Source organism: Pseudomonas sp. DG56-2 (assembly GCF_004803755.1).
GTDB lineage: Bacteria > Pseudomonadota > Gammaproteobacteria > Pseudomonadales > Pseudomonadaceae > Aquipseudomonas > Aquipseudomonas auratipiscis.
The window spans coordinates 691,975-807,317 of record NZ_CP032311.1 but is presented as its reverse complement, the minus strand read 5'-3'; the positions used below and the strand labels follow the sequence as shown (position 1 = coordinate 807,317).

94 protein-coding genes, 2 tRNA genes, 1 other RNA gene and 1 pseudogene (2 of these 98 only partly in view) are annotated in these 115,343 nt (G+C 58.2%); 44 read left to right on the top strand and 54 right to left on the bottom strand.

Annotated elements, in window-relative coordinates:
• The 4 genes from D3Z90_RS03740 to D3Z90_RS03725 all read left to right on the top strand — a co-directional run.
• Positions 1-1,195, top strand: the 3' portion of a protein-coding gene (locus tag D3Z90_RS03740; RefSeq protein WP_136474467.1) for a bifunctional aminoglycoside phosphotransferase/ATP-binding protein. It extends 368 nt beyond the left edge of the window; only the last 1,195 of its 1,563 coding nucleotides appear in the window; its start codon lies beyond the left edge, outside the window; its stop codon occupies positions 1,193-1,195.
• A gap of 103 nt (positions 1,196-1,298) precedes the next feature.
• The gene (locus D3Z90_RS03735) at positions 1,299-1,643 is read left to right on the top strand and encodes a pentapeptide repeat-containing protein (protein WP_136474466.1); all 345 of its coding nucleotides are present in this window, start codon (positions 1,299-1,301) and stop codon (positions 1,641-1,643) included.
• A gap of 165 nt (positions 1,644-1,808) precedes the next feature.
• Positions 1,809-2,081 carry a TfoX/Sxy family protein gene (locus D3Z90_RS03730; protein WP_136474465.1) on the top strand — a complete coding sequence of 91 codons (273 nt, stop codon included), beginning with the start codon at positions 1,809-1,811 and terminating at the stop codon, positions 2,079-2,081.
• A 287-nt stretch (positions 2,082-2,368) separates the two neighbouring features.
• Positions 2,369-2,686: a Rieske (2Fe-2S) protein gene (locus tag D3Z90_RS03725; RefSeq protein ID WP_136474464.1), complete on the top strand. Its 318-nt coding sequence runs from the start codon at positions 2,369-2,371 to the stop codon at positions 2,684-2,686.
• Here D3Z90_RS03725 and sfsA read toward each other — a convergent pair.
• Both sfsA and D3Z90_RS03715 read right to left on the bottom strand, forming a co-directional pair.
• Positions 2,676-3,389, bottom strand: coding sequence for a DNA/RNA nuclease SfsA (gene sfsA / locus D3Z90_RS03720; protein ID WP_136474463.1), 714 nt, complete (start codon positions 3,387-3,389; stop codon positions 2,676-2,678). The genes D3Z90_RS03725 and sfsA overlap by 11 nt on opposite strands.
• Positions 3,389-4,561 carry a pyridoxal phosphate-dependent aminotransferase gene (locus D3Z90_RS03715; protein WP_136474462.1) on the bottom strand — a complete coding sequence of 391 codons (1,173 nt, stop codon included), beginning with the start codon at positions 4,559-4,561 and terminating at the stop codon, positions 3,389-3,391. The genes sfsA and D3Z90_RS03715 overlap by 1 nt, the downstream gene beginning before the upstream one ends.
• Positions 4,562-4,772: 211 nt before the next feature.
• Here D3Z90_RS03715 and dksA point away from each other — a divergent pair, with 211 nt between their 5' ends.
• The 15 genes from dksA to D3Z90_RS03640 all read left to right on the top strand — a co-directional run bounded on the left by dksA (position 4,773) and on the right by D3Z90_RS03640 (position 25,545).
• On the top strand, positions 4,773-5,219 hold the full coding sequence (dksA, locus tag D3Z90_RS03710) for an RNA polymerase-binding protein DksA (RefSeq protein WP_136474461.1): 447 nt from the start codon (positions 4,773-4,775) through the stop codon (positions 5,217-5,219).
• A 66-nt stretch (positions 5,220-5,285) separates the two neighbouring features.
• Positions 5,286-6,173: a tRNA glutamyl-Q(34) synthetase GluQRS gene (gene gluQRS / locus D3Z90_RS03705; protein WP_136478871.1), complete on the top strand. Its 888-nt coding sequence runs from the start codon at positions 5,286-5,288 to the stop codon at positions 6,171-6,173.
• Between the two features lie 182 nt (positions 6,174-6,355).
• Positions 6,356-6,532, top strand: coding sequence for a hypothetical protein (locus tag D3Z90_RS03700; RefSeq protein WP_003250005.1), 177 nt, complete (start codon positions 6,356-6,358; stop codon positions 6,530-6,532).
• Positions 6,516-9,470: a sensor histidine kinase gene (locus tag D3Z90_RS03695; RefSeq protein WP_168198428.1), complete on the top strand. Its 2,955-nt coding sequence runs from the start codon at positions 6,516-6,518 to the stop codon at positions 9,468-9,470. Before D3Z90_RS03700 ends, D3Z90_RS03695 begins: the two co-directional genes overlap by 17 nt.
• Positions 9,471-9,492: 22 nt before the next feature.
• Positions 9,493-10,929 carry a sigma-54 dependent transcriptional regulator gene (locus D3Z90_RS03690; RefSeq protein WP_136474459.1) on the top strand — a complete coding sequence of 479 codons (1,437 nt, stop codon included), beginning with the start codon at positions 9,493-9,495 and terminating at the stop codon, positions 10,927-10,929.
• 701 nt (positions 10,930-11,630) lie between these two features.
• A complete protein-coding gene (locus tag D3Z90_RS03685) occupies positions 11,631-13,019 on the top strand; it encodes a polynucleotide adenylyltransferase PcnB (protein ID WP_168198427.1) in 1,389 nt (462 codons plus the stop codon).
• A 2-nt stretch (positions 13,020-13,021) separates the two neighbouring features.
• Positions 13,022-13,498: a 2-amino-4-hydroxy-6-hydroxymethyldihydropteridine diphosphokinase gene (gene folK, locus D3Z90_RS03680; protein WP_136474457.1), complete on the top strand. Its 477-nt coding sequence runs from the start codon at positions 13,022-13,024 to the stop codon at positions 13,496-13,498.
• 250 nt (positions 13,499-13,748) lie between these two features.
• Positions 13,749-14,549: a 3-methyl-2-oxobutanoate hydroxymethyltransferase gene (panB, locus tag D3Z90_RS03675; protein WP_136474456.1), complete on the top strand. Its 801-nt coding sequence runs from the start codon at positions 13,749-13,751 to the stop codon at positions 14,547-14,549.
• Complete coding sequence (gene panC, locus D3Z90_RS03670) at positions 14,546-15,403, top strand: pantoate--beta-alanine ligase (RefSeq protein ID WP_136474455.1); 858 nt, start codon at positions 14,546-14,548, stop codon at positions 15,401-15,403. The genes panB and panC overlap by 4 nt, the downstream gene beginning before the upstream one ends.
• A 116-nt stretch (positions 15,404-15,519) precedes the next feature.
• Positions 15,520-17,184, top strand: coding sequence for a glucose-6-phosphate isomerase (gene pgi, locus D3Z90_RS03665; protein ID WP_136474454.1), 1,665 nt, complete (start codon positions 15,520-15,522; stop codon positions 17,182-17,184).
• A gap of 87 nt (positions 17,185-17,271) precedes the next feature.
• On the top strand, positions 17,272-19,206 hold the full coding sequence (gene acs, locus D3Z90_RS03660) for an acetate--CoA ligase (protein WP_136474453.1): 1,935 nt from the start codon (positions 17,272-17,274) through the stop codon (positions 19,204-19,206).
• Positions 19,207-19,243: 37 nt separating this feature from the next.
• Positions 19,244-20,113, top strand: a complete 870-nt coding sequence (locus D3Z90_RS03655) for an oxygenase MpaB family protein (protein ID WP_136474452.1) — start codon at positions 19,244-19,246, stop codon at positions 20,111-20,113.
• A gap of 123 nt (positions 20,114-20,236) precedes the next feature.
• A complete protein-coding gene (locus D3Z90_RS03650) occupies positions 20,237-21,415 on the top strand; it encodes an acetyl-CoA C-acetyltransferase (protein ID WP_136474451.1) in 1,179 nt (392 codons plus the stop codon).
• An 83-nt stretch (positions 21,416-21,498) separates the two neighbouring features.
• Complete coding sequence (locus D3Z90_RS03645) at positions 21,499-22,515, top strand: class I SAM-dependent rRNA methyltransferase (protein ID WP_136474450.1); 1,017 nt, start codon at positions 21,499-21,501, stop codon at positions 22,513-22,515.
• 90 nt (positions 22,516-22,605) lie between these two features.
• Positions 22,606-25,545: a DUF748 domain-containing protein gene (locus D3Z90_RS03640; RefSeq protein ID WP_136474449.1), complete on the top strand. Its 2,940-nt coding sequence runs from the start codon at positions 22,606-22,608 to the stop codon at positions 25,543-25,545.
• Positions 25,546-25,670: 125 nt separating this feature from the next.
• Here D3Z90_RS03640 and D3Z90_RS03635 read toward each other — a convergent pair whose 3' ends face one another.
• From D3Z90_RS03635 to rlmE, 16 genes are all read right to left on the bottom strand, one after another.
• Positions 25,671-26,021 (bottom strand): BON domain-containing protein, encoded by a 351-nt coding sequence (locus D3Z90_RS03635; protein ID WP_136474448.1) that lies wholly within the window; start codon positions 26,019-26,021, stop codon positions 25,671-25,673.
• 258 nt (positions 26,022-26,279) lie between these two features.
• Complete coding sequence (gene pnp, locus D3Z90_RS03630) at positions 26,280-28,385, bottom strand: polyribonucleotide nucleotidyltransferase (protein ID WP_136474447.1); 2,106 nt, start codon at positions 28,383-28,385, stop codon at positions 26,280-26,282.
• Between the two features lie 250 nt (positions 28,386-28,635).
• Positions 28,636-28,905 carry a 30S ribosomal protein S15 gene (rpsO, locus tag D3Z90_RS03625; RefSeq protein ID WP_136474446.1) on the bottom strand — a complete coding sequence of 90 codons (270 nt, stop codon included), beginning with the start codon at positions 28,903-28,905 and terminating at the stop codon, positions 28,636-28,638.
• A 154-nt stretch (positions 28,906-29,059) separates the two neighbouring features.
• Positions 29,060-29,977, bottom strand: a complete 918-nt coding sequence (gene truB / locus D3Z90_RS03620; RefSeq protein ID WP_136474445.1) for a tRNA pseudouridine(55) synthase TruB — start codon at positions 29,975-29,977, stop codon at positions 29,060-29,062.
• Positions 29,978-29,980: 3 nt separating this feature from the next.
• On the bottom strand, positions 29,981-30,379 hold the full coding sequence (gene rbfA, locus D3Z90_RS03615) for a 30S ribosome-binding factor RbfA (protein WP_136474444.1): 399 nt from the start codon (positions 30,377-30,379) through the stop codon (positions 29,981-29,983).
• A gap of 121 nt (positions 30,380-30,500) precedes the next feature.
• A complete protein-coding gene (infB, locus tag D3Z90_RS03610) occupies positions 30,501-33,008 on the bottom strand; it encodes a translation initiation factor IF-2 (RefSeq protein ID WP_136474443.1) in 2,508 nt (835 codons plus the stop codon).
• 27 nt (positions 33,009-33,035) lie between these two features.
• Positions 33,036-34,517, bottom strand: coding sequence for a transcription termination factor NusA (gene nusA, locus D3Z90_RS03605; protein WP_136474442.1), 1,482 nt, complete (start codon positions 34,515-34,517; stop codon positions 33,036-33,038).
• A gap of 59 nt (positions 34,518-34,576) precedes the next feature.
• Positions 34,577-35,035: a ribosome maturation factor RimP gene (gene rimP / locus D3Z90_RS03600; RefSeq protein WP_168198507.1), complete on the bottom strand. Its 459-nt coding sequence runs from the start codon at positions 35,033-35,035 to the stop codon at positions 34,577-34,579.
• Positions 35,036-35,164: 129 nt separating this feature from the next.
• Positions 35,165-35,241, bottom strand: a tRNA-Met gene (locus tag D3Z90_RS03595).
• 97 nt (positions 35,242-35,338) lie between these two features.
• Positions 35,339-35,424 (bottom strand) — tRNA-Leu (locus tag D3Z90_RS03590).
• A gap of 19 nt (positions 35,425-35,443) precedes the next feature.
• On the bottom strand, positions 35,444-35,830 hold the full coding sequence (gene secG / locus D3Z90_RS03585) for a preprotein translocase subunit SecG (RefSeq protein WP_136474441.1): 387 nt from the start codon (positions 35,828-35,830) through the stop codon (positions 35,444-35,446).
• A gap of 3 nt (positions 35,831-35,833) precedes the next feature.
• Positions 35,834-36,589 carry a triose-phosphate isomerase gene (gene tpiA / locus D3Z90_RS03580; protein WP_136474440.1) on the bottom strand — a complete coding sequence of 252 codons (756 nt, stop codon included), beginning with the start codon at positions 36,587-36,589 and terminating at the stop codon, positions 35,834-35,836.
• Between the two features lie 66 nt (positions 36,590-36,655).
• Entirely contained in the window at positions 36,656-37,996 is a 1,341-nt protein-coding gene (glmM, locus tag D3Z90_RS03575) for a phosphoglucosamine mutase (RefSeq protein WP_136474439.1), read from the bottom strand.
• Between the two features lie 16 nt (positions 37,997-38,012).
• Complete coding sequence (gene folP / locus D3Z90_RS03570; protein WP_136474438.1) at positions 38,013-38,864, bottom strand: dihydropteroate synthase; 852 nt, start codon at positions 38,862-38,864, stop codon at positions 38,013-38,015.
• 8 nt (positions 38,865-38,872) lie between these two features.
• A complete protein-coding gene (gene ftsH, locus D3Z90_RS03565; protein WP_136478869.1) occupies positions 38,873-40,780 on the bottom strand; it encodes an ATP-dependent zinc metalloprotease FtsH in 1,908 nt (635 codons plus the stop codon).
• A 212-nt stretch (positions 40,781-40,992) separates the two neighbouring features.
• A complete protein-coding gene (rlmE, locus tag D3Z90_RS03560; protein WP_136474437.1) occupies positions 40,993-41,616 on the bottom strand; it encodes a 23S rRNA (uridine(2552)-2'-O)-methyltransferase RlmE in 624 nt (207 codons plus the stop codon).
• Between the two features lie 101 nt (positions 41,617-41,717).
• Between rlmE and yhbY the strand changes: the two genes are divergently transcribed.
• Positions 41,718-42,026 (top strand): ribosome assembly RNA-binding protein YhbY, encoded by a 309-nt coding sequence (gene yhbY, locus D3Z90_RS03555; protein ID WP_038606752.1) that lies wholly within the window; start codon positions 41,718-41,720, stop codon positions 42,024-42,026.
• Between the two features lie 12 nt (positions 42,027-42,038).
• Here the strand turns inward: yhbY and D3Z90_RS03550 are convergent, their stop codons facing one another.
• The 8 genes from D3Z90_RS03550 to grpE all read right to left on the bottom strand — a co-directional run bounded on the left by D3Z90_RS03550 (position 42,039) and on the right by grpE (position 52,424).
• The gene (locus D3Z90_RS03550) at positions 42,039-42,485 is read right to left on the bottom strand and encodes an MFS transporter (protein WP_178084170.1); all 447 of its coding nucleotides are present in this window, start codon (positions 42,483-42,485) and stop codon (positions 42,039-42,041) included.
• A complete protein-coding gene (greA, locus tag D3Z90_RS03545) occupies positions 42,463-42,939 on the bottom strand; it encodes a transcription elongation factor GreA (protein ID WP_136474436.1) in 477 nt (158 codons plus the stop codon). The genes D3Z90_RS03550 and greA overlap by 23 nt, the downstream gene beginning before the upstream one ends.
• Entirely contained in the window at positions 42,936-46,157 is a 3,222-nt protein-coding gene (gene carB, locus D3Z90_RS03540; protein WP_136474435.1) for a carbamoyl-phosphate synthase large subunit, read from the bottom strand. The genes greA and carB overlap by 4 nt, the downstream gene beginning before the upstream one ends.
• Positions 46,158-46,263: 106 nt before the next feature.
• Positions 46,264-47,400, bottom strand: a complete 1,137-nt coding sequence (gene carA, locus D3Z90_RS03535; RefSeq protein ID WP_136474434.1) for a glutamine-hydrolyzing carbamoyl-phosphate synthase small subunit — start codon at positions 47,398-47,400, stop codon at positions 46,264-46,266.
• 299 nt (positions 47,401-47,699) lie between these two features.
• A complete protein-coding gene (dapB, locus tag D3Z90_RS03530) occupies positions 47,700-48,503 on the bottom strand; it encodes a 4-hydroxy-tetrahydrodipicolinate reductase (RefSeq protein WP_136474433.1) in 804 nt (267 codons plus the stop codon).
• 13 nt (positions 48,504-48,516) lie between these two features.
• Positions 48,517-49,641 carry a molecular chaperone DnaJ gene (gene dnaJ / locus D3Z90_RS03525; RefSeq protein ID WP_136474432.1) on the bottom strand — a complete coding sequence of 375 codons (1,125 nt, stop codon included), beginning with the start codon at positions 49,639-49,641 and terminating at the stop codon, positions 48,517-48,519.
• 210 nt (positions 49,642-49,851) lie between these two features.
• Positions 49,852-51,768: a molecular chaperone DnaK gene (gene dnaK / locus D3Z90_RS03520; RefSeq protein WP_136474431.1), complete on the bottom strand. Its 1,917-nt coding sequence runs from the start codon at positions 51,766-51,768 to the stop codon at positions 49,852-49,854.
• Positions 51,769-51,869: 101 nt separating this feature from the next.
• Complete coding sequence (gene grpE, locus D3Z90_RS03515; RefSeq protein ID WP_136474430.1) at positions 51,870-52,424, bottom strand: nucleotide exchange factor GrpE; 555 nt, start codon at positions 52,422-52,424, stop codon at positions 51,870-51,872.
• 231 nt (positions 52,425-52,655) lie between these two features.
• Between grpE and recN the strand changes: the two genes are divergently transcribed.
• Positions 52,656-54,329, top strand: a complete 1,674-nt coding sequence (gene recN, locus D3Z90_RS03510; protein WP_136474429.1) for a DNA repair protein RecN — start codon at positions 52,656-52,658, stop codon at positions 54,327-54,329.
• 62 nt (positions 54,330-54,391) lie between these two features.
• Here the strand turns inward: recN and fur are convergent, their stop codons facing one another.
• Complete coding sequence (gene fur, locus D3Z90_RS03505) at positions 54,392-54,796, bottom strand: ferric iron uptake transcriptional regulator (RefSeq protein ID WP_136474428.1); 405 nt, start codon at positions 54,794-54,796, stop codon at positions 54,392-54,394.
• Positions 54,797-54,893: 97 nt separating this feature from the next.
• On the opposite strand from fur, the gene D3Z90_RS03500 reads away from it, so the two are divergent.
• Positions 54,894-55,430, top strand: a complete 537-nt coding sequence (locus D3Z90_RS03500; RefSeq protein ID WP_136474427.1) for an outer membrane protein assembly factor BamE — start codon at positions 54,894-54,896, stop codon at positions 55,428-55,430.
• Positions 55,431-55,479: 49 nt separating this feature from the next.
• Here the strand turns inward: D3Z90_RS03500 and D3Z90_RS03495 are convergent, their stop codons facing one another.
• The 3 genes from D3Z90_RS03495 to D3Z90_RS03485 are packed head-to-tail and all read right to left on the bottom strand — an operon-like array spanning position 55,480 to position 57,617.
• Positions 55,480-55,782: an RnfH family protein gene (locus tag D3Z90_RS03495; RefSeq protein ID WP_136474426.1), complete on the bottom strand. Its 303-nt coding sequence runs from the start codon at positions 55,780-55,782 to the stop codon at positions 55,480-55,482.
• Complete coding sequence (locus tag D3Z90_RS03490) at positions 55,772-56,206, bottom strand: type II toxin-antitoxin system RatA family toxin (protein WP_136474425.1); 435 nt, start codon at positions 56,204-56,206, stop codon at positions 55,772-55,774. Before D3Z90_RS03490 ends, D3Z90_RS03495 begins: the two co-directional genes overlap by 11 nt.
• A 7-nt stretch (positions 56,207-56,213) precedes the next feature.
• Positions 56,214-57,617, bottom strand: a complete 1,404-nt coding sequence (locus D3Z90_RS03485; RefSeq protein ID WP_136474424.1) for a sodium-dependent transporter — start codon at positions 57,615-57,617, stop codon at positions 56,214-56,216.
• Between the two features lie 116 nt (positions 57,618-57,733).
• Here D3Z90_RS03485 and smpB point away from each other — a divergent pair, with 116 nt between their 5' ends.
• Complete coding sequence (gene smpB, locus D3Z90_RS03480) at positions 57,734-58,216, top strand: SsrA-binding protein SmpB (RefSeq protein WP_136474423.1); 483 nt, start codon at positions 57,734-57,736, stop codon at positions 58,214-58,216.
• Positions 58,217-58,309: 93 nt separating this feature from the next.
• Here smpB and D3Z90_RS03475 read toward each other — a convergent pair whose 3' ends face one another.
• A complete protein-coding gene (locus D3Z90_RS03475; RefSeq protein ID WP_136474422.1) occupies positions 58,310-59,077 on the bottom strand; it encodes a GntR family transcriptional regulator in 768 nt (255 codons plus the stop codon).
• A gap of 254 nt (positions 59,078-59,331) precedes the next feature.
• Here D3Z90_RS03475 and D3Z90_RS03470 point away from each other — a divergent pair, with 254 nt between their 5' ends.
• The 10 genes and pseudogenes from D3Z90_RS03470 to D3Z90_RS03425 all read left to right on the top strand — a co-directional run bounded on the left by D3Z90_RS03470 (position 59,332) and on the right by D3Z90_RS03425 (position 71,429).
• Positions 59,332-60,999 carry a lactate permease LctP family transporter gene (locus tag D3Z90_RS03470; RefSeq protein WP_136474421.1) on the top strand — a complete coding sequence of 556 codons (1,668 nt, stop codon included), beginning with the start codon at positions 59,332-59,334 and terminating at the stop codon, positions 60,997-60,999.
• Positions 61,000-61,067: 68 nt separating this feature from the next.
• Positions 61,068-62,213 (top strand): FMN-dependent L-lactate dehydrogenase LldD, encoded by a 1,146-nt coding sequence (lldD, locus tag D3Z90_RS03465; protein WP_136474420.1) that lies wholly within the window; start codon positions 61,068-61,070, stop codon positions 62,211-62,213.
• Between the two features lie 83 nt (positions 62,214-62,296).
• Entirely contained in the window at positions 62,297-65,107 is a 2,811-nt protein-coding gene (locus D3Z90_RS03460) for an FAD-binding and (Fe-S)-binding domain-containing protein (protein WP_136474419.1), read from the top strand.
• A gap of 167 nt (positions 65,108-65,274) precedes the next feature.
• The gene (locus tag D3Z90_RS03455) at positions 65,275-65,568 is read left to right on the top strand and encodes a hypothetical protein (RefSeq protein ID WP_136474418.1); all 294 of its coding nucleotides are present in this window, start codon (positions 65,275-65,277) and stop codon (positions 65,566-65,568) included.
• Positions 65,569-65,670: 102 nt separating this feature from the next.
• Positions 65,671-66,062: a transfer-messenger RNA gene (gene ssrA, locus D3Z90_RS03450) on the top strand.
• A 187-nt stretch (positions 66,063-66,249) separates the two neighbouring features.
• Positions 66,250-67,506: pseudogene (locus D3Z90_RS03445) on the top strand (integrase domain-containing protein).
• Positions 67,507-68,470: 964 nt separating this feature from the next.
• The gene (locus D3Z90_RS03440; protein WP_136474417.1) at positions 68,471-69,868 is read left to right on the top strand and encodes a YfjI family protein; all 1,398 of its coding nucleotides are present in this window, start codon (positions 68,471-68,473) and stop codon (positions 69,866-69,868) included.
• Positions 69,852-70,211: a hypothetical protein gene (locus D3Z90_RS03435; RefSeq protein WP_136474416.1), complete on the top strand. Its 360-nt coding sequence runs from the start codon at positions 69,852-69,854 to the stop codon at positions 70,209-70,211. The genes D3Z90_RS03440 and D3Z90_RS03435 overlap by 17 nt, the downstream gene beginning before the upstream one ends.
• The gene (locus D3Z90_RS03430) at positions 70,189-71,169 is read left to right on the top strand and encodes an integrase domain-containing protein (protein WP_136474415.1); all 981 of its coding nucleotides are present in this window, start codon (positions 70,189-70,191) and stop codon (positions 71,167-71,169) included. Before D3Z90_RS03435 ends, D3Z90_RS03430 begins: the two co-directional genes overlap by 23 nt.
• Positions 71,166-71,429: a hypothetical protein gene (locus D3Z90_RS03425; protein ID WP_136474414.1), complete on the top strand. Its 264-nt coding sequence runs from the start codon at positions 71,166-71,168 to the stop codon at positions 71,427-71,429. Before D3Z90_RS03430 ends, D3Z90_RS03425 begins: the two co-directional genes overlap by 4 nt.
• A 140-nt stretch (positions 71,430-71,569) precedes the next feature.
• Here D3Z90_RS03425 and D3Z90_RS03420 read toward each other — a convergent pair whose 3' ends face one another.
• The 12 genes from D3Z90_RS03420 to D3Z90_RS03365 all read right to left on the bottom strand — a co-directional run bounded on the left by D3Z90_RS03420 (position 71,570) and on the right by D3Z90_RS03365 (position 90,269).
• A complete protein-coding gene (locus D3Z90_RS03420; protein WP_136474413.1) occupies positions 71,570-74,596 on the bottom strand; it encodes a type I restriction endonuclease subunit R in 3,027 nt (1,008 codons plus the stop codon).
• Positions 74,593-75,219: a retron system putative HNH endonuclease gene (locus D3Z90_RS03415; RefSeq protein WP_136474412.1), complete on the bottom strand. Its 627-nt coding sequence runs from the start codon at positions 75,217-75,219 to the stop codon at positions 74,593-74,595. The genes D3Z90_RS03420 and D3Z90_RS03415 overlap by 4 nt, the downstream gene beginning before the upstream one ends.
• Positions 75,220-76,533, bottom strand: coding sequence for an AAA family ATPase (locus D3Z90_RS03410; RefSeq protein WP_136474411.1), 1,314 nt, complete (start codon positions 76,531-76,533; stop codon positions 75,220-75,222).
• Positions 76,530-77,795, bottom strand: a complete 1,266-nt coding sequence (locus D3Z90_RS03405) for a restriction endonuclease subunit S (RefSeq protein WP_136474410.1) — start codon at positions 77,793-77,795, stop codon at positions 76,530-76,532. The genes D3Z90_RS03410 and D3Z90_RS03405 overlap by 4 nt, the downstream gene beginning before the upstream one ends.
• Positions 77,795-80,023 (bottom strand): class I SAM-dependent DNA methyltransferase, encoded by a 2,229-nt coding sequence (locus D3Z90_RS03400; RefSeq protein ID WP_136474409.1) that lies wholly within the window; start codon positions 80,021-80,023, stop codon positions 77,795-77,797. The genes D3Z90_RS03405 and D3Z90_RS03400 overlap by 1 nt, the downstream gene beginning before the upstream one ends.
• 860 nt (positions 80,024-80,883) lie before the next feature.
• Entirely contained in the window at positions 80,884-82,332 is a 1,449-nt protein-coding gene (locus D3Z90_RS03395) for a DUF4357 domain-containing protein (protein WP_218571417.1), read from the bottom strand.
• A complete protein-coding gene (locus D3Z90_RS26910; protein WP_218571416.1) occupies positions 82,329-83,000 on the bottom strand; it encodes a DUF262 domain-containing protein in 672 nt (223 codons plus the stop codon). Before D3Z90_RS26910 ends, D3Z90_RS03395 begins: the two co-directional genes overlap by 4 nt.
• A 796-nt stretch (positions 83,001-83,796) precedes the next feature.
• Positions 83,797-84,339 (bottom strand): adenylate kinase, encoded by a 543-nt coding sequence (locus D3Z90_RS03390; protein WP_136478867.1) that lies wholly within the window; start codon positions 84,337-84,339, stop codon positions 83,797-83,799.
• Between the two features lie 124 nt (positions 84,340-84,463).
• Positions 84,464-85,735, bottom strand: coding sequence for an McrC family protein (locus D3Z90_RS03385; RefSeq protein ID WP_136474408.1), 1,272 nt, complete (start codon positions 85,733-85,735; stop codon positions 84,464-84,466).
• Positions 85,732-88,308: an AAA family ATPase gene (locus tag D3Z90_RS26990; protein ID WP_256658319.1), complete on the bottom strand. Its 2,577-nt coding sequence runs from the start codon at positions 88,306-88,308 to the stop codon at positions 85,732-85,734. The genes D3Z90_RS03385 and D3Z90_RS26990 overlap by 4 nt, the downstream gene beginning before the upstream one ends.
• 134 nt (positions 88,309-88,442) lie before the next feature.
• A complete protein-coding gene (locus tag D3Z90_RS03370; protein WP_136474407.1) occupies positions 88,443-89,036 on the bottom strand; it encodes a TetR/AcrR family transcriptional regulator in 594 nt (197 codons plus the stop codon).
• 12 nt (positions 89,037-89,048) lie between these two features.
• On the bottom strand, positions 89,049-90,269 hold the full coding sequence (locus tag D3Z90_RS03365; protein ID WP_136474406.1) for a multidrug effflux MFS transporter: 1,221 nt from the start codon (positions 90,267-90,269) through the stop codon (positions 89,049-89,051).
• A 197-nt stretch (positions 90,270-90,466) separates the two neighbouring features.
• Between D3Z90_RS03365 and D3Z90_RS03360 the strand changes: the two genes are divergently transcribed.
• Positions 90,467-91,726, top strand: a complete 1,260-nt coding sequence (locus D3Z90_RS03360; protein ID WP_136474405.1) for a molybdopterin-dependent oxidoreductase — start codon at positions 90,467-90,469, stop codon at positions 91,724-91,726.
• Between the two features lie 10 nt (positions 91,727-91,736).
• Positions 91,737-92,363: a c-type cytochrome gene (locus D3Z90_RS03355; protein ID WP_136474404.1), complete on the top strand. Its 627-nt coding sequence runs from the start codon at positions 91,737-91,739 to the stop codon at positions 92,361-92,363.
• Positions 92,364-92,382: 19 nt separating this feature from the next.
• Here the strand turns inward: D3Z90_RS03355 and D3Z90_RS03350 are convergent, their stop codons facing one another.
• The 8 genes from D3Z90_RS03350 to D3Z90_RS03320 form a co-directional block, all read right to left on the bottom strand.
• Positions 92,383-93,156 (bottom strand): sulfite exporter TauE/SafE family protein, encoded by a 774-nt coding sequence (locus D3Z90_RS03350; protein WP_136474403.1) that lies wholly within the window; start codon positions 93,154-93,156, stop codon positions 92,383-92,385.
• Between the two features lie 104 nt (positions 93,157-93,260).
• Complete coding sequence (locus D3Z90_RS03345; RefSeq protein ID WP_136474402.1) at positions 93,261-94,298, bottom strand: putative sulfate exporter family transporter; 1,038 nt, start codon at positions 94,296-94,298, stop codon at positions 93,261-93,263.
• A gap of 296 nt (positions 94,299-94,594) precedes the next feature.
• Entirely contained in the window at positions 94,595-94,897 is a 303-nt protein-coding gene (locus tag D3Z90_RS03340) for a DUF6506 family protein (RefSeq protein WP_256658318.1), read from the bottom strand.
• A 25-nt stretch (positions 94,898-94,922) separates the two neighbouring features.
• On the bottom strand, positions 94,923-95,876 hold the full coding sequence (locus D3Z90_RS03335) for a bifunctional enoyl-CoA hydratase/phosphate acetyltransferase (RefSeq protein ID WP_136474400.1): 954 nt from the start codon (positions 95,874-95,876) through the stop codon (positions 94,923-94,925).
• 99 nt (positions 95,877-95,975) lie between these two features.
• Positions 95,976-97,736 carry a sulfoacetaldehyde acetyltransferase gene (xsc, locus tag D3Z90_RS03330; protein ID WP_051270569.1) on the bottom strand — a complete coding sequence of 587 codons (1,761 nt, stop codon included), beginning with the start codon at positions 97,734-97,736 and terminating at the stop codon, positions 95,976-95,978.
• A gap of 57 nt (positions 97,737-97,793) precedes the next feature.
• Positions 97,794-97,934 carry a hypothetical protein gene (locus tag D3Z90_RS26720; protein WP_168198426.1) on the bottom strand — a complete coding sequence of 47 codons (141 nt, stop codon included), beginning with the start codon at positions 97,932-97,934 and terminating at the stop codon, positions 97,794-97,796.
• A gap of 279 nt (positions 97,935-98,213) precedes the next feature.
• Positions 98,214-99,680, bottom strand: coding sequence for a PLP-dependent aminotransferase family protein (locus D3Z90_RS03325; protein WP_136474399.1), 1,467 nt, complete (start codon positions 99,678-99,680; stop codon positions 98,214-98,216).
• 220 nt (positions 99,681-99,900) lie between these two features.
• Positions 99,901-101,289 (bottom strand): aspartate aminotransferase family protein, encoded by a 1,389-nt coding sequence (locus D3Z90_RS03320; protein ID WP_136474398.1) that lies wholly within the window; start codon positions 101,287-101,289, stop codon positions 99,901-99,903.
• A gap of 296 nt (positions 101,290-101,585) precedes the next feature.
• Between D3Z90_RS03320 and thiS the strand changes: the two genes are divergently transcribed.
• Entirely contained in the window at positions 101,586-101,789 is a 204-nt protein-coding gene (gene thiS, locus D3Z90_RS26905) for a sulfur carrier protein ThiS (protein WP_371922242.1), read from the top strand.
• A gap of 42 nt (positions 101,790-101,831) precedes the next feature.
• Positions 101,832-102,629, top strand: coding sequence for a thiazole synthase (locus tag D3Z90_RS03315; RefSeq protein WP_218571415.1), 798 nt, complete (start codon positions 101,832-101,834; stop codon positions 102,627-102,629).
• 33 nt (positions 102,630-102,662) lie between these two features.
• Here the strand turns inward: D3Z90_RS03315 and D3Z90_RS03310 are convergent, their stop codons facing one another.
• A complete protein-coding gene (locus D3Z90_RS03310) occupies positions 102,663-103,481 on the bottom strand; it encodes an IclR family transcriptional regulator (RefSeq protein WP_136474397.1) in 819 nt (272 codons plus the stop codon).
• A gap of 189 nt (positions 103,482-103,670) precedes the next feature.
• Here D3Z90_RS03310 and D3Z90_RS03305 point away from each other — a divergent pair, with 189 nt between their 5' ends.
• The 3 genes from D3Z90_RS03305 (at position 103,671) to D3Z90_RS03295 (ending at position 107,943) form a co-directional block, all read left to right on the top strand.
• Positions 103,671-105,335, top strand: coding sequence for a GMC family oxidoreductase (locus tag D3Z90_RS03305; RefSeq protein ID WP_136474396.1), 1,665 nt, complete (start codon positions 103,671-103,673; stop codon positions 105,333-105,335).
• A 67-nt stretch (positions 105,336-105,402) separates the two neighbouring features.
• Positions 105,403-106,722, top strand: a complete 1,320-nt coding sequence (locus tag D3Z90_RS03300) for an MFS transporter (protein ID WP_136474395.1) — start codon at positions 105,403-105,405, stop codon at positions 106,720-106,722.
• Positions 106,723-106,809: 87 nt separating this feature from the next.
• Positions 106,810-107,943 carry an aminotransferase class V-fold PLP-dependent enzyme gene (locus tag D3Z90_RS03295; protein WP_136474394.1) on the top strand — a complete coding sequence of 378 codons (1,134 nt, stop codon included), beginning with the start codon at positions 106,810-106,812 and terminating at the stop codon, positions 107,941-107,943.
• A gap of 88 nt (positions 107,944-108,031) precedes the next feature.
• Here D3Z90_RS03295 and D3Z90_RS03290 read toward each other — a convergent pair whose 3' ends face one another.
• A complete protein-coding gene (locus D3Z90_RS03290; RefSeq protein ID WP_256658317.1) occupies positions 108,032-108,340 on the bottom strand; it encodes a hypothetical protein in 309 nt (102 codons plus the stop codon).
• Between the two features lie 157 nt (positions 108,341-108,497).
• On the opposite strand from D3Z90_RS03290, the gene D3Z90_RS03285 reads away from it, so the two are divergent.
• Both D3Z90_RS03285 and D3Z90_RS03280 read left to right on the top strand, forming a co-directional pair.
• Positions 108,498-109,478: a MoxR family ATPase gene (locus tag D3Z90_RS03285; RefSeq protein ID WP_136474393.1), complete on the top strand. Its 981-nt coding sequence runs from the start codon at positions 108,498-108,500 to the stop codon at positions 109,476-109,478.
• 16 nt (positions 109,479-109,494) lie between these two features.
• Positions 109,495-111,222, top strand: a complete 1,728-nt coding sequence (locus D3Z90_RS03280; protein WP_136474392.1) for a cobalamin biosynthesis protein CobT — start codon at positions 109,495-109,497, stop codon at positions 111,220-111,222.
• A gap of 100 nt (positions 111,223-111,322) precedes the next feature.
• Here D3Z90_RS03280 and D3Z90_RS03275 read toward each other — a convergent pair whose 3' ends face one another.
• Positions 111,323-112,753 carry an amino acid permease gene (locus tag D3Z90_RS03275; RefSeq protein ID WP_203482739.1) on the bottom strand — a complete coding sequence of 477 codons (1,431 nt, stop codon included), beginning with the start codon at positions 112,751-112,753 and terminating at the stop codon, positions 111,323-111,325.
• A 382-nt stretch (positions 112,754-113,135) separates the two neighbouring features.
• Between D3Z90_RS03275 and hutC the strand changes: the two genes are divergently transcribed.
• Both hutC and hutU read left to right on the top strand, forming a co-directional pair.
• On the top strand, positions 113,136-113,888 hold the full coding sequence (gene hutC, locus D3Z90_RS03270) for a histidine utilization repressor (RefSeq protein WP_136474391.1): 753 nt from the start codon (positions 113,136-113,138) through the stop codon (positions 113,886-113,888).
• A gap of 388 nt (positions 113,889-114,276) precedes the next feature.
• Positions 114,277-115,343 carry the 5' portion of a urocanate hydratase gene (gene hutU, locus D3Z90_RS03265; RefSeq protein ID WP_136474390.1) on the top strand. It continues 610 nt past the right edge of the window, so the window shows 1,067 of its 1,677 coding nt (coding positions 1-1,067); the start codon lies at positions 114,277-114,279; its stop codon lies off the right edge, out of view.

The following is a 115,343-nucleotide window of genomic DNA, read 5'->3' as shown; positions in this document are numbered from 1 at the left end:
ACTGACCGCCGCACACATCGACCAGATGGCCCGGCAGATCGCCGAGTTCCACCTGAGCGCCCCCAAGGTTGCAGAGGAGCATCCGCTGGGCACGCCAGACAGCGTGATGATGCCGGTGGAACAGAACTTCGAGCAGATCCGGCCATTCCTGAGCGACAAGGCCGATCTGCTGCAACTCGATGCGCTGCAAGCCTGGGCACAGGACAGCTTCAAGCGCCTGCACGGCCTGCTCGAAGCGCGCAAGGCTGAAGGGTTCATTCGCGAGTGTCACGGTGATATTCACTTGGGCAACGCCACCCTGATCGACGGCAAGGTGGTGATCTTCGATTGCATCGAGTTCAACGAGCCCTTCCGCCTGACCGACGTCTATGCCGATGCTGCGTTTCTGGCAATGGACCTGGAAGACCGCGGCCTGAAGTCTCTGTCGCGCCGCTTTATCAGCCAGTATCTGGAACTGACGGGTGACTATGCGGGCCTGGAACTGCTGAATTTCTACAAAGCCTACCGTGCGCTGGTGCGGGCCAAGGTCGCTTTGTTCAGCATGCCAAGCGGAGCCGATGCCGTAGCACGCGCCACGACTCTGCGCACCTACCGCAACTACGCCAACCTGGCAGAAAGCTACAGCGCTATTCCTTCACGCTTCCTGGCTATCACCCATGGTGTTTCTGCCGTTGGCAAAAGTCACGTAGCCATGCGTCTGGTCGACGCACTGGGCGCCATTCGCCTGCGCTCGGACGTGGAACGCAAGCGCATGTATGGTGAACAGGCAAGCGACAGCGCAGGCCAACTGAAGGCCGGCATTTATAGCGAAGACGCCAGCCACGCCACCTACCAGCGCTTGCACCAATTGGCCGAGACCGTGCTGCGCGCCGGCTTCCCGGTGGTCATTGACGCCACTTACCTCAAGCAGGATCAACGTCGCGCTGCAGCCCACGTGGCCAGCGAAACCGGCGTGCCGTTTCTGATTATTGACTGCAACGCACCTCAGGCAGTGATCGCCAGCTGGTTGGCACAGCGTCAGGCGGACAACGACGACCCGTCCGATGCGACCCTGGAAGTCGTACAAGCCCAGCAAGCCAGCCGCGACCCGCTGAGCGCCGAAGAGCTGCTGCAAAGCAAACGCGTCGAAACCAATGAAAGCGGAAGCCTCGACCTGCTGGTCGAACAGATTCGCCAGCGCCTACCTGGGCTGTAATTCATTCGGGACGTGAAGCAGTCGACACTTCCCGCCTGAACTCAGGCGCCCCCGCAATGATGGCACTATAGTGTCATCACAAGTCCAACAGGGAGGCGCCTTCATGAATCAGCCAAGGCAATTGGACAGCGCACTGTATGCGCTGGTGCATGACGAACAGATCGCCAGCTTCAACCGCGAAAAGCCCATGGACATCCACATCGACTTTCGCGGCGGTGATTTTCGCGGCCTCGACTTGCGTGCGCTGGACACCACCGGGATCGATTTCACCGATGCCTATTTCCGCGCCGCCGACCTGCGTGGTCTGGACCTGCGAGAAAACCCACTGGAAGGCGCAAGCTTGGCGCACGCACAAATCTCCGGTACTTATTTCCCGGTTGAGTTGAGCGCCGACGAGATTCTCATGTCGGTCAATTTCGGCACTCGCTTGCGCTACAACACCCGCTAACGCCTCTACTACAGCCCCCGCCAGCCAAGCGCTGGCGGGGGCTCGTGGCTACTTGTCGGCCTACGGATGGCAAAACGCCGCGTATTTTCGAAGTGCCGCTACACTGCTCATTGACCCGCCAGCGATTCCTTCTGAAGACCCGTTCAGCCGTCGCAAGGAGGCTTGATGAACGATGAACTCCAGCATCTGAAAAACCTAGGCAAGACTTCTGCGCAGTGGTTGCATGCGGTCGGCATCCACAGTGCTTCGGATCTACGTCGTCTGGGTGCAGTAAATGCCTACAAAGCTGTACGCACTAGAGGCTTTCGAGCGTCGAAAGTGCTGCTCTACGCGATTGAAGGCGCCTTGCTCGGTGTGCATTGGAATGAAATTCCGGCCGACCGCAAGGAAGCCTTGAACCAGCAACTCGATGCCAAACCTGTTCAGAAAAATAATTGAGAATTTCGAAAGAGGACAGTTGACACCGTAATGAGAATCGTTATGATTATCACAACTGGTCGCGAGACTGGTTGGATAAGCTGAAAGCCCCTGGTTCGGACTCTCAGATTATCTCCTCATCAGGCTAATCACGGTTATTGACCCGGCACTTTGCCGGGTCTTTTTTTTGCCTGGAATCAGCCCAGGCCACACGGTATAAAGCGTCCGGCACAATAAACAAACGCTAACGATCCGAGGATTGTTGGCGTTCAAGCAGCAAGCCGAGACTGATTCAGGTACCGTTCGTTATGCACTTTCTTTGTTTACCCGAGCAATTGAGCGAAGGTCAAAGCCGCGGCTTCACAATCGACGGCCGCGCGTTGTTTGCCGTACGCCGCACAGGCCAGGTCTACCTGTATCGCAACCGTTGCCCTCACCGGGGAATAGCCCTGAACTGGGAGCCCAATCAGTTTCTCGACAGCAGTGGCAGCCTGTTGGCATGCGGTCACCATGGAGCACTGTTTCTGATCGAGTCCGGCGAATGTGTCGCCGGCCCCTGCGCCGGGGAACACCTGGACGCCCTGGATTGCCTCGAAGACAGCCAGGGCATCTGGCTTATTGAGTGAGCAATACCGGTAGCGCCCGATCAATGTAGATCTGTTCACCATCAATCCGCGTGCCGTAGGCCAGCACCTCAACGCCTTCTGCTACCGCCGCACGCAGAGCTTGTGCATAGGCATCATCGATTTCTGCGGCCGGCCTGACAGCCTCCACACCGCTGAGATTCACACAGTACAGCTGTACGGCACGAACCCCTTGTCGGGCCAGCGCCGCCAGCTCGCGCAAATGTTTGGCGCCGCGCTGGGTCACGGCATCGGGAAAGGCTGCCACCGCTGAGCCGTCAAAACCGAGCGTCACGCTTTTGACCTCGACATAAGCGGGCCCCTCGGCATACTCCAGGCAAAAATCGATGCGGCTGCGTTCCTCGCCATAAGCAACTTCGCGCCTCAACCCGGTAAAGCCGGCCAGTTCGCTTATAACCCCGGCACGTAGGGCCTCTTCAACCAACGCATTGGCCCGTCCGGTGTTCACACATGCCAGGCGCCCTTGCGGGGTCTCACTGATTTCCCAGGTGCCAGGCAACTTGCGCTTGGGGTCGTTGGAGCGGCTGAACCAGACTTGCCCACCCTCCACCATGCAATTGAGCATTGAGCCGGTATTAGGACAGTGGATGGTGATCTGCTCACCACTGGCCAGCTCGATATCGGCCAGGAAGCGCTTATAGCGACGCAGCAGTCGGGCAGTTTCGAGTGTTGGGGAAAATCGCATCAGCCTTGCCAGCTCCGCAATCCACGGGCTATTCGTTCTACAGCCTCCTCAAGACGCGGCAGGCTTTGGGTGTAAGCAAAGCGAACATGATGCCCGGCTTGATAGCGGCCAAAGTCCAGACCTGGCGTAAAGGCCACATGCTCTGTTTCCAGAAAGTGCTGGCAGAACGCGAAGGCATCACCTCCAAAGGCACTTATGTCGGCATACAGATAAAAGGCGCCTTGCGGCTCCACGGCAATCTTGAAGCCCAGTTCACGCAGCGCTGGCAACAGGTAGTCCCGACGGCGGGCAAATTCGCCACGGCGTTCTTCCAGAATGGCCAGGGTTTGCGGTTGGAAACACGCCAGCGCGGCATGTTGGGCCATGCTCGGCGCGCTGATGTACAGGTTCTGCGCCAGCTTCTCCAGATCACCTACGGCTGCGGGCGGGGCGACCAACCAGCCGAGACGCCAGCCGGTCATCCCGAAATATTTGGAAAAGCTATTCAGGACGAAGGCATCATTGTCGACTTCCAGCACACTGGCCGCGTCCATGCCGTAAGTCAGACCGTGGTAGATCTCATCGACCACCAGGTGGCCATTGTGGGCGCGGGTCGCCGCCGATAGACCAGCAAGCTCGGTACGATCAAGCACGGTGCCAGTCGGGTTGGCTGGCGACGCCACCAGCGCGCCAACGCTGTCCTGATCCCAATAGCGCTCAACCAGATCGGCCGTCAGCTGATAGTTGACCTCAGGACCGACAGGCACCAACTGTGCGCCACCTTCGACCAGGCGCAGAAAGTGCCGGTTGCACGGGTAACCAGGGTCCGCCAGCAGCCAGTGTTTGCCCGGATCGACCAGCAAGCTGCTGGCCAGCAGCAAGGCACCGGAGCCACCGGGGGTCACAAGAATTCGCTCGGGGTCGATGCTCAATCCATACCGCTGCTGGTAAAAGCCAGAGATAGACTCACGCAAAGCCGGCAAGCCACGCGCGGCGGTATAGCGAGTATGCCCGGCAGCCAAGGCAGCCTGACCGGCCTCAACGATCGGTGCGGCGGTGGTGAAGTCCGGTTCGCCGATTTCCAGGTGGATCACATCACGCCCGCTGGCTTGCAGTTCGTTGGCACGAGCCAGCAGGGCCATTACGTGAAAGGGTTCTATGGCGCGGCTGCGCGCACTGTAGGAGTGGGCCATCAACCTTCTCTCAAATAGGTCTAGAATAATGATTCTACCTGCGCACCGAGTCGAACGTGTGGCTAAACCTGCTGTCAACAACGAAGACACCTGGGAGTAGCGCGCCCCGATTCGATCTGGTAAGTTCGGCGGCTCGCAGTCGCAGGGCCGGCGGGCGCCGGAGATGGAGCAGCCTGCGCAATGGATTAGAAGAGTGAGAGGCGGTCTATTCATGTCCACCCAAGAAAAGCAACAAAGTAGTCAACTCGTTCGCGGCTTCGAACCCTATAAAGAAGCAAAGGGTGAGGAGTACATGGGCGAGCCCATGCGCAAACATTTCGCCAAGCTCCTTCAGAACTGGAAGCGGGAGCTGATGGAAGGCGTAGACAAGACTGTGGACCACATGAAAGACGAGGCAGCCAACTTCCCGGACCCAGCCGATCGCGCCAGCCAGGAAGAAGAGTTCGCCCTCGAATTGCGTAACCGCGACCGCGAACGCAAGCTGATCAAGAAGATCGATAAAACCCTGCAACTGATCGAAGACGAAGAATACGGCTGGTGTGAAAGCTGCGGCGTGGAAATCGGTATTCGCCGATTGGAAGCCCGCCCAACCGCAGACTTGTGCTACGACTGCAAGAGCCTGGCGGAAATCAAAGAGAAACAGGTCGGTAAGGCCTGATTTCACTCGAACGGGGCGCTCAAGGCGCCCCGTTTCATTCATGGCTGTATCGATTGCCTCATGAGCATGAACACTCCTCGCTACATCGGGCGCTTTGCCCCCACCCCAAGCGGATTCCTGCACTTCGGCTCGCTGGTCGCTGCCCTCGCCTCCTGGCTCGATGCCCGAGCAGTCGGTGGCACCTGGCTCCTGCGCATGGAAGATATCGATCCTCCCCGCGAAGCCCCCGGCGCCCAGGCAGCGATCCTGCGCACCCTGGAAAGCTACGGCCTGGAATGGGACGGAGAAGTGGTTTATCAAAGCCTGCGCCACGACGCCTATGCCGAGGTGGTTGAGCGCTTGTTTCGCCAAGGTCTGGCTTATGCCTGCACCTGTTCGCGTAAACAACTGGAAGGTTACAACGGCATTTATCCCGGCTTATGCCGCAATGCCGGCCACGGACAGCAGGATGCCGCGATTCGCCTGCGTGTTCCGGAGTTGATCTACCGGTTCGAAGACCGTGTCCAGGGGGCGTTCGAACAACACCTGGGGCAGGAGGTTGGTGACTTCGTCATACGTCGACGCGACGGGCTGTATGCCTATCAACTGGCGGTCGTGCTCGATGACGCTTGGCAAGGAGTAACGGATATCGTGCGCGGCGCAGATCTGCTGGACAACACCCCGCGCCAGCTATACCTGCAGGAACTGCTGGGTCTGTCGCAACCCCGTTACCTGCACGTACCGCTCATTACTCAGCCGGATGGCCACAAGCTTGGCAAAAGCTATCGCTCTGCACCGCTGCCTACCGAGCACGCCACGCCCCTGATCCTGCGTGCCTTGCGCGCCCTCGGCCAGAACACCGATTCAGCAATGGAGCAGGGCACGCCAGCCGAAGTACTGGCTCACGCCGCCCAGCATTGGAACCCCAGCGCCATAGCTCGGCGCCACAGCGTACCTGAAGCAGACCTTCACTAACGCGTCCGTGTTGTGGGTGCCAGCGATCGGGCGTGCAGTGGCTGTAAAAGACCAATAAATTCAAAACTTTGGCTAAAACGCGCGAGGCCGTTTGCAGGCGCCAGCCCATCCGTTACCATCGGCTCAGCCATTTGCGCCAATAATAAGTCCAGCCCAAGCGCACCCTAACCTTTGAGGCCAGCATGTATATCTATCGTTTGGTCCTGCTTCTGGTTGTGGGGATCTATCTGTTCTCCCCGGCCATCATGGACTGGTGGATCGAGCCAACCGGTGCCTGGTATCGCCCTTACCTGCTCTGGCTGATCCTGATCGTCGTGACCTTTATCCTGCAGAGCCAACGTGATGCCGATGAGCTTTAGTCTGACCCAGATGATCCTGATCAGCGCCGCGTACCTGTTGGTGCTGTTCGGCGTAGCGTGGGTCAGTGAACGCGGCATGATCCCGCGCTCAATCATTCGCCACCCCCTGACCTATACGCTGTCGCTGGGCGTCTACGCCAGTGCCTGGGCGTTTTATGGATCGGTGGGTCTCGCCTACCAGTACGGTTACGGTTTTCTCGCCTGTTACCTGGGCGTTTCTGGCGCTTTTCTGCTTGCGCCAGTATTGCTTTACCCCATTCTCAAGATCACCCGTACTTATCAGCTGTCGTCACTGGCTGATCTGATTGCCTTCCGCTTTCGCAGCACCTGGGCGGGGGCTCTGACCACAATTTTCATGTTAATTGGCGTGCTGCCTTTATTGGCGTTGCAAATCCAGGCAGTAGCCGACTCCATCAGCATTCTTACCGGTGAGCCGGTCAAGGCCCGGGTGGCCTTGGCCTTCTGCGCCTTGATCACCCTGTTCACGATCTTTTTTGGCTCTCGCCACATTGCTACGCGGGAAAAACATGAAGGTCTGGTTTTTGCCATTGCCTTCGAGTCGGTGATTAAACTCCTGGCGTTGGGCGGCATTGGCCTGTATGCGCTGTACGGGGTGTTTGGTGGTCCGCACCAGTTGGAAGTCTGGCTGCTGCAAAACCAGACCGCCCTGGCTGCTCTGCATACGCCGCTGCAAGAAGGTCCTTGGCGAACCCTACTGCTGGTGTTCTTCGCCTCGGCAATCGTTATGCCGCACATGTACCACATGGCCTTTACCGAAAACCTCAATCCTCGCTCGCTGGTTAGCGCCAGCTGGGGACTGCCGCTATTTCTGCTGCTGATGAGCCTGGCTGTACCGCTGATCCTCTGGGCCGGTTTGAAGATGGGCGCCAGCACCAGCCCTGAATACTTCACCCTGGGCCTGGGCATCGCGGCCAACAACCAGGCGCTGGCGCTGCTTGCCTATGTCGGCGGGCTATCGGCCTCAAGTGGCCTGATCATCGTGACCACCCTAGCGCTGTCGGGCATGGCCCTGAACCATCTGGTGCTACCGCTGTACCAGCCACCCGCGGAGGGCAACATCTATCGCTGGCTGAAATGGACCCGTCGCGCACTGATCGTAGCGATCATCGCCGCAGGCTTTGGTTTCTACCTGACGCTGGGCAGCCAGCAAGACCTCGCCAACCTCGGTATCGTTGCCTTCGTCGCAACGCTGCAGTTCTTGCCAGGTGTGCTGTCGGTACTGTACTGGCCGACCGCCAACCGCCGGGGCTTCATTGCCGGTTTGCTCGCCGGGATTCTGGTGTGGATGGTGACCATGCTGTTGCCGCTGGTAGGCAATCTGCAAGGTTTCTACATTCCGCTGCTGAACATGATCTATGTGCTCGACGACACCAGTTGGCACATGGCAGCTATTGCCTCGCTGGCCGCCAACGTACTGCTGTTCACCCTGATTTCGCTGTTCACCAACGCCAGTAGCGAAGAAGTCAGCGCTGCCGAAGCTTGCGCCGTGGATAACGTTCGGCGTCCGCAACGGCGTGAACTGCATGCCGCGTCGCCTCAGGAGTTCGCCACCCAACTGGCCAAGCCCCTGGGTGCAAAAGCTGCGCAGAAGGAAGTGGAACAGGCGTTGCGTGATCTTTATCTGCCATTCGACGAGCGCCGCCCATACGCCTTGCGCCGTCTGCGCGATCGTATTGAAGCCAACCTCTCGGGCTTGATGGGGCCGAGCGTGGCCCAGGACATGGTCGAGACCTTTCTGCCCTACAAGTCCGGTAACGAAAATTATGTTACCGAAGACATTCACTTCATCGAAAGCCGACTGGAAGACTATCACTCGCGCCTGACCGGTCTTGCAGCCGAGCTCGACGCCCTGCGCCGCTACCATCGCCAAACATTGCAGGAACTGCCGATGGGCGTCTGCTCGCTGGCCAAGGATCAGGAGATCCTGATGTGGAACAAGGCCATGGAAGAACTCACCGGCATTCCCGCCAAACGCGTGGTGGGCTCGCGCCTGACCACCATCGGTGAGCCCTGGCGTGGATTGTTGCTGGGTTTCACCAATATCCCCGATGAGCATTTGCACAAACAACGGCTGGGCCTGGACGGTCAGACCCGCTGGCTTAACCTGCACAAAGCGGCCATTGATGAACCTTTGGCGCCAGGTAACAGCGGCCTGGTGGTACTGGTCGAAGACCTCACCGAAACCCAGGCCCTGGAAGACAAGCTGGTGCACTCGGAACGGCTGGCCAGCATCGGTCGTCTCGCCGCCGGTGTGGCTCACGAGATTGGCAATCCGGTTACCGGTATCGCGTGCCTGGCGCAGAACCTGCGCGAAGAGCGCGAGGATGACGGCGAAATCACAGAATTGAGCAGCCAGATTCTCGAACAGACCAAACGCATTTCCCGCATCGTCCAATCGTTGATGAGCTTTGCCCATGCGGGCAGCCATCAACAAAGTGACGAGCCGGTGTGCCTGGCCGAAGTGGCCCAGGACGCCATTGGCTTGCTGGCCTTGAACCGGCGCAATTTCGAAGTACAGTTTTTCAACCTGTGCGACCCCGAGCACTGGGTCGATGGCGACCCGCAACGCTTGGCCCAGGTTCTGATCAACTTGCTGTCCAACGCTCGCGATGCTTCACCGCCCGGCAGCGCCGTGCGCGTCAAGAGCGAAGCCAGCGAGCATACCGTTGACCTGATCGTCGAGGACGAAGGCAGCGGCATTCCGAAAAACATCATGGATCGTCTGTTCGAACCCTTCTTCACTACCAAGGACCCGGGCGAAGGTACCGGACTGGGGCTTGCTCTGGTCTATTCCATCGTGGAAGAGCATTATGGACAAATCACCATCGACAGCCCGGCCGATACTCAAAGCCAGCGTGGCACCCGGATCCGAGTGACCCTGCCACGTCATGTCGTAGCGACGTCCGCTGTGAACTGAGACCGTCGAGAGAATTGAATCAATGCCGCACATTCTGATCGTCGAAGACGAAACCATTATCCGCTCGGCCTTGCGCCGATTGCTGGAGCGCAACCAGTACCAGGTCAGCGAGGCCGGATCGGTGCAGGAAGCCCAGGAGCGCTTCAGCATTGCCACCTTCGACCTGATTGTCAGTGACCTGCGCCTGCCGGGTGCACCCGGCACCGAACTGATCAAGCTCGGTCAAGGTACGCCGGTGCTGATCATGACCAGCTACGCCAGCCTGCGCTCTGCCGTCGATTCGATGAAGATGGGCGCAGTAGACTACATCGCCAAGCCTTTCGATCATGACGAAATGCTCCAGGCTGTGGCGCGCATCCTGCGTGATCGCCAGAACGCTCCAGCCGCTGCTGTCGAAGCACGTGCCAATGGCAAGCCTGCTACCGCGGACAAGAGCAGTAATAACGCCGCCAATGGCGAGATCGGCATTATCGGTTCCTGCCCTCCCATGCAGGATCTGTACAGCAAGATCCGCAAGGTCGCGCCTACAGATTCGAATGTGCTGATCCAGGGTGAATCGGGCACCGGCAAGGAGCTGGTTGCGCGCGCCTTGCACAACCTCTCGCGCCGCGCCAAGGCACCGATGATTTCGGTGAACTGCGCTGCCATTCCGGAAACCCTGATCGAGTCGGAACTGTTCGGCCACGAAAAAGGCGCCTTTACCGGCGCCAGTGCAGGACGCGCCGGCCTGGTCGAAGCAGCCGATGGCGGCACCCTGTTCCTCGACGAAATTGGCGAGCTGCCACTCGAGGCACAGGCTCGCCTGCTGCGCGTTCTGCAGGAAGGCGAGATTCGCCGGGTAGGTTCGGTGCAGTCACAAAAGGTCGACGTGCGCCTTATTGCAGCCACCCACCGTGATCTGAAAAGCCTGGCCAAGATCGGCCAGTTCCGTGAAGACCTTTATTACCGCCTGCACGTAATCGCCCTCAAGCTCCCCGCCCTGCGCGAGCGCGGCGCCGACGTCAACGAAATCGCCAATGCCTTCCTCGCCCGCCAAAGTGCGCGCGTGGGCCGTACTGACCTGCGCTTCGGTCACGATGCCGAGCAGGCCATTCGTCACTACTCATGGCCGGGTAACGTCCGCGAACTGGAAAACGCCGTTGAGCGGGCGGTGATTCTCTGCGAGAGCCCGGAAATTTCCGCAGACCTGCTGGGCATCGACATCGAGCTGAGCGACCTGGAAGACGACGATCCGTTCGCCCTGTCCGGCAACGGCAGCACGCCAAGCAGCACAAGCCATGAGCCCACCGAAGACCTGTCGCTGGAAGACTACTTCCAGCACTTCGTGCTCGAGCATCAGGACCACATGACCGAAACCGAGCTGGCGCGCAAACTGGGCGTCAGCCGCAAGTGTTTGTGGGAGCGCCGCCAGCGCCTGGGTATCCCGCGGCGCAAGAGCGGAGCAACCAGCGACAGCTGATCCCTTTCAGCTGTCATCGAGGCGCAAGGCGGTAACACAGGCAAATGTGAAAAAACTGTTACCTTGACTCAATCTCGTAACAAAAGCCGGGGCTAAAGGTAACGAAGCCCCGGCTTTTTTTTGCCCGCCCACCACCCCAAAACCCCTCCAACCCCTTGTTTTACTGGGGTTTGCAAAAGTTGGCACGGCACCTGCTATATGTTTGGTACAAGAACAATAACAAGCACTGCAAAATACAATAAAAATAAGACGAATCGGCTCACGCACAATAAGAACAAGACGGCGGAGGCGCAGCTAACTGATTCTTTTGGAGAGGAGTTGTTTTTGGGGCTTGCCCCACAACCAGGCAGAGAACAATAAAAACTGCACTCAAGCAGGGCCTGAACTGGTTGGATCACATGATCATTACAACGTCAGCGACCAAAGCAATCCGTTTGCTCTTGAATCCCGGTTAGGGAGATCGTCCACAAGCTTTGCGTTTTGTGGATAGGGCGCTCAACAAAAACAAAAAGCCCGGCAAAAAAATAATAAGAGCACGCAACTACTTCTTGGGGAGCTTCGGCTCCCCTTGTAGTTTCTCCCCCTCGCACCAGCCCTCTTTGCTACCGCCTACACCATCCCCCGAGTAAATGCTAGAATCCCCGCCCATCATGCGGCCATTCTTCGTTTTTGGCCGAACATTCCTTCAAACAGTGCATCCCATGCTGAAGAAGCTGTTCCAGTCGTTCCGTCCTCCCGTACGTGGTCCGCACCACAAGCGCACCACGCCTGAAGTGATCAATAGCGGTCAACACTCGCTGCAACGTGGCCAATTCAGTCGTCATGCGGTGAGCATCGTCGAGCGCCTGCAAAATGCTGGCTACCAGGCCTATCTGGTCGGTGGCTGCGTGCGCGATCAACTCCTGGGGATCACCCCCAAGGACTTCGATGTCGCTACCAGCGCCACCCCCGAGCAAGTTCGCGCAGAGTTTCGCAACGCGCGCATCATCGGTCGTCGATTCAAGCTGGTTCACATCCATTTCGGTCGCGAAATCATCGAGGTTGCCACCTTCCGCGCCAACCATCCGGAAAGCGAAGCAGAAGACACCCACACCTCTTCGCGTAATGAGAGCGGGCGAATTTTGCGTGACAACGTCTATGGCACCCTGGAAGAAGACGCGCAACGTCGCGACTTCACCATTAACGCCCTGTATTACGATCCGGTCAGCGAGCGCATTCTGGATTACGCCAACGGCGTACACGACATCCGCAACCGTCTGATCCGCCTGATCGGTGATCCTACCCAGCGTTACCAGGAAGACCCGGTACGGATGCTGCGCGCCGTGCGCTTCGCCGCCAAGCTCAATTTCGGCATCGAGAAACACACCGTACAGCCGATCCGCGACCTGGCGCCGATGCTGCGCGAAATTCCGGCAGCGCGTCTGTTTGAGGAAACGCTCAAGCTGTTCCTTTCTGGGTACGCAGCCGACACCTTCGAAATGCTGGTCGATCTGCAATTGTTCGACCCGTTGTTCCCTGCCAGCGCCGAAGCCCTGGAAGAACATCCCACTTACACCCACACCCTGATCAGCCAGGCGTTGGTGAACACCGACCTACGCATCAAGCAGGGCAAGCCGGTAACGCCAGCCTTCCTGTTCGCCGCTCTGTTGTGGCCAGCCTTGCCGGGGCGCGCCTTGCGCCTGCAAAGCCGTGGCATGCCGCCGATTCCGGCGATGAATGAAGCGGCGCACGAGCTGATCAGCGAGCAATGTCAGCGTATCGCGATTCCCAAACGTTTCACCTTGCCGATTCGCGAGATCTGGGACATGCAAGAGCGCCTGCCACGTCGTAGCGGCAAGCGCGCCGACCTGCTGCTCGATAACCCACGCTTTCGTGCCGGATATGACTTCCTGCTGTTGCGCGAAAGCGCAGGCGAAGAAACCGATGGCCTCGGTCAATGGTGGACCGATTATCAAGACTGTAATGACAGCGAGCGGCGCGACATGATCCGTGACCTGGGCAGCCGTGATGAAGGCGCCGGTGCAGCGCCGCGCAAACGCAAGCGCAGCCCGAGCAAGCGCAAGCGTGTCGATGGCGGCGCAGGCGAATAAGCATGGAGCGCGTTTACATCGGCCTGGGTAGCAACCTGGACGAGCCCCTGGAGCAACTGCGCAGCGCTATCAACGCGCTGCGCGAGCTACCGGGCACGTCAGTGGCAGCTGTTTCTGCCTTCTACAGCAGCGAATCGCTGTCACCCGGCCAGCCTCGCTACACCAATGCCGTCGCTGCCTTGGATAGCACCCTGGCGCCGCTGGAGCTGCTCGACGCGCTGCAGGCCATCGAAGCCGCCCAAGGCCGTGAACGCAAGGAACGCTGGGGGCCGCGCACCCTGGATCTGGATATCTTGCTGTATGGCGACCAAGTAATCGATATCCCGCGCCTCAAGGTTCCGCATTACCACATGCACGCACGACCGTTCGTCCTCTACCCATTGGCAGAATTGGTCCCGTCCGACTTCACCCTGGCCGATCAGCGCAGCCTCGAGCAGTTACTGGCAGATTGCCCGTTCGTCGGCCTGGAGCGCTTGTAACCGGGCGTCCCCCACAGGGTAACGCCCGTAACAGTGCATTCGTAACAATGCGGTAACAGGGTAATTGACTTAAGCCCCCTCCCTCACGACTATAGGCGTCCAATGGCGCGTGCGCGCCACAAAAAGGCGTATATAGGCCTGGAACAGGTCGTAACCCAAACACCACGATCGATGATGTGCTGTTCCAGAAGATGAATACACGCGTTGTACGCAGTCGTTTTTCACAGCGCCTGAATGAGGATTCCTTTTCATGCCAGATGTAACCCTGACCACCCTGCAGAGCCTCAAGGCCAAGGGTGAGAAAATAGCCATGCTGACCTGCTACGACGCGACCTTTGCCCAGGCCGCCAGCCGTGCCGGCGTGGACATATTGCTGGTGGGTGATTCGCTGGGCATGGTCCTGCAGGGTCATGACAGCACATTGCCCGTGACCAACGCCGAGATGGCCTACCACACTGCCTGTGTAAAACGCGGCAATGAAGGCGCCTTGATCCTCGCTGATCTGCCCTTCATGGCCTGTGCCACCACCGAACAGGCATTCGCCAACAGTGGCGCGCTGATGCAGGCAGGCGCCCATATGGTCAAGGTCGAGGGCGCTGCCTGGCTGGCGGAAACCATCCGCCTGCTGGCTGAGCGCGGTGTGCCGGTTTGCGCTCATATGGGCCTGACCCCACAAACTGTCAATATCCTCGGTGGTTACAAGGTACAAGGCCGCCAGGAAAACCAGGCGCGGCAAATGCGTGCCGACGCTATCGCCCTCGAACAAGCCGGTGCGGCAATGCTACTGCTCGAATGTGTACCGAGCGAGTTGGCGGCTGAAATCACCCAGGCGGTGAGCATTCCAGTCATTGGCATCGGCGCCGGCAGCGCGACCGATGGGCAAGTACTGGTATTGCATGACATGCTCGGTTTGTCGCTGACAGGTCGGGTACCGAAGTTCGTGAAGAACTTCATGGCCGGCCAGAGCGATATCCACAGCGCGCTCAGCGCCTACGTCACCGCCGTCAAGGACGTCAGCTTCCCAGGCAGCGAACACGGGTTCAGTGCATGAATACAGTCAAAACCGTCCGGGAATTGCGTGCCGCCGTGGCGCGTGCGCGCAGCGAGGGTAAACGCATCGGTTTCGTGCCGACCATGGGCAACCTGCACAGCGGGCATGCCGCACTGGTGACCAAGGCGGCGCAGCGCGTCGACTTCGTCGTCGCGAGCATATTCGTCAACCCATTGCAGTTCGGTCCCAGCGAGGACCTGGACAAATACCCGCGGACCCTCGCCGCCGACCAGGAGAAGCTGCTCCAGGCCGGTTGCCACTTGCTGTTCGCTCCAACCGTCGAGGAAATGTACCCCGATGGAATGAACGGCCAGACCCGCGTCAGCGTCCCGCAACTTTCCGAAGGGCTATGTGGCGCAAGCCGCCCAGGCCATTTTGAAGGTGTGGCCACGGTGGTCAGCAAGCTATTCAATATGGTCCAGCCCGATCTGGCGGTGTTCGGCCAAAAGGATTTCCAGCAACTGGCGGTCATTCGCGCGCTGGTGCGTGACCTGAATATGCCGATCCAGATCATTGGCGAGCCTACCGTGCGCGCCGAAGACGGCCTGGCGTTGTCGTCACGCAATGGCTATCTGAACGAAACCCAGCGTGAAACTGCACCTGCGCTTTATCGCCTGCTCAGTGAGATGGCCAAGGCCATCCAGCAAGGTCAACGTGATTACCCGGCGCTGATTGCTCAGGGCCAGGCGCAACTGGCGCAAGCCGGCTTTCGCCCGGACTACCTGGAAATCCGCCAGGCATTGACCCTGCGTCCGGCCACGGCTGAAGACCGCGACCTGGTGATCCTGGTTGCCGCTGTTCTGGGCGCAACCCGTCTGATCGACAACCTGCATCTGAATCTCGACGCCGAGTAGCAATAAACTGGGATGCCCTTGCAACCAGGCTGCGTGCCTATAATGCGCAGCAGCCTGCAAACAGGTCGTTATTTCCAGTGTCCAACGCAGTTCACGCAATAAGGAAACCTGCAGCGATGGCGTATTACCGCACCCCTCATGATGTAACGACCTTGCCTGCGTGGCAGGCGCTCCAGCAGCACCGCGATGCCATGCAGGACTTCAGCATGCGCGATGCATTCAATGCTGATCAGCAGCGTTTCGACCAGCTGTCGCTGAGCACTTGCGGCCTGTTCCTCGACTACTCGAAGAACCTGATCAATAGCCAAACCCGCGAACTGTTGGTCAACCTGGCCAACGAAGTGGGTCTGCAGGAAGCCATCAAGTCGCTGTTCGCTGGCGAGATCCTCAACGCCTCAGAAGAGCGCCCAGCCCTGCATACAGCCTTGCGTCGGCCAGTAGGCGACAAGCTGAACGTCAACGGCGTCAACGTGATGCCCGAGGTGCACAAAGTCCTCAATCAGGTGACAGAGCTGGTCGGCCGCATTCATGACGGCTTGTGGCGCGGTTACAGTGAAAAGCCGATCACCGATGTGGTGAACATTGGCATCGGTGGTTCGTTCCTCGGCCCCGAACTGGTTTCCGAAGCGCTGCTGCCCTACGCCCAGCGTGGCGTGCGTTGCCACTACCTGGCGAACATCGATGGCAGCGAATTCCACGAACTGTCGGCGAAATTACGCGCCGAAACCACGTTGTTCATTGTTTCGTCGAAGTCTTTCAATACCCTGGAAACCCTGAAAAACGCCCAAGCTGCAAGGGTTTGGTACCTGGCGCAGGGCGGCTCGGAAGCCGAGCTGTACAAGCACTTCATTGCCGTGTCGAGTAACAAGGCAGCTGCGGTGGCCTTCGGTATTCGCGAAGAGAACATCTTCCCGATGTGGGATTGGGTAGGCGGTCGTTACTCGTTGTGGTCAGCCATCGGCTTGCCCATTGCCCTGGCCATCGGCACCGCCAACTTCAAGGAACTGCTGTCCGGTGCCTACACCATGGACCAGCACTTCCAGAACGCCCCCTTCGAGCAGAACATGCCGGTGCTGCTGGCCCTGCTGGGCGTCTGGTACGGCAACTTCTGGGGGGCGCAAAGTCATGCGATCCTGCCGTACGATCACTATCTGCGTAACATTACCAAGCACCTGCAACAACTGGACATGGAGTCCAACGGCAAGAGTGTTCGCCAGGATGGCACACCGGTTAACCACGACACTGGCCCGGTGATCTGGGGTGGCGTTGGTTGCAACGGCCAGCACGCTTACCACCAGTTGTTACACCAAGGCACGCAGTTGATTCCAGCCGACTTCATCGTCCCGGTCGTCAGCTTCAACCCGGTCGCCGACCACCACCAGTGGCTGTATGCCAACTGCCTGTCTCAAAGCCAGGCACTAATGCTCGGCAAGACCCGCGCCGAAGCAGAAGCCGAACTGCGCCAAAAAGGCTTGAGCGAAGCCGAGGTGCAGAAGCTGGCACCGCATAAAGTGATTCCGGGCAACCGTCCAAGCAACACCCTGGTAGTAGAACGCATCAGCCCACGTCGTCTCGGCGCGCTGGTGGCGATGTACGAGCACAAGGTATTCGTACAGAGCGTGATCTGGGGCATCAACGCCTTCGACCAATGGGGCGTGGAGCTCGGCAAGGAGCTGGGCAAAGGCGTCTATCAGCGTCTCACCGGCGGCATCGAAGACGCCGCTGAAGATGCCTCGACCCAAGGCCTGATCAACTTCTTCCGCAGCCGCCACCGCGGTTGATCGCCCGCGGTACCCCTGGCCGGACGAACACTGCCAGGGGTACCGACTACACTGTCCTGACAAAAACAGACAGGACAGGACCCCGCCATGTTCGATATCAGCGCCTACCCCCACGCCGATGCCGTCAGCAAAGCGGCGCAACTGAATCAGGCCGACTATGAGCGCCTGTACCGCCAATCGATCGAAGACCCTGATAGCTTCTGGACCGAACAAGCCAGCATCCTGGATTGGATCAAGCCTTGGAGTCGCATCCAGCAAAGCGACATGAACACCGGTCAAGCGACATGGTTCAAGGACGCTCAACTCAACGTCAGCTACAACTGCATCGATCGTCACCTGGCTTCACGCGGCAACCAGCCTGCAATCATTCGCGAAGGCGATAACCCTGCCGACTTCAGCGTCATCACCTACCGTGAACTGCACAGCCATGTGTGCCGCCTGGCCAATGTGCTCAAGCAGCGCGGCGTGAAGAAAGGGGACCGGGTATGCATTTACATGCCCATGGTCCCCGAGGCCGCTTACGCCATGCTCGCGTGCAGTCGCATCGGAGCGATCCATTCGGTCGTGTTTGGGGGGTTCTCGCCCGATGCGCTGCGTGATCGCATTCTCGACGCCGACTGCCGCACGGTCATCACCGCCGATGAAGGTGTTCGCGGTGGCAAGACTGTGGCGCTGAAGAACAACGTCGACAAGGCCCTGCTCAGTTGCCCGAATGTGAACAGTGTGGTGGTGATCCAACGTACCGCAGGCAAGATCGACTGGAGCGAGGGCCGCGACCTCTGGTATCACGAAGCGATCACTCAGGTAGACGGAGATTGCCCGCCCGAGCCAATGGATGCAGAAGACCCGTTGTTCATCCTTTACACCTCCGGCAGCACCGGCAAACCCAAGGGCGTTCTGCACACCACGGGTGGTTACCTGCTACAGGCTGCCATGACCTTCAAGACCGTGTTCGACTACCGCGATGGCGAAGTGTTCTGGTGCACCGCAGACGTCGGCTGGGTGACCGGGCACAGCTACATCGTCTACGGCCCCCTGGCCAATGGTGCTATCACCTTGATGTTCGAGGGCGTGCCCAACTATCCCGATGCCTCGCGCTTCTGGCAGGTGGTAGATAAGCACAACGTGAACATCTTCTATACCGCCCCCACCGCCCTGCGCGCCCTGATGCGCGAAGGCGAAGCACCGCTCAAATCCACTTCACGCAAAAGCCTGCGTCTGCTTGGCAGTGTCGGCGAGCCCATCAACCCGGAAGCCTGGATGTGGTATTTCAATGCCGTGGGCGAGCAACGGTGTCCGGTAGTCGACACCTGGTGGCAGACCGAAACGGGCGGCATCATGATTACTCCATTGGTTGGCACCCGACACGTCAAGCCCGGCTGTGCTACCCAGCCGATGTTCGGTGTGCAACCGGTGTTGCTCGACGACAAGGGCAAACTGATCGACGGACCCGGCAGTGGCCTGCTGGCGATCAAGGCCAGTTGGCCTGGGCAGATCCGCAGCGTCTATGGCGATCACCAACGGATGATCGACACCTACTTCAAACCGCTACCCGGCTACTACTTCACCGGGGACGGTGCTCGCCGTGACGAAGATGGCGACCTGTGGATAACTGGCCGTGTCGATGATGTGATCAACGTGTCGGGACACCGGATCGGCACCGCTGAAGTCGAGAGCGCCCTGGTCTTGCATGACGCCATCGCAGAAGCCGCCGTGGTCGGGTACCCTCATGATCTCAAGGGTCAGGGTATTTATGCGTTTGTTACCCCCATGAATGGCGTTGATCCGGACGACAAGCTCAAGCAGGAGCTTCTGGCTCTGGTCAGCAAGGAGATTGGCAGCTTTGCCAAACCCGACCTGATTCAATGGGCGCCAACCTTGCCGAAAACCCGTTCAGGCAAAATCATGCGGCGGATCCTGCGCAAGATCGCCTGTAACGAGCTGGAAAACCTCGGTGACACTTCGACACTGGCCGACCCCAGCGTGGTCCAGGGCCTGATCGACAAACGCCTAAACCAGTAAGCGGCAGTCCTACCGGCTGCCGTATCACAAGGTAGCTATGGAAATGATTCGCCGCCGTATCGAAACCCAGGTGATGAGCCTGACCGGCTTGTCCCTGGGACAGCTTGATCTGGAAACCCCAAAGGGTGATCCGGGGTTGTTCGGCCCACAAAGCATCAGTTGGCGTGTACACGGCGATTTTCCCAGCATGCTGGTCGGCGGTATCAGCGCCCTGCTTCTGCAACTACTACACCCACTGGCCCTGGCCGGGGTCTGGGATCATTCCAACTTTCGCCAAGACTTGCTGGGGCGCCTGCGCCGTACCAGCCAGTTCATCTCTGGCACCACCTTCGGCTCCAGCCGCGATGCCAACTGGCTGATCGAAAAGGTCCGGACCATTCATTTGCAGGTAGTCGGCACCTCTGCTGACGGTCGCCCTTACGCTGCTAGTGATCCCGACCTGCTGACGTGGGTGCATGTGGCGGAGGTCAGCAGCTTTCTTGCCGCCCACCTGCGTTACCGCAACCCGCACCTGCCAGTTGCCGAGCAAGATGCCTATTACGCCGAGATTGCCCTGATTGCAGAGCGCCTGGGCGCTCGTGACGTACCACGCTCGTGCCAACAGGTAAGCGACTACCTGCAAGCGATGCGCCCTCACCTGCACTGCGATGAGCGTAGCCACGAGGTGGTGCAAGTGCTGCTCGATGCCCCGGCCCCCAGCCGTCTGGCCAAGCCTGTAGGAAGTCTGATGCTGCATGCAGGCATCGACCTGCTGCCTGATTGGGCCAGCGACTTGCTGCAACTCCAGCAACCGGCGTGGCAGCGCGGCGTGCTTCGTTTGGGGATAAAGACCACTGCCCCCGTCCTGCGCTGGGCCATGCGCGATGGCTCTGCGCACAGGGCACGACGACGCATGGGTATCGACTGAAGGCGAGCAGCCGGTTCGCCAATGGCCGTAAGCCGCGCATCTATGCCACCATGACGGTCGATCAGGGCCCGATAGGCCTGTGCCGTTCTGACACCACAATGAATAAGAGTGAGGACCTGCGCCATGCAAGATGTCGTTATTGTTGCCGCTACCCGTACAGCTGTCGGTAGCTACCAAGGCGCGCTGGCCGCCATTCCCGCAGTAGATCTCGGCGCTGCTGTGATCCGCCAATTGCTGACCCAGACAGGCATCGATGCCGAACTGGTCGATGAGGTCATCCTCGGCCAGGTACTGACTGCAGGCGCCGGGCAGAACCCTGCACGTCAGGCCGCAATCAAGGCAGGCCTGCCCCACGCCGTGCCGGCCATGACTCTGAACAAAGTCTGCGGTTCCGGGCTCAAGGCCCTGCACCTGGCCACCCAGGCCATTCGCTGTGGCGATGCTGAAGTCATCATTGCCGGCGGCCAGGAAAACATGAGCCTGGCCAACTACGTAATGCCTGGCGCCCGCACAGGTCTGCGCATGGGCCACAGTACCCTAATCGACAGCATGATCAGTGACGGCCTATGGGATGCCTTCAATGACTACCACATGGGTATCACCGCCGAGAATCTGGTGGAAAAATACGGCATCAGCCGTGAAGAGCAGGACGCTTTCGCTGCCGCCTCTCAGCAAAAGGCTGCCGCAGCCATAGAAGCGCAGCGCTTCGTCGACGAAATTACCCCGATCCTGATTCCGCAACGCAAGGGCGATCCGGTTGCTTTTGCCACTGACGAACAACCGCGCGCCGGCACCACCGCCGAGTCCCTGAGCAAGCTCAAGCCCGCTTTCAAGAAAGACGGCAGCGTCACTGCCGGCAACGCCTCGTCCCTGAACGATGGCGCCGCTGCCGTGATGCTGATGAGTGCTGCCAAGGCCCAGCAACTGGGGCTGCCGATCCTGGCGCGAATCAAGGCCTACGCCAATGCCGGTGTCGACCCGGCAATCATGGGCATCGGCCCGGTCAGCGCCACCCGTCGCTGCCTGGAAAAAGCCGGCTGGGCGCTAAGCGACCTGGACCTGATCGAAGCCAACGAAGCCTTCGCTGCCCAGGCATTGTCGGTAGGCAAGGAATTGGGCTGGGATGCCAGCAAGGTCAACGTCAACGGTGGCGCGATCGCGCTGGGTCACCCGATTGGTGCCTCGGGGTGCCGCGTACTGGTGACGCTGCTGCACGAAATGATCAAGCGTGATGCGAGCAAGGGGCTGGCTACCCTGTGCATCGGCGGCGGCCAGGGTGTGGCACTGGCAATCGAGCGCTGAAATTGGAAGGTAGCCGGGGCCGCAACGGCCCCGCCTACGGCATGAGCTGATAAACTGCACGTCCGCAAACCAAGGCCACGTGCATGTCCCTCTTGAATCAGGCGCTGCGCGCCGCCCTCGACGCCCGCCAGGGCCTTATCGCTGAACTGCATGCCCAAGGCACCGACTGCTATCGCCTGTTTCACGGCAGCCAGGAGGGCGCCAGCGGCCTGACCATTGACCGTTACGGCCCGCAACTATTGGTGCAGAGCTTCCACCAGACGCTGGAAACCAGCGCCTTGCTCGAACTTCACGCCACGATAGAAGCGCAACTGGGGCTCGAGCTTTTGCTGGTCTACAACGACCGCTCCCAAGGTAACAGCCGCATCGACCGCCGTGACCCGGTATACCAGGCCAGCGAAGCAGCCCTGTCGGATCATGTCGGCCACGAGTGGGGCCTGAACTATCGCGTCCGTGGCCGCCATGGCGGCCAGGATCCCCTGCTGTTTCTCGACCTGCGCAACGCTCGCGGCTGGGTAAAGCAACACAGCGCCGGAAAACGCGTGCTCAACCTTTTTGCCTATACCTGTGGTGTAGGGCTTAGTGCTGCAGCGGGGGGTGCCAGCGAGGTATGCAATCTGGACTTTGCCGAGGGCAATCTGGGAGTGGGAAAGGAAAATGCTGCGCTTAACCCTCAGTTAGCGCCGATGAGCTTCATCCAATCCGACTACTTTCCCGCCATTCGCCAGTTCGCCGGTTTGCCCATCAGCCAGCGCCGCGGGCACAAGCTGCCAGCCTACCCTCGCCTGGAACAGCGCCAGTTCGATCTGGTGTTTCTCGATCCGCCTGCCTGGGCCAAAAGCGCGTTCGGTACTGTCGACCTGTTGCGTGACTATCAAAGCCTGCTCAAGCCCGCACTGCTTAGCACTGCCGAAGATGGCGTGCTGATCTGTTGTAACAACCTGGCCAAAGTCAGCCTCCCCGATTGGCGCGAACAAGTACTGCGTTGCGCGGAAAAAGCAGGCCGACCGGTGCGCGACTGTCAGGTGCTGACACCGGCCAGTGACTTTCCTTCGCAGGACGCTCAGCCCCCCCTCAAGACCTTGATTCTGCAGCTCTGAGAGAAAAAAGCGGTTATTCCGAGCTAGCTTCGGAACCGATTTTACGTGCCATACTCCAAGCACTTCCGTTACAGATAGACGACGCCGCACATGCCCAAAGGATTGAAACGCGCCATCGGCGCCATGTTGGCCGCCTTGGCCCTGTACAGCCTGCTTGGCTTTCTGATTCTCCCAGGCGTTGCCTTGCGCATCGCCAACCAGCAGTTGACCAACTACGCTACGGTACCTGCCCATCTGCAGCGTATAGAGCTCAACCCGTTCAGCCTCGAGCTGACACTCTGGGGCCTGCAGATAGGCGAGCCGGGCAAGGAGCAGGTCGGCTTCGAGCGCCTGTACGCCAACCTGCAGCTCGACAGCGTGTGGACTGGCGCCCTGCACCTTGCTGGTGTGGAGCTGGACAAGCCCCGCACCGAGCTGCTGTTCGCCAGCGATGGCACGCTGAATCTCACACAACTGTTCAAACTGCCGCCCAGCGAGCCCAAGGCCGAAGAGCCGGCCAGTGATCCGTTCCCATTGCGCATTGGCAGCATAAAGCTCAACGAAGGCTACCTGCACTTCCAGGACCTGCGCCCCAGCGAACCGATCGAGTTCTTGTACGACTCGATGAATCTGGAGCTCAAGAACCTCAGCACGCTGCCTGACGACAGCAGCGACATGACCCTGGTCGCCATCGGGCCGGCAGGTGGTCGTATCGACTGGAGCGGCACCCTGAGCTTGGTACCCATCGCCTCGGAAGGTACCCTCAAGGTCACCGACGGCAAGATGAAAGCCTTCTGGCCGTATGTACGCGATGCAGTGCCGTTGGTGCTGGAAGAAGGCGTGGTAAGCCTCGACACCCACTACAAACTGAACCTCTCGAAAGAAACCGAGCTGTTGCTGGACAACACCTCGGTGAGCATTGCGCCTTTTGCCATCAAGGCTCCGGACGGTCGACCACTCGCGCGCCTGGCTCGCCTGGATGTCAGCGAAACGTCGATCGACCTCGCCAAACAGGTGGTCACGGTCGGCAAGATCCGCAGCGAACAGCTCGAAACCTGGGCAGCCCTGGAGGCAGATGGCCAACTGGATTGGCAAAAACTGTTCGCCAGTCAACCGGCCAAGCCCACGGCAAAAGAGAAAGCCGAACCCGCTGCCGCCGAACCTGATGGTCAGCAATCCCCCCCTGCCGAGCCGGCAAAGCCTTGGCAAGTACTGCTCAAGGATGTGCAACTGCGCAACTATAAGGTTCATCTGGCCGACCGCTCCCAGAAAGAGCCGGTAGCCCTGGATGTCGGACCGCTGAATCTGGATCTGCAGAACTTCGACAGCCTCAATCAGTCGCCTTTCAATCTCAAGCTCGATACCGGCGTGGGCAAACAAGGCAAATTGCAGGCCGCCGGCGAGGTCAACCTGGCACCCGTCACCGCGAAACTCAAGGTCAGCACCCAGGACATCGACCTACGAATCGCCCAAGCCTATATCAGCCCGTTCATTCGCCTCGAACTGCGCAGCGGCATGCTCGGCAGCGACCTCAATGTTGACCTCAAGAGCACCGAGCCACTGGCGTTCAACATCGATGGCAAAGCACAGGTCAACCAGTTACACACGCTGGATACGATCAAGAATCGCGACTTCGTCAAATGGCAGCAACTGAACCTGGACGGCGTGTCCTATCGTCATGGTGATGCATTGAGCATTGGCAAAGTCAGCTTGAAGCAACCCTACGCGCGCTTCATGATCAATGAAGATCGCACCACCAACGTCGATGACCTGCTGATCCCACAGCCAGCCACCGCGCAAAGCAGTGCCCCGGCAAAAAGCAAAGCCCCCGCCAGCAGCGACAAGCCACTAGGCATTCGCATCGGCGCCATCGACATCAACGACGGCTCGGCGAACTTTGCCGACTTCAGCCTGACCCCCAACTTCGCGACGGCTATCCAGCAGTTGAACGGGCAAATCGGCACGATCGACAATCGTCAGCCCAAACCGGCCAAGGTCGACATCAAGGGTAAAGTCGATCGTTACGCGCCTGTGACCATCAAAGGCGCATTGAACCCCTTCGACCCGATGGCAAGCCTGGATATCGCTACCAGCTTCAAACGTGTCGAGTTGACCACCCTGACGCCCTACTCCGGCAAGTTCGCCGGGTTCCGTATCCGTAAGGGTCGCCTGAACATCGATCTGCACTACATCATCACTCAGGGCAAGCTCAAGGCCGAAAACAAGGTGGTGGTCGAACAACTGCAATTGGGTGAAAAAGTCGACAGCCCGGATGCCGTAGACCTGCCTATTCGCCTGGCAGTGGCCTTGCTCAAAGATACCGATGGCAAGATTTCCATCGAGCTGCCAGTTACCGGCGACTTGAACGACCCGCAATTCAGTGTGATGCCGATTGTCTGGCAAACCCTGCGTAACCTGGTGCTGCGTGCGGCCCAGGCGCCGTTCAAATTCATTGGTGGACTGATCAGCGGCGGTGATGCCCAGGATCTTGGTAACGTCGCCTTCGCCGCAGGCTCCAGCGACTTGGCGCCCGACGCACAGAGCGCCCTGGACAAGCTGGCAGCGGCACTCAAGGAACGCCCTGCCCTACGCCTGGAGATCGAAGGTACCAGCGCCCAGAGCAGTGACGGGCCGTTGATTGCCCAGCAGCGCCTGGAACGGGAGTATCAAAGCACCTACTACAAGATTCTCCAGCGTCGTGGCGACAAGGTTCCCGCCCAGGCATCGGATCTGACTGTTCCTGAGAGCGATAAACCGGCCATGCTCGAAGGCATCTACCGTACCCGGATGAAACAGCAGCCACCGGCTGAGTGGGAGCAATTGGACCGTGAGCAACGCAGCAACCAGTTGCGTGACGCAGTGCTCAAATCCTGGGGAGAAAGCGCGCTGCTGCTACGTCAACTGGGCCAGGCCCGGGCCAGCAGCATCAAGGACTACCTGGTCGATAAAGGCAAGCTTGAGGATGACCGGGTGTACTTCATCGATGCCAGCCTGGGTCAAGCTGAAGCCGATGGCCGAGTGATCACGCCATTGCATCTGGATGCGGAGTGAGTCACTAGGGTCGGGCCTGCGCCGCGATCAAAAAGAAGCCCCGGCAATCAGTGCCGGGGCTTTGAGTGACCAAGTCCTTTTGGTCTTTCGCATGAACCTTTAAAGCTCAGCGAGTCGGGAAAACCTTACTCGGCTTTCAGGCCGTCAGCCGAAACGGCTTGAACACCTTTGATTTTCTTGGCGATTGCTACCGCCATTTCTTTCTGCGAAGCAGTGACAGCTACGTCCGAAGAGAGGGAGACAACGCCTTTGTTGGTCTCAACCTTGATATCGGTGCCTGGTACGCCTTTTTCAGTCATCAGATCAGCTTTGACCTTGGTGGTGATCCAGGTGTCAGAACCCGCTTCAGTTGCCTTGGTCATTTCACCGGCAGCAAGGGTCATCGGAGCCTGGGCGGTTTGTTGGGCAAACGCCGCGTTGGCCATGGTCAGCGTCAGAGCGGTGGCAGTAGCGGCAGCAATAGCGAACTTCTTCATACGAGACACTCCTGTTTTTCGAAAAATCTGCGCCGTAAATCCTGGCAGCAGGTGTACGAATACCATTGCAGAGCCTGTGCCAGGTTTTTAGGTTAGTTTTTTTCTTTAAAAAACAACAGGTTAGAAAAATACGCAAAACTTTCAATCGTGCAATTTGCAAGCCGGAGAAAAATCCTGCATGCAAGATGCAAGTCCACAAGGTAATTTTCCGGGCATAAAAAAAGGACCCCGAAGGGTCCTTCTTCTCAAGCTACGTTCTTAAACGCCGGATGCCTTGGCAGCAGCAACGTCTTTGATCGACAGCTTGATACGACCGCGGTTGTCCACGTCCAGTACCAGTACTTCAACTTCCTGGCCTTCTTTGAGGATATCGGTCACTTTCTCGACACGAGCATCGCTCAGCATAGAGATGTGAACCAGACCGTCCTTGCCCGGCAGGATGTTAACGAAGGCACCGAAGTCAACGATGCGCTCTACTTTACCGACGTAGATCTTACCGATCTCGGCCTCAGCGGTAATGCCCAGAACGCGCTGACGGGCAGCTTCAGCCGCTTCCTTGGTTTCGCCGAAGATTTTGATCGAGCCGTCGTCTTCGATATCGATCGAAGCCTTGGTCTCTTCACAGATTGCACGAATGGTCGCGCCGCCCTTACCGATGACGTCACGGATCTTGTCGGTGTCGATCTTCATGGCGATCATGGTCGGCGCGTTTTCCGACAGTTCGCTACGGGACTGACCAATGATCTGGTTCATCTGGCCGAGGATGTTCAGGCGCGCTTCCAGGGCCTGGCCCAGGGCGATTTCCATGATCTCTTCGGTGATACCGTTGATCTTGATGTCCATCTGCAGTGCGGTAACGCCTTTAGCGGTACCAGCAACCTTGAAGTCCATGTCGCCCAGGTGGTCTTCGTCACCGAGGATGTCGGTCAAAATAGCGAATTTCTCGCCTTCTTTAACCAGGCCCATGGCGATACCGGCAACAGGTGCCTTCATCGGTACACCGGCATCCATCAGCGCCAGGGAAGCACCGCAAACCGACGCCATGGAGCTGGAGCCGTTGGACTCGGTGATTTCCGAAACCACGCGGATGGTGTACGGGAACACGTCGGCGGCAGGCAACATAGCCTGAACCGAACGGCGAGCCAGACGACCGTGACCGATTTCACGGCGACCTGCACCACCCATGCGACCACACTCACCTACCGAGAACGGTGGGAAGTTGTAGTGCAGCATGAAGGGGTCTTTTTTCTCGCCTTCGAGAGTGTCCAGCAACTGGGCATCACGGGCAGTACCCAGGGTCGCAACGACCAGTGCCTGGGTTTCGCCACGGGTGAACAGAGCCGAACCGTGAGTTTTTGGCAGAACACCAACTTCGATGTTCAGCGGACGTACGGTCTTGGTGTCGCGGCCGTCGATACGTGGCTTGCCGTTAACGATGTTTTCGCGAACGGTGCGGTATTCGATTTCACCGAAGATTTCTTTGACTTCGGAAGCCGCTGGCTGACCTTCTTCGCCGGAGAACTTGGCGATCGCCTGATCGCGCAGCTCGCCCAGGCGAGCGTAACGGTCGGCCTTGACAGTGATGGTGTAGGCGTCGGAAACCGCAGCACCGAACTCGCCACGGATGGCGCTCAGCAGTGGGGTGTTCTCGGCTTTGGCAGTCCAGTCCCAGGTAGGCTTGGCAGCTTCGGCAGCCAGTTCTTTCACAGCCTGGATAACAGCCTGGAATTCATCGTGGGCGAACAGTACGGCACCCAGCATCTGGTCTTCGGTCAGCTCTTTGGCTTCCGATTCAACCATCAGTACGGCGTCGGAAGTACCGGCGACGACCATATCCAGGCTAGAAGCAGCCAGCTGCTCGTAAGTCGGGTTCAGCAGGTAGCCGGTGCTTTCGTGGAAAGCAACGCGCGCAGCGCCAATCGGACCTTCGAACGGAATGCCGGAGATTGCCAGGGCAGCCGAGGTACCGATCATCGCAGCGATGTCCGGATCGGTCTTCTTGCTGGTGGAAACGACGGTGCAGACAACCTGCACTTCGTTCATGAAACCTTCTGGGAACAGCGGACGGATCGGACGGTCGATCAGACGCGAGGTCAGGGTTTCTTTCTCGGAAGGACGGCCTTCACGCTTGAAGAAACCACCTGGGATCTTGCCGGCGGCGTAGGTCTTTTCCTGATAGTGAACGGACAGGGGGAAGAAGCCTTTGCCTGGGTCAGCCTGTTTGGCACCGACCACGGTCACCAGCACGGTGACATCGTTATCGACGGTGACCAATACGGCGCCGGACGCTTGACGAGCAATACGGCCCGTCTCGAGGGTTACGGTCGACTGACCGAACTGAAATTTCTTGATTACCGGGTTCACGGTTTCCTACCTTCTTCAGTGGCTCTGGGGGAACTGGTTCTTGCGAATTCTTGGGCAGAACAGGGAATCGGCCCTGTTGGCAGTCCAGATAAAACTAGAGGCTGGAAGCCTGCCCTGCCCTTGCGGTAAACCGCTTAGGCGAGGCAGACAACCAACCTCATAGATACGCGCGGCGTACTCATCACTCCCGATGCCAGGCATTGGAAGCGATGAATGCAGCACGCCGCGCACACCACTGGCCAGGCCGCTATTAGCGACGCAGACCCAGGCGACCGATCAGGGCGCTGTAACGAGTGGCGTCTTTGCCCTTCAGGTAGTCCAGCAGCTTACGACGCTGGTTAACCATACGGATCAGACCACGACGGGAGTGGTGGTCTTTGCCGTTGGCCTTGAAGTGGCCTTGCAGCTTGTTGATGTTGGCGGTCAGCAGTGCAACTTGCACTTCTGGCGAACCGGTGTCACCGGCAGCTTGCTGGTAATCGCCAACGATCTTTGCTTTTTCTTCAACGCTGAGTGCCATCTGGCTTCTCCAAATCAAGGGAAACCGAACAAACGGTTTCCAATAGGCCAGGGACAAATCCCTGTATTCATAAAGTGAGGCATGACCATGCCTATTAACAGCCATCCTCTTTTACCGCCAGTTTCAGGCCGAAGCCTGAAACTGAAGGTTTCGATCATTCCGACCGAATCAAACGACGTGGCGCAATGCGCCCGTCTTCGCTCACTTCACCGATACCAATGAAGCGACCGTTGTGATCTTGCACCCGAACCATGCCGAACTTCGGCGCTTCGGGCGCCCTGACCGGTTGGCCATGCAACCAGTAGAAAGCACTATGCTCGGAGAACTGCAGCAAAGGCCAGTCTTGCAGACCACTGTCGGAGGGCATCAAGAAGCGATCGACTGCTTCGTTGCCACCTTCAGCGTGAACCGCTTCAAGTTCTTCGAGGGTCACGGTCTGGGCCAATTCAAAAGGCCCGGCGTGAGTGCGACGCAGTTCGGCGACGTAGGCGCCACACCCCAACTGCTCGCCGATATCCTCGACCAGCGTGCGGATGTAGGTGCCTTTGCTGCAACCAACCGAGAGGCGTACCCGGGTGCCTTCGCACTCGAGCAACTCCAAGCGCTTAATAGTAACAGAACGCGCCTCGCGCTCCACTACTTCCCCTGCACGAGCGAGCTTGTACAGCGGCTGGCCATCGCGTTTGAGGGCGGAGTACATCGGCGGTATCTGACTGATTTCACCACGAAATTGTGGCAAAACCGCTTCGACATCGGTGCGACCGACGGTCACGTCGCGCGTCTTCAGGACTTCGCCTTCGGCATCGCCGGTAGTGGTGGTCTGGCCCAGTTGCATAACCGTTTCGTACCCCTTGTCGGAGTCGAGCAGGTACTGGGAAAACTTGGTGGCCTCGCCGAAGCACAGCGGCAAAACGCCACTGGCTAACGGGTCAAGGCTGCCGGTGTGCCCGGCCTTTTCGGCATTGAGCAACCAGCGAACCTTCTGCAGCGCGGCATTGGAGGTGAACCCCAAAGGCTTGTCGAGCAGGATGATGCCGCTGACGTTACGACGAATACGTTTGACCTGGGCCACCGCTTACTCCTTGGTGTCCGGGGTTTCAGCGGCCTGGTGCTGGCTGTCTTCGGCAACAGCACGCTCGATCAGCGCCGACAGATGGGCGCCACGCGTAACGCTCTCGTCGTAGTGGAAATGCAGTTGCGGCACGCTGCGCAGCTTCATTTCCTTGCCCAGTTGCATACGCAGGAAACCTGCAGCTGAATTGAGCACTTTAACGCTTTGCTTGATGTCTTCAGCGCTGTCCTCGCCCATCACGGTGATATACACCTTGGCGTGACCGACATCGCGGCTGACATCGACGGCGGTGATTGTCACCAGGCCGACGCGTGGGTCTTTGACTTCGCGACGAATCAGTTGAGCCAGCTCGCGCTGCATCTGATCGCCAATGCGTTGGGTACGGCTATATTCTTTGGCCATTTTTGCTACCTGTAACTAAAGCGGCAAACGCCCGGTCAGGCTTGAGCCTGACCGGGCGTTGCGTTCAGAACCGCTAACGAGCGCCTTGCGACGGGCGTTTCGCGCTTCCCATACTCGATGCTTAAAGCGTACGAGCGACTTGGACTTTTTCGAAGACTTCGATCTTGTCGCCGACTTTGACGTCGTTGTAGCTCTTCACGCCGATACCGCATTCCATGCCGGCACGCACTTCGGACGCATCGTCCTTGAAGCGACGCAGCGATTCCAGCTCGCCTTCGAAGATAACAACGTCTTCGCGCAGTACACGGATCGGACGGTTGCGGTAAACCACACCCTCCACGACCATGCAGCCTGCGATGGCGCCGAACTTAGGCGAACGGAACACGTCACGCACTTCGGCGATACCGAGGATGTTCTCGCGAACATCGCTGCCGAGCATACCGGTCAAGGCTTTCTTGACGTCTTCAATGATGTCGTAGATCACGTTGTAGTAACGCATATCCAGACCTTCCTGCTCGACGATCTTACGTGCGCCAGCATCGGCACGAACGTTGAAGCCGAACAGTACCGCATTGGAAGCCAGGGCCAGGTTGGCGTCGCTCTCGGTGATACCACCGACACCGCCACCAATCACGCGAACCTGTACTTCGTCGTTGCCAAGGCCGCTCAGGGAACCTTGCAGGGCTTCGAGAGAACCACGTACATCGGACTTGAGAACGATGTTGAGGGTTTTCTTCTCTTCCTGGCCCATGTTCTCGAAGATGTTCTCGAGTTTGCCAGCATGGGCGCGAGCCAGTTTGACTTCGCGGAACTTGCCTTGACGGAACAGGGCAACTTCACGGGCTTTCTTCTCGTCAGCCACTACCGACAGCTCGTCACCGGCATCCGGAGTGCCGTCCAGACCGAGGATCTCGACCGGGATAGCCGGACCGGCTTCCTTAACAGGCTTGCCGTTTTCGTCGAGCATGGCACGTACACGGCCGTAGTTCGAACCACACAGGACCATGTCGCCCTGGCGCAGAGTACCGTCCTGAACCAGAACGGTAGCAACCGGACCACGACCCTTGTCCAGACGCGACTCGACGACTACACCACGACCTGGAGCCGACGGCGTAGCCTTGAGCTCGAGGATCTCTGCTTGCAGCAGAACGGCTTCGAGCAGTTCGTCGACACCGGTACCCATCTTCGCCGATACCTTGACGAACGGAGTGTCTCCACCCCAGTCCTCGGAGGTAACGCCTTCAACGGCCAGTTCGTTACGGATGCGATCGAGATCGGCGCCCGGCTTGTCAATCTTGTTCACCGCGACAACCAGTGGAACACCAGCGGCCTTGGCGTGCTGGACAGCTTCACGGGTTTGCGGCATCACACCATCGTCTGCCGCGACCACGAGGATCACGATGTCGGTGGCCTTGGCACCACGGGCACGCATGGCGGTAAACGCGGCGTGACCTGGGGTGTCGAGGAAAGTGACCATACCGCGATCGGTTTCTACGTGGTAGGCGCCGATGTGCTGAGTAATACCACCAGCCTCGCCAGCAGCAACCTTGGCACGACGGATGTAGTCGAGCAGCGAGGTCTTACCGTGGTCAACGTGACCCATTACGGTCACAACAGGTGCACGGGCAGAAGTCTCACCTTCGAACTTCAACGATTCGGCCAGGGAGTCTTCCAGGGCGGTATCGCTGACCAGGGTAACTTTGTGGCCCAGTTCTTCAGCAACCAGTTGAGCTGTCTCGCGATCGAGCACCTGGTTGATGGTCACTGGGGTACCCAGCTTGAACATGAACTTGACGACTTCAGCACCCTTGACGGACATCTGGTTGGCCAGATCGGAAACCGTGATGGTCTCGCCGATCTGTACGTCGCGGATAACCGGGCCGGTCGGGCTCTGGAAGCCGTGAGCATTACGCTTCTTCGGCTTGCCCTTGCCACGACCACCACGACGGAAACCATCGCTTTCTTCGTCGGTGGTACGCGGAGCAGCGCGCGGAGTCGGCGCCTTTTCCTTTTCCTTGACCTTTACCGAAACGCGTGGCGCTTCGTTACGGCGCTCACCGCCACGACGATCATCGTCACGCGACTTGTCGTTGCGACGCACGTCGTCTTTCTTGCGCTCGGCAACCGGTGCCGGTGCGGCGTCTGCAGGCGCGACGACCGGAGCAGGTGCCGGGGCAACCGGAGCAGCAACTGCCGGGGCAGGTGCAGCGGCGGCTGGCTGGCGACGAGCTTCTTCCGCTGCACGCTGACGTGCTTCGGACTCGGTTTTCTCGCGAGCGGCATTCTCCGCTGCGCGGCGCTCTTCGAGCTCACGCTTCTGCTCGGCCTGAATTTCTTCCGGGCTGCGCTGAACGAATACTTTCTTCTTGCGTACTTCTACGCTGATGCTCTTGCTACCGGCAACACGCAGGGTGCTGGTGGTCTTGCGCTGCAAGGTAATCTTGCGCGGCTCTTCCACCTTCGCCTTGTGGCTGCTCTTCAAATGAGCCAGCAGAGCCTGCTTCTCATTATCGGTCACTACCTGACCGGCGTCGGTGTGCGGCAGACCTGCCTCACGCATCTGCTGCAGCAGGCGCTCTACCGGTGCAGCGACCTCTTGGGCCAATTCTTTCACCGTGACTTGCGTCATGCACTTCTCTCCTCAGGCCGCGCCTAATTACTCGAACCAATGGGCTCGGGCGGCCATGATCAACTTGCCGGCACGCTCTTCGTCGATGCCGTCGATGTCGAGCAGGTCGTCAATCGACTGCTCGGCCAGGTCTTCGCGGGTAACTACGCCGCGCACCGCCAGTTCCATCGCCAAATCCTTGTCCATACCCTCAAGCGAGAGCAGGTCTTCGGCCGGATGGGCGTCTGCCAGCTTTTCCTCAGTAGCGATGGCTTTGGTCAACAAGCGATCCTTGGCGCGAGCACGAAGCTCGTTGACGATTTCTTCGTCAAAGCCGTCGATGTTGAGCATTTCTTCCAACGGTACGTAGGCAATCTCTTCCAGGCTGGTGAAGCCTTCATCGACCAGCACCTGGGCCAGCTCTTCGTCGACTTCCAGCTCGTCGATGAAGTTGCGCAGGATGTCACCGGTTTCAGCTTGCTGCTTGGCCTGGATGTCCGACTCGGTCATCACGTTCAGGGTCCAGCCGGTCAACTGGCTGGCAAGACGCACGTTCTGGCCGCCACGACCGATCGCCTGGGCCAGGTTATCGGCGCCCACTGCGATGTCCATGGCGTGGGCATCTTCATCGACGATGATCGCCGCGACTTCAGCCGGCGACATTGCGTTGATGACGAACTGCGCAGGGTTATCATCCCACAGGACGATATCCACACGTTCGCCGCCCAGTTCACCGGACACTGCCTGGACACGCGAACCACGCATGCCGATACAGGCACCTTGTGGGTCGATGCGTTTGTCCTTGGAGCGTACGGCGATTTTGGCGCGCGAACCCGGATCACGGGACGCGGCCATAACTTCGATCAGGCCCTCGGCAATTTCCGGCACTTCGATGCGGAAAAGCTCGATCAGCATCTGTGGCGCAGTACGCGACAGGATCAGCTGCGGGCCACGGTTCTCGGTGCGAATTTCCTTGAGCAGGGCGCGCAGACGCACACCTACACGGAAAGTCTCGCGAGAGATGATGTCTTCACGGGCCAACAGCGCTTCAGCGTTGTTGCCCAGGTCAACGATGACGTTGTCTCGAGTAACCTTCTTGACCGTGCCAGAGATGATCTCGCCCAGACGTTCGCGGTAGGCATCTACCACTTGCGCACGCTCGGCTTCACGGACCTTCTGGACGATGACTTGCTTGGCGGTCTGGGCGGCAATGCGACCGAACTCGATCGATTCGATCTTCTCTTCGATTACGTCGCCGACTTTAGCTTCAGGATGAGAATCCTTGATCTTCGCCGGCCAGACTTCGATTGCTGGATCATCCAGATCCGCCTCTTCGACGACCGTCCAACGACGGAAGGTTTCGTAGCTACCGGTGTGGCGGTTGATTTCCACACGCAGGTCTACTTCGTCGTCAAAACGCTTTTTGGTTGCAGTGGCCAGAGCCACTTCCAGCGCTTCAAAAATTACGCCGGCCGGTACGCCTTTTTCGTTGGATACCGACTCAACAACCAGCAGTACTTCTTTGCTCATCGTACGCCTCGCCTTTCGCAAGCCATTGGATCCGCGCGGTCCGCGGGATCCGGCACGTCTCAGTCAAAACTGGGAATAATGTTGGCCTTGTCGATCGAATCGATCGGCAACAGGAATTCTTGATCATCAACTTGAACGACCACATCCTGCTCCTCCACGCCACGGAGAAGGCCCTGAAAGTTACGACGACCTTCAAAGGGCGTACGCAGCTTGATCTTAACTTGTTCGCCGGCATGCGAAGCGTACTGTTCCAAAGTGAACAGTGGGCGTTCCATGCCAGGAGAGGACACTTCAAGGGTATATTCGGAACTGATCGGATCTTCGACATCAAGGACACCGCTGATTTGACGACTGACAATCGCGCAGTCATCAACCAGGATTCCATCCTCTTTATCGATATAAATACGCAGTACCGAATGTTTGCCTTGAGAGATGAATTCGATCCCCCAGCATTGATAGCCAAGAGCCTCGACCACCGGGGCCAACAAGGCCTGCAACTGTTCTAGCTTGCTCGACACCTGAACCCCCTCGTGCATGCTATGCAAATAAAAAATGGGCAAAGCGCCCATCCCTGAAACGCCGTTGAATACCGGCGCTATGACTGTTCAGCCAAGAAAAAGCCCCTGAAATAGGGGCTCCGCTGATACTGGTTGCGGGGGCTGGATTTGAACCAACGACCTTCGGGTTATGAGCCCGACGAGCTACCAGACTGCTCCACCCCGCGACAAAGCTGGGGCGAAAGTATACGACCGAACCCTATCAGGGTCAATCTAACCTCCACCTACAAGAAAGCCCGCTGTAGCGGGCTATCTTGTTTCAATTGGTACCGAGAAGGGGACTCGAACCCCTACACCCTATGGGCACAACCACCTCAAGGTTGCGTGTCTACCAATTCCACCACCTCGGCAATACTACTTTGAAACCCGTTACTTCTGCTCTTGAGCGGGAGGAACATCGCCAGTGTTAGTGGCGGCGCCCTTTTGCTCTTGGAGCACCGGTACATCATCTGTTGCCGGTTTTTGCTGCTTCACTTCCAGTACCGCTGGATCTGGCAACCCTACTTGAGTCAGCTCATGAGCTTTCTCTTTAGCAAAGTATCCTAACCCAAGAGCAGTTAAGAAGAAAGAGGCAGCTAGTATAGCAGTAAACTTACTAAGAAAGGTAGCAGAACCTTGGCTTCCGAACACAGTATTTGAAGCACCTGCGCCGAAAGATGCACCCGCTTCCGCACCTTTACCCTGTTGCAACAACACCAGCACTACCAAACCCAGTGCGCCCAACAGATGAAAAACTACTACGACTGTTTCCAGCATTTTTCAGTTTCCTGCGGCGCGACAAATTGCACCGAATTCGTCTGCGTTCAGGGAAGCTCCACCTATGAGCCCCCCATCGATATCCGGCATGCCGAACAGCTCAGCCGCATTGGCCGCCTTCACGCTGCCGCCGTATAGAAGTTGCACATTCTGTGCTACTTCAGGATTCTCTGCCGCCAGTTGGGCGCGGATGGCTGCGTGCACATCCTGCGCTTGCTGTGGCGTGGCTGTCAGCCCTGTACCAATGGCCCATACAGGCTCATAGGCAATCACCGCTTTGGCGAAGGCTGCAACACCGAACTGCTCGATGATGCTACCCAGCTGACGCCCTACAATCTCAAGCGTTCTTCCCGCTTCGCGCTCTTCGAGGGTTTCCCCTACACAGAGCACTGGCCTTAAACCACAAGCCTGTGCTGCAGCGAACTTGCGATTGAGAACTTCGTCGTTCTCGCCAATGATCTGGCGGCGCTCCGAGTGCCCAATCAATACCAGCTCGCAACCTGCTTCAGCTAACTGACTCGGTGCAATTTCACCAGTCAACGCGCCTTGCTCAGGCTGTACCGCAGAATTCTGAGCGCCAACGGTGATCGACTTACCCTGCAACCCATCAACCACTTGGCTGATGTACAGCGAGGGAGGAAACACCGCGACCTCGACACCGCTCGGCAGGGCCAGATTACTTAAGCCCTTGATCAGCTCAGCGACGCTGGCGCGGGTACCGTGCATCTTCCAGTTACCAGCTACCATACGGCGACGCATGCTGTACCTCGTCGGTCAAAGTGGGCGCAGATGTTACCCAACCCGATCACTGCTGGCAAGCGTATTTCAAACGCAAACTTCACTTACCAGTTTTGCCAGGGCTTCAGCGTGCGCGCGAACCTGGTTTTCATCGTCGCCTTCGACCATGACACGCACCAATGGCTCTGTACCGGACTTGCGCAACAACACGCGCCCACGCCCACCCATTTCCTCGGTTACCCGGGCACTGGCTTCTTTCACGGCAGGGTGCTCCAGTGGGTCGACCTTGCTTGCGCCAAAGCGCACATTGATCAACACCTGCGGGCATTTGCGCAGCGACTGGCGGGCCTGTGCGAGGGTCTCACCGCGGCGCCTGAGGGCCATCAACACCTGCAACGCTGCAATGATCGCATCACCTGTAGTGGTGTGACTGAAACATACGACGTGCCCCGAGTTTTCGCCGCCGAGAACCCATTCACGCTCCAGCAGCTCGGCCATCACGTAACGGTCGCCAACCTTGGCACGCACGAACGGAATATCCAGATCCTTGAGCGCAAGCTCCAGACCCAGGTTACTCATCAGGGTGCCAACCACCCCGCCTTTGAGCTTGTCGCGCTCATGCAGATCGCGAGCAATGATGTACAACAGCTCGTCGCCGTCGACAATGGCCCCGGTGTGATCGACCATCAGTACCCGGTCACCATCACCGTCGAAGGCAATGCCCAGGTCTGCATGCCCCACCAACACAGCCGCCTGCAGCGACTCGATATGGGTCGATCCACAGTTCTCATTGATGTTCAGGCCGTCCGGCTGCGCCGACAGCACGGTGACATTGGCGCCAAGCTCACGAAACACGCTTGGGGCAACCTTGTAGGTAGCGCCATGAGCACAGTCGACAACCAGCTTGAGTCCGGCGAAATCGGTGCTGGTCGGCACGCTGCTCTTGCAGAATTCGATATAGCGCCCGGCAGCGTCGTTGATTCGTGAAACCTTGCCCAGCTTGCTCGACTCGACCACGGTCATCGGCTGATCGAGCAACTCTTCGATCATCAGCTCGATATCGTCCGGCAGCTTGGTACCCTGCCCGGAGAAAAATTTGATGCCGTTATCGTCATGAGGATTGTGCGAGGCACTGATAACGATGCCTGCTTCAGCATGGAATGTGCGGGTCAGGTAGGCAATAGCCGGCGTTGGCATCGGCCCGAGGAGCATGACGTCTGCACCGGCGGCAGACAAACCGGCTTCCAGGGCAGATTCAAACATGTAGCCGGAAATACGCGTGTCCTTGCCAACCAGCACCCGGCAAGCACCCTGCTTGCGAAAGGCCATGCCTGCCGCCCAACCGAGCTTGAGCATGAAATCCGGGGTGATCGGGTACTCACCAACGCGACCACGAATACCGTCGGTCCCAAAGTATTTTTTGCTCATAGATGCTCCATCACACTTATTCTGCGGCTTGCACCGCTGCAATCATTCGCACTACATCTGCGGTTTCGGCGACATCATGAACACGCAGGATGCTTGCACCCTTGGTCATCGCCAGCGCAGCCAGAGCAAGGCTGCCGTAAAGCCGCTGTTCGACCGGACGATCGAGGGTCTGCCCGATCATACTCTTGCGCGATACACCAACCAGCAATGGCCGCCCCAGGCGATAGAGGGCTTCCATGTGCTTGAACAGGCTGAGGTTGTGCGCAAGCGTCTTGGCAAAGCCAAAGCCGGGATCGAGGATGATCTTGTCGGCCTCGATACCCACCGCCGCGCAGGCCGCCATCCTTTGTTCAAGATAGCTCGCTACTTCAGCGGTGACATCCTGGTAATGCGGATTGTCCTGCATATCGCCGGGTTCGCCCCGCATGTGCATGAGGCAAACCGGCAAGCCGGTTGCCGCAGCCGCATCGAGGGCACCATCGCGACTGAGTGAGCGCACGTCATTGATCAATCCGGCACCGAGTCTGGCCGACTCGCGAATGACCGCGGGCGTCGAGGTATCGACCGAGATAATGACATCCAACTCGCGATTGATCGCTTCGACCATGGGCGCGACCCGCTCGAGCTCTTCAAGCGCAGAAACCGCACGGGCGCCAGGTCGAGTGGATTCGCCACCGATATCGATCAGGGTGGCACCGGCAGCGACCATTGCTTGAGCATGGCGCAAGGCTGCATCCCGCTGGTTGAAGCGGCCACCGTCGGAAAAGGAATCAGGCGTGATATTGAGAATACCCATGACATGGGTACGGGACAAATCAAGAACCCGGTTGCCGCAAGGCAACCGGGTTGGGTACTGCTGTGAGGTCATAAGAGCCCTTAGATTTGTGCCGCTGGGCCGCCGATCGGCGATTCCGGACGATCACCCTGTTGCGCAGGGGTGCCCGAAGTGCCTGACCCACCTTCCCAATCTCGCGGCTCACGCGGGGTACGACCGGCCATGATGTCGTCGATCTGTTCGGCATCGATGGTTTCGTACTTCATCAAGGCGTCCGCCATGGCGTCGAGCTTGTCACGGTTATCGGTGAGGATCTGCTTGGCGGTGGCGTAGCACTGATCGATGATGCTGCGCACCTCGGAGTCAATCAGCTTGGCCGTTTCGCCGGAAACGCTGGCGTGCTGGGAGCCGGCACTGCGACCCAGGAACACCTCGCCTTCTTCCTCGGCGTACATCAGCGGACCCAGTTTCTCGGAAAGGCCCCATTTGGTGACCATGTTCCGCGCTATCTGGCTGGCGCGCATGATGTCGTTGGAGGCACCGGTGGTTACACCGTCGAAACCAAGTGTCATTTCCTCGGCGATACGGCCGCCATACAACGAGCAGATCTGACTGATCAACGCGCGCTTGGACAGGCTGTAACGGTCTTCCTCAGGCAGGAACATGGTAACGCCCAAGGCACGGCCACGAGGAATGATCGACACCTTGTAGACCGGATCATGCTCAGGCACGACACGACCGACAATGGCATGACCTGCTTCGTGATAGGCGGTATTACGCTTCTCTTTCTCGGACATGACCATGGTCTTGCGCTCAGCGCCCATCATGATCTTGTCTTTGGCCAGTTCGAACTCTTTCATTTCGACGACGCGCTTGCCACCACGCGCAGCGAACAGCGACGCCTCGTTGACCAGGTTGGCCAGGTCGGCGCCGGAGAAGCCAGGCGTACCACGCGCAATCACAGCTGGATTGACGTTCTCGCCGACCGGCACTTTGCGCATATGTACTTTGAGGATTTGCTCACGACCGCGGATATCCGGCAGTCCGACCACAACCTGGCGGTCAAAACGACCAGGACGCAGCAGTGCCGGGTCGAGTACGTCAGGACGGTTGGTGGCAGCGATGACGATAATACCGTCGTTCATTTCGAAGCCGTCCATCTCAACCAGCAACTGGTTGAGCGTCTGCTCGCGCTCATCGTGACCACCACCCATGCCGGCGCCACGGTGACGACCAACAGCATCGATCTCGTCGATGAAGATAATGCAAGGGGCGTGTTTCTTGGCCTGTTCGAACATGTCGCGAACACGGCTGGCACCCACACCAACGAACATTTCGACGAAGTCCGAACCGGAGATGGTGAAGAACGGCACCTTGGCTTCGCCGGCAATTGCCTTGGCCAGCAAGGTTTTACCGGTACCCGGAGGACCGACCATCAACACGCCACGGGGAATACGGCCACCCAGGCGCTGGAACTTGCCCGGATCGCGCAGGAACTCGACCAGCTCACCGACTTCTTCCTTGGCTTCATCGCAACCTGCGACATCGGCCAGGGTGGTCTTGACCTGATCTTCCGACAACAGGCGCGCCTTGCTCTTGCCGAAACTCATCGGCCCGCCCTTGCCACCTGCACCACCTTGCATCTGGCGCATGAAAAACATGAATACAGCAATGATCACCAGGATCGGGAAGCTTGCCACCAGCAGTTGCGTCCAGATGGACTGCTGCTCAGGCTGCTTGCCTTCGACCACAACGTGATTGTCGACCAGGTCACCGATCAGGCCATTGTCCTGAATTGCCGGACGGATGGTCTTGAAGCTGTCGCCATCGGTTCGCTTGCCGGTGATGACATAGCCATCGACCGCAACGCGCTCGACCTTGCCATCCTTGACCTGCTGAATGAAGTCGGAATAGTTGAGGGTCTGCGGCTCATTCGGGCTGGAGAAGTTGTTCATCACCGTCACCAGGACGGCTGCGATGATCAACCACAGGATCAAGTTCTTTGCCATATCGTTCAATTAGCTACCCTCTGAAGCCGGCTGACGGCGCAGCCGTGCCTCGCATGATATTCACCGGCTTAACTTACTACATAACCTACACATCTGCAGGCGCCGTCTGTAACCCTTTGTGAAACCTAGACTACACGATGTTCGTCCAGGTCAGGCATGACATCCGATTGGAAAAAACTATCGAATACCCTGAAAGCCACCGGCCTGAAGCCTTACTCGCCTTTATAGCCCCGCGCCAGCAAGTACTGCTCACGGGAGCGATCACGCGATGAATCAGGTTTAAGCATCTGGACCTTGTCGAATTTCTGACGAGCGTCCTTCAGATAAACGTCGAAACCTTCGCCCTGGAAGATCTTGATCAGAAAATCGCCACCCGGCTTGAGTACCCGGGTCGCCAGATCAAGGGCCAGTTCGCAGAGAAACATGGCCTTGGGAATATCCACAGCAGGCGTACCACTCATATTGGGGGCCATATCGGAAATCACAAGGTCCACATGTGAATTACCTACCGCCTCGAGAATCTGAGCCAGCACTTCATCCTGCGTGAAGTCACCCTGAACAAAGGTCACATCCGGAATGCTGTCCATTTCCAGGATGTCCGATGCAATCAACCGGCCCTGACCACCAATCAGACGACTGGTGACCTGAGACCAGCCACCTGGGGCTGCACCCAAGTCGACTACGCTCATACCTGGGCGGATAATCCGGTACTTTTCCTGAATTTCCAGCAATTTATAGCTCGCACGCGAGCGATATCCGTCCTTTTGCGCCTTTTTGACGTAAGGATCGTTGAAGTGTTCTTTTAGCCAGCCAAGGCTTGTCTTGGAACGCGCCACTGGGCACCTCGATGATTAGGGTCGTGATTAACTGGGCGGATCCACGGGCCCTCGGGTAAAATGGCCGCCATTTTTACAGAATCAGACACAAGGGTCAGATTATGCCGCTCAATAACGAGCAGAAGAAACAGTACAAATCCATTGGCCACGATCTGAAACCAGTTCTGATTGTGGCAGGCAATGGGCTGACTGAGGGCGTTATCGCCGAACTCGAACGCGCTCTGGCTGATCACGAGTTGATCAAGGTAGAGATTCGCTCGGAAGATCGTGAAGAACGTGCTGCCGCAATCGCTGCACTGTGCAAGGCCGGTCGCGCCGAACTGGTACAGACCATCGGCAAAAAAGCGCTGATCTACCGCCGCAACCCACAGCCAAACAAGCAGCTTTCGAACATCCATCGCTACAAGTGATGTTCGCCCCGGTCAGTGGCGCGCCTGGCGCGCCCTGCCCGGCACGGGCTGCATGACCAGCAACAAGCCGGTCAAGCCCAGCACCAGATAGCAGAACAATTGCCAGCGCAGTTCCTGAGGCAATCCCACGCGCACGGCGAAATACGCCACACACGCCAGCATCGCCATTAGCAGTAGCTGACCACGCACGTCCCGCCAAATACTGGACAAGCCCTGCGCCTGAACCAGCACCACACTTTGTACGCCCGCGCAAAACGCCGCAAACGCCACCAGTAGTGATGCCATCAGGCTGCCGATATCTTCGATCAGCAATGGCGCCAGGCCTATCTTGCCCAACGCCGGCAGCAGACCGAAATGCAACATCCACAGGCCACCGACCCAGAACACCTGAGTCAGTTGCCAGATTACCGTGGCCGCGGCAAAGCCGCGGCGACGATCAGATATGTGCGACTTCGACAATCTCGTACTCAACCAGACCGCTAGGCGTTTTAACCGCTACCACGTCACCCTCTTCCTTACCCATCAAGGCGCGGGCAATGGGCGAGCCGACCGACAATTTGCCGGCCTTGATATCAGCTTCATCTTCGCCAACGATCTTGTACTTCACGCTCTCGTCAGTCTCGACATTGGCGATTTCAACGGTAGTACCGAAGATCACCTTGCCGGTATGAGCGATGGTGGTGACGTCAATCACCACCGAGTTCTGCAGACGACCTTCGATGTCACGGATACGCGCCTCGACCATGCCCTGCTCTTCACGAGCAGCGTGGTATTCGGCGTTTTCCTTGAGGTCACCAAGCTCGCGCGCCTCACCGATAGCCTGGCTCAAGCGTGGACGCTCGACCTTGCTCAGAAAGGCGTGCTCCTCTTCCAGGGCCTTGAAGCCCTGGACGGTCATTGGGTATTTAGTCATGCCTTGAGTCCTGCATGGAGATCCTGCAAGCGGCGAACGGTCTTTTCCGGACCGAACTTCAACGCTTCGCAGATAGCTTCACCGGCCGCAATGGTGGTGGTGCAGTAGATCTTGTGCTGCAACGCATTGCGACGAATTGAGTAGGAGTCAGCGATCGACTGACGACCTTCGGTGGTGTTGATGATCAGCGACACTTCGTCGTTCTTGATCATGTCGACCACGTGCGGACGACCTTCAGTCACTTTGTTCACGCGGCGCACTTTCAAGCCAGCCGCTTCGATCAGCTTGGCAGTGCCGACAGTGGCAACCACCTCGAAGCCCAGGGCGATCAGGTCACGAGCGACACCGGCCACCTGTGGCTTGTCGTCGTCACGCACGCTGATGAACGCAGTACCGCCGGTCGGCAGCACTTCACTGGCACCCATCTGGGCTTTGGCAAAGGCTTCACCGAAGCTATCGCCCACACCCATGACTTCACCCGTGGATTTCATCTCTGGGCCGAGGATCGGGTCAACACCCGGGAATTTGGCGAACGGGAACACCGCTTCCTTGACGCTGTAGAAGTTAGGAATGATTTCCTTGGTGAAGCCGATTTCCTTGAGCGATTTGCCAGCCATTACGCGCGCAGCGATCATCGCCAGGGACGTACCGATGCACTTGGAAACGAATGGCACGGTACGCGAAGCACGCGGGTTGACCTCGATCACGTAGATCTTGTCACCCTGCAGGGCCAGCTGGACGTTCATCAGGCCGACAACGCCCAACTCCAGGGCCATTTTCTTGACCTGTTCACGGACTTCGTCCTGAACATGGGCTGGCAGCGAGTAAGGCGGCAGCGAGCACGCCGAGTCACCGGAGTGAACACCCGCCTGTTCGATGTGCTGCATGATCGCGCCGATAACCACGTCAGTACCGTCGCAGACCGCATCCACGTCCATCTCGATGGCGCAGTTGAGGAAGTGGTCAAGCAGTACCGGACTGTCGTTGGACACTTGCACCGCTTCACGCAGGTAGCGCTTGAGCTCGTCCAGTTCGTAGACGATCTCCATGGCGCGACCGCCCAGCACGTAGGAAGGACGTACCACCAGCGGGTAACCGATCACACCGGCAGCACGAATGGCTTCGTCTTCGCTGCGCACGGTGGCGTTTGGCGGCTGCAGCAGGTTCAGGCGCTGAACCATCTGCTGGAAACGCTCACGGTCTTCAGCGCGGTCGATGGCATCAGGGCTGGTACCGATGATCGGTACGCCGGCTTCTTCCAGGGCGCGAGCGAGTTTCAGCGGGGTCTGGCCACCGTAGTGGACGATCACACCTTTCGGCTTCTCGACCCGTACCACTTCCAGCACGTCTTCCAGCGTCAGCGGTTCGAAGTACAGACGGTCGGAGGTGTCGTAGTCGGTGGAGACGGTTTCCGGGTTGCAGTTGACCATGATGGTCTCGTACCCGTCTTCACGCAGAGCCAATGCCGCGTGTACGCAGCAGTAGTCGAACTCGATACCCTGACCGATACGGTTAGGGCCGCCACCGAGGATCATGATCTTGTCACGGGTCGACGGATTGGCTTCGCACTCTTCCTCATAGGTCGAGTACAGGTAGGCGGTATCAGTTGCGAACTCGGCGGCGCAGGTGTCAACGCGCTTGTAGACCGGGAACACTTCAAGCTTGTGGCGGTGACGACGCAGGTTCTTGTCGGTAATGCCCAGCAGCTTGGCCAGACGCTGATCGGAGAAGCCTTTGCGCTTGAGGCGCAGCATCAGGTCTTTGTCGATAGCCGACAGCGCCAGGGTCTTGACCTTCTCTTCTTCCTTGATCAGGTCTTCCATCTGTACCAGGAACCAGCGGTCGATCATGGTCAGGTCGAAGATTTCGTCGACAGTCATACCCGAACGCATGGCGTCAGCCACGTACCAGATACGCTCGGCGCCTGGAACGGTGAGCTCGCGTTTGAGAATGCTTGCAGCTTCCGGCGAAGCCAGATCGACTTTCGGATCCAGGCCACATACACCGACTTCCAGACCGCGCAGTGCTTTCTGCAGAGATTCCTGGAAGGTGCGACCAATCGCCATGACTTCACCCACGGATTTCATCTGGGTGGTCAGGCGGGCATCAGCTTTCGGGAATTTTTCGAAGGCGAAACGCGGCAGCTTGGTCACGACGTAGTCGATGGACGGCTCGAAAGACGCTGGGGTACGACCGCCAGTGATGTCGTTCTGCAGCTCATCCAAGGTGTAACCAATGGCCAGCTTGGCAGCGATCTTGGCGATCGGGAAACCGGTGGCTTTCGACGCCAGGGCCGAAGAACGCGATACCCGCGGGTTCATCTCGATCACGACCATACGACCGGTATTCGGACAGATGCCGAACTGAACGTTGGAACCACCGGTTTCAACGCCGATCTCACGCAGCACCGCCAGCGAGGCGTTGCGCATGATCTGGTATTCCTTGTCGGTCAGGGTCTGTGCTGGAGCGACGGTGATCGAGTCACCGGTGTGCACGCCCATCGGGTCGAAGTTCTCGATGGAGCAGACGATGATGCAGTTGTCCTTTTTGTCGCGGACCACTTCCATCTCGTACTCTTTCCAGCCGATCAGCGACTCGTCGATCAGCAGTTCCTTGGTCGGCGACAGGTCCAGACCACGGGCACAGATTTCTTCGAACTCTTCACGGTTGTAAGCAATACCGCCACCCGTGCCGCCCATGGTAAAGGACGGACGGATGATGCACGGGAAGCCGAGCTTCTCGAGCACTGCGTTGGCTTCTTCCATGCTGTGGGCGATACCGGAGCGCGGGCACTCAAGGCCGATAGCCTTCATCGCCTTGTCGAAACGCGAGCGGTCTTCGGCCTTGTCGATGGTGTCAGCATTGGCACCGATCATTTCCACGCCGAACTTTTCCAGAACGCCTTCGCGCTCCAGATCCAGTGCGCAGTTCAAGGCCGTCTGGCCACCCATGGTCGGCAGCAGCGCGTCTGGACGCTCTTTCTCGATGATCTTGGCAACGGTCTGCCACTTGATCGGCTCGATATAGGTAGCGTCGGCCATGGCCGGGTCGGTCATGATGGTGGCCGGGTTGGAGTTCACCAGGATGACGCGGTAACCCTCTTCGCGCAGGGCTTTGCAAGCCTGGGCGCCGGAGTAGTCGAATTCACAGGCCTGGCCGATAACGATCGGGCCAGCGCCGAGAATCAGGATGCTTTTAATGTCTGTACGTTTTGGCATGGGTTGTCACTCAATTCCGCAGGTCAGTCGGCAAGCCGCATTGAACAATCTTGGGGGCGGCGCCTGAACGCGGCTTGCACCGGTTCAGGGCCTTCTCGCCAGATGCTCAGCGGCGCTTGGCCATGGCATCGATGAAACGGTCGAACAATGGCGCGACGTCGGTCGGGCCTGGGCTTGCCTCAGGGTGACCCTGGAAGCTGAACGCGCTCTTGTCGGTGCGCTCGATACCTTGCAGGGTACCGTCGAACAGCGACTTGTGAATTGGGCGAACGTTGGCCGGCAGGGTTGCTTCGTCGACGGCAAAACCGTGGTTCTGGCTGGTGATCATGACCACACCGGTGTCCAGATCCTGGACTGGGTGGTTGGCACCGTGGTGACCGTGGCCCATCTTGACGGTCTTGGCGCCGGAAGCCAGCGCCAGCAGTTGGTGGCCCAGGCAGATACCGAAAACCGGGATCTCGGTTTCCAGAATTTCTTTGATCGCCTGGATGGCGTAGTCGCATGGCTCCGGATCACCAGGGCCGTTGGACAGGAACACGCCATCCGGGTTGAGCGCCAATACTTCGCTGGCCGGGGTTTGCGCCGGCACAACGGTAAGGCGGCAACCGCGAGCGACCAGCATGCGCAGGATGTTCAGCTTGACGCCGTAGTCGTAGGCGACCACGTGGTAAGGCAGGTCGGCAGCTTCGATGGTCGCGTGGCTGTCGGTTTTCAGTTCCCAGACGCTGGAGCGCCATTCGTAGCTGGACTTGGTGCTGACAACTTTGGCCAGGTCCATGCCCTTGAGGCCCGGGAAGCCACGAGCAGCCGCGATCGCTGCCTCTTCAGTGATGTTGTCGCCGGCCAGAATGCATCCATTCTGCGCGCCCTTCTCACGCAGGATGCGGGTCAGGCGACGCGTGTCGATACCGGCAATGGCCACCACATTGTTGGCCTTGAGGTAGTCGGACAGCGACAGGGTGTTACGCCAGTTGCTGGCGATCAGCGGCAAGTCACGAATGACCAGGCCAGCCGACCAGACCCGATCGGACTCGGCATCTTCCGGCGTGGTGCCGGTATTACCGATATGCGGATAGGTCAGGGTAACGATCTGTTGGGAATACGAAGGGTCAGTCAGGATTTCCTGATAGCCGGTCATTGCGGTGTTAAACACCACCTCACCAACGGTCTGACCGTCGGCTCCAATAGCCTCACCGCGAAAAATGCTGCCATCGGCAAGGGCGAGTATGGCTGGCTTAGTCAAGAAGACCTCCCAAAAATAAAGCCTGAAGGGGCGATCGCAGGTTGCAAAAAAGCGGAATGACGTATAGACACGTCACCCCGCTTTCTTCGTCGAATTATCTGCGCGCTTTTAGTGGACACACTAAAGCTGTAGCTTACAGAAAAACGCTTTTTCGGTCTACCACTGATGTGCCTGAAAGGCGCAAGAATGCGACAGCAGGACTTCAAGACACCTGTAGGAGCGGACTTGCCCCGCGACGCGACGTAACTGGACGGTCGCAATCACGGAGCAAAACCACCCCACAGGGAGGGGCGGGGCTATCAACGCAGGTCGAGAACGTCCTGCATGTCGTACAAGCCAGGCTCGCGACCATCGAGCCAGAGTGCTGCACGTACCGCACCCTTGGCAAAGGTCATGCGACTGGAAGCCTTGTGGGTGATTTCCAGGCGCTCCCCGTCGGCAGCGAACAGCACGGTGTGATCACCCACCACATCACCAGCACGCACAGTGGCAAAGCCAATGGTCTTGCGGTCACGCGCACCGGTCTGGCCTTCACGACCATAGACCGCCACTTCCTGCAGGTCACGCCCCAGCGCCTGGGCAACTACCTCGCCCATGCGCAGCGCAGTACCCGAAGGGGCATCGACCTTGTGACGGTGATGGGCTTCAATGATCTCGATATCCACATCATCACCCAGCACGCGCGCTGCCATATCCAGCAGCTTCAGGCTGAGATTGACGCCGACACTGAAGTTGGCAGCGAAGACGATTGGGATATCTTTGCCCGCTTCCGCCAGCAGCTGCTTTTCTTCAACGCTGAAACCGGTGGTGCCAATAATCATGGCCTTGCCTGCCTTGCGACAGAACGCCAGGTTCTTCAGGGTTACCGAAGGGTGCGTGAAGTCGATCAGTACATCGAACTCCTCGGCAACCTTGGCCAGATCATCAGACAACAGCACACCGATTCGACCCAGCGCCGCCAGCTCGCCGGCATCAGCGCCGACCAGCGTGCTGTCCGGGCGATCGATCGCCGCAGTCAGGCCAGCGCCCGGCGTTTGCTGCACAGCCTCGATCAGGGTTTTACCCATGCGCCCTGCTGCACCCATTACTGCTATACGTCGCATGCCCTATTCCTTCTTACAAGTCGCCGAAGAAGCGCTTTACACCCTCGAACCAGCCGCTGGCCTTGGGCGAGTGAGAACTATCACCGTCCAGTGAGTCGCGCAGCTCTTCGAGGAGTTCGCGCTGACGGCGGCTGAGATTGACCGGAGTTTCGACCGCAACACGGCACATCAGGTCACCAGCACCACCGCCACGAACCGGCGCCACACCCTTGCCACGCAGACGGAATTGCTTACCGGTTTGCGTGCCTTCCGGGATCTTCAACTTGACCCGACCATCGAGCGTCGGCACTTCCAGCTCGCCACCCAGTGCAGCATCGGTGTAGCTGATCGGCACTTCGCAATACAGATGCTTGCCGTCACGCTGGAAGATATCGTGCTCGCGCACGTTGATCACAACGTAAAGATCGCCAGTCGGACCGCCATGGGAACCCGCCTCGCCTTCTCCGGAAAGACGGATACGATCGCCCGTATCGACGCCAGCCGGGACCTTGACCGAAAGGGTCTTGTACTCTTCGATGCGACCTTCGCCGTGGCAGGAGTTGCAAGGATCGGTAATGATCTTGCCCTGACCATGGCAACGCGGGCAGGTCTGCTGCACCGAGAAAAAGCCCTGCTGCATGCGCACCTGACCAATACCACCACAGGTCGGACAGGTCGAAGGCGAAGAGCCTTTCTTGGCACCGGAACCATCACACGGCTCACAGTTGACCAGTGTCGGTACACGAATATTGACCGTGGTGCCGCGCACGGCTTCTTCCAGGTTCAGTTCCAGCGTGTAGCGCAGGTCGCTGCCACGCTGGGCGCCGCCACGCGAGCCGCCACGGCCGCCACCGAAGAAATCGCTGAACACATCACCGAAAATGTCGGAGAAGTTCGCGCCGCCAAATCCGGCACCGCCACCGCCCATGCTCGGGTCGACACCGGCATGACCGTATTGGTCATACGCTGCGCGCTTGCTGGCGTCGGAAAGAACTTCATAGGCCTCGTTGGCCTCTTTGAATTTCTCTTCCGACTCTTTGTCATCAGGATTACGGTCCGGGTGATGCTTCATCGCCAGGCGGCGATAGGCCTTTTTCAGGTCCGCTTCACTGGAGCCGCGCTCAACTCCCAGAACTTCGTAATAGTCACGCTTTGCCATAAGTCTTTTCACTCTTGAGGACGTTCGGCAAACCTCTGCGCATTTCGCGCCGTGCCGCCAGCACCCGCCTCGTCTACCTCCAGGAGGCCTGACAGATGCTGTAAAAATTCGGGTATTCCAGACACGCCAACGCGGGAGCAAGCCCCCGCGCGGCGACATCCTACCAGCCAACCACTACAAAGCAGTCAACCGGCCGACAACCTGTAGTAATTACTTGTTGTCTTTGACTTCTTCGAACTCGGCATCGACGACGTCGTCGTGCTTAGGTTCTTCAGCCTGCTGCGCGCCAGCTTGTGGCTGTTCGGCCTGCTGCTCGGCGTACATTTTCTGAGCAACTGGAGCCGACACTTTCGACAGCTCTTCAACCTTGGCATCGATAGCAGCCTTGTCGTCGCCTTTGATGGCGGCTTCCAGGGCAACGACTGCAGCCTCGATCGCAGTCTTCTCTTCGGCAGTGACCTTGTCACCGGCGTCAGCGACCATTTTGCGAGTCGAGTGAACCAGTGCATCACCCTGGTTACGGGCAGCGGCCAGCTCTTCGAACTTGCGGTCTTCTTCCGAGTTCGCTTCGGCGTCGCGGATCATCTGTTGAATTTCTTCGTCAGACAGACCCGAGTTGGCCTTGATCACGATCGACTGAGTTTTGCCAGTAGCCTTGTCTTTGGCGCCTACGTGCAGGATGCCGTTGGCGTCGATGTCGAAGGTTACTTCGATCTGTGGCACGCCACGTGGTGCTGGTGGAATCTCGGCCAGGTCGAACTTGCCCAGGGACTTGTTCTGTGCAGCCTGTTTACGCTCACCTTGCAGCACGTGAATGGTCACAGCGCTCTGGTTGTCATCGGCAGTCGAGAACACTTGCGACTTTTTGGTCGGGATAGTGGTGTTCTTCTCGATCAGCGCGGTCATCACGCCACCCATGGTTTCGATACCCAGGGTCAGCGGGCTGACGTCCAGCAGCAGCACGTCTTTCACGTCACCGGCCAATACCGCGCCCTGGATTGCTGCACCCATGGCAACAGCTTCGTCAGGGTTGACGTCTTTACGCGCTTCTTTACCGAAGAAATCGGTAACTGCTTTCTGCACCAGCGGCATACGAGTCTGACCACCAACCAGGATCACGTCGTCGATCTTGCTGACGTCGATACCGGCATCTTTCATGGCGATGCGGCAAGGCTCGATAGTGCGCTGAACCAGATCTTCTACCAGCGACTCCAGCTTGGCGCGGGAGATCTTCACGTTCAGGTGCTTAGGACCGGTGGCATCTGCAGTGATGTACGGCAGGTTGACGTCGGTCTGCTGGCTCGAAGACAGCTCGATCTTGGCTTTTTCAGCAGCTTCTTTCAGGCGCTGCATCGCCAGCGGGTCACCTTTGAGGTTCATGCCGCTTTCTTTCTTGAACTCGTCGACGAGGTAGTCGATCAGGCGAATGTCGAAGTCTTCACCACCGAGGAACGTGTCACCGTTGGTGGCCAACACTTCGAACTGGTGCTCGCCATCGACTTCGGCGATTTCGATAACCGAAACGTCGAAGGTACCGCCACCCAGGTCGTAAACGATCACGGTGTGATCGCCTTTAGCCTTGTCCATACCGTAAGCCAGAGCAGCTGCGGTTGGCTCGTTGATGATACGTTTTACGTCCAGACCCGCGATGCGACCGGCATCCTTGGTAGCCTGACGCTGGCTGTCGTTGAAGTAGGCCGGAACGGTGATGACCGCTTCGGTAACAGGCTCGCCCAGGTAGTCTTCGGCGGTTTTCTTCATCTTTTTCAAGATTTCAGCCGAAATTTGTGGCGGTGCCATTTTCTGGCCGTTTACTTCAACCCAGGCGTCGTTGTTGTCAGCCTTGACGATTTTGTACGGAACCATCTGGATGTCTTTCTGCACGACATCTTCGTCAAAACGACGACCGATCAGACGCTTTACTGCGTACAGAGTGTTGTGCGGGTTGGTAACAGCCTGACGCTTGGCCGACTGACCAACCAGAATCTCGCCATCGTTGGCGTAAGCGATGATCGACGGCGTGGTACGAGCGCCTTCAGCGTTCTCGATAACCTTTACGTTGCCGTTTTCCAGAATGGAGACACAGGAGTTGGTGGTCCCCAGGTCGATACCGATAATTTTGCCCATGTTAACTCTCCCGAAACTTGAATTTTGTTGCCGCAGCAGTGGTGGCTACCTGCGGTAATACTTGAATGCTTGACACCTAAATGGGGGCGTTCGAAACGATTTCAAGCCTGCTCGTCAATCGACGGCGAAACCGCTGCGGGCGCCTTGCTGACCACGACCATGGCCGGGCGCAGCAGACGACCATTGAGCTGGTAGCCCTTCTGGAACACCTTGAGCACACTGTTTGGCTCGACCTCGGCGCTTTCCTGCATGGCCATGGCCTGGTGCTGCTCGGCGTTGAACGGCTCGCCGTGCGGGTCAATAGCTTCAAGGTTGTAGCGCTTGAGCGTGTCGTGGAACATTTTCAGGGTCAGCTCGATGCCTTCACGCATCGGGCGAATGCTTTCGTCGTCAGGGCTGGACAGTTCCAGGCCGCGCTCGAGGCTGTCGATGACCGGCAACAGGTCACCGGCGAATTTTTCCAGCGCAAATTTGTGCGCTTTCTCGACGTCCTGCTCAGCACGACGACGCACGTTCTGCAGGTCGGCAGTGGTGCGCAGGGATTGATCCTGGGCCGCCGCCAGCTGCTCTTCGAGCACCTGCACGCGGGCGCTCAGTTCTTGTGCGCCTGCATCTTCGGCGTTCAGATTCTGTTCATCCAGCTGTTCGTCAGCCATAAAATCTCTCCTCTCGAATAGTGTCAGCGAGCTCAACTCGCGCTTCTGCCGGCTATATGGGGTCGTAAAACCCAGGTTCAAGGGCTGCCATGCAGGAGCGGGCAGATTCGTTCATAACCCATCGCAATCAGAATGCCCTCCTGATAACCAAATCGAACTAAGCACAAGCATTGTCAGCGGATTTAAAAACACTGTATAAATAACCAGACTTAACGCCTGGGAGCCGCCCCAATGCTGGTGCACCTGTCCGTACACAACTACGCCATCGTCGAACACCTTGACCTCGAGCTCGCGCGCGGGATGAGCGTCATTACCGGTGAAACCGGGGCCGGCAAATCGATCATGCTCGACGCCCTGGGCCTGACCCTGGGTGATCGCGCCGACAGCGGCGTGGTCCGCCCCGGCGCCGACAAGGCTGACATCCTGGCCACCTTCGACCTCATCGATATCCCCGAAGCCCGCACCTGGCTGGCCGAGCGCGACCTTGACCACGATGGCCCGTGCATCCTGCGCCGGGTAATCACCGCCGAAGGTCGCAGCCGTGGCTACATCAATGGCACCCCCTGCCCGCTCGGCGACCTCAAGGCCCTCGGCGAGCTGCTGATCGATATTCACAGCCAGCACGAGCACCAGTCGCTGCTCAAGGCCGACACCCATCGTCGTCTGCTGGACGAATACGCAGGCGCTACCGACCTCGCCCGCCAGGTACAGCTGGCAGCCCAACGCTGGCGGCAAACACGCCAGGAACTGGAGCGACTGTCCAACTCCGGTGACGAGCAACGAGCCCAGCAGCAGTTGCTCAGCTACCAGCTCGAAGAACTCGACAATCTTGGCCTGGGTGAGAATGAACTGGAGCAACTGGAACAGGAGCACAAGAACCTGACCAATGCCGAGGCGCTATTCGGCATTTGCCGCCAGGTGATCGACCACTGCAGCGAGAACGACTCCGGCAATGTGCTCAGCGCCCTGACCGCCAGCCTCAACCGCCTGACCGCAGTGCAAAATGCACCGAAGGCGCTCGGCGAGGCTGCCAATATGATTGCCAGCGCCCAAATTCAAGTTGAAGAAGCGGTCGGCGAGCTCAATCGCTTTCTTGATCACTTCGACGCCGACCCCGCGCGCCTGCAACAGCTCGAAGAGCGGCTCGACAGCATCTATACCCTTGCCCGCAAGCACCGCGTGCACCCCACCGAACTGGCCACCCTTCAGCAACAATTGATGGAAGAGCTTGAAGGCCTCAATGCCAGCGACGAATCGATCGAGCGCCTGGGTGAAGAATTGGCCGCTTTTGCGCGCCACTATCAGGACAAGGCCAGCGAGCTTAGCGCTCTGCGCGGTCAGGCTGCCGGTCAATTGTCCGCCGCGGTCGAGCAGGAAATTCAGCGACTGGGCATGCCCGGTGGCCGATTCTGCATCGAACTGCATGTAAATGCTGGCGACGAGCTGTCGCCACACGGCCTTGAGCAGGTCGAGTTGCTGGTCAGCGCCAACCCCGGCCAACCCCTCAAGGGACTGGCCAAGGTTGTCTCCGGGGGCGAACTCTCCCGCATCAGCCTGGCCATCCAGGTTATCACCGCGCAAACCTCGCGCATCCCGACGCTGGTATTCGACGAAGTCGACGTGGGTATCGGTGGCCCTACTGCCGAAATCGTCGGGCAATTGCTGCGCCGCTTAGGTGAGCGCGGCCAAGTGCTGACAGTAACGCACCTGCCACAGGTGGCCGCTCAAGGCCATCACCACCTGTTTGTGCATAAAGTGCGCAACAGCGAAGCCACCCATACGGCCGTGGCCAGCCTGGGCAAGCGCGAACGTATAGAGGAGGTAGCCAGGATGCTCGGCGGCATCGACCTGACGAAGGAATCCCTGGCTCATGCTCGCAAAATGGTGGTCACCAGCAAGGCCTGAGCGCAGAAAGCACAAAGGCGACCCTTGGGTCGCCTTCGATGCTGTACTGCAAGAAGTGTTACTTATCTTTTCTTGCGCACGTACAGGACCAAATTATGGTCAACCAGTTCGAAGCCATGCTCGGCGACGATTTCTTTCTGGCGCTTTTCGATTTCGCTATCGAAGAACTCGATAACCTCGCCAGATTCCACGTTGACCATATGGTCGTGGTGGCCACCGTCGGCTAGCTCGAACACGGCATGACCGCCGTCGAAGTTGTGGCGCACGACCAGGCCAGCGGCTTCGAACTGGGTCAGAACACGGTAAACCGTGGCCAGACCGACATCCTCGCCCGCCTCCATCAGCGCCTTGTAGACATCCTCAGCACTCATGTGACGCTGCTCGGTAGAGTCGAGCATCTGTAGAATTTTAACTCGAGGCAGTGTCACCTTGAGACCGGCTTTGCGCAGTTCGCTATTTTCAACCATGGTCAGCTTTCTCGCCGATGCTGCTTCGCAGCTTCTCTGAATACGGGTATGATCGGGGTTTACGTTGTCCAGCCAAGATAGTGGAAGTCGCCCACCGATGCAAAACACCAAGCTCTTGCTAACCAGCCTCACCTTTGTGGGACTGCTCGCACTCGCCGGTTGCTCGTTCCCCGGGGTTTACAAAATCGACATCCAGCAGGGCAATGTCGTCACGCAAGACATGATAGACCAATTACGCCCCGGAATGACCCGTCGGCAAGTACGGTTTATCATGGGCAACCCCCTGATCCAGGATACATTCCATACCAATCGTTGGGATTACCTGTACAGCCTGCAGCCTGGCGGCGGTCAACGCCAGCAGGAACGCATGAGTATTTTCTTCAATGAAAGCGATCAGCTGGTGAGCTTGTCCGGCGACTTCATGCCGGGCGTAAGCCGCGATCAGGAAATCCTCGGAGGCAGCGGCGACACCAGCGTCAGCCCAGCACAGCCAGGTACTACCGAGTCTGCGGAACAAGTCAAGGAAACCCCGGCCAAGCCAGGTTCCCTGGAAGAAAAGATCCAGCGCGAAGTCGATACTATCGAAGCGATTCCAGTACCGACCCCTGCACCGATCGAAACCTCGCCGCAATAACCCTATTGCAGACAAAGAAAAGCCCGGATCTTCCGGGCTTTTTTGCGTTTCAGCGCTTGGCCTTCTTGAACACTCTTGCCACCTTGTCGGCCCGCTGTTTGCGCACCTCCTTGGGGTCGATCAGCAAGGGCCTGTACAGTTCGATTCGATCACCCGCCACAACCACCTGTTGATCAGCATCACGGACAACCTTGCCGAAGATGCCGAGCGGGCACGCGTTTATATCCAGTCCCGGCACCTGCTCGGCAACGCCCGACAAGCGCACGGCTTCACGCAACGTAGTGCCGGGGGCAACATCCACCGTCAGCAGCCACTGCTGCTCGGCCGTGGCGTAGGCCACTTCAACCTGCAAGTTGCTTGGCTCGCTGACAAAACGCGTCTACCAGGGTGTTGGCTGCCTGATTGAAGATCGGACCCAACGTTGCCCGCACCAATGGCCCGGCGTAATCGAACGACAGATCCAGGCTGATTTTGCAGGCCTTCTCACCCAATGGCTTGAAGACCCACAAGCCATGCAACTGATTGAACGGCCCCTCTTCCAGATTCATCTCGATCGATTGACCCGGCACCAGTACATTGCGAGTAACGAACTTCTGGCTCATGCCACCCTTGGCCGCTTCCAGGCTGGCACGCATCAGCGTGTCGCTCTCTTCCAGCACGGTGGTGGAGGAACACCACGGCAGAAACTCCGGATACCGCGCAACATCATTGACCAGGTCGTACAGCGCCTGGGCGGGATAGGGCAGTAAGGCCGAGCGTTGAATATGGGTAGTCATCCGAGCATCATTTCCAAAGCTGAGCGGCAAATACAATCAGAATGCCGAGGGGCGCCACATAGCGCATCAAGAAGAAGGTCAGAGCAAACAGCAGCGGGCTGCGCATCGCCAACTCATCGCGCACCGCTTCTCGCCCCATGATCCAACCAGCGAATACCACAAAGCACAAACCACCCAGCGGCAACATGATCCGCGAGGTGAAAAAGTCGATAACGCCGAAGAAGTCCAGCCCACCACTCACACCCCATTGGTAGAGCTGAAAACCACTGTCGTCGTTCACGAAAAAGCGTGCCTGCTGCCAGATATTGAACGAAAACACCGTCCCCAGGCCAACCAGCCAGCAACTCAATGCCAGCCAAGTGGTGATCCAGCCGCGCCGAACTCCGGTACGCTCGACCAGGTAAGCCACCATGGGTTCGAGCAGAGAAATTGCCGAACTCCAGGCTGCCACTGCTACTAAAACAAAGAATACGACGCCCATCAATTGGCCAAAGGCCACATTTCCGAAGGCAAATGGCAAGGCAACAAACATCAAGCCAGGCCCTTCACTGGGGTTGAGCCCGGCCGCGAACACGATAGGAAACAAGGCCAGACCGGCAAGCAACGAAACGAAAGTATCCAACAGCGCTACCGCGACGATGGTGCCACCGATAGACGCATCCTTGGGCATGTAGGCCCCATAGATCAACAGCGAACCGACACCGACACTCAACGAGAAGAAGGCGTGCCCCATGGCAGGCAGCAAGCCATCGAGCAGACGCGAGGTATCGAAGTCGAACATGAAATGCAGGCCCTGCATGAAGTGCCCGGTGGTCAGACTGTAGCCCAGGAGAATCACCAGCAGCAGGAACAGCAACGGCATCATGATTCGCAAGCTTTTCTCCAGCCCCGCCACTACGCCACGGGCAATGACCAGGGCTGAAAGCAGCATGAACAGGCTGTGCCAAAGCACCAGCCGCCAAGGGTCGCTGATTACGTCTTTGAAGTAGCCGCCGACCTGGTCAGCCGTTACCCCCTGAAAGTCACCTTTGCCCATATTGATGATGTAGTCGAACGACCAGCCGCCCACCACACTGTAGAAAGACAGGATCAACAGCGCCGTTACCATTCCGGCAAATGCCCACCACGACCAGCGCGGCGAATGCCCGGCCTCCAGCGCCAGATCGCGCAGGGCGTTGGCTGGACTTTGCCGGGTGCGACGACCAATCAGGGTCTCGGCCAGCATCACCGGTATGCCGATCAGCGCGATACAGGCGAGGAACACCAGAACGAACGCACCGCCACCATAGACGCCGACCATGTAGGGGAACTTCCAGATACTCCCCAGACCTACCGCGGCGCCGGTTGCCGCCAGTACAAATACCCAGCGACTGGCCCAGCCACCATGGACAGAAACCTTGTCCGTCGACATCAACACGCTCAACTGTGGAAAAAAAGAGCGCGCATTGTCCGGGATTCAACTCGCAGGCTCAAGCGCACTGCTACCCCATAGCCGACAGCGCCACGACTGCCTATAATGCCGCCCCTATGGCTAAACAAAAGAAACATCCGACAGGGACCATCGCGCAGAATAAAAAGGCGCGACACGATTACTTCATCGAACACAAGTTCGAGGCCGGATTGGTCCTGTCCGGTTGGGAAGTAAAAAGTCTGCGTGCCGGCAAGGCGCATCTGACTGACAGCTATGTGGTGCTCAAAGATGGCGAGGCCTGGCTGATGGGCAGCCATATCACGCCACTGACGGCTGCCAGTACGCACGTCATCGCCGACCCTACACGCACCCGAAAACTGCTGCTCAATCGACGCGAGCTGGAACGCCTGTATGCTGCCGTGCAGCAAAAGGGCTACACCTGCGTGGCCTTGTCGATCTACTGGAGCAAGCACTTGATCAAGTGCGAGATCGCACTGGGCAAGGGCAAGAAGGAATACGACAAGCGCGACACCCAGCGCGAGCGCGATTCCAACCGCGAACTGCAACGCGCGGTACGCAACAAAGGCAAGGAAGACTGATTTCGGTCTGAACCGGCCTTATCATCGCGGGGCTGGCCCGCTCTCACCGGAGTTGTATGATTCTGGTGGGAGCAGGCTTGCCCCGCGATTGCTTCAACGTCCGCTACGCCGCTCCGCACGCGCCGTTCGCTGCACTTCCTGGCGCACCTCGTCGAGCACCTCCTGCACATACAAAATGTGCTGGCTGGAGACTTCTCGCGCATCATTGGCACGCCCTTCGACGATTGCCAGGTAAAGATCGCGGTGCTGATTGATCAACATGTCGCGCGTTTCCTCGCGCTGTTTGTACATGCCGCCGATGTTGGTCACCACGTTACGCTTGAGCAAATCGAAAAGACCACGAATGGTGTGAAGCAACACGGCATTGTGGCTGGCCTCGGCAATCGCCAGATGGAAGCGAGCATCGGCCGCGCCTTCCTCGACACGACTGACTTCGCCCTGGCGGGTGTAGCAATCCTGCAGGGCATCGAACGCTGCCTTGAGCCGCTGACGATCGGGCTCGGTCGCACGCATCGCCGCGTAATACGCGCACGATGCCTCCAAGGTATGCCGAAACTCCAGCAAATCGCGCTGCGCTTCAGGGTTGCTTTCCAGCAGTTGCAGTAACGGATCGCTGAACGTGGCCCCCAGGGAATCAGACACGTAGTTGCCACCACCCTGACGACTGACCAGCAGCCCCTTGGCCACCAGTTTCTGGATCGCCTCACGCAGCGAAGGCCGTGACACGCCGAACTGCTCGGCCAATGCCCGCTCAGCTGGCAGGCGCTGCCCGGCAGTCAAAGTGCCCTCAAGAATCATCCCCTCAAGCCGGTCGACAATATCGTCGGACAAACGGCGTTGGCGGACTTGATCAAAAACCATCACATGCTCTCCACGATCCCGAGTGCGTTCGGGGCTGTCTATTCTGGCCTATCCGCACCTTGGCGACACCCATCAGATAGCAACTTTCCCTACCGCTCAGACCCCTATTCCACCCTTCGGGCTTACAAAAGAATTCTTGGGACAAATTGACACACCCACAGAGAGGCTTTTAACCTAGCGCCTCGACATTGTAAATTGGTCTTACCAATTATCCAATATCAATGCTGACCAACAACAATTAGGGGCCACCCCATATGCAAACCTGGCAACAGCTCTACAGTCCGCTTGGTAGTCTTGGCCTGTCCGCACTGGCGGCAGTCATCCCGATCGTATTCTTCTTCCTTGCCTTGGCGGTGTTCCGCCTCAAGGGTCACGTGGCCGGCAGCATCACGCTGGGCCTGTCGATCCTGGTAGCGATCTTCGCTTTCCAGATGCCCGCCGACATGGCGATTGCCGCCGCCGGATACGGTTTTGCCTATGGCCTGTGGCCGATTGCCTGGATCATCGTTGCCGCGGTGTTCCTCTACAAACTGACGGTCAAGAGCGGTCAGTTCGAAGTTATCCGCAGCTCGGTACTGTCGATCACCGACGACCAACGTCTGCAGGTGTTGCTGATCGGTTTCTGCTTCGGTGCCTTCCTTGAAGGTGCAGCTGGGTTCGGTGCCCCCGTGGCCATTACCGCTGCCCTGCTGGTAGGCTTGGGTTTCAACCCGCTATACGCCGCAGGCTTGTGCCTGATTGCCAACACCGCACCAGTGGCGTTCGGCGCCTTGGGCATTCCGATCATCGTTGCCGGCCAGGTAACGGGTATCGACGCGTTCAAGATCGGTGCTATGACCGGCCGCCAACTGCCGCTGCTTTCGCTGTTCGTACCATTCTGGCTGGTGTTCATGATGGACGGCCTGCGCGGTGTGAAAGAAACCTGGCCTGCCGCACTGGTAGCCGGCCTGAGCTTTGCCGTTACCCAATACTTCACCTCGAACTTCATTGGCCCGGAATTGCCGGACATCACCTCGGCCCTGGCCAGCCTGATTTCGCTGACCCTGTTCCTCAAGGTCTGGCAGCCTAAACGCTCGTTCACCAGTGCTACCGGCAGCGTTGGCGCCGCGGTGGTCAATGGGGGTGGCAGCCAGCCTTCGCCGTACAGCTTCGGCGAGATTTTCAAAGCCTGGTCGCCGTTCCTGATTCTTACGGTATTGGTCACCATCTGGACCCTGAAACCGTTCAAGGCGGCCTTCGCCGCTGGCGGCTCGATGTACAGCTGGGTGTTCAACTTCGCGATTCCGCACCTTGACCAATTGGTGATCAAGACCGCGCCAATCGTCGCAACCCCAACGGCAATCCCTGCGGTATTCAAGCTCGACCCGATTTCCGCCACCGGTACCGCGATTTTCTTCTCGGCGCTGATTTCCATGCTGGTACTGAAGATCAACTTCAAAACTGGTCTGACCACTTTGAAAGAGACCTTCTTCGAACTGCGCTGGCCCATTCTGTCGATCGGCATGGTGCTGGCCTTCGCTTTCGTCACCAACTACTCGGGCATGTCGTCGACAATGGCCCTGGTACTGGCTGGTACTGGTGCGGCGTTCCCATTCTTCTCGCCGTTCCTTGGCTGGCTGGGCGTATTCCTGACCGGTTCCGACACCTCGTCGAACGCACTGTTCAGCTCCTTGCAGGCAACGACTGCGCACCAGATCGGCGTCAATGACACCTTGCTGGTTGCGGCTAACACCAGCGGCGGCGTAACAGGCAAGATGATCTCGCCTCAGTCGATCGCCGTAGCTTGCGCAGCCACCGGCCTGGTCGGCAAGGAATCGGATCTGTTCCGCTTCACGCTCAAGCACAGCCTGTTCTTCGCCACCATCGTCGGCCTGATTACCTTGATTCAGGCCTATTGGCTGACCGGCATGCTGGTTCACTAAAGTGACAGAGGTCGGGCGCGCTGCAACGCGCCCGGCATCCGCTCCTTCAATCGACGCAGCGAGACCACATGATCATTTCTGCCTCTACCGACTACCGCGCAGCCGCCCAACGCAAGCTGCCGCCGTTCCTCTTCCACTACGCAGACGGCGGCGCCTACGCCGAGTACACGCTGCGTCACAACGTTGAAGACCTGGCCAGCATTGCATTGCGTCAGCGCGTGCTGAAAAACATGTCCGAGCTGAGCCTTGAGACGCAACTGTTCAATGAGAAACTGAGCATGCCGGTGGCCCTGGCACCGGTCGGCCTGACCGGCATGTATGCCCGCCGCGGCGAGGTGCAGGCAGCTCGCGCAGCAGCGGCCAAAGGCATCCCGTTCACCATGTCGACCGTTTCGGTGTGCCCGATCGAGGAAGTTGCCCCGGCCATCGACCGCCCGATGTGGTTCCAGCTGTATGTCCTCAAAGACCGCGGCTTCATGCGCAACGCCCTGGAACGTGCCAAGGCTGCCGGTGTTACCACCCTGGTATTCACTGTAGACATGCCGGTACCTGGCGCCCGCTACCGCGACGCCCACTCCGGCATGAGCGGCCCGAACGCGCCACTGCGTCGCGTCTGGCAGGCCATGACCCATCCGCAATGGGCCATCGACGTCGGCCTGCTGGGCAAGCCGCACGACCTGGGCAACATCTCCACCTACCGTGGCAGCCCGACGGGCCTTGCCGACTACATCGGCTGGCTGGGCAACAATTTTGACCCGTCGATTTCCTGGAAAGACCTGGAGTGGATCCGCGAGTTCTGGGATGGCCCAATGGTGATCAAGGGCATTCTTGACCCGCAAGACGCCAAGGATGCGGTGAAATTCGGTGCCGACGGCATCGTCGTCTCCAACCACGGCGGCCGCCAACTCGACGGCGTACTGTCCAGCGCGCGCGCCCTGCCGGCAATCGCCGACGCGGTGAAAGGCGACCTGAAGATTCTCGCCGACTCCGGCATTCGCAGCGGCCTCGATGTGGTGCGCATGATTGCCCTGGGCGCAGACACCGTGTTGATCGGCCGTGCATTCCTCTACGCTCTGGCCACCGCGGGTGAAGCCGGCGTGAAGAACCTACTGGATCTGTTCGAGAAAGAAATGCGCGTGGCCATGGTGCTGACTGGCGCCAAAACCATCAGCGAGATCACCCGTGACTCGTTGGTACGCGAACTGGGCGCGTGATTCCACCCACGCCCGCACCAATCACCGCCTGATTGACCGAGGTATACGGCGCACCAGACGCCGTGGCCTCGCGAGGAGTTTGCATGAGTCTGCCCGCCGCGTTCCTCGACACGGTTGAACACCTGATCCCCCGCGAGCGACGCTTCGACGACCCGCTCTCGACCCTGGCTTTCGGCACCGATGCCAGTTTCTACCGCCTGATCCCGAAACTGGTGATTCGCGTCGAGAGCGAAGACGAAGTCGCAACCCTGCTCAAGGTCGCACACGCCGAAAAAGTAGCGGTAACCTTCCGCGCTGCAGGCACCAGCTTGTCCGGCCAGGCGGTGAGTGATTCAGTACTGCTGGTGCTGGGCGATAACTGGAATGGCCACGATATCCGCAAAGACGGCACGCAGATTCGCCTGCAACCCGGCGTCATCGGCGCCCAGGCCAACGCCTGGCTGGTACCGTTCGGCCGCAAGATCGGCCCAGACCCGGCCTCGATCAACGCCTGCAAGATCGGCGGCATCGTCGCCAACAACGCCAGCGGCATGTGCTGCGGCACTGCGCAAAACACCTACCACACGCTCGCCGGCATGCGCCTGCTGCTGGCAGACGGCACCTTGCTCGACAGCGAAATACCCGAAAGCGTCAGCCGCCTGCGTGAGACCCACGGTGCCCTGCTTGAGCAGCTCGCTGAGCTTGGCCGGCAAACCCGCGCCAATACCGATCTGGCGGCAAAGATTCGGCACAAATATCGACTGAAGAACACCACTGGCCTGTCCCTCAATGCCCTGGTCGACTACGACGAACCTTTGGACATTCTCACCCACCTGATGGTCGGCTCCGAAGGCACACTCGGCTTCATCAGCGCCGTGACCTACGACACCGTGCCGGACCATCCGCACAAAGCCAGTGCGTTGATCGTCTTCCCGGATGTCGAGACCTGCTGCAAGGCAGTGCCGGTGCTCAAACAACAGCCAGTCTCGGCCGTTGAACTGCTTGACCGCCGCAGCCTGCGCTCGGTGGAAAACATGAAGGGCATGCCGACCTGGGTGAAAAGCCTGTCGCCGGGTGCTTGTGCGTTGCTCATCGAATCGCGTGCAGCAACCCAGACGCTGCTGCATGAACAACTGCAGCACATCAGCGCTTCCATCGCTGAATTCCCGGTCGAAAAGCAGGTCGATTTCAGCGAAGACCCAGTGGTCTACAACCAGCTCTGGCGGATTCGTAAGGACACCTTCCCTGCAGTCGGTGCAGTCCGCGAGACCGGCACCACGGTCATCATCGAAGACGTGACCTTCCCCGTCGAAAAGCTCGCCGAAGGTGTGAACCGGCTGATCGAGCTGTTCGACAAACACAGCTACGACGAAGCGATCCTGTTCGGCCATGCCCTGGAAGGCAACTTGCATTTCGTCTTCACCCAGGGCTTCGACTCGCCTGAACAGGTGGCGCGCTACTCAGCGTTCATGGACGACGTCGCGCAACTGGTGGCGGTGGAATACGGTGGTTCGCTCAAAGCCGAACACGGCACCGGGCGCAACATGGCCCCCTTCGTTGAGTTGGAATGGGGCAGCGATGCCTACCAATTGATGTGGCAGCTCAAGCGTTTGCTTGACCCGGCCGGCATCCTCAACCCAGGGGTGGTGCTGACCGACGACCCACAACTGCATTTGAAGAATCTCAAGCCGCTGCCAGCCGCTGACGAAATCGTCGATAAATGCATCGAGTGTGGTTTCTGCGAGCCCGTGTGCCCTTCCAAAGGCCTGACGCTCAGCCCACGCCAGCGCATCGTCATGTGGCGCGATATCCAGGCCAAGAAACGGGCCGGCGAAGACACCCGGGAACTTGAGCGCGACTATCAGTACCAAGGCATCGACACCTGCGCCGCCACGGGACTGTGTGCCCAGCGTTGCCCGGTGGGTATCAACACCGGCGAACTGGTCAGAAAGTTGCGCGGCCAAACCGCCGACCATGTGAAAACAGCCGATTGGCTGGCGGAGAACTTCCACACCGCCCTCAGCGGTGCTCGCCTGACCCTACGCGCCGCCAATGGCGCACGCAAGCTACTCGGCGCGCCACGTCTGAGCCGCATGAGCGCGAGCTTAAGCAAGCTGAGCCACGGCCGTGTGCCGCAATGGACAGCGGCCATGCCGCAGCCGCTGAAGTCGCTGCAACTGCCTACCGCCAGCAACGACGCACGCCCTCGCGTGGTCTACCTTGCCGCCTGCGTCTCACGGGTAATGGGCCCGGCAGCAGCCGACCACGAACAAACCTCGCTGCTGGACAAAACCCGCGGTCTGCTGGAAAAGGCCGGCTATCAGGTGGTGTTCCCGGAGAACGCCGACAGCCTTTGCTGCGGTCAGCCGTTCGCCTCCAAGGGCTATGCCGAACAGGCCGAACACAAACGCCAGGAGATGATCAACGCCTTGCTGTTGGCCAGTCGTGGCGGTCTCGACCCGATCTACTGCGACACCAGCCCGTGCACCTTGCGCCTGGTTCAGGATCTGGCTGATACCCGCCTGGACCTCTACGACCCTGTGCGTTTTATTCGCAGCCACTTGCTCGACAAACTGGAGTTCACCCCTCAGGACGAGCCGATCGCTGTACACGTGACCTGCAGCACCCAGCACCTGGGGGAAAGCCAGGCACTGATCGACCTGGCCCGGCGTTGCAGCAAAGAGGTGGTGATCCCGGAAGGCATTCATTGCTGCGGCTTTGCTGGCGACAAAGGCTTTACCACGCCGGAACTCAACGCCCACTCGCTGCGCAGTCTCAAGGATGCAGTGCAATATTGCAGCGAAGGCATTTCCACCAGCCGCACCTGTGAGATCGGCCTGTCGAACCATGGCGGAATCGATTATCACGGCCTGGTGTACCTGGTAGATCGCGTGACCCAGCCACGGATCACGTAACACCTACCCCGCAGCAAAGCAGTTCAGGCCGCCCCCCCCCAGCGCACCTGAACTGCGCCCTCCAGGCACTATCGTGCGATAGACCACATTCACCTGAACCCCTGGCAAGCGGTGTAGTCCATCGAATAAGGCCTCCTTCCGAGGTCGTACCCGCCAAGGAGATTCACATGAAGCGTACAGCGATTTCCGGACTGTTCCTTACTGCCGCATTGCTTGCCTCACCTGTGTTTGCTGAAGATGACCTTTGCACCCTCAACCTGCAAAAAATCGACGATGCCACGGCCACTGCCGGCGCTGGCGCCATGGCCGAAGGCACAAACGACAGCATCAAAGACCAAGTCAGAGACGCCAAGGCGGCACAAGCCGCGGGTAACACCAAGGACTGTATCGCTATCACCACCAAAGCCTTGGACACCCTGGAAAAAGCCGACAAAAGCAGCAACGGCGGCAGCAGCCAGTAACCTTGAGCCATGCGACGCCAGAGCAGCAGTCGACGTCGCCTGACCGATGGCGTATACTCGCCCACAAGCGTTGAAAAACGCTACAGCTAGAGCGCAACACATGGGGCCGATTAGGATTCGACGCCGGTAGTGAAACTCTAGGTGCATGCCGAGTTGGTAACAGAACTCGTAAATCCACTGTTGCAACTTTCTATAGTTGCCAATGACGAAAACTACGAGGGTTACGCTCTCGCTGCGTAAGCAGCTGAGCCCGCTCTCCTGGTAGCTTCGGCTCCAGCAATCATTAGGGGATGCCTGTAAACCCGAAGTGATTGTCATACAGAACAGGATCGCCGTGCAGTACGTTGTGGACGAATCGGCTAAAACTTACACAACTCGTCCAAAGCACCCTGCCCGTCGGGCGGCTGCGGATTAACTCAATAGACACGGCTAAGCATGTAGTACCGAAAGCGGAGCACTGGCGGACGGGGGTTCAAATCCCCCCGGCTCCACCAAATGATCAATCAAAGACGTCCAAGGACGTCTTTTTTTGTGTCTGCGACCCAGTAAATACGCGGCTTACAGCGCTTTTGCGGGATTTTGAGAGTTTTGGAGTTCCAGCCGTTTGGGTATTCCAGACGGTATTCCAGCCGATCCGATGCTAATCTTTGGAATACCGAATCAGTGCATGGGGACAATCTCATGCCTGACCAAAACCTCCGCCTCTCCGATCGACAGCTCAAGGGAGTCAAACCGGCGACCAAGGATTATGTCCTTACTGACGGTGACGGTTTGCAGCTCCGAGTACGCAGCAACGGCTCGTTGCTGTGGAATTTCAACTACCGCGAACCGGTGACCAAGAACCGAATCAACATGGGCTTGGGCACCTACCCAGAGCTCTCGCTGGCGAACGCCCGAAAGATGGCGGTCGAAGCACGCGAGTTGCTCGCCCAAGGCATCGATCCGAAGGTGCAGCGCGATACGCTGAATGAGGCCAAGCGCGCAGAAACGGAACACACCTTCGAGAACGTGGCCACCGCCTGGTTCGAGCTTAAGAAAGACTCGGTCACGCCGGCCTACGCCGAGGACATTTGGCGGTCGCTCACGCTGCATGTATTTCCAGACCTGAAAACAACGCCGCTTTCGAAAATCAGCGCACCAATGGTCATCGAACTGCTTCGCCCAATCGAGGCCAAAGGCAGCCTCGAGTCAGTGAAGCGATTGAGCCAACGGCTCAACGAGATCATGACCTATGGGGTCAATTCAGGATTGATCTTTGCGAACCCCCTCAGTGGCATTCGCGCAGTATTCAAGAAACCCAAGAAACAGAACATGGCCGCGCTACGACCCGATGAGCTTTCCGAGCTCATGATCGAAATCGCAAACGCCAGCATCAAGCGGATCACCCGCTGCCTGATCGAATGGCAACTGCACACCATGACCCGTCCTGCCGAAGCGGCTACCACCCGATGGACAGACATCGACTTCGACAAACGCATCTGGACCATCCCGCCGGAGCGCATGAAAAAGCGTCGTCCGCACACCGTCCCACTGACCGAACAGGCACTCGCGTTACTGGAGACGCTCAACCTCCACAGCGGCCACAGGTAATACGTGTTCCCGGCAGGTAGAAACCCGCGCACCCACGCCAACAGTCAGACCGCCAACATGGCGTTGAAACGCATGGGCTTCCAGGACCGCTTGGTCAGCCACGGCATGCGCTCGATGGCCAGCACCATATTGAATGAACATGGGTGGGACCCGGAGCTCATCGAAGTGGCGTTGGCGCACGTCGACAAGGACGAGGTGCGCAGTGCCTACAACCGAGCCGACTACATCGAGCGACGGCGGCCGATGATGGCTTGGTGGAGCGAGTACATTCTGAAGGCGTCGACGGGCAATCTCTCGGCCAGCGTGATGAATGTGGCCAGGGATCGGAACGTAGTACCCATCCGATAGGGCGGCGACAACGGCGACACTGGCGACAGACCGCGTGCCATCTACATCCTTGTCGTCTGAGCTGATGGCGACAGTCGCCAACTCGCCTCGATTTTGGCTTCTCCGGCTAAGCCCGTGAGCATGGGGAGGCTTCGCATCCCCATGCTCACGGGCTAACACTAGAAAAGCGACAAACGGCCACTTAGCCACTGACAGCCACCAATTTCCAAAGCACGCCAGAGGATGAATCTGGCGCATTTCCATGTGCCCTTCACCAATTGACCCGTGCCGCGGTGACCGATAGAACGAAGGTTCAAAGCGCTGCCTTAGGCAGCACCCCAGATGACCAGAGCCTTCAAGGTCATGCCGCTAACCCGGTGGCTCATCCTAAAGTGCGATTCGCGCCCGGAGGCTCGCACGGTCATTCGCCAGAATGATGGACGCCCTCTAAACAATCCGCCTAGTGCGGCTGCCCGCTAACCCTTTAGCCCTGCAGCAACGAACCTGCTCGGCCAACGTTTTGCGCCAACCGTTCGCCCGTCTCTTTTCCCAGAAAAGAGACGGGCGCTCCTACCACTGCTGCAGCCCTCATCGCACATGGCTTTGCGGCAATTCCCCTCGTGACAATCGGCGTGACAAACGCCGGTGTCACCAGCAACAGCGCTGTAGATGATGGTGCCGCAGACCAGGGAATGGACTGCACCTGACTGACAGTCAGGCATGCCCCGGTCATCGCAGTGCTGCTTGCACCTGGCTCAGGATCTCGCGGCGCTGGTCTCGTCAGCCAATGCAGCCTCCACCCGCCCACCGGTAACGGTGTTCAGGGGGCCAGATCATGAGATGCCCTTGCTCCTGGTCGTAAGGAGCCGCCAGTCCCGCGTTAGTGGACACCCTCACAGGTCGCAGGGGCCTTGATCCCTGATAACACTCAGCATTCTCGGCGGGATGACGTGAGGGAGAGATCGGTAATTTATGGAGGACGGCTATGCAACTGCGCGAAGTACAAGGGCCACCACGCCCCTTGTTGGAACAGCAGATTCCGCCCCTACTCTACCCGGTCGCGGCGCTAGGCGATCTATTGGGGCCTGCCGTGGAACGCATGGCCGATGTGATCGGCGTGCCCTGCGCCATGGCCGCGCAATCTGTTCTAGCCACGGCAGCTTTGGCGAGCCAGGCGCACGCCAATGTTCACCTCGACGGCCGAATTTATCCGTTGTCGCTGTACTTGCTGACGGTGGCTTGCTCAGGTGATCGCAAGAGCGCGGTGGACCAAATTGCGCTGCAAGCCGTACGCGACTGGGAGAGACAGCAGTGGATCGCCTACGGCGAACAACTCAAGGCGCACCGAGCTGCAATGAGCCTCACCGCGAGATCGCCAACCTCGAAAAAGTCAGCACAGCTAGCGCTGGACGCCCAACCTGAACCCGTCCAACCGAGACTCCTCAGTGCTGAGCCGACCATTGAAGGTCTGGTCAAAAGCCTCTGCCATGGTTTGCCGAGCATGGGGCTGTTCAGCGATGAAGGCGGGCAGTTTTTGGGCGGTAGCACCATGAGCAAGGACAATATGATCAAGGCGATCACTCACTTGTCGACGCTGCGGGACGGCAGCCCGATTGATCGGTCGCGCGCGATGGCAGGGGAAAGCCTGCGTGCCTATGACCGCCGTCTCAGCATGCACTTGATGCTGCAACCCCGCCTGGCCGACCGCTTGCTTCAGGACTCAGATATCAAAGATCAGGGCATCCTGGGGCGCTGCCTGATCAGTTGGCCGGAGCGTCTGGTTGGACAACGACTGTACAAAGCCATCGACCTGACCCGAGATCCAAAGGTGCACCTGTACCAGCAGCGCATTGCCGCGCTCATGCAGAAGCCTTGGTCACGCCATAAAGACGGCGGCCTTAACCCTGTAACCTTGGAGTTAAGCCCCCGCGCCCGCGAGGCCTGGATTGCCATTCACGACACCATTGAATGCGAGTCTGGGGAATTCGGCGAGCTGGTCAACGTGCAAGCTGCTGCGGGCAAAGCCGCCGCGAATGTTCTACGCATGGCTGGCGTGATGGCGGTGGTTGAAGAATCGACTGTCTTGGAAGAAATGCACATTCAGCGCGCCTCTACGCTGATGGATTACTACCTGGCCGAAAACCAACGACTGGCTGAACAGGAGCCTCTGAATATGCTTCGCGCAGAGGCCGACTGCCTGCTGCGCTGGTTGATAAAGAAGAACTGGCCACCGTTTCGCCTGCGCGACCTTACGCGCAACGGCCCACGCTTTGCCCGTAAAAGCACGCGGCACACCTTCGAGTTATTGCTGCAGCTGGTTACCCATAACTGGCTGAACAATGCCGGAGACATATTCGAGGTGCGCCATGTTCCGCCTCAATGACGCCGTGCGCCGCTATCGAGCGCAACATCGCTCGCCGACCGAGTTACGGTGTGTCGCCGCCACTGCTACCACTTTGTCGCCAAGTGCCAATCCAGATGCGGCGGGGCTTGTCGCCAGTGTCGCCGCTGTCGCCGCTCCAACATCTGAGTCAACCGACCTCGCTCGGCTTATCGAGCAGTTGCAAGAAGAAGGGGCTTTGCTGCAACGCAGCGAAAATGCCCTCCTCATCCGCCCAGCACACTGGGGACAGTTGGACAGCATCGGCCCCCACTGGAAAGCCCTGCTGCTGCTCATACAAACCAACGATCAATGTGAAGACAATGGCGCTGGTCGGTCGGCGTGACGGTCGCAACTTTGGCTACGGTCGCCAACTGAGCTACGCCGGTCGGCAGGCACTGGAAGATCTGTTTGCCGGCGGCCACTTCGCCACCGTCAAAGCACACAGCGATCGCTGGCAAGCCTTCGTGCGCTGGTGTCGGTCAGAGGACGGCCCCGGTTACAACGATGCACGCCAGATCGATAGACAGACTCTACAAGACTACACCGAGTATCTGCGCCATCAGATCCAGCAAGGTACACTCTGCATTGCCACCGCGCAGAGCCGCCTGAGCAGCGTCAACCGCACCCTTGCTGCGCTGCGCGGTGATCAGGATGTGAGGATCGCCAACCCGAGTGAGGCGTTGGGACAGCAGCGCTTGAGCGTACGCACTCGCGCGCCGGACGGCCAAGATCACCAACAAGTGCGGCGCCTGGCCGAGGTGCTTGGCGAACAGCAACACAATCGAGTGGCCGCCGTAGTCATTTTAGCTCGAGCAACTGGCATGCGCCTGCGCGAAGCGATCCTGGCTGACCTGCCACGCTTACACCGCGAAGCCGAACGCTTAGGCCGCATCAACATCCAAGACGGCACCAAAGGCGGCCGTTCAGGCTCATCAGCGCCGCGATGGGTCGTGGCCAATGAAGCGGTGAAAGCGGCCCTGCAGTTGGTTCGTCAGGCATCGCCGACCGGTAGCCGCAACTTGCTAGCCCGAGACGAAAGCTACGCCATGTTTCTGCACCAAACAGTGCTCCCCGCCCGCGAAACGCTGCATGCACACGGGCTGAAGGGTTTTCATGAACTGCGCGCAGCCTACGCCTGCGAACGTTACGAGCAGCTCACGGGCCACGCCGCACCGGTGAATGGCGGCCACTGCTATCGCATTGACCGTGGCCGTGATCAACAGGCGCGCCAACAAATCAGCCTAGAGCTCGGGCATAACCGGATCGATGTGGTGTCGGCCTACATTGGCGGGAGAACATGAGCAAACCCTTCGATATGACGCTGTTCCTAAGCGGCGTACTGACCGGTTCGAAGGCCACGCAGCAACGTCACCTACGCCAAGCACGAGTCATGCAAGCGGCCATTCAACAGAGATGGCAACGCGATAATCCCTGGACCTGGCAGCTCAAGCATGTGCGCTGGTTTTTTACTCAGCACCTGAAGAACCATTCCGACGCTACTCGATATTACTATAAACTCACCGCTGTACTGATCTTGAGGCGATTAAGAAACGGCCCGTAATTGTTTATTGGTCGATCCGCTAATCATGGCAGGTAGCGCTAAATAAAGCCCCTAAACTACTTAAGCGTGGACATGTTTTTGATGGAGCGGCATGTTCGAATCGCCGTCGAACCCATAGCGCACATGCACGGAACCCACTTCTACTTACTGCCTTGCTCGGGGACTGACAGCCGTTCGTAGACCCGACTCCCGATCCACTTCGAGATCAGCTCCTGCATATCGGGTTTCCCCATATAGTCGGTAAACAGTTCCTCGTTGAGCTGCATACGCTCAATGAGCAGGGATTCCAGCACCTGCTTGAAAACTAACTGAAACTTTTCGAGTGAGTTGACCTCAGCGGCTTTCTGAAGCGACTCGTTCAAACTCGCAGCTTCAGCGATCTGATCGAAGAACAACTGATCCGCTTCATTCAGCTCACTACCGAATCGTTGATTGATAATGTCAACCAGGCGAGATAGTGGCACATGGTCTTCACGCACCATGCCGGACCCCACTTCGCGCGGCCCATCCAGCGGTTTGGCATAACCCTCGTTGAGGCTGATAGAGCCCTCACTGATTTTTTGCAACCTATAGTAGTCTAGCTCGACCTCCTCATCGAACTGATAGCCCGGCCCGTTTTTTCGCTTTGGGAGTTTCAGAGCAAGGTGGCGCAGATAAGTGAAGAGCTTTTCCAGATCGCTATCCTGATACGGAATTACCTGACTCAGGAAGCTGTACAGATTACGGAATGCTTGCAGTTTGCCGCGCCAGAGCTCTGCCTCCTCTTCCTCGAAATTCTGCAGATGCGTAAAGCGCGCAACCGCCCGGTCAAGAATCGCATTTATAGCTTTATGGTCACCAGGACTTTGACGGCGCTTCGGCGCGAAAAAGACCCTAGTGAAATCAGCCACTTCAGTTTGCAGGTAAATACCAGAAGCATCAAGTTCGGTGCTCACCTCATACAACTTGTCAGGATCGACCTCTTCCCCCATTACCGACCCTTCGTAGTACTGACGGAAAGCCTCCTGGATTTCGTCAGAATCATTAACGAAGTCGAGAACAAAAGTGTCATCCTTCAAAGGATGGGTACGGTTTAGACGCGATAACGTCTGCACCGCCTGAATACCCGAAAGACGCTTATCGATATACATAGTATGCAGCAGTGGCTGATCGAAGCCAGTCTGATACTTCTCGGCTACCAACAGTACGCGGAAATCAGGATGGGCAAAGGTTTCAGGCAAATCCTTCTCCTTGAGCCCATTGTTAATTCCGACTTCGGTATACTGCTTTTTCGGAATTGTGTCGTCTTCCACGCTGCCCGAAAATGCCACCAGGCTCTTGATGGGGTACCCCTTTGTCTTGATGTAGCGGTCAAACTCCTGCTTGTAGCGCACTGCCTCCAAGCGCGAGCCCGTCACCACCATGGCCTTGGCATGGCCTCCGATCTTATGGCGGGTGAAATGCTGAAAGTGCTCCACCATCACTTCTGTTTTCTGACCGATATTGTGCGGATGCAGACGCATGAAACGGGCTAGAGCCTTGGCCGCTTTCCTGCGTTCAACGCTGGGATCTACTTCTGCCTTCTTGATCAACTTGTAGTATGTCTTGTAGGTAACGTAGCTCTTCAGCACATCCTCGATAAAGCCCTCCTCAATCGCCTGCCGCATCGTGTAGTGATGGAAGGGCTCACCGTTACGACCAAAGATCGCCAGAGTCTTGTGTTTGGGCGTGGCGGTGAAGGCGAAAAAACTCATGTTGGGCTGCTGCCTACGTTTTGCCATGGAACGGAATAATTGCTCCAGCTCGGCTTCACCCTCTTCCCTGGCCATTTCCCGAGCCTTGCCACGCAGTTGGGCACCACCCAGCACTCCTTTGAGCTCCATGGCTGTTTCGCCCGATTGCGAGCTATGCGCCTCATCAATTATGACCGCATACCTACGTGTGGGCAGATAGCTCTTACCGGCTTCGCCGCGCTCCTCATTCAGCTTGACCAGCTGTGCCGAGACGAACGGAAATTTCTGCAATGTCGTAATAATAATGGGCATGCCGGCTTCAAGTGCCTCGGCCAGCTGGCGAGAATCCTCATCAATCTTTTGCACCACACCTTGTCGGTGATCGAACTGGTAAATTGTGTTCTGCAACTGGCGATCCAGCACCACTCGATCGGTGATGACCACTACACTGTCAAAAAGTCGCTCATCTTGTTCGTTGTGTAGGCTGGAGAGGCGATGCGCCAGCCAGGCAATAGTGTTGCTCTTGCCACTACCTGCCGAGTGCTCAACCAGATAGTTCTGTCCGACCCCCTCTCGGGCCGCTGCTGCTACCATTGCGCGGACCGCCTGCAACTGGTGGTAGCGCGGAAAGATCAGGCTTTCCTTGCGCACCTTCTTACCTTCGTCGGTGGTCTTTTCTTCCACGCTCAGGTGCAAAAAGCGGGCAAGCAGATCAAGCAGGCTGTCACGTTGCAGCACTTCTTCCCACAAGTAAGCGGTCTTGTAATTGCGACCATCCGGATCAGGAGTATTACCAGCGCCGCCCTCAAACCCTCGGTTGAAAGGCAGGAAGTAAGTGGAAGTCCCCGCCAGCCGGGTGGCCATGTGCGCCTCTTCGGTATCCACTGCAAAATGCACTAGGGTGCGTTTGGTAAAAACGAAGATTGGCTCCCGCGGGTCACGATCATGGCGGTACTGGTGAATGGCATTGGCGGCCACTTGCCCGCTCAACGGGTTCTTCAGCTCCAGCGTCACCATCGGAACGCCGTTGACTGACAGCACCACGTCCAGCGACTTTTCATTCTTCGGGCTGAATCGCAATTGCCGAGTCAGCCCCAGCCGGTTGGCTTGGTATTGTGCCTCCAGCTCGGGATTCAAGCCATGCGCGGGGCGGAAGAAGGCAATGCGTAGCGTCCTGCCAAAGCACTTGAAGCCGTGGCGCAGGGTAGCCAGCGCACCATGACTGTCCAGCCACTTGACCAGGGATTCCACCACCCGAGCCCCGGTCTGCTCACCGTGCAAAGCCTCCAGTTTGTCCCATACCTTACCCTGGGTGGCACGGATGAAGGACAGCGCCTCTACTGGGAAGATCGCCCGCTCGCGGTCGAAGCTCTTGCCATCAATGCAGGCGTAGCCATTCGCCAACAGAACCGTTTCGATAGCAGTTTCAAAGGCTGCTTCGGAGGTGGATTTCATACTGCGCTCCTTGCGACTCGTTTTTCCAACCAGAACACCATGACCTGAGCAAACTCCGGCAAATCACCAGCCTGAGTGCCATCCCACCTCTGAAGCGCTTGTGCCGCGTTCAGGGTCCCCTTTCCCAGCCGCTGCTTGAATGCGTCGAGTACGGCCTTGCGGTTACTTACAAGGCGAGAGCTGTTGAGGTTAAGCACTTCGTTTAAATCCGAGTTGGTAGCTTTATCATCAGACTGTATGCGGCCATCACCCAAAAAGATAATCTGCCGCTCGATAGGATGGGTGGGATCACACACACTGAAGCACAAATCATCATTGCCTTTGCGTGTATCACAATGCTGGCTTCGCTCAGGCTGACCATGACCACCAAGACAGGCACCGTGTAAGTTGCTGAAGTCGATCTGTCTTGCTTGGTGACGCTCCTGACATTGCCAGTGCTCAATCTTCATGTGATTGGGTGTAGCACGAATGCGCGACTGGCAGTAACAGCACAAGCCACGCTGTTCAGCCACCAAGGCCTGCCGCAAGAGCGCTTTGTCGGCATAGTTGTTGTAGTCGGCGTGCGGTTGCTTACGATGTTGGGTTAGGCTGGCTGGTTCCGGCCCTTTCTGGATCGTCCTCATCTACTCGCTGCCCTCCAGGAAGTAGATCAGAGAACTGGCTCGCGTCAGCTCAGGTTCGTCCTCGCCCAACTTTCTTTCGAGAGCCACGATTGCGGAGCGGGCTTCATCGAACCGCTCCCGCTCAATCAGTTCGAAGAGGATTTTCAGTTCATCCTCTATCTGTCGGTTACGCACCGGTGCCCCCATAAGCTCCTGCAAGATGCGGTTGGCATCCATGCCATAAGCTTCGGCGGGTACGGTCACACTCACTTTGCCATCCACAAACTCCAGAAAGCGCACACAGCGTGCCGGCACCTCGCCCAGCACCAGTGGTGAATGGGTAGTGACGACGAACTGACAAGCCCTGAATATGTCACGCAGTCGCGACAACACATCCCGCTGCCACTTCGGATGCAGGTGCAGCTCGACTTCATCAATCATCACCAGTGCCACGCCCTCGGCGATGGGGTTATCACTATCCGGATTGGCGATGGCCAGGCGTCGAGTAAGGTCAAACACCAGGGCCAACAGGCCGCGCTCGCCATCGGAAAGCTGGTGCAGATAGAATGGTCTTCCACGTTTGTCCACCACAAAGCCCAGACGCGGCTGCTCCAGGATTCGCAGATTGTCGAACTCGGGCACAAGTTCACTCACAACGGCACGCAACGCATCCAACACCCTGAGACGGCGAGGTTCGTTTTCTGCGCCCATTTTCTCCTGGGTGCGGAACCAATGCATGAACTCGCGCAGCTCCACCTCACGATCATGCAGAGCGCGACTATAGGCAATCGACGGGTCAAAGGGCTTGGTCTCCGGCAGGCTCCGCGGTTGACCGGGTAGCTGCCGCTTGGGCGAGAAGTACACCGCCAGCGGTGGATGAGCAGTGCTCTTCAGACTCGACAATGCAGCGCGTGTTTCCTTGATACTTGCCTCTAGTTCACCGGTCAGCGTCCGGGCGCTCAGCACCTGGGCAAAATCATTGGCGGCACTGGCAGCTTCCGCCTCCCGCAGAAGCATGAAGCGGTCGCCCTTCTCATCCGCTGCACGTAAGCGCTGCATCCCAGCGCTGATGGTCTGGCCGCCTATCTGGATGCGGGCAGATACTTCCAGCGAGGCCTTGCCGCCGTGGATGTCGTCGTCGGTGAAGTACAGCGCCGTCGAACGCGAGGGCGTGAATTCCGGCAGTGCCCGTGACAACAGTACCGCCAGCGCGTGCAGCACCGTGGACTTGCCTACGCCATTGACACCAGCGATCAGGGTTACATCAGGTTCGAAAGTGATGTCGAGTTGCTCGAAGCCGCCGCAGTGCGCGAGAGAGATAATTTCCAGTTTCATCGGGCCATTTCCTGCAGCGGGATCAGACCAGTAACGGCGGCGGAGATCAACGCAGCGCGGCGTTCCCTCAGCAGATTGATAGAGTTTCTTATATGCTCGCGGACCGGTGTCGATGTCTCTGCGTCCAGTTGTAGGAGAGTGAGGATCTCATCCTGCTCGGACTTCGGCGGCAAAGGGATATGAATCTCCCCATATCGTGTCGGGCTCAGATTGGCCTGACCGATCGCTGGAATTGCGTTCTTTCGGGCGAACTCTAGAAACTGTGAGGCATTGAGTAGCGCAACCAAGTACTGCGGTGTCACGCGATGATTCGTACGTATGCGAACAAGATAGGAAGCGAAAGTCAAAGGCTCTTTCGGGTCGAAATCCACAAGCCCTACTTTCGCGATCTGGTCAAGACTATTCGTTCGATTGAAGAGTAGATCGTTTCGTCGTAACAGTAAGTGACCGTCGACCTCAGAGATCATTCCAGACTTCGAAACATCAATCCCCCCATCGACGATACAACTCATGCGAAGAACTGCAATGCTTCCTTCGTCCCTAATGCTTTCGGAGAGCCCATAGTCGGATGAAGCCCAAGTGCGCTTCAGTTGGCAGATATCCCAATGCGCCGGAATCTCGCCCAGCCACTCCTGGCCAGAGGGTTTGAGCGGAGCGTTAGGGTCTAGACCGCGAGTGACGACGCGGCTGATGAGAGCTGCGCGCTTTTCTTCCAGCAACGCCAGCATGCGTTCCTTTTCGGAAATCAGCCCGTCAATGCGGGCTGTTTCGCGATCGAGATAGTTGCCGATGAGGCGCTGAGCCCCCAACTCCGGCAAGCTTACCAATATGTCGCCGAGATCAGATGCATTGATTGCCGGATAGCTGACGCCAGTTGATCGGCTTTCAACCTCCCACAAAAAACGATTTGCCCGTAGGGCGTACTTGCAGAATCGGCGATCGAGCCCGTCCAACGGCCTGACGACTGCAAACCCCGTTGAAACGATTAAATTCTCAGGGGGGGATTCGATAGGTGCGATAGCTTGCAGATAAGTTCGGACCGTGGAAATTATGACATCACCGTCGCGCACAACTCGACGGGCTCGGCTGGGAGCATTCTCAAAGCGATAGTTGACGATGTCGTGGATACATCCCTGAGAATCAACATTACCGATATCGATGTACGCCACCTCAAAATCGGAGTCAGTGGACTCTGGAAGCGCCTCGTCGTTGATCGTCGCGGCGTACTTCAGTCGTCGTGTAAAAAAATCGGCTAGAGGCATCACTCCGTCACCTCCTGCAACAAACTCATGATCCGCTTTTCAACCTCAGCCAGTTCTGCATCGATCTCATGCAGCGAACGCGGTGGCTGGTACTGGAAAAACACGCGGTTAAAGTTGATTTCGTAACCTACCTTACCGATACCTCCATCCTGATCGTCCCGCGTCTCGCGGTCGATCCAGGCGTCAACCACGTAAGGGCTCACCTCGCGTAGCACGTAGCTGACAATGTCTTCTTTCAGCGGAATGTTCTCGACATCCTTCAGAGCCGGGTCGGGCTCGTATTCCACAAAGGTGTTACCGTAGGCGTGCAGCCCCAGCAGACCATACAGATCGCTGGACTCCATTGGAGGCAGTGTCTGCTGTGGGAACAATTCAGAGCTGATGGAAACTTCGCCTTTCTTGTGGTGCTTGGCGATTACTGGTGCAGCTTCGGAATCAGTGACAGTGAAGCACTCTCGGAAGATTTTCTTCTGTGTTGTACCCTTGGCACCTTTCGTCCACCCTTCCACATCGCTGGGCAGGTGCTTGATCACCTTCTGCACCTCATCCCACACCTGATTCCAGTCGAAATGCTGCTCGCTCCCCAACCGGTCTTGCACAGCTTGCAAAGCGTCGTACAGTTCAGGGCAGGTGTTGAGGAAACGCTCACGCGCCTCATTGGTGATTTCAAAACGCAGGCGCAGGGGGCGCAGCACGGTGATGCGGCGGTAGCCAAAGTCGGTGTTGCCGAACACCTGAGCAGTGACGCGTTCGCTCCATTTCTGGCCCTCGGTAGCCCCCTCTGCCGGAGCCGACTGACTCCATTCCTGGAGTTTACCGTCCTTGTCCTGCCTTACCCAATGCTTTGCATTTGAGCACAAACCATGCTCACGGGTAATGGCATCAATGGCGGTCTGCTCAAGGTAACGGCGCTTGTCGCCAAGGCTGCGCTTCATGGATGTGTAGCGTTCGCGCGCATCGATCAGCTGGATCTTCCCTTTACGGCTGGCTGCCTTGCGGTTAGTCACCACCCACACGAATGTGCCAATGCCAGTGTTGTAGAACATCTGCTCCGGCAGGGCGACGATAGCTTCGAGCATGTCTCGCTCGATGATCCAGCGACGGATGTCGCTCTCACCACTACCCGCGCCACCGGTGAACAACGGCGATCCATTGAACACGACCGCTGCACGCGAGCCTGGCAGATCCTTGTTATCCGGCTCGTAGTCAGCAAATTTGCTGATCATGTGCAGCAGGAAGAGCAAGGCCCCATCGTTGATGCGCGGCAGCTTGCCCTTATAGCCCCGGAAATCGGGCCAGCGGTCGATTTCTTTTTTCTCGGTTTTCCAGTCCACCCCAAACGGCGGGTTAGCCAGCAAATAATCAAACCACTGCATGTCCGGAAAGCGATCATCGGTGAGAGTGTTACCGAGCTCGACACGGCTGTCTTTCTGGCCTTTGATCAGGAGGTCGGAGGCAGCCACGGCATATGAACGAGGGTTATAGTCCTGCCCGTATACCTTCACGGTGGCCTGCTCATTGTGAGCGCGTATCCAATTCTGGGCCTCGGCCAACATACCACCTGTGCCGCAAGCCGGATCGCAGATGGTGACGATGACGCCCTCCTGCGTGAGTACGTTGGTGTCGGGCTCCAACAACAGGTTGACCATCAACTGGATGACCTCGCGCGGCGTGAAGTGGTCCCCCGCGGTTTCATTGGCCGATTCGTTGAAGCGGCGAATCAGGTCTTCAAACACCAGCCCCATGGTGATATTGTCCACCCGATTGGGGTGCAAATCGATTTCGGCAAACTGGGAAACCACCTGATAGAGGCGATTAGACTCGTCCAATTTGTCTATTTCTTTATAAAAATCAAAGCGCTCAAAAATTTTTCGGATATTTTCTGAGAAGCCTTCGATGTAATCAGAGAGATGGTGGCGAATGTTATCCGGATCGCCTTTGAGCTTGTAAAAATCGAGCTGGCTATGATTGTGAAAGCCCAAAGGTGTGCCGTCTTCGCTCCTAGCAACCTCGTTCAATACCCTGTCCACCAGCGCAGAATCTTTAGCTTTCAGTGTTTCATAACGTGCGAGGACAGTTCTTTTGGAGGGAGCCAAAACCGCGTCGAAGCGGCGCAGCACGGTTAGCGGCAGCATCACTCGCTCATACTGCGGCGCGCGATACGGGCCACGCAGCAAGTCCGCCACGGACCAGATGAAATTAGCGAGTTGTTGAAAATTGGCGCTCATAGGTGTGTCTCGATATACTAAAAGGTGTTTGGAATGGCGATCGGCCGCGACTTAGTGGGCAGAGCTAACTGCGTCCTAGCACGGGCAGCGAATACAGTGATTTGAGTTGTTTCTCTCGGCTCGTAAATTCATCTAACTCCATGATCGTCACCACTGCGCATACCCAGTAATCCACCTCCGAAAGCTTGAATTCCTACAGGCGCCACCATGGTGTGCGGTAAGTCTTCGATGCTCACGCCAGCGGCAAACGGTGTCCCTGGCTACTCCAAAGTGCTGCGCGCCCCAATCGAAGGTACCCCATGGTTCTACAGTCATGATGGCCATGCCTACCTCAGTAGCCAAACAGGGCGGAAGTCTAGCATTGCCATGTCTTCCCCCCAATGGCCTGTGTCGCATACCCGTTTGAGTGGGCCGTTGGCGCAAGTGGTGACAGCAGCGCAACTGAATGCCCGCCTTAGAGCGCCCCCACTCAGTAGCTGCGACACGGACACCATCGCGTTATCGCAAGGGGGAGGGCGGAAGGTTTGTTCGCTGGCGGCTTACGACGCATGCTAAGGGCTATCGCCCCCCCTAATTTTACGCGGACACCATCGCCCTAAAAAAAGCTGGAGCTCAAGGCGAATTGGTCGGACTGTTATGAATCTGCCTTTGCAGAGGCATACCCCCTGAAACGCCGATACCCTCCACCCCGAGCTGTTAGCATTGACAGCAATCGCAGCGAGCTTTTAATCCGACCATGGGCGCTCGGAGGCTCAAATAAGTTGATAGCCGGCTAGTCATGCAGCCCCAAGCAGGCGAGCAATCGTGGTGACTCTATAGCCGGCTGCATCAGCATCGCAATTGCCCAAATCTCTGACGCCCTACTCCTCCAATCGTCCCGAAATAGGTTTGGTGCCCGACTGACTGTTCAGCCAGGTTCCGTAGTCAACAGTGGTTCCTTCCAGTAGCCAACTGGTACGACCATTGTCTGCGCGCCCCAACACCACGGCAGAAGCTGCACTTGGACTTTTGAAGGCCACATCACGAGTGAATGCCCAAAGCTCATCACTTCCATTTGGCTGAATGGCCCCGTCTGCCTTCAACTGTGCATGCAGTTCTGCATAGTTGTGAGGTACGCCAACCCATTCGGAACGAGCCTTGGAACCAACCAAAACAACGAATGCCTCACCCATTTCGCGGGCATTGGCCATCAGACCGTATTTACCCTGCTTGAGCTCAAAAGCAGCATTAGCGTCAGCATCCACTTGAGCCGTCAGCAACTGGGCAGCCTGCTCAGCCTTATTGAGTCGATTCTTCAATCGCCAATGATTTTCCAACTGACTCATAAGGTCACTCTGTCGCCTCTCCATGACTGCAACGGTCCAGGAATCATGCTGAAGCACCTGCGTTGTCAACGCAAAGGAGCTGACACCGCCCTTGGTGAAATAGGCGTTCTTCTTTTTAATGAACTCATAGTTTCTAGCCGCACTATTCTTTCTTCGACTCAGCAGCGTCAGATTTCCCAAACGGTGTACCCAATACTGATGCTTATCCGGCTCCCTGACCCACTCCCGCCACAGACTAGCTGTAGCAGGCTGTTGAGGCATTACATGCTCAACACTGACGACGTCATGTTGGTAGCTCGCGCTACCATCCGATAACAGGGCATCCAGTCGCAACAGCAATACAGCCAGCGCTTTTGAGGAGTGGGTCTCATAGAGTGAACCATCGAGCGCCGCGTAGGTGCCCCCCTGCTCCAAGGGGGACAATTGAAGCGGTGATGAGACCGAGGTGAGGTCGTCGCCCTTTTCAACAGCGTCGGTCAGCTTGGAAAAGCGCTCAATACGTTCATTGACACCAATTTTCCGTGCCAGCATCGAATAGGTCAGCCGCTCCAAGTCTCTGAAGAATGCTAATAGCGCTTTCGGCTGGTTGTGATGGCGAATGTGAAATGCCAGGGCTGGCGGCACCCAATCTTTAAACTCCAAGCGGTTCAGCCAACGCAAGTGATTATTGATAGCTTCGGCTAGTTCGTAACTGGCATAATCCGCATCACAGATCACGACGTAGGCCTGCGCCATCGGCAACAAGACCTTGTCCATGAAAGCTTGTGGCTGTGCAGCCTCGGTAACGTGGGCACGGAATTCTTTGAGCAACGTTCCTTGTGGTTTTGCCTTGCGGTAGATCATACGTATATGGCTGAATAACTCGCCGAATCGGCTCCGCCCTAGCTCCTCTTCCTGGTCCTCCCAAGAGGAGGTGTAGTCATCGCGTACCTTCTCAGGCAAAGCACCGATGATTTCAGCCTTGAGAATGTCCGTGGCGCTCAAGTCCAGACCTCGACTGTTGAGCACACCGAAAATTCGGTAAGCCGAATCAAGGTCGGGGTGGACACAACTACAAGGAAGCAGCGGGTAACGACGAATTGTACCAGACGGATGAGTTCAGCCTGAGAGAGCTTAGCCAACTCTCTCACGAATAGAAGAGCATTGGCACGCAGACGCTTCTGCGCATCCGGCAGTGGTTTGTTGAACTCAGCTAGCTTAGCTAGTCCATTTTCATGCTGAACGTACTCCCGGAAGAAATTACGATCCCGCTCACGCAGCGAAAGTCGATAGCTTGCGTCGGTGGCAGAAACGACATCGCCTATTTCATAGATCCGCTTAGTGATCCCACCCCTAACTCCGGCGTCCTGCACTGTTGCCCGAATTGCAGACAGCAACAAGGTGAGTGTCGTTAGGCGTTGCTGACCGTCCACGACTGTCGAATCGGGTAGAGATTCCTTCTTGATGAGCACGATACTGCCGAGAAAATACGGCACAGACTCGCTCAAGGTGCCAGGAGCATCCCGCATAGCGCTGACGAGATCATCCAGGAGCTCCTGAGCCTGCTCATCCCCCCACGCATAAGGACGCTGGTAACCTGGGATCGAAAATGCGTAATCGTCGCTGAACACTTTGGAGAGTGCTTGTTCCTTCGCACTTAGGGTATGGCTCATGGCGTTCCTATCGGTTCTTAGCTTTCCTCGGCTGCGCGAAGGCCAGGCGTTCGCCGCCAAGATTTTTTGCTTCAGCGCAGTAAGTGAAGACTACCAAGTAGTCGCCTTCGGATCCAAAGGAACAACCAGCTGCTGGGGGGTTTTCTTCGAGATGTCCCCTGCTTTCTGAGATAGGAGCTTTCGGTTAGGTGGCGAGCAAGATTGGTGGTTGTACGCAGCAATTCGGCAAGCTCCTCCTTGTAAGCCACACCTCTATGCTTAGCAAACGTGGTATTCGTGCGGCTTAAGTCGGCATGATCAAATTAACGCAGTATTCCAATTGGTATTCCAGCAAAAAAGTAGAACCTGTATTTATTTATAAAAATCAATTCACTACGGAATGGATTCAACTTACCCCGGCTCACCAAATGATCAATCAAAGACGTCCACGCAAGTCCTTTTTTTGCCTACGATCCAGTAAATACGGGACTTCCAGCAGTTTCGCGGTCTTTTGAGGAGATATCTAATGCTTGGTATACCCTTCACATGCGGGAAAGCCGGAAGGAAGAATTACATCCAGCATTGCAATCCCACTTCCTAAAAGTGCCGGTAGGTCGACCGCAAAACCTACGAAACTTGGTTCTGTAAGTTTCATAGGTAGTCTCTCCCTGGTTGGGAGGAACAACCTGCACTCTTATAGAGGTACGTTTACACGAATTCGGTAGGCAAAAATATAAAATTGCCAGCGGCGATTACAGCCAAAAGCGAACATTACTAAAGCGCTTTGAGAGTCGTGCCTTAGCCGTTCAGTTTCGAACTATTGCGCTACTTGCGATAAAGCTTGAATGACATCCGCAGCCATCTTTTCAGCACTGTTCATCCCGTCAATCCGTAAGACCGGAGCGGTCTGCTCTGATAGCCATGCCTCGTGCCACGCTCGGTTGCGTCCTGAAAAGTTCGGGTCGTCGTACTGCGCAGCCCATTCCCGAAAGGCCACATGTGTCTCATGCATGTCACCACCCGGTGCTATCCGATCACCAAAGCGCTTCTTTTCACGTTCGGCCAGCCGTTCAAGGCGAACGGGCGTTGGTGTTACAACGAACACAATCAGATCGACATGGGTAATCAGCGCTTCTCCCCAGCCCATGCAAGAGCCGGTCAGCACCCAATCGTCGTCACCGAACTTTTGCTGGATCAATGACACGCGCTCACTGGGAGGTCGTTTGGTCGTAAAAGGAGGGTTCGTGGGCATCCAGAAATAATCATCGACATCGACCTGTCGTACACCAAGCAGAGTTGCGAGGTTTTGCCCCAGGGTAGTCACGCCCGCACACGAAGCGCCTGTAACGTAAATTCGCAATTTTTCCTCCATGAATACATGTCGATTTCGAAGCCGGCAAGATTTCCCATACTGGGTAGATCAGGGCCGCCGGCCCGTCGAAAGTAAGCTGGATTAACCCACAGATTAACGTTGCTGTTGCACTTCAGCGCCCGAGCAACGGCAGGCCCACCTTATCACCGCCTACAAGCTCACCGGTGAGCAAGTCGAAGGGCAATACCCACAAACGCAAATCTTCAGCGAAAATGAAGGGCTCCAAGGCACTGTCAAAGCGATCGTGCCTGGGGTAAATCAAGGCCATGTCGCCTTTACCCTCTAGGTACCGCTGGCCGTAAGCAAACATCTGGTAGAAGTCACTTTGCTTCAGGCCGTACTTATCGTCTAGGTCTGCACTGTCGAGCAGCTTCCATTTAGCATCCAGAATCCAGGTGCTGGTTGCATGGCTGAGCAAGAAATCCGGCCTGAGCTGAAACAGCGATTTTCCCTGGTGCGCGCAAAGCGAATGTCTGGAGGACTGAGCCGTCAATATGGCCGTTGAAGGTAGCACTCGGCGCAGCATCACTTCGACGTAGCGTTCATACAGCTTCTCCATAGGGAAGAGCAGACTGATACCGTGCCAGTCGCCACTCACGGCCAAGGGTACCTGCTCGCCTAAGATAAGTTCGCACCAAGGTTTGATCGGCTGGTAGTGCGCCATCAGCCGGTCTGTGCGCCAACGCTTGAAGTCCTGGTTGATACTGCGGCTGGGAGCCACTTCATGTAGTAGGTGCCGCAACTCATGGGCCAGCCGCCAATTGTCGGGATCTCGCGTGTGTTCGCACACCTGCTCCAACGCTCTACGCAACAAGCGGTTCTCCGGCCCATCAGGTTGAAATACATCGTAGCGAATATGGAACAGGTGTTCGCGCCCAGGCGGTTGGCGCATCTGCGCCACCACATTGAGTTGTCCACGCAGGAATTGCTGTTGCTCTTCAATGTTGTGATAGTCGAAGCGCATGCCGCGCTTAACAAGATGGTCCAGCGCTTGAAGGAAATGACGCATCAGCCACTCAGGGAGGGGCATGTTGAATAGTTCAAGGCTCGCCGAGCTTGCTTGTCGTACCGGCAAGTCCAATGAAGCCTGAATCATTTTCTGCAAAAGCGTCCGGCTTTCTTTCAGGCAGTCACTGCGCTGCCTGTGCTTGGGTAGGATCTCCAGCCTTGTGCCGCAAGGTGTTTCAACAACGCCGACGTAGTTGTCCAACTTCAACGACCTCTGGCCGTTGCGTTGAACCAGTGGCGCACCACCTTTCTTGAAGGAGGCGCTGAGCTCGCATAGCCAGTTGAAGGCACTGGCGGATACCTGAGCACGGTCCAACGAGGCCGTTACAGCCTCGGTGGTTAGCAGTGCGTGCTCACGAACGGTTACGTTCTTCACGGGGTAACCGTTTCCAGCTCGGACGCTGGCACCGCCGTTGGCTGCATAGCCGCGATCAGGCCCCGATACGCAGACGCTCGCGTGAACGCGTGCTGATTGATGCGCCACGGCATGTTATGGCTGGGAACGGGTACGTGGTCGCCGAACAACACCCCGAGGTCTGCCTTTGTCTGGAAAACGAAACGGTCGGCGGGGTCCGGTTTACGGTGATCATTGAGGACCCACTGAATACGCTGCCAGTCTTCAAAGAAATATTCCTGCAACAGCGGCAGTACCTGATTCCGAAAAATCATGGCCAGACGCTCCATAGTTCGCTCTTTTTCTAGAGGCATGAAGTAGGCGTGGCCCAGGCAATGGTCACGATCGAGGAGCACCTCGATCCGCTCGTTCATTGTAGAAAGCAGGTCTGCGATGTTGATTTCATTTACGGTTATTTCGCGCAGCAGTTCTGGTTGGGGAGGCATCTCCTTGAAGCTGAAGCGTCGCCGCAGGGCGATATCCAGTCCGGCCAACGAACGGTCAGCGGTGTTCATGGTACCGATCAGGTACACATTGGACGGCACGTTGAATTGAGCCTTGGAGTAAGGCAGCTGCACATGCAAAGCCTCTTCGGCACCGGCGCGCTTCGAGGGCTCCAGCAGGGTTATCAACTCACCAAAGATCCGGGAAATATTGCCACGGTTGATTTCATCGATGATCAGCACATGAGGTTGATGTGCTGTCGCCGCCTTTGCCGTCGAATGCGCTGCTTCTAATGCAACGCCCGCATCTTGAAGTGCCTGTTGCAACGCAGGCCATTTGATACGACTCAAGGGGTAAACCGTTTTCTGGGTCAGGCTGGTATCACCGTTGAGGGTGAGAATGTCGAAATTTATGTGCTTGGCTAGCCAGCGCACCGGTAATACGTGAACGAAGTCCTCACGCAGGTGAGCTTCCTGGTGCTCATCAAAGCGATACTCACCGGTGACCACACCAACGCCGCAGATTGACGTCTTGCTCCTGAGACATAGCAGTATGTCGCCCGGCAGGATTTCATTGCCGAACATATTCAAGGAGCTTTGTTCGTTGGTGCCCAGTTTGAGAGCGGGGTCGGCCAGGTTGGCGTTGCGGATATCTCCGACGTATTGCCAACCGATCCGCGCTTCACCGTGTTCAAAGCAGTAGTTGCGTGTCTCGCTAGGCCCCGCATCATCAATGGATATTTTCCATACCCGCGCATGTTCGCGAACACCCACCTTGTGTTCATAGGCTTTATCACGGACGGCATCTTCACACAGCTTGCGGAAGATGCCCGGCTCAACGTCATAACGGATGACACCGTCCGTTTGATCGTCGCCTTCTGACGGCAACGCGCGTATACCTTCCACGAAGTCTTCGTAGCTGAAGCTTTGGTGAAAGGTCACGAAGCGCACTCTGTCTTCATGAATGAGCTCATCGAAACGCGCCTTCAGTAGCGTTCGTTCACCTACTGCGCCCCGAAGGAAGTCCGGGTCGAGAATTTCCAGGGCTGCGTCGATGGTGGCGTGGGTTTTACCAGTACCCGGTGGGCCGAACAAAATCTGATTGAGGGGCACGGACATAGTTATATTGGGCTCTTCTATGGAAGGTAGTCGGGGCTCTGCAGCGGCGTCATCCAATTCGTAGGCTTCGCAGAAAGCGTCAAGGTCGCGAAGGGTTTTAAACGTAACTAAAAGCGCTTCAGCCCCTTGCGTAAGCAGGGGCGCACAGGTGCCCAGGCCGGAATGGCGAGTGCGTTCGCTCGGATAGTGCTCGGTGGAAGAAGTCGAGATTAGTTGCTGCCAGGGCCCTGGTGAAACAAAGGCAGAAAGTTCTTTCTTCTCTCGTACCAACGCTAACTGCCTGCCATTCCCAACGATAAAACCCGCCATTTTCTGAGTTGTTTTGATTGCTTCAAAACGATCAGGCTGACTGTTGAAAAAGCCCAACGCTTGTTCTGGCAAACTTTGCTCATGTAGCCAGCGCTGCGCCTCATCCCAGCAGCGATCACTGTAGGCAAACAAGTTTTCATCGCTGCGATTGGCGATCATCTGCCGATGCAGCCCGGCAATATTTTCCTTGTAGCTAGCCCTCTCACCCAGAGCAGCGCGCAGGTCTCTTGCGGCGAAGATGCCGAGGATCTGCGGGCGTTCACGGTCTTGGTAAAGGAAGGCGATTTTCCACTTGAATACCGGACCAAGGTCGGCGTTCTCTATGACATCAAGATCACCTTTGCGGGCGGCATTTGCGACGGCGACAATCAACCCCCGCACATGGGCAAAAGCCTCTTGCGCACTGTCGCCGTATTTGTTTAGCCAGGCATAGTCTGGGCTGAAGCTATGATGCGGGCTGTGCTTGTCCTCTTTGTCCAAGCGCGAGAACACACCGAACTTGAACGAAGACCCACCCCAAATCGAACCCAACGACTCGGTGTGCTTTTCCAGCCAACGGCAGAAATAGTCATCTGTGCCAGCCTGGCTGTATTGCTTCAGCGTCATGGTTGGCAAGGACTCGAGCGGCCAGCGCTCAAGGAATTCGGTCCAGATCGCTTCGCGCTCGGCAATGGGTTCATGCATTCAACCATTTCCTTTTGGTCAGAGTGAATTCATCAGAACTGAGGGTGTTGACGGAAGGTCAGCCATGGCACGGAGCATGCCATCGTTCAGCCAATGAGTGTCGATTTCCAGAGAAGCCAAGACCCGCAGGTGTTTTACGCAAGCAAAGGCCCCCTTACAACCTTGATCAATCGCCGCAACGCATCAAAACGCCGCCCATATGCCTCATCATTCCCATAGATAAGCTCAACATGCAGGCTATCGATCAATGCCAAATAAGCCTCAGCAAGCAACTCGACATTCTGCAACCCCATAGCCGGATAAGCCGCCTCAAGCGAGGCCTGAAAACGCTCACGAACACCCGCCAAATAACCCTCAAAACCCGACTTGACGCTCTGCTCGATCGCCGCCGGTGGGTAAAACGCTGCCCGCAGTAAAAAGCGCAACGCGCAACTTTCACTGTAGCGATGCTGCAGGTTGTCGATGTACCGCTCGCCTGGCGCCTGGCCGCTTTCTGGCGTGGAAAATTGCGTGTCTACATAGTCCTGCTCACTTTTCAAAGCGCAATTGAGCACGGCGGTATACAGGTCATCCTTGCTGGTGAAGTGCGCGTACAGCGAGGCTTTTTTGATTCCGGCGCTGACCGCGATGTCGTTCAGCGAGGCTGCGTCGTAGCCTCGATCAGCGAAGTGTTGCAGGGCAAGTTGTACGATTCGTTCAGCTGCTGGTGTCAGGGGTGTCGTGGTCATCAATGGCTCTTGTCAGTGGCCGGCAAGGCTGAATGTGGCGTTTCTGCCTTTGGGTAGGCTTATCCAGGTCAGCAGGCACACGAGCAGTGCGCTGAGTACCAGGAGGCTCGTCCAGGCGAGGGGGCCGTAGCTTAGAACGACTGCCGATAGCGGTGTGGCACTCGATGAGATGGACAGTTGAATGGCGCCCAACAAGGCGGCGGTGGAGCCCAGCGCGCGTTCCTGGGAGGACATTACCAGTGACATCAGTGTCGATTCGGCGATGCCCAGGCCAAACAGTGCCAAGGCCATGCCTGCCGCAATGCCGGGTAAGCCGACGTTGGTGGCGGTTGCCAGCAAGGTGATGAGGGCGCCGCTCGCCATGCAGCCTACACCCAGTAATGTCAGCCGGTTCATGCCTAGGGTGGTGATGAGTCTGCCGGCGAGCATGGCGCCAAACAAGATGGCAAAGCCTGTCACGCCAAACAGGATGCCAAACGACTGCGCGCTCAGCCCGTAGGTTTCTTGATACACCAGCGTTGCGCCGCCGATGTAGGCGAACAGGAAGAAGAACACTGCGGCCACCGCAAGGGCAGGCAACAGGAAGTGGCGATCCTTGGCGATCTTCACGTAGATGCGACACGCCGAAGCCAGTCGCAGCGGCTCACGCTTCTCCGTTGCCAGTGTTTCCGGGAGGTTCAGCCAGCTGTTCAGCAGTACCGCTACGCCCAGGATCGCAAGGGTGAGCATTACGGCGCGCCAGCCAAACCAGGTATCGATCACGCCTCCCAAAGCCGGGGCCAGAATCGGTGCCACGCCCTCTATGGTCATCAGCAGCGCAAACAGTTTAGTCGCTGTCGCCCCCTGGCTAACATCTCGAACCATGCTCATGATCACCACCAATGTCAGCGCAGAGCCCAGGCCTTGTACAAAGCGAAAGCCAATCAAGGTGTTGAGTGTCGGTGCCCAGGCCGAACCCAGCGAGCACAGGATGAACAGCGCAAGGCCAATCAGCAGGGGGCGTCTGCGCCCGTAGGCATCCACGAACGGTCCAAACAACAGCTGTCCTGCGCCCATGGCCAGGAGGAAAAACGTCAGGGTGAGCTGAGCGCCCGCAAAGCTTGCGTGGTAGTCACGGGCAATTTCCGGAAGGCTTGAAAGGTACATGTCGACAGCCGAAGGGCCCAAGGCGCCCACTACTCCCAAGCCAATCGCCAACTTCAGTGGCACCTGCTCCGATTGCACGGTGTTCATCATTTCAATCCGTTAATTTAAATGCTACCTACCGGTCGGTAGGTTTACGCATCATAGTTGCGCTCACTTCAGCGGTCAATGAACGTCGAGGCCCAACAGCCAACCACGAATTGGACCTACCCCTCCCCCCACGGGCGCCCGACCATAGTCTTGCGAGGCATTACTCCTGAACCCAACTTGGCCCCCGAGCGTGCAAAATGAAGTTCAGTTTTATCGACAACAACAAGCCAAGCCGTCGACGTGTACTGCGCGACGCCATCACCCTGGCGTTGGCGGCCTCGCCGTTGGCGAATCTGGTTAACGCGGCCGGCAAAGCCGGATCACCCGCCTCCAATGCCGAAGAAGTGACCTTCGCCGCCGGCCCGCGGCCGCTGGTGCAGTACCCGCAGAAACGACCGTTGACCTTGGTGACCACGCGTCCGCCGCATCTGGAAACCCCGTTCGCGGTGTTCAACGAAGGACCAATCACGCCCAATGATGCGTTTTTCGTGCGTTATCACCTGGCTAACTTCCCCACCAGCATTGATCCAGACACCTACCGCCTTACGATCAAGGGCTCGGTGCAAACGCCGCTGTCGCTCTCTCTCGCTGAGCTCAAAGCACTCGCCGAGCCGGTGGAGGTGGTGGCCGTCAATCAGTGCTCGGGGAACAGCCGTGGTTTCTCGATGCCACGGGTGTTCGGCGCGCAGTTGGGTAATGGTTCAATGGGGAATGCCCGTTGGCTGGGGGTTCCACTCAAGGCGGTGCTGGAGAAGGCTGGGGTCAAGGCCGACGCCAGGCAAGTGACCTTTCGCGGGCTGGATAAACCCGTGCTGGCGAGCACCCCGGAGTTCATCAAGGCCCTGGACATCGGTCATGCCCTCGGCGGTGAGCCGATGATCGCCTGGTCAATGAACGGCACCGACCTGCCCTTCCTCAACGGTTACCCGATCCGTCTGGTGGTGCCCGGCTATTTCGGCACCTACTGGGTCAAGCACCTGAGTGAGATCGAAGTGGTCGATAAGACTTACGACGGCTTCTTCATGGCCAAAGGTTACCGCGTGCCAGACAACGACTGTTTGTGCGTCGCCCCCGGTACCACGGCAGCGCAAACCAAGCCGATTTCGAAGATGCCGGTGCGCAGCTTCATTACCAGCGTAAAGCAAGGCGATGTGCTGCCGCGCAACACACCTGTGGTGCTCCAAGGCATAGCCTTTGATGGCGGCGACGGGATCAACAAGGTGCAGCTCTCTGTCGACGGTGGCAAAAGCTGGCGTGAAGCACAGCTTGGCCAGGACCTGGGCCGTTTTTCCTTTCGTGAATGGACGCTGCCCGTCACCTTCACCCACAAGGGCGCCACGCAGTTGATGGTGCGCGCCACTAACCGGGCAGGCGAGGTGCAGCCGCTGCGAGCCGACTGGAACCCCGGCGGCTACCGCCGCCACGTAGTGGAAACCAGCCACGTCACTGTCGCCTGAAGGAGCTTGCATGAAACGTCTGATCACTTTGCTGTGCACGGCGCAGGTTTGCGTGGCTGCTATCGCCAACGCGGCGCCGCTGTCGATCAGCTTGCCGCCGGAAACTGCTGCGCTCAAGCCCAGTACCCTGCCCGGTTATCAGTTGGCCCAGCAAAAATGCTCGACCTGCCACTCCGCCGATTACATCAACTTCCAGCCTCCTGGAATGACCTTGGCGCAGTGGACGGCAGAAGCCAGCAAGATGCAGCACGTCTACGGCGCACCCATCAGCGATCAGGATGTGAGCATTATCGGTGCCTACCTGGCGGTGACCTACGGCAGTGCCCAGGCAAGCGATGCCGAGGTGCAGGCTGCCAGTTCGCCGAAGGTCCAGGCGCCTGTTGCGAACGTCGACGCCACAGCGCTGCTGCAGAACAATGCGTGCCTGTCCTGCCACGCACTCGATCACAAGGTGGTAGGCCCGGCGTATCACCAAGTCGCCACCAAGTATGCAAACGATCCGCAGGCGATGACCAAGGTAGCCGCCAGCATTCAGCAGGGAGGTTCCGGGAAATGGGGGCAAACGCCCATGCCGCCTTACGCGCAGTTGAGCGCGGAAAACCTGCAGACCCTCGCCGCGTTCATACTGGCTCAGTAAGCCCTGCCGAGGTCAGTGTTTAGGCCGATGTCTGCGCCAAAAGCCCCGGTAGCGAACCCCAGATCAAGCTGATGCCTGCCAGCGCCATCAGCACAAAGACTATCCAGCGCACCGTCCGCGGCGACAACTTCGGCGGATAGCGCCGCACCAGCCAACTGACCAGCAGCACCAAGGGCAATGCTTCGGCGCTCAACAGCAGCGTGGACAGGTGCATCTGTCCCTGGGCGACCACCAGGCCCAGGCGCGCCGCCGCATTGGCGGCGAACACGGTGACCAGGGTATTGCGGATAATTTCGTAACCCAGGGGCTGGCGATACAGGTGGAAAACAATCGGCGGCCCGCCACTGGAAAACAAACCATTGAGCAGGCCACATAGCCCTCCGGCCAGCCAGAACGAAGGCTGTCGCGACAGTCGTGCTTTCGGCTTGTTTTGCACTACCAGCATGAAGCTGGCCGCGACGATCAGTACGCCGAGCAGAACCCGCAGCCAGGTTATCTGGCTGCCGCTCAACGCACCCAGCCCCCATATCCCCAGGCTCACGCCGAGCAGGCTGCTGATCAGTACCGGCATCAGCACCGCACGGTCCAGCTGCGGCTTCGGCCCGCCCAACGTGGCCATGGCATTGCCCAAGGTGAGGATGCTGATCACCACCGCTACCTCAGTCAGCGGCACCATGTGCAACGAGGCAATCAACCCCATCAGAATCAGGCCAAAGGCGAAACCGGTGAGGCTCTGGGCAACCGTTGCCAGGGCCACACAACACAAAAAAATCAGATGCACTTGCAGGCTCATACCGCCTCCATTGCTGGTTAAGCCAGACTGCCGCCGCACAGTTTCTGTGGCGGCGGCAGTCGGCAGATCAGGCGGGGGTGATGAGCATCACCCATGGTGCAGGCTCATGCCAGCCATTTGACCGCAATCAGAATCAAGGCCGCGAGAAACAGTGTTTCACTGACCAGTAGGGTCGCTGGACGCCAACCGACTTCCAGCAAAGCCTTCAATGAAGTTTTCATCCCCAGCGCGGCGATGGCGGTCACCAGGCACCAGCGCGACACATCGCCGGCAAAGGCCTGGATCTGCGCCGAGGCGATGCCGCTGCTGTTGATCGCCACGAACATGACAAAGAAGATGATGAACAAAGGCAACGGCAAGGCCGGGCGCGGGCCGCCATCACCGCGCTTGCGCAACAGCAGCGACAGGCTGAACACGATCGGTACCAACATGGCTACGCGCAACAGCTTGACCACGGTTGCGGTGTCGCCGGTTTCCTCCGACATGCTGTAGCCGGCGCCCACTACCTGGGCCACGTCATGAATAGTTGCGCCAAGAAATATCCCGGCCTGATGGGCGTCCAGACCAATCCATTGAGCAAACGGTGGGTAGGCAATCATGGCGATGGTGCTCAGTGCGGTCACACTGATCACCGTGAAAATAATATTGCGCTCGCTGTGCTTGTCCTGCGGCAGCACCGCAGAAATGGCCAAGGCCGCCGACGCGCCGCAGATGCCGACACTGCCACCGCTGAGAATACCGAAATCACGCGACTGGCCAAGCAGTCGTGACAAGAGGATGCCGAAACTGATGGTCAGGAAAACGGCACCAATCACCACCGCCATCAACGTACCGCCCAGCGAAAGGATTTGCTCCACGGTAATGCGCATGCCCAGCAGCGCCACGCCGCAGCGCAGGATGGTGCTGGAGGTGAAGCGAATACCGGCGACCGCCCGCCCCTCCTCGGAAAGAAAGCCCAATGCCATGCCCAGCAGCAGGGCCATCAACATCACCGGCGCACCGTAATGTTCAGAAAGGAACGTGGCGCTGGCGGCAACGACAACCGAGGCAAGGATACCCGGCAACAACAGGCTTAATTTCTGCTGCCGACGTGCCAGCCACGACATCGAGGGCTGGGCCGTGTCGAGCGACTGGTTGGGCATAGGCGGGATTGTGTGATGCTGTTTTATTTTCATTGTGTCAGCTACACCCTGTGGTTATGAAATCACTGGGTTTGATGCTAGAGAAATCAACTTCTTCTCATTAGGACCACGTCGACACCGTCTTAGGGGCCAGTCGGCCGCTGCGCGCAAAGCCCCGCGTTGCCTGGCTTTGCGCTGCCCATGGGCGCAGTTACCACGACTGCCATGCCTGATGCAGGCACGGTCAGTGGGTCCCCGGGGAGATCTTTATAAAAGGCGTCAGATTGAAGCCTGCGACGCATTGAAGGGACGACAACTCACTCGGATAACTGCTGCAGGCGCTGGCGTGTTTCAGCGCTGTATTGCACAGCGGCCACGGGAACCCGATCGTCAATGGCACGGCGAATCTGCTCGACGTCGGCCTCGCTGAATGCACCGCACAACTCGATCAATTGCACGTGCCGGGTCAACAATTCCTGGGCCACCAGCACCGCTTCCTCGATGCTGGCAACACCACACACGGTTGCCGCAAAGGCATCGGACTCCAGCCGCCCGTTATGGGTAAGGAACTGCATGCCGGGTGCCTTGAAGATAAAGCCATAACGTTGCACAGCCATCATCGTTCTCCTGGTGTAATGAAGTTGCTTAGCTGGCAGCCTGCAGTTGGTTGCGCAACTGACGACGGTAGTCGATAAAAATGGACGCCAGCGCGCAGGATGCCAAGCGCGCCTCCAATGGGTCGGCTCGCGAGGTGAGAATGATCGGCACCCGCGCCCCTAGCACCAAGCCGGCGGCCGTGGCGCTCATGAAGTAAACCATTTGCTTGAACAGAAAGTTGCCGGCTTCCAGGTTCGGTACCAACAAGATATCGGCATTACCCGCGACCTCACCGCCGATACCTTTGATTCGCGCAGCTTCCAGCGATACCGCATTGTCGAAGGCCAGAGGACCTTCAACGCAGGCATCGCCCAGGGCACCGATCGTCGCCAGTTTGGCTAGCTCCGCGGCATCCTTGCTGGACGGCATGCTAGCCACCACTTCTTCGGTACCCGACAACACCGCCATGCGCGGCTTTTCATAGCCCAGAGCATGCATCAACTCGATGGCATTACGCGCGATGTGAATTTTGTCGACGATCGTTGGTTGCACGTTGATCACCGCATCGGTGATCGACAAAGCCTTGTCGCTGCCCGGCAATGTCATATGAAACACATGACTGAGACGGCTGGCCGAACGCAGCCCCACCTCGCGTTTGAGCACTGCACGCAGCAATACATCGGTGTGCAGATGCCCCTTCATCAGTGCCTGCGCAGTGCCCGATCCCGCCAGCATGCAGGCGGCTTCGGCGCACTGCACCTCGTCGCTGACATGCTGTATGCGCAGGTCGTGTAGGTCCCAGTCCAGTACATCGGCCAGGGCCCGAATGCGCCCTTGATCTCCGACCAGCACGGGCTCGATAAGGCCTTCATCGCACGCCCGCTTGGCACCGCTGAGGCTGAGCAGGTTGACGGGATTGACCACCGCTGTGACCACGCGCGGCAGCGCCTTGGCGCGGTCAAGCAGGAATGCCGGGCATTCCGGAGGAATAGTGCTCAACATGCTTGGATTCCTGATTGTTCACAGTCGAAGCTGCAACAGCGCCCGAAGGCGCCGCGGCAGTGTTTCAGGTGTCCGGCATCAACCGGTCACTTTGGCGACTTAGACGTAGTCTTTATACTTCTCGAGGAAACGCACCGGCTTGGACAGCGCATCGCGGCGGAACGGATCGCCCAGTTCACGTGTGCACATGATCTCGATCACCGTGGTCTTGCCAGCCTTCTGTGCCTCGCAGGCGGCCTGCAGCGCCGGGCCGACGTCTTCAAGACGGTCGACGGTGACGCCTTCGGCGCCCATCGAGCGCGCAATGCCAGCAAAGCTCTGGTTTTCCAGCTCGCCCGCAACGAAGCGACGGTTGTAGAAGTCCACCTGGTTCTTCTTCTCCGCGCCCCACTGACGGTTGTGGAAGACGATCGAGGTAACCGGAATGTTCTCGCGAACGCAGGTCATGATTTCCATCATCGACATGCCCCAGGCACCGTCACCAGCGTAGGAGATAGCGGTGCGATGCGGTGCTGCAACCTTGGCGCCGATGATGGTCGGCAGTGCATAACCGCAATTACCAAAGCTCATGGCGGCGAAGAATGAACGTGGCTTCTCGAAACGCAGGTAGCTGTTGGAGACCGAGTTGATATTGCCAATGTCCGTGGACACCATGGCATCGGCCGGCATGGCTTTTTCCAGCTCGCGCAGCACTTGGCGCGGGTGCAGGTAGTTGCCTTCCTCACCGCTTTGCTCTTTGATCATGTCCAGCGAGAACTCGTCCTTCTCGTGGATCCAGGCGCTCAGTTCAGTTTCCCAGTCATATTTTTCCTTGGCGATTTCCTCGGCGCGCGCCCCTTTGTTTTCCAGGCACAGCACGTCGAGGCTCTCCAGGCGACCGAGCAGGTTGACTGCTGCAGCCTTGGCGTCGCCGCAGATACCGACGTTGATTTTTTTCACCAGGCCGAGCATTTTCGAGTCGCAGTCGATCTGAATGACTTTCGCCTGCTTTGGCCAGTAATCCAGGCCGTGCTGCGGCAAGGTACCGAATGGGCCCAGGCGGGTCCCCAGGGCCAGGACCACGTCGGCGCGCGACAACAGTTTCATTGCTGCCTTGGAGCCCTGGTAGCCCAACGGGCCGCACCACAGCTGGTGACTGGCCGGGAAGGAGTCATTGTGCAGGTAGCTGTTGACCACCGGCGCGCCGAGGTATTCGGCGAGCGCTTGGCAGGCTTCGACTGCATCGCCCATGACCACGCCACCACCGGAAATGATCACCGGGAATTTTGCCGATGCCAGCAGTTGGGCGGCTTCGGCCAGGCTTTGCTCGCCACCGGCGCTACGCTCGATACGAATCGGCGTAGGGATTTCAACGTTGATATCGCCGTAGAAGAAATCACGTGGAATGTTCAGTTGGGTCGGACCGTTTTCCTGCATCGCCCGATCGAAACAGCGACCGGTCAGTTCAGCCATGCGCGCAGGGTTGGGCACATGGGCCTGGTACTTGGTGATGGTCTCGAAGAACGGCAGTTGCTGGGCTTCCTGGAAGCCGCCCAGGCCCTGGCTCATGGAGCCGGTTTCTGGGGTAATGACGACTACCGGGCTGTGCGCCCAGTAGGCGGCAGCGATGGCGGTAACAAAGTTGGTGATCCCTGGACCGTTCTGCGCAATGCACACACCGTGACGCCCACTGACCCGCGAGAAGCCGTCAGCCATGTGCCCGGCACCTTGTTCGTGGACCACCGGGATAAAACGGATACCGGCGGGTGCGAAGATGTCCATCGCATCCATGAAGGCCGAACCCATGATGCCAAAGATATCGGTGACGCCATTGGCAACCAGTGTTTCTACCATTGCTTCGCTAGGGGTCATGCGTGGCATATCGATCTTCCTCTCGTTACTTAAGGTACGGCGGCTGCGCCGCCAATGACTCGGGGCTCAGCCTTTCAGCGCGACGGCTGCATAGGAATTGGTTTCAGGACAGGTGCGCTGTGCAGCCGGAATGCTCGGGCCGATGGCCAGGTACGAGGGGGCGGCGCGTAGTGCGTGGGGCTTGATGGGGTTAGCTCCGTTAAGCATGCCGATCTCTCCGATTGTTGTTGTGATGGAGTTTTGGGGCAGGTCGAGCGAGCCGCCTGTGCTGTGCGTTCAGGCGAGGACTGGCTGGCTTGGGGCTAGAGTAGGAGTCGGAAGGAAGCGGCAGATAGGACCAGTTGGGAGCCAACTGTTAAGCCAGTGGGTCCAGATGCGTGAGCAGGTAAAGCCAGCTTTGGCAGCGGCACAAAAAAGCCAGGCACGCCACGCCCCGCCGAATGGCGTTCGACGTGACGTGAGCGAGGACAGCGGTTGGGTCAGCGCTTAGCTGATCTGCTCGATGAGTTCGGCAAGCAGTTTGATCCCCGGACGAATGCGCTCGGCTGGAATCGACGAGTAGCCGAGACGGAAGTAGTTGAGCGGCGGTTGCTCGCCGAAGAAATGAATATCGCCGGGCTCGATCAATATGTCGTGTTCGGCAGCGACTTTTTGCAGACGTCGGGCGTCGAGGTTATCGGGACCTTTGACCCAGTAGCAGGAGCCGCCGAAGCTCGGTTCCTTGGACGACTCTGGCAAGTACTCTCGCAAGGCCGCGCCCATCTGCTCATGACGTTCCTCGTACGCGCGCATCAGGCTCATGATCAACGCATCGTGGTAGCCACGCTCCAGGAACAGGGCCACCGAACGCTGATTGTTCGCCGCCGGATGACGCACCATCAACCGCCGCAACGCCCGTGCCTCACGGATAAGCGCTTCGGGCCCGACCAGATAGCCGACCCGCAGGCCGGGGGCCAGGGTTTTCGACAGGCTGCCGACGTAGAGCACGCGGTCATTCTTGTCCAGGCTCTTGAGTGCCGGGATCGGATTGCACTTGAAGTTGGTCTCGCTTTCGTAGTCGTCTTCAATGATCAGAAAATCGTGTTCATTGGCACGTTCGAGCAACTCGTAGCGGCGCTCCAGGGGCATGGTCACGGTACTTGGGCACTGATGGCTGGGCGTGGTGTAGATAAGGTCGCAGTCATTGAGCTGATCGCTGAGCATCAGCCCCTGGTTGTCCACCGCCAGCGCCTGAACCCGCGAAGGGTTAAGCATGGCGATATTGCGCACGTCCACGTAACCAGGCTCTTCAATGCCCATCAAACTGTCGGGGCGCAACAGTAGACGTGCCAGCATGTACAGCGCGTGCTGGGCACCAACCGTGACCAGGATCTGCTCAGGCGAAACCCAGACACCACGGCGTGGCAACAGCCGAGTTCTGATCTGCTCCATCAGCAACGGATCATCGTTATCGAAGCGATCCGAGGCCCAATCACGAATCGCCGGAATACTGACCGCATCACGACAACACTCACGCCAGTTGGCGGTCGGAAACAGCGCCGGGTCGAACTGGCCGTAGATAAAGGGGTATTTGTAATTCTGCCAATCGCGTGGCTTGCTCATGTTGCGTTGCTGCGACGGTTGCATCACCAGGCGCTGTGACCAGTCCGGCTTGGTGGTCACGGACTCGTCCTGCTGCACACGCGGCGTCTCCACCTTGCGCGCCAGAATGTCCGGATTCACATAGTAGCCACTGCGTTCACGGGCCAGCAGGTAACCATCGTCGAGCAAGTGTTCGTAGGCGAGCACTACCGTGTTTCGGGCGATGTTCAACTGCTTGGCCAGCTTGCGACTGGAGGGTAAGGGACTGTCGAGCGGAATATTGCCGTTGAGAATGACTTGAGCGATCTGCTCGCGCAGTTGCTGCTGCAAGTTGGTGGTTTTATCGGCGGACAAATGGAACAGCTGGAACATAGCGGCCTCGACTGAACGGACGACAAGCACTGGTACCGCACACCACTCGGCCAGTCACTTCAGAATGCTCTTGCCAGCAAACCGCTGACGCAGCGATCGCAAAGCAGACTAGCAACATCACCTCGACAAGACTATCCGGCGCGCCACTATTAACGCCGCAGACACGCCAAAACCGGCCCGTCAATGTAACTCGGGGCCGGTCCGCGCAAGGTTCGACGCGTTATGGATTAGCGGCAAGACGGCCAAAGGCAGCGTCTAGGGCGGCGATAATCACGTCCAGGTCCTGCTGTGTGGCGATCAATGCCGGGCTGAAACATAGGGTATTGTTAAATTGCTCGAAGCTGCGGTTGGTGCGCCCAATCATCACGCCCTGGCGCATGCAGTCGGCAGCGATGGCAATGGCTACGCTTTCGGCCACCGGCTCCTTGGTCTTGCGGTCCTTCACCAGCTCCATGCCACAGAACAAGCCTTTGCCGCGCACGTCGCCAATGATCGGATACTTGTCCTGCAGTTCGCGCAGGCGCCCCATGAAGTACTCGCCCATGTGGGTGACATTCTCCAGCAGGCCTTCATCTTCGATAATCCGCATGTTCTCCAGTGCGGCCGCCGGGCCTGCCGTGCAGCCACCGAAGGTGCTGATGTCACGGAAGTAGCCCATGCGATCGTCAGCGTCCCCCTTGAAGGCTTCGAACACTTCCTCGGTGGTCACCGTGCAGGAGATTGCCGCGTAACCGCTGGCCACACCCTTGGCCATGGTGACGATGTCCGGCTTGATGCCGTAGTGCTGGTAGCCGAACCATTTGCCGGTACGGCCCAGACCACAGACCACTTCGTCGATGTGCAGGAGGATGTCGTACTTTTTGCAGATCGCCTGAATGGCCTCCCAGTAGCCTTCTGGCGGGGTGATGACGCCGCCCCCCGCGGTGATTGGCTCGAGCACCACGGCACCCACGGTATCCGGCCCTTCGGCAAGAATCACTCGCTCCATTTCCTGGGCTGCACGCAGGCCGTAGTCGGCTACCTCACCGAACTGCGAGCGGTATTCGCAGCAATGTGGAAACTCGACGAAACCCGGGGTGAAGGGACCGTACTGGTTCTTGCGCTCAAACTGACCGGTAGAACTCAGCGCCGTGATGGTGGTGCCATGGTAATCACGTTCGCGGAACAGAATCTTGTGCTTTTTGCCGCCGTACTTTTTGTGCGCAATCTGCCGGACGATCTTGTAGGCCTTCTCATTGGCCTCCGAACCTGAGTTGGAGTAGTACACCCGGCTCAGGCCCGGCATCTTCTCGATCAGTTTCTTGGCGAACAAGGCGCCTGGAACACTGCCTGCGGAGCCGGCGAAAAAATTCATCTTCGCCAACTGATCGCGCACGGCGTCAGCGATGCTCTCACGGCCATAACCAACGTTAACGGTCCACACCCCACCAGACACCGCATCCAGGTATTCATTGCCCTTGATGTCGCGGACGCGCAGGCCTTTGCCTTCAACGATCATCAGCGGATCGTTCTGCTCCAGCGGTTTGTGCTGGGACAGGTGATGCCAGACGTGAGCGCGGTCACTGGCCAGGGCTTCGACTGCATCGAACTCGTGCGCTGTTGTTTTCATGCTTACCTCTCGACTGGTGCATTTTTATTGTTGGTCACCGGGCAGCAGACACGCTCCAGGCAGCCGCATACGAAGGAGCAGCACTCGGCATCGCAACGCAGCACTGCCCGATCCACCCCTGGAGAAGAAACTAAGAACAAGCAGCGCGCGCAGTTAGATCCAGTTGTTGTCCATTCGTGATGCCAGCCTTCGATCAACGCACTGGACTAGCGCAGCAGCCGCGACTGGTTCTAAAAGCGTCGCGTCGATCCCCTCACCCTGCGAACACCAGAACCCTCATCGACAAGAGAACCTGAATGATTGAAGTGGAAATCAACGGGGTGGCCCAGTGGTTACCCGCGGACATCAATCTGGCGCAACTGCTCGTCCGCCTGCAGTTGCAGGGGCGGCGCCTGGCCATTGAGTACAACCTTGATGTGGTCCCACGCAGCGAGTACGCCGAGCTGCGCTTGAAACAAGGCGACCGCGTGGAAATCGTCCACGCCATTGGCGGCGGTTAGTTGCACGTCAACCCGCCATCCCTCCCCCAAACTGGAGCCTCTATGACAAGCACTGGCACAGCCTCCGACCCCCTGATCATTGCCGGCCAGCCTTACGCCTCACGCTTGCTGGTGGGCACAGGCCATTACGCAGACCTGAGCGAGACTGGCGTAGCCATCGAGACCAGCGCGGCGCAGATCGTTACCTTTGCGGTACGCCGCAGCAACCTTGGGCAGGCGGCCGATCAGCCCAATCTGCTCGATGTGGTCTCACCGCAACGCTACACCCTGCTGCCCAATACCGCTGGCTGCTACACGGCCAAGGATGCGGTGCGCACCTGCTTGCTGGCCCGTGAACTGCTGGACGGTCACAACCTGGTCAAACTCGAAGTGCTCGGCGACAGCCAAACCCTGTACCCCGATATCGGTGAGACCCTGATCGCCGCTCAGCAGTTGGTCGACCTGGGTTTTAAGGTGATGGTCTACACCAGCGACGACCCACTGGTGGCCCGGCGCCTCGAAGAAATTGGCTGCGTGGCGGTAATGCCTCTGGGCGCGCCAATCGGTTCCGGCCTGGGTATTCGTAATCCCTACAACATCCGCTTGATTGTGGAAAACGCCAAGGCTCCGGTGATCGTCGATGCCGGCGTCGGCACCGCCTCAGATGCCGCCATCGCCATGGAGCTGGGCTGCGACGGGGTGCTGATGAATACCGCGATTGCCCGCGCCCGCGAGCCAATCCGCATGGCCTCGGCGATGCGCAAGGCGGTCGAAGCCGGCCGCCAAGCCTACCTGGCGGGACGGATGCCAAGGCGGCTCAGCGGCGACGCGTCCTCACCCTTGAGCGGCCTGTTTCTATAAGCCCCCGACGACGCAGCTGGGCGCATAAGAGGCTCAGCTGCGAGAAGCATCCAGGGCCAATGACAGCGCCAATTGCGCGGCCGCTGCCTGCAATTGCGGAATGTATTCGATCAGCTCGTTAAGACTTTTGCGTGCTGTGGGCGCATGGCAGGCCAATGCTGCCAGGCACTGGCCATCGGCACCTCTGATTGGTACGGCGACCGCCACCATACCTCTGACAAACTCCTCACTGTCGATCCCTACCCCCCGAGCGCGGATACGCTCCAGCTCGGATTCCAGCAAATCGCAATCGGTGATGCTGCGATCGGAGCTCGGCGTAAGCTCGAGCTGCTTGAGTATGTCGCTGCGCCGGTCCGCAGGCATCTCGGCGAGGAATAACTTGCCACTGGCCGTGCAATGCAGCGGCACATGGGTGCCAGGCTCGACATGCAGGCGCAACGGCTCGTGGGTTTCCACGCGATCGACGTAAATCACACTGTCGCCATCCAATGCCGTCAGGTTGCAGGTTTCACCCAACTGCCGCACCAGTGACTGCAAAATGAGCCGACTGCGTTGCAGCACTACGGGGTTACGCAGCAGTGACAACCCCAGGCGGTTGGCGCGCGGACCGAGCAAGTAGGTCTTCTCGTCCACTTCGCGCAGCAGAAAACCCAGGCGCTCCAACGCTACCAGCATGCGCAGCAGCGTCGCCTTGGGCGCTGCAAGCCGGTCGCATAACTGCGCAAGCGACAATGGGGCATCCGCCTTGGCCAACACTTCCAGCAACAGCAAGGCACGCAGGCTGCGATCCGGGCTTTCACCGTTGAGCGGCTCGGGCAGTTCCTCTGCTAATTTCGGTTTGATTTGTTCCATTATCAATCACCCGATGAAATGTCATGGCGAATTAATTCATTAATTATTAACGAATTAAACCGCGTTTGAGCGCAACAAAAGCCGGTGGACTTATCAACGCGTTAAATCTGGCTCCATATAAGTGGAATGTATTGTTCTAATTTGCAAGTGCAATTCGGGTTCACAACTATAAAAAGAAGAGGATTTCGGATGTCACGTGCCTATGACTTCGTCATTGTCGGTGCCGGCTCAGCCGGCTGTGTTCTAGCCAATAGACTCAGCGAGAATGGACGATACAGTGTTTGCCTGCTCGAGGCGGGGCCCGCGGATCGCTATCCGTGGATCCACATCCCGATAGGCTATGCCAAAACCATGTTCCACCCGGTGTACAACTGGGGCTTCTACACCGATCCAGATCCCGGCATGAACGACCGGCGCATCTACTGGCCGCGTGGCAAAGTGTTCGGTGGCTGCAGCTCGATCAACGGGCTCATTTTCATTCGTGGCCAACGCGCCGACTACGATGCCTGGGCCCGCGCCGGTAATGTCGGTTGGGGCTGGGATGATGTATTGCCATACTTCCGTCGCGCCGAGAGCAACGACCTGGGTCCCGGCCCCACACGCGGCACAGACGGGCCGCTCTCGGCATCCAGCATCAAGGCGCGCCACCCGCTCACCGAAGGCTTCATCGGCGCGGCCAAAGCGCTCGGTGTGCCCCACGTCCAGGACTTCAACAGCGGTGATCAGGAAGGCGTCGGTTACTACCAACTGACCACCCGCAAGGGATTGCGCTGCAGCACCGCGGTGGCTTATCTGCACCCCGCCAAGCGGCGGGCCAACCTGACCATAGAATCGCTTGCTCACGCTGAAAAAATACTCTTCGATGGCACCCGCGCAGTTGGTGTCCAGTACCGTCAGAACGGCCAGTCGTTGAGTGTAAAAGCTAGACGCGAAGTGATCCTCAGCGCCGGTGCGCTGCAATCACCGCAGCTCTTGCAACTCTCCGGTGTCGGCCCTGCGCAGTTGTTGAAAAAATTCAATATCGCCGCCGTGCATGACCTGCCGGGTGTGGGTGAGAACCTGCAGGACCATCTGCAGATTCGCTTGATCTACGAATGCACTCAGCCGATCACCACCAACGATGACCTGCGCTCCCCACTACGTAAATTGCGCATGGGCCTGCAGTGGTTACTGACCCGCAGCGGGCCGCTGGCCATTGGCATCAACCAGGGTGGCTTGTTCACACGGGTGCTGGAGCAAAGCGCCACCCCCGACATTCAGTACCACTTCGGTACGCTCAGTGCCGACTCTGCCGGCGGCAGCGTGCATCCCTTCTCCGGCTTTACCATGTCGGTTTGCCAATTGCGTCCCGAAAGCCGTGGCTATGTTCGCATTACCTCCACCGACCCTATGCAACCACCGTCGATGCAGCCCAATTACCTGTCGACCGAGCTGGACCGCAAAACGGTCATTGCCGCAGTCCGCTACACCCGCAAGCTGGCCGCGACCGGGCCGCTCAAGCAGCTGATTCGCCACGAGTTCCGCCCCGGCATCGAAACCCAGAGCGACGAGCAGATTCTGGAGTTCTGCCGTCAGTACGGGGCGACCATCTTTCATCCCTCCGGGACCTGCAAGATGGGTAACGATCCGCTCGCGGTGGTGGATTCACGCCTGCGTGTGCATGGCGTGCAGGGGCTGCGGGTAGTCGACTGCTCGATCATGCCGACCCTGGTCTCGGGCAACACCAATGTGCCGGTGGTGATGATCGCCGAAAAGGCCTCGACAATGATTCTTGAAGATTGTCTACAGCCCAGCGTCCGCACGCCGCATAGCGTGGCGCCAGCGCTGCCGGAACTGAGCACCTACGCATCCTGATGGAACATTCAAGGCAGCGCGCAAACGCGCTCACCTTCCTTATAAATACAACAATAGGAACAATGACATGTCCACGGCCAGCCCTGTGCGCAAGGTGGTTATTGCCAGTGTGATAGGCGCCACCATCGAATGGTACGACTTCTTTCTCTACGGAGTCGTCGCCGGCATTGTGTTCAATCAGTTGTACTTTCCGAGCGATGACCCGCTGGTATCCACCATGTTGGCCTACGGCACCTTCGCTGTAGGCTTTCTCAGCCGCCCGATCGGCGGGGTGATTTTCGGTCACTTCGGCGACAAGATCGGGCGAAAGAGCATGCTGATCATGACCATGATGATCATGGGCGTGGCCACCTTCCTCATTGGCCTGGTGCCCAGTTACAACACCATCGGCATCTGGGCGCCGATCCTGCTACTGGTACTGCGCGTCGTCCAGGGCATCGGCCTGGGAGGCGAATGGGGTGGTGCGGTGCTGATGGCCTTCGAGTACGCGCCAAAACACAAGCGCGGCTTCTACGCCAGCTTGCCGCAGATTGGCCTGGCCATCGGTTTGTGCCTGGCCTCCGGCGTGGTCGGGCTGCTGTCCTATGTACTGAGCGACACTCAGTTTCTCGATTGGGGCTGGCGTATCGCATTTCTACTCAGCGCCTTGCTGGTGTTCGTCGGCACCTGGATCCGTCTGAATGTGATGGAAAGCCCCGAGTTCGCCAAAGTCAAAGCCGCCAATGCCGAAGCCGCCATCCCGTTCGTGGACATGATGAAGCGGTACCCGAAAAACGTCCTGGCCGGTATGGGCGCACGTTACATCGATGGCGTATTTTTCAATGTTTTCGGGGTGTTCTCACTCAGCTACCTGACCCAGACGCTCAACCTGCCACGCTCCCAAGCATTGATCGGAGTAATGGTGGCAGCGGTGGTGATGTGCTTCACCATCCCGATGTTCGGCGCCTTGTCCGATCGTATCGGCCGCACGCGCGTGTACTTCTGGGGCTCGCTGATTACCGCGCTGTCTGCCTTTCCGGCCTTCTGGATGATGATGGTCAGCAATGGCGATATGTTCATGGTGTGGATTGCGATCGTGGTGCCCTTCGGCATTCTCTATGCGGCGATCTACGGACCTGAAGCGGCAATGTTCTGTGAGCTGTTCGACGCCAAGGTACGCTACACCGGCATCTCGTTCGTCTATCAGTTCTCCGGCATCTTCGCCAGCGGCCTGACCCCAATGATCGCCACCGCGCTGATGCGCAGCAGCGATGGGCAACCATGGACGACCTGTTTGTATGTGCTGTTCGCAGGCGCGGTCAGTGCTTACTGCGCCTGGTGGATCGGCGCGCGCAAAGGCGAACAGATGAAGAGCGAATTCAGTCCTGCGCCCAACCCCACCTCCTGACTACAAGCTGATCCGCTACACTCGGCGCATCGCCCGACCCATTGCGGGAAGGGCTTTACGCTGACTTTTCTGCCGCAGGAGTCACTCATGTCAAAGCTTTATCCCAGCATCGATCCCGAGGGGCTGGTCGAGTACTCGGTGGTTTACACCGACCGCTCGCTCAACCACATGTCGCAGACGTTCCAAGGGGTGATGAACAACATTTCCACTACCTTGAAGCAGGTGTACAACGCCCAGGCTGTTGCCGTGGTACCCGGCAGCGGCACGTTCGGTATGGAAGCGGTGGCGCGCCAGTTTGCCAGCGGCCAGCAATGCCTGGTGATACGCAACGGCTGGTTCAGTTATCGCTGGAGCCAGATTCTGGAGATGGGCAACATTCCGGCCGCTACCACGGTGCTCAAGGCCCGACCGGTCGAACTCGGCCGCCAGGCCGCCTTCGCCCCACCACCACTGGAGGAAGTACTGGCAGCCATCGAGGCGCACAAACCGCAGATTGTCTTCGCGCCTCACGTCGAGACATCGTCGGGAATTATCCTGCCCGATGACTACTTGCGCGCCGTCGGTGACGCAGTGCATGCCGTGGGCGGATTGTTCGTGGTGGACTGCATCGCCTCGGGCGCGCTCTGGCTCGATATGCACAGGTGCGCGATCGACCTGCTGATCAGTGCGCCGCAAAAAGGCTGGAGTGCATCGCCATGCTGCGCCTTGGTGATGTTCAGCGCCCTGGCCCTCGAGCGCATCGAGCATACCCAGAGCAGCAGCTTTGCCTGTGACCTGAAGAAATGGCTGCAGATCATGCAGGCCTACGAACAGGGCGGGCATGCCTACCACGCAACCATGCCCAGCGATGCCCTGGCGCATTTCAACGAAGTGATGAAAGAAACCCAAGCCTACGGCTTCGACAAGGTCCGCGACGAACAGCAGGCACTGGGTGACCGAGTTCGCGCCTTGTTGACCAGCAAGGGCATCAAGAGCGTGGCCGCAGACGGCTTCCAGGCCCCCGGCGTGGTGGTCAGCTACACCGACGATGCCGAGATAAAAACCGGCAAGAAATTTGCCGCCCACGGTCTGCAGATCGCGGCTGGCGTGCCGCTGCAATGCGATGAGCCGGCCGACTTCCAGACCTTTCGCATTGGTCTGTTCGGGCTGGAAAAGCTGCACAACATCGAGCGCACGGTCAGCACCCTTGAACAGGCGTTGAACGAAATCATCGGCCACTGACCCCTGTTCACTGAGGCTCGCAGAAGCCAACAACTTCTGACGAGCCCAGGCTTCACCGGCCCTTCAAACAGGCGTCGACCATTGGCTTTCAGGCACTGGCCTGATCACTCGACGGCTGCATCAAATTAGCCATCCTGCGCCCAAACAATTGGGCCAACGCCTCGGGATCTCCAGCGGCTTCGTCCAGTGCCTCGACCACCGCCTGCAGGGTTGGCCGGGTCCGCGCCAGCAGTTCGTCGACGTAATATTCCGGAGTGACCTGGGTGTGCGCCTGGTAACGGCGAAACAGTTCAAGAAGTTGCGGATCCAGGGTAATCGTCAGGGTAACGGCGGACATCAGGTAGACCTCTCGAGATTGTTCGGCGGCAACCGCCATGCGCTTGACTAACGGACCCATCCTTAGCCGCCTTGTTCCTGGACCATAGGGCCAGTTTTCACCTGAACATGGCGCCAGGCACCACTGGCCGCATTCAGCTGCGGTAACTGGCCCCTCCCCCGCACCAGCGCCACTCCTAGAATCAAGACTTCCTTTCCGGCCCTCAAAGGCGATATTCATGACCGATCTGAACTTCGAACCTGCCAGCCGCCTGGTCCCTGTCCGGGAGTTGTTCGGCATCGATTCCAACATGCGCGTGCCGACATTCCTCACGCCCAACGAACATGTGCCGCAGATCGACGCGGCCTATCGTTTCAACCCGGAGGTCACCCTGGCGATTCTCGCGGGTTTCACCCGTAATCGCCGAGTGATGCTGCAAGGCCTGCACGGCAGCGGCAAGTCGACCCATATCGAACAGGTCGCGGCAAGGCTCAACTGGCCGTGCACCCGGGTCAACCTGGACGGACACATCAGTCGCCTGGACCTGATCGGCAAAGACGGCATCGTCCTTCGCGACGGCAAGCAGGTCACCGAGTTCCAGGAAGGCATCTTGCCCTGGGCACTGCGCCGGCCCATGGCGCTGATCTTCGATGAATACGACGCTGGCCGTCCGGATGTCATGTTTGTCATTCAGCGCATTCTCGAGCGCGACGGAAAGCTCAATCTGCTCGACCAGAATCTGGTGATCCATCCGCACCCCTCATTCCGCTTGTTCGCCACCGCCAACACCGTTGGCCTGGGCAACTTGAATGGGCTTTACAACGGCACTCAGGTGCTCAATCAGGCGCAGCTGGATCGCTGGAACATTGTCGCCACCCTGAACTACCTGCCGCAGGCTGAAGAAGTTGCCATCGTCGCTGCACGGGTGCCGCATTTGCTCGCCCGCCATGGCGAAGATCTGCTCAGGCAAATGGTGGCAGTGGCCGACCTGACCCGCCAAGGCTTCGCCAGCGGCGACCTGTCGACGCTGATGTCGCCGCGCTGCGTAATTTCCTGGGCGGAGAACATGGAAATTTTCAGCGACCCGGCGCTGGCCTTCCGCCTGTCGTTCCTCAACAAATGCGATGAAGCAGAGCGGCCGATCGTCGCCGAATACTACCAACGCTGTTTCGACCAGGAGCTGGCTGAGTCGGCGTTCCCCTTGCTGGCACTGGCCTGAACACAGGAAGACCCCCATGACCCCTCCGCTACGCCGCGAGAAACGTCAGCAACAACTTGAAGAGCTCTGCGCGGCGACGCTGCGGGCGCTTTCCGGCGAGCGGCGCGTGCGCTATCGCGGCGGTCGCCTGGAAGTCCAGGAACGCTACTTTCCGGTCCACGCCCCGCACCTGCACCCCAACCCGGAACACGATGAAAGCCTCGCCTGGCGCGGCGTGGCAGATAGCTTGGCGCTGCGCCTGAAACACAGTGACCAGGCGCTGGTGCGTCAGGTTCTTCCAACGCAGCCCATCGCCCGCCTGGTGTTCGAGTTACTTGAGCAACTGCGCGTCGAGTCGTTGGTAGCCGACTGTCATCCCGGTGCACGGCGCAACATGCTGCGGCGCTTCGAGCAGTGGAGCCAGCAGTTTCTCGACGCCGGGCACACCGAAGGGCACATAGGTCTGCTGCTGTTCACCCTGGCGCAAATGAGCTGGATTCTGCTGTGTGGCGGCCGCGCCGGTGAACAAACGGAAATGCTCATTGAAGCGCCGCGCCTGAGCCTGCTCGGCCACTTCGGCGCCGCCTTCGGTCTGATGCGCCGCTGCCGACAGGATCAACCAGCGTTCACTGAGCATGCCCTGCTGATTGCCACCAAGGTACAGGCGTTGATCGAGGACCTGGACACCGAACGGCTCGGCGACGACGAGAGCAACGCCTCGGAAGTCGTCGAAAAGGTGCATCTGGCCTTCGCACTGCTATTGGATGTGGATCAGGATGGCGAAGGAGAGATCAGCAGCAGCGGCGATACCCACGGTAATCCACGCGGCAGCAACGACACCTTTTCCTATCAAGTATTCAGCCGCGAGCACGATTGCGAGCATGACGCCACCAGCCTGGTGCGCCCCGATCTGTTGCGCGAGCTGCGCCAGCGCCTGGACCGTCGCCTGGCGGCTCAGGGCCTCAATCTGCCACGCCTGGCCAAGCGTCTGGGTACCCTGCTGGCTGCGCCTCGTCGCGACGGTTGGGCGTTTGCCCAAACCGAAGGGCAGATCGATGCAGGCCGACTCAGTCGGCTGATCATCAGCCCGGAGCAACGCGAGATTTTTCGCCACGAGCTGGAGCGTCCGCACAGTGATTGCCTGGTCACCCTGTTGATCGACAATTCCGGCTCCATGCGCAACCATATCGAAAGCATCGCCTTGCTGGCTGACGCCTTTTCTCGCGCATTGGAATTGGCGGGGGCTCGCAGTGAAATCCTGGGTTTCACCACTGGCCAATGGAACGGCGGACGTCCGTTGAAGCGCTGGCGCGCCCTGGGTCAGCCAGCCAATCCGGGCAGGCTCAACGAGCTGAGTCATGTGGTCTACAAGAATGCCGAAACGTCGTGGCGTCGCGCCCGACCAAGCATTGCCGCATTGCTCAAATCTGATCTTTTTCGCGAAGGCATCGATGGTGAAGCGCTTCTCTGGGCACGTCAGCGGCTGCTGCAGCGCGAAGCCCGGCGACGCATCCTGATCGTCATCAGCGATGGCTGTCCGATGGACAGCGCCACCCACCAAACCAATCAGCAAGACATCCTCGACCTGCACCTCAAACAAGTGGCGCGACAGATCGAACAAGAGGGGAATGTTGAGTTGTACGCCCTTGGCGTGGGTCTGGACCTGAGCGCTTACTATCGCCGCAGCCTTGAGCTGGATCTATCGCGTAGCTTGGACAACGCGGTATTCGATGAAGTCCTGCGCTTGCTCAAAGGTCACCCGTAACGTCCCATCACGAAACAGAGCGCCACTGCTCTCGTGTGTTCGGCCAAACCGTTCAATCACTGAACGGTTTGGCCGAACACACGAGAGCGGGGTGTGACGCTTAGCTACTCACCGGTACAACTGCCGGCAGGCCTTTGAGCCGCCGCCAGATGCTGCGACTGAGGAACGCCAACAACAGAATCGCCAGACTGACCACGCCCAATGCCAGCGGCATGCGTTGCTCAGGTATGAACGCCATGCCGGTGACGATACCGAGCATGCCAATGATGGCAACGTAGGTCAGGTAGGGATAACACCACATCCGCACTTTGAGTTTCTCCGGCGCCTCACGCTCCAACTTGGCGCGCAAGCGCAGCTGAGACAGCGCGATCAACACGTAGACGAAGATCGCCACGGTGCCGTAGGAGTTGACCAAAAAGGCGAAGATGGTGTCCGGCGATACGTACGACATGACCACCGACAGATAGCCGAACAGCGTACCGAAAAAGATCGCCCGACGCGGAACGCCCTTCGAAGACAGCTTGGCCAGGCCCCGCGGTGCATCACCGCGTTTGGTCAACGCGAACAGCATGCGCGAAGACGCGTAGATGCCCGAATTGAGGCAAGACAACACTGCCGTCAACACGATCGCATTCATCACGTGCGCGGTCCAACCGAAGCCCATGGCGGCAAGCGCACTGGAGTAAGGCGTGAGCATCGCAGGTGAGTTCCACGGTACCAGCGTGACCACCAGCAGGATCGACCCGACGTAGAAGAACAGCACGCGGGTAATCACCGAATTGGTTGCCCGCGCGACCGAGCGAACCGGGTCGGAGGACTCTGCAGCAGCCACGGTGACGATCTCGGCCCCGAAATAGAACCCGGTCGCGGCCACTGCACCGGTCAACACCGGCCCGATGCCGTTGGGCATGAAGCCGCCATTGCTCAACATCGAACTCAAGCCGTGATGGGTTTCGGTCGGCCACATGCCAAGCAGATACAACCCACCGAGCAAGAGAAAGACCAGGATTGCTGCGACCTTGATCGAAGAAAACCAGAACTCGAATTCACCGAAGGACGCCACCGAGCACAAGTTAGTGAATGTCAGAATTATCATCAGCACTAAGCTGATGGCCCAGGCCGGTACATCCGGCATCCAAAACTGAATGAGTGAAGCACCGGCCACCGCTTCGACGGCGACGACAATTACCCAGAAGTACCAATACATCCAACCGGTGAGAAAACCGGCCAATTGGCTTGTCTGTGGACTGTCGGCCCAGGCCATGCGTGCATATTCGTAGAAGGACCCAACCGCCGGTAAAGCACAGGCCATTTCGCCGAGCATGCGCATGATCAGGATGACCAGTACGCCGGTGACCATGAATGAAATCAGCGCTGCAGGCCCTGCCGACTGGATGACCACACCGCTGCCGACAAACAGACCGGCACCAATGACACCACCCAGCGCAATCATGGCCATGTGACGTTGCTTCAGCCCGGATTGCAGGCCGCCGTTGGAACTTTCTGATTGGGTTTGTTGAGGTACGGACATGCTGCTCACCCCATTCGTTATTATTTTAGGTTGAAAGGCATTTTTTGAAGCAGTCGGTCCTCGACCCCCTCGAATCGCGGGCGTCGAATTTGGCTGCTCACGCAGTGTCTTCCGGGTGTGCATAACTTTTTAGGGCCAATTACCAAGCGCGGCTGGAGCCACGTCGAGAGGTTTGGACCCAGGCGAAAAAAGCGTTGAAATCCTGACAACTCGTTAAGTAGGAATGTTCTGACGTCAGATTGAGAAGGTTCATGGATCGAAAATGCGGGTTTACCTGCAACGCAGAGAGCCCCTTCCTGCACGCATAGGCGTATTGGCGACAGCAGAGTAAACTCCGCTCCACGTTTGTCGGAGCAATTTCTTTTTTACATCAGGAAACAACGTGCCTAAATCCAACGAGGAAAATGCATCTCTCGAGTCGGTCTCGCTCGAAAGCCCCTCGCCGCTGTACGCGCGGGTCAAGCAAATCATCATGCAGAAGATTCGCGCCGGCGTATGGCTGCCCAACTCCAAGCTGCCGTCGGAAAGCGAACTGCTGAATGTGCTGGGCGTGAGTCGCATGACCATCAATCGGGCACTGCGCGAGTTGACCATTGAGGGCGCATTGGTACGTACGCAGGGTGTCGGCACTTTCGTCGCGGAGCCCAAGGGCCGTGCGGCACTGTTTGAGATTCACAATATTGCCGATGAAATTGCTGCCCGCGGCCATCAGCATCGCAGCGAAGTGATCGTGCTCGAAGAAATGCCCGAGCGCGCTCGTGCATCGATGCCCTTCCCGCTTGAAGGGATCACGCGCTTGTTCCACTCGGTGCTGGTGCATTTCGAAAACGAAGTGCCCGTACAAATAGAAGAGCGCTTCGTGAATGCCGAGGTAGCGCCGGCTTATCTAGAGCAAGATTTTACCAAGGTCACCCCATACGCCTACCTGATCCAATTGGCACCACTGACTGAAGGCGAACATGTGGTCGAGTCCATTCACGCCAAGTCCGCCGAATGCAAGTTGCTGCAAATCAAGCGCTACGAGCCGTGCCTGTTGATTCGTCGACGCACCTGGGCGGCAAAGGGCCAGGTTGGCTGTGCACGCCTGGTTTATCCAGGTTCGCGCTATCGCCTGGAAGGTAAGGTCGGCAACTGAAGCAAGGTTCGAGCGACCCCCGCCTGTCGCTCGATAACCCTCCTCAGATTACAAGCGTTCGCGCTGTTACTGACGCAGCCTGAAATGGCAGAAAAGTGACATTTCGCTTTTTCAGCCTACAGAAATGTTACGAAATCTCCCTCGCCTTTCTGCGCAACCACTGAAATTGCAACAACTTTTTCAGCATCTCGTGACGTCCCCCTAAAATCTTAATAAACCTATCTCTTTGTTTTATAACTAATTTATAGAATTTTACGCTTTTACATTTCCTGCAAAACCTGATTTTGGCCTCTTGCTTGCACCTACTTGTACATACAGGTTGGTATAAGCTCATATGTACATCATGAGATTGACCACCTTTCACCAACCGCTGAATGAGGCAATGACCATGACCACCCGTACTCGCAAGCGCGACGTCGAAATCCGCGCAGCACGCGGCAACACGCTTACCGCCAAAAGCTGGCTGACCGAAGCGCCCCTGCGCATGCTGATGAACAACCTCGACCCGGAAGTTGCCGAGAACCCGAAAGAGCTGGTGGTCTACGGTGGCATTGGCCGTGCCGCGCGTAACTGGGAGTGCTACGACAAAATCGTCGAGAGCCTGACCAACCTCAACGATGACGAAACCCTGCTGGTTCAGTCGGGCAAGCCGGTAGGCGTGTTCAAGACCCACAGCAACGCCCCGCGCGTGCTCATCGCCAACTCCAACCTGGTGCCTCACTGGGCCAACTGGGAGCACTTCAACGAACTGGATGCCAAGGGCCTGGCCATGTACGGCCAGATGACAGCCGGCAGCTGGATCTACATCGGTAGCCAGGGCATCGTCCAGGGCACCTACGAAACCTTCGTCGAAGCCGGTCGCCAGCACTACAACGGCAGCCTCCAGGGCAAGTGGGTACTGACCGCAGGCCTCGGCGGCATGGGCGGCGCCCAGCCACTGGCCGCGACCCTCGCCGGCGCCTGCTCGCTGAACATCGAATGCCAGCAGAGCCGTATCGATTTCCGCCTCAGCAGCCGTTATGTCGACGAGCAAGCCAAGGACCTCGACGATGCCCTGGCGCGTATCGCCCAGTACACCGCCGAAGGCAAGGCCATCTCCATTGCCCTGCTGGGCAACGCGGCAGAAATCCTGCCTGAACTGGTCAAGCGTGGCGTGCGCCCGGACATGGTCACCGACCAGACCAGCGCCCACGACCCGCTCAACGGCTACCTGCCAGCCGGCTGGACCTGGGAGCAGTACCGCGACCGCGCCCAGACCGAGCCTGCTGCCGTGGTCAAGGCGGCCAAACAATCCATGGCCGTTCATGTCCAAGCCATGCTCGAGTTCCAGAAGCAAGGCGTGCCGACCTTCGACTACGGCAACAACATCCGCCAGATGGCCAAGGAAGAAGGCGTCAGCAATGCCTTCGACTTCCCAGGCTTCGTACCGGCCTACATCCGTCCGCTGTTCTGCCG

Coding starts and splice junctions, on each gene's coding strand:
- D3Z90_RS03735 (WP_136474466.1), top strand. CDS start 1,299: ATGAATCAGCCAAGGCAATTGGACAGCGCACTGTATGCGCTGGTGCAT.
- D3Z90_RS03730 (WP_136474465.1), top strand. CDS start 1,809: ATGAACGATGAACTCCAGCATCTGAAAAACCTAGGCAAGACTTCTGCG.
- D3Z90_RS03725 (WP_136474464.1), top strand. CDS start 2,369: ATGCACTTTCTTTGTTTACCCGAGCAATTGAGCGAAGGTCAAAGCCGC.
- sfsA (WP_136474463.1), bottom strand. CDS start 3,389: ATGCGATTTTCCCCAACACTCGAAACTGCCCGACTGCTGCGTCGCTAT.
- D3Z90_RS03715 (WP_136474462.1), bottom strand. CDS start 4,561: ATGGCCCACTCCTACAGTGCGCGCAGCCGCGCCATAGAACCCTTTCAC.
- dksA (WP_136474461.1), top strand. CDS start 4,773: ATGTCCACCCAAGAAAAGCAACAAAGTAGTCAACTCGTTCGCGGCTTC.
- gluQRS (WP_136478871.1), top strand. CDS start 5,286: ATGAACACTCCTCGCTACATCGGGCGCTTTGCCCCCACCCCAAGCGGA.
- D3Z90_RS03700 (WP_003250005.1), top strand. CDS start 6,356: ATGTATATCTATCGTTTGGTCCTGCTTCTGGTTGTGGGGATCTATCTG.
- D3Z90_RS03695 (WP_168198428.1), top strand. CDS start 6,516: ATGCCGATGAGCTTTAGTCTGACCCAGATGATCCTGATCAGCGCCGCG.
- D3Z90_RS03690 (WP_136474459.1), top strand. CDS start 9,493: ATGCCGCACATTCTGATCGTCGAAGACGAAACCATTATCCGCTCGGCC.
- D3Z90_RS03685 (WP_168198427.1), top strand. CDS start 11,631: ATGCTGAAGAAGCTGTTCCAGTCGTTCCGTCCTCCCGTACGTGGTCCG.
- folK (WP_136474457.1), top strand. CDS start 13,022: ATGGAGCGCGTTTACATCGGCCTGGGTAGCAACCTGGACGAGCCCCTG.
- panB (WP_136474456.1), top strand. CDS start 13,749: ATGCCAGATGTAACCCTGACCACCCTGCAGAGCCTCAAGGCCAAGGGT.
- panC (WP_136474455.1), top strand. CDS start 14,546: ATGAATACAGTCAAAACCGTCCGGGAATTGCGTGCCGCCGTGGCGCGT.
- pgi (WP_136474454.1), top strand. CDS start 15,520: ATGGCGTATTACCGCACCCCTCATGATGTAACGACCTTGCCTGCGTGG.
- acs (WP_136474453.1), top strand. CDS start 17,272: ATGTTCGATATCAGCGCCTACCCCCACGCCGATGCCGTCAGCAAAGCG.
- D3Z90_RS03655 (WP_136474452.1), top strand. CDS start 19,244: ATGGAAATGATTCGCCGCCGTATCGAAACCCAGGTGATGAGCCTGACC.
- D3Z90_RS03650 (WP_136474451.1), top strand. CDS start 20,237: ATGCAAGATGTCGTTATTGTTGCCGCTACCCGTACAGCTGTCGGTAGC.
- D3Z90_RS03645 (WP_136474450.1), top strand. CDS start 21,499: ATGTCCCTCTTGAATCAGGCGCTGCGCGCCGCCCTCGACGCCCGCCAG.
- D3Z90_RS03640 (WP_136474449.1), top strand. CDS start 22,606: ATGCCCAAAGGATTGAAACGCGCCATCGGCGCCATGTTGGCCGCCTTG.
- D3Z90_RS03635 (WP_136474448.1), bottom strand. CDS start 26,021: ATGAAGAAGTTCGCTATTGCTGCCGCTACTGCCACCGCTCTGACGCTG.
- rpsO (WP_136474446.1), bottom strand. CDS start 28,905: ATGGCACTCAGCGTTGAAGAAAAAGCAAAGATCGTTGGCGATTACCAG.
- rbfA (WP_136474444.1), bottom strand. CDS start 30,379: ATGGCCAAAGAATATAGCCGTACCCAACGCATTGGCGATCAGATGCAG.
- infB (WP_136474443.1), bottom strand. CDS start 33,008: ATGACGCAAGTCACGGTGAAAGAATTGGCCCAAGAGGTCGCTGCACCG.
- nusA (WP_136474442.1), bottom strand. CDS start 34,517: ATGAGCAAAGAAGTACTGCTGGTTGTTGAGTCGGTATCCAACGAAAAA.
- secG (WP_136474441.1), bottom strand. CDS start 35,830: ATGCTGGAAACAGTCGTAGTAGTTTTTCATCTGTTGGGCGCACTGGGT.
- tpiA (WP_136474440.1), bottom strand. CDS start 36,589: ATGCGTCGCCGTATGGTAGCTGGTAACTGGAAGATGCACGGTACCCGC.
- glmM (WP_136474439.1), bottom strand. CDS start 37,996: ATGAGCAAAAAATACTTTGGGACCGACGGTATTCGTGGTCGCGTTGGT.
- folP (WP_136474438.1), bottom strand. CDS start 38,864: ATGACCTCACAGCAGTACCCAACCCGGTTGCCTTGCGGCAACCGGGTT.
- ftsH (WP_136478869.1), bottom strand. CDS start 40,780: ATGGCAAAGAACTTGATCCTGTGGTTGATCATCGCAGCCGTCCTGGTG.
- yhbY (WP_038606752.1), top strand. CDS start 41,718: ATGCCGCTCAATAACGAGCAGAAGAAACAGTACAAATCCATTGGCCAC.
- greA (WP_136474436.1), bottom strand. CDS start 42,939: ATGACTAAATACCCAATGACCGTCCAGGGCTTCAAGGCCCTGGAAGAG.
- carB (WP_136474435.1), bottom strand. CDS start 46,157: ATGCCAAAACGTACAGACATTAAAAGCATCCTGATTCTCGGCGCTGGC.
- dapB (WP_136474433.1), bottom strand. CDS start 48,503: ATGCGACGTATAGCAGTAATGGGTGCAGCAGGGCGCATGGGTAAAACC.
- dnaJ (WP_136474432.1), bottom strand. CDS start 49,641: ATGGCAAAGCGTGACTATTACGAAGTTCTGGGAGTTGAGCGCGGCTCC.
- dnaK (WP_136474431.1), bottom strand. CDS start 51,768: ATGGGCAAAATTATCGGTATCGACCTGGGGACCACCAACTCCTGTGTC.
- grpE (WP_136474430.1), bottom strand. CDS start 52,424: ATGGCTGACGAACAGCTGGATGAACAGAATCTGAACGCCGAAGATGCA.
- recN (WP_136474429.1), top strand. CDS start 52,656: ATGCTGGTGCACCTGTCCGTACACAACTACGCCATCGTCGAACACCTT.
- fur (WP_136474428.1), bottom strand. CDS start 54,796: ATGGTTGAAAATAGCGAACTGCGCAAAGCCGGTCTCAAGGTGACACTG.
- D3Z90_RS03500 (WP_136474427.1), top strand. CDS start 54,894: ATGCAAAACACCAAGCTCTTGCTAACCAGCCTCACCTTTGTGGGACTG.
- D3Z90_RS03490 (WP_136474425.1), bottom strand. CDS start 56,206: ATGACTACCCATATTCAACGCTCGGCCTTACTGCCCTATCCCGCCCAG.
- D3Z90_RS03485 (WP_136474424.1), bottom strand. CDS start 57,617: ATGTCGACGGACAAGGTTTCTGTCCATGGTGGCTGGGCCAGTCGCTGG.
- smpB (WP_136474423.1), top strand. CDS start 57,734: ATGGCTAAACAAAAGAAACATCCGACAGGGACCATCGCGCAGAATAAA.
- D3Z90_RS03475 (WP_136474422.1), bottom strand. CDS start 59,077: ATGGTTTTTGATCAAGTCCGCCAACGCCGTTTGTCCGACGATATTGTC.
- D3Z90_RS03470 (WP_136474421.1), top strand. CDS start 59,332: ATGCAAACCTGGCAACAGCTCTACAGTCCGCTTGGTAGTCTTGGCCTG.
- lldD (WP_136474420.1), top strand. CDS start 61,068: ATGATCATTTCTGCCTCTACCGACTACCGCGCAGCCGCCCAACGCAAG.
- D3Z90_RS03460 (WP_136474419.1), top strand. CDS start 62,297: ATGAGTCTGCCCGCCGCGTTCCTCGACACGGTTGAACACCTGATCCCC.
- D3Z90_RS03455 (WP_136474418.1), top strand. CDS start 65,275: ATGAAGCGTACAGCGATTTCCGGACTGTTCCTTACTGCCGCATTGCTT.
- D3Z90_RS03440 (WP_136474417.1), top strand. CDS start 68,471: ATGCAACTGCGCGAAGTACAAGGGCCACCACGCCCCTTGTTGGAACAG.
- D3Z90_RS03435 (WP_136474416.1), top strand. CDS start 69,852: ATGTTCCGCCTCAATGACGCCGTGCGCCGCTATCGAGCGCAACATCGC.
- D3Z90_RS03430 (WP_136474415.1), top strand. CDS start 70,189: ATGGCGCTGGTCGGTCGGCGTGACGGTCGCAACTTTGGCTACGGTCGC.
- D3Z90_RS03425 (WP_136474414.1), top strand. CDS start 71,166: ATGAGCAAACCCTTCGATATGACGCTGTTCCTAAGCGGCGTACTGACC.
- D3Z90_RS03420 (WP_136474413.1), bottom strand. CDS start 74,596: ATGAAATCCACCTCCGAAGCAGCCTTTGAAACTGCTATCGAAACGGTT.
- D3Z90_RS03415 (WP_136474412.1), bottom strand. CDS start 75,219: ATGAGGACGATCCAGAAAGGGCCGGAACCAGCCAGCCTAACCCAACAT.
- D3Z90_RS03410 (WP_136474411.1), bottom strand. CDS start 76,533: ATGAAACTGGAAATTATCTCTCTCGCGCACTGCGGCGGCTTCGAGCAA.
- D3Z90_RS03405 (WP_136474410.1), bottom strand. CDS start 77,795: ATGCCTCTAGCCGATTTTTTTACACGACGACTGAAGTACGCCGCGACG.
- D3Z90_RS03400 (WP_136474409.1), bottom strand. CDS start 80,023: ATGAGCGCCAATTTTCAACAACTCGCTAATTTCATCTGGTCCGTGGCG.
- D3Z90_RS26910 (WP_218571416.1), bottom strand. CDS start 83,000: ATGAGCCATACCCTAAGTGCGAAGGAACAAGCACTCTCCAAAGTGTTC.
- D3Z90_RS26990 (WP_256658319.1), bottom strand. CDS start 88,308: ATGCATGAACCCATTGCCGAGCGCGAAGCGATCTGGACCGAATTCCTT.
- D3Z90_RS03370 (WP_136474407.1), bottom strand. CDS start 89,036: ATGACCACGACACCCCTGACACCAGCAGCTGAACGAATCGTACAACTT.
- D3Z90_RS03365 (WP_136474406.1), bottom strand. CDS start 90,269: ATGAACACCGTGCAATCGGAGCAGGTGCCACTGAAGTTGGCGATTGGC.
- D3Z90_RS03360 (WP_136474405.1), top strand. CDS start 90,467: ATGAAGTTCAGTTTTATCGACAACAACAAGCCAAGCCGTCGACGTGTA.
- D3Z90_RS03355 (WP_136474404.1), top strand. CDS start 91,737: ATGAAACGTCTGATCACTTTGCTGTGCACGGCGCAGGTTTGCGTGGCT.
- D3Z90_RS03350 (WP_136474403.1), bottom strand. CDS start 93,156: ATGAGCCTGCAAGTGCATCTGATTTTTTTGTGTTGTGTGGCCCTGGCA.
- D3Z90_RS03345 (WP_136474402.1), bottom strand. CDS start 94,298: ATGCCCAACCAGTCGCTCGACACGGCCCAGCCCTCGATGTCGTGGCTG.
- D3Z90_RS03340 (WP_256658318.1), bottom strand. CDS start 94,897: ATGATGGCTGTGCAACGTTATGGCTTTATCTTCAAGGCACCCGGCATG.
- D3Z90_RS03335 (WP_136474400.1), bottom strand. CDS start 95,876: ATGTTGAGCACTATTCCTCCGGAATGCCCGGCATTCCTGCTTGACCGC.
- xsc (WP_051270569.1), bottom strand. CDS start 97,736: ATGCCACGCATGACCCCTAGCGAAGCAATGGTAGAAACACTGGTTGCC.
- D3Z90_RS26720 (WP_168198426.1), bottom strand. CDS start 97,934: ATGCTTAACGGAGCTAACCCCATCAAGCCCCACGCACTACGCGCCGCC.
- D3Z90_RS03325 (WP_136474399.1), bottom strand. CDS start 99,680: ATGTTCCAGCTGTTCCATTTGTCCGCCGATAAAACCACCAACTTGCAG.
- D3Z90_RS03320 (WP_136474398.1), bottom strand. CDS start 101,289: ATGAAAACAACAGCGCACGAGTTCGATGCAGTCGAAGCCCTGGCCAGT.
- thiS (WP_371922242.1), top strand. CDS start 101,586: ATGATTGAAGTGGAAATCAACGGGGTGGCCCAGTGGTTACCCGCGGAC.
- D3Z90_RS03315 (WP_218571415.1), top strand. CDS start 101,832: ATGACAAGCACTGGCACAGCCTCCGACCCCCTGATCATTGCCGGCCAG.
- D3Z90_RS03310 (WP_136474397.1), bottom strand. CDS start 103,481: ATGGAACAAATCAAACCGAAATTAGCAGAGGAACTGCCCGAGCCGCTC.
- D3Z90_RS03305 (WP_136474396.1), top strand. CDS start 103,671: ATGTCACGTGCCTATGACTTCGTCATTGTCGGTGCCGGCTCAGCCGGC.
- D3Z90_RS03300 (WP_136474395.1), top strand. CDS start 105,403: ATGTCCACGGCCAGCCCTGTGCGCAAGGTGGTTATTGCCAGTGTGATA.
- D3Z90_RS03295 (WP_136474394.1), top strand. CDS start 106,810: ATGTCAAAGCTTTATCCCAGCATCGATCCCGAGGGGCTGGTCGAGTAC.
- D3Z90_RS03290 (WP_256658317.1), bottom strand. CDS start 108,340: ATGGGTCCGTTAGTCAAGCGCATGGCGGTTGCCGCCGAACAATCTCGA.
- D3Z90_RS03285 (WP_136474393.1), top strand. CDS start 108,498: ATGACCGATCTGAACTTCGAACCTGCCAGCCGCCTGGTCCCTGTCCGG.
- D3Z90_RS03280 (WP_136474392.1), top strand. CDS start 109,495: ATGACCCCTCCGCTACGCCGCGAGAAACGTCAGCAACAACTTGAAGAG.
- D3Z90_RS03275 (WP_203482739.1), bottom strand. CDS start 112,753: ATGTCCGTACCTCAACAAACCCAATCAGAAAGTTCCAACGGCGGCCTG.